This is a genomic window from Cupriavidus neocaledonicus (genome assembly GCF_000372525.1).
GTDB lineage: Bacteria > Pseudomonadota > Gammaproteobacteria > Burkholderiales > Burkholderiaceae > Cupriavidus > Cupriavidus neocaledonicus.
The window spans coordinates 54,092-160,321 of record NZ_AQUR01000099.1; the positions used below are offsets into that span (position 1 = coordinate 54,092).

The following is a 106,230-nucleotide window of genomic DNA, read 5'->3' on the forward strand; positions in this document are numbered from 1 at the left end:
TGCAGATCGCCGATGCCACGCGCGCGCTGCAGGCCGGCAACCGCGACAAGCGCCTGACCATCAGCACCATGCCGTCGTTTGCCGCGCGCTGGCTGACGCCGCGCATCGGCAGCTTTATCGAGCGCCACCCGGAACTGGATGTCGAACTGCTGTCGTCCAACACGCTGGTCAACTTTGCGCACGAAGAGGTCGATATCGCGCTGCGCATGGGCAGCGGCGACTATCCCGGCCTGTATGTGGAGCGGCTGCTCGACGACGTCTTCTTCCCGGTCTGCAGCCCTGCCTTCAATGGCGGGCGGCTGCCCGAACGGCCGCAGGACATGGCGGGCATGCCGCTGCTGCGCGGCGAGGGCGATCCGTGGAAGCCATGGTTCGAGGCCGCCGGGTTGGACTGGCCCGAGCCGCGCAAGGGCCTGCTGCTGGAAGATTCTTCGCTGCTGCTGCAGGCCGCTTCGGAAGGGCAAGGCATCGCCCTGATCCGCTCTTCGCTGGCGTGCAACGACCTGCTGTCGGGGCGCGTGGTGCGGCTGTTCGACGTCAGCATCCCGTGCCCGTGGCTGCTGTACTTCGTGTGCGCGCCGGGTTCGCTGAACCTGCCCAAGGTGCAGGCGTTCCGCGGCTGGCTGCTGCCCGAGATCGAGCGCTTCCGCGAGGTGCTGGCGCAGTGGGAGTGAGTCAGTCTTCCGGGGTTGGGTCGATCTGCGCCGCGCTTTCGGCGGCATCGGCCGCCGGTTTCGCGCGCGCGCGGCCGGCGCGGGGGTGGGCCTTGTCGTAGACCTTGGCCAGGTGCTGGAAATCGAGCGCGGTGTAGACCTGCGTGGTCGAGATGCTGGCATGGCCCAGCATCTCCTGCACCGCGCGCAGGTCGCCCGAAGACTGCAGCATGTGCGTGGCGAAGGAATGCCGCAGCATGTGCGGATGCACGTCGGCCGGCACCCCGGCGCGCAGCGCCTGCTGCTTGAGCCGCAGCTGCACCGTGCGCATCGACAGGCGCCGTCCGCGCGGCCCCAGGAACAGGGCATTGGCGTCCTCGGGCGCGGCGCCCGGCCGCAGCAAGCCGTCGCGCACCGCCAGCCACGCCTGCAGCGCGGCGATGGCCTTGCTGCCGACCGGCACCGAACGCCGGCGCGAACCCTTGCCGGTCACGGTCACCTCGGCGCCGGCCAGGTCGAGCCAGCCGCTGGAGCGGTAGCCGTCGGCATCGGCATAGCGCAGGTCCAGCTGCACCAGCTCGGACAGCCGCAGCCCGCTCGAGTAGAACAGTTCGTAGACGGCCTGGTCGCGCAGCGCCTCGGCATCGGTGCCGGCGGGGTGCGCCACCAGCGCCACCGCGTGCTCGACCGACAGCGCCTTGGGCAGCGCATGGCCCGAGCGCGGCGCGCGTACGCCGTCGACCGGATTCACGCTCACGCCGTGGCCATGGCGCGCCGCCCAGAGATAGAAGCCGCGCCATGCCGACAGCGCGCGCCCGATGCTGGTGCCGACCAGCCCGGCGGCATGCAGCCGCGCGGCGAAATGGCGGATATGGTGGGTCTGCAGCGCCAGCAGCGCGACGCCCGGCGCATGCTGCGCCGCGTGCGCCTGCAGCACGCGCAGTTCGCGCGCATAGCCCGACAGCGTGTGCTCGGCCAGCTTGCGGCTGCCGCGCAGCCAGTCGAGATAGCGCGTGACCAGCGGGTCTGGCGGCGGCGCTGCGCCGTCGGCGGGCGCGGACGACGCGACCACAGCGCGCGGCGGCCGGCGTGCAGTCATGGCGTTATCGCAAGGCCGCGGCTTCAGTCGCGCAGCCGCTTCAGCGCGGCGCCCGCGACGGCGCCAATCTGCGACAGGTAGGCGGTGCCCATGCCGTCGTGGAAGCGGCGCGGGTCGGGCGAACCCAGCACCAGCAGGCCAAAGGCGGCGCCGCGCACGTCGGCACCGGCCTCGGCCTCGCCGGCGCGCAGCGGCACGCGCAGCGTCACCATCGCCAGCGAGGTGATGTCGTCGCGCTCCAGCAGGCTGGCCGCCTCGAAGCCGCTGTTGCTGCCGCAGTACGGCGCACGCAGGCCCTCGGCAAAGATGCGCAGGTCCTCGCTGGCGCCCTGCGCCACTTCCATGTGCGCGTACTGTTCGGCGACATCCCACAGCCTGAGCGCCACCGCCGGCACGTCGAACACCTGCTGCAGGCCGTCCTGCACCGCATACGGCAGCGCATGCGAATCGGCCTCGGCCAGCAGGCGCAGTTGCCAGTCGTGCAGGCGCTGCTGGGTGCGGTCGTTCTCGTGGCCATGGCGGACCAGGTCCGCCAGGCGCAGCTCCAGGCCCTTGTTCTTCTCGCGCAGGATTTCCATCTGGCGTTCCTGCAGCGATACGGCACGATGGCTGTGCGGGCTGGTCAGCTGCACCGCGGCCAGCAGCTCGGCATGCTCTTCGAAGAATTCAGGATGGCTCTGCAGGTAGGCGGCGACGTCTTGGGCGTTCATGGGGCGTGGACCGGTAGAGGTAAAGTGGGTGGCAGTTTAGCAAACCCACCCCGCCAGAAGAGGCGCGCGGTGTTGGATGCTCCCAAGCCGCCCGATCTTGCCCAAGCAAGGTGTTCCCCCTCTCCCCTCATGGGGAGAGGGTTGGGGCGAGGGGTGGTCCAGCGAGGTGTCACATCAAGCAAGGCCAACGGTTTTAACCCGCAGGTCTCAGCCTTTGATCCGCCTGCCCTCACCCCCCAGTCCCTCTCCCGCTTGCGGGAGGAGCGACCCAGCCTACGTCTGGATCAGCCGCTTCTGCCGCGAAATGCTCATCAAAATGCCGATGCCCGCCCCCAGCGTCACCAGCGCGGTACCGCCGTAGCTCAGCAGCGGCAGCGGCACGCCCACCACCGGCAGGATGCCGCTGACCATGCCCATGTTGACGAAGGCATAGGTGAAGAAGATCAGCGTGATCGACCCCGCCAGCAGCCGCGAGAACAGCGTCGGCGCATTGGCCGCGATAAAGAGCCCGCGGAAGATCAGCAGCAGGTACAGCACCAGCAGCACCGCGTTGCCGATCAGGCCGAACTCTTCCGAGTACACCGCGAAGATAAAGTCGGTGTGCTTTTCCGGGATGAACTCCAGGTGGGTCTGCGTCCCCTTGAGCCAGCCCTTGCCCTCGACCCCGCCCGAGCCAATCGCGATGATCGACTGGATCGTGTGGAAGCCCTTGCCGAGCGGATCGCTGGTCGGGTCCAGCAGCGTGCAGACGCGGTGCTGCTGGTAGTCATGCAGCACCGGCCAGTTCACGCCCGGTGCGCACATGTCGTTCTGGAACGTGATCAGCAGCGTGATGGCGACCACCAGGATCGCCAGCAGCGGCAGGATCAGCTTCCACGACAGCCCGGCGAAGTAGATCACGTACAGGCCCGCGGCCATCACCAGCAGCGCCGTGCCCAGGTCGGGCTGCTTGGCGATCAGCCCCACCGGGATCAGCAGCAGCACCAGCGCGACGACGAAGTCGAACCACCGGATCACGCCCTCGCGCTTCTGGAAGTACCACGCCAGCATCAGCGGCATCGAGATCTTCATGATCTCGGACGGCTGGATCACCATGCCGACATAGAGCCAGCGGCGCGCGCCCTTGCGGATCAGCCCGAACATGGCCACCGCGATCAGCAGCGCCACGCCTACCGTATAGATCGGCACCGCCACCCGCATCAGCGTCTGCGTCGGCAGGTAGGCGATCACGAACATCACCACGTACGACAGCAGGATGTTGCGCAACTGGTCCTCGACCCGGCCCGGCATGTCGATGGCGGCCGAATACAGCGCCACGATGCCGGTGGCGAACAGCAGGAACACGATCAGCGAAAGCGGCTTGTCAAAACCGGTCAGCGCGGTCTTGAGCAGGGACATGACGCGGCGTCGATCCATGCGCGTCTCCTTCAGCGGGTGGCGTCGGCACCGCTGGCTGCCTTGGCAGCCACGGGCCTGACGCGTGGTTTGGGCGCGGGCGCCTTGGCCGGCACGGCCGCCGCCGAGGCCGGCGCGGGGCCCTGCGGCTTGCTGTGCCCCAGCGCCTGCAGCATGCGCTGGTCCAGCGTCTGCACGGCCGAGGCCGGGGCGATGGCGTCGGGATCCAGCGTCGCGGCGATCGCCTCCGGCGTCGGCAGCTGTGCGGCCGAGGCCGCCGCCACCGCGCTGGCGGCAGCGCCGCTGGCCGGTGCGCCGCCGCTGGACATCACCGTGGCGCTGGCAATGCTGGCGGTCTGGCCGGTGGTGAACACGCTCGGCGTATCCACCGGCGCGCGCCCGGCTACGCGCTCGCCGGTGGGCGGGGCGATCGCCTCCAGTTCGGCGGGCCACTTGCCGGTCAGGTAGTAGTCCATCACCTTGCGCGCGATCGGCGCGGCCACCGCGGCGCCGAAGCCGGCGTTCTCGACGATCAGCGCAATCGCGATCCTGGGGTTGTCGGCCGGCGCGAAGGCGGTGTACAGCGAGTGGTCGCGCTTGTGCTCGGCGAGCGCGTGGTGGTTGTACTTCTCGCCCTTGGACAGGCTGTAGGTCTGCGCCGTGCCGGTCTTGCCGGCGGACTCGTAGGCGGCGCCGGCAAACACGCGCGCGGCCGTGCCCGAATGCGTCACTGCCACCATGGCGCGCTTGATCACGTTGATGTCGGCCTGCTTCAACGGGATGGTGTAGCTTTCCTTGGGCACGGTCAGCGTGCGCTTGCGCGTGACCGCGTCTTCGATGGCCTTGACCAGGTGCGGCTTCATCACCTTGCCGTCGTTGACGATCACCGAGGTCGCCTGCGCCAGCTGCAGGATGGTGAAGCTGTTGTAGCCCTGGCCGATGCCCAGCGAGATGGTCTCGCCCTCATACCACTTCTGCTGCTCGGGCTTGCGGTAGGCGCGCCGCTTCCATTCGGTCGACGGCAGGATGCCGCGGCTTTCGCCTTCGATGTCGATGCCGGTGATCTGGCCGAAGCCCAGCGGCTTCATGAAGTCATGGATGCCGTTGACGCCCATGTCGCGCGCCAGCGCGTAGTAGTAGGTGTCGCACGAATGCACGATCGAGCTGTGCATGTCGACCCAGCCGTGGCCGCCCGGCTTGTCGTCGCGGAAGGTGTGGTTGCCCAGCGTGAAAAAGCCCGGGTCGGCCATGCCCCACGCCGCGGTGCGCTTGCCGGTGGTGAGCGCGGCCAGCGCCATGAACGGCTTGTAGGTCGAGCCCGGCGGATAGGTGCCCCGCAGGGGGCGGTTCAGCAGCGGCTTGTCGGGCGAGCCGTTGAGCTCGTTCCAGGTATTGGTGTCGATGCCCTCGACGAACAGGTTGGGGTCGAAGGTCGGCTTGGAGACGAACGCCAGGATGTCGCCGGTGGACGGCTCGATCGCCACCAGCGCGCCGCGACGGTTGCCATAGAGCGCCTCGGCCAGCTGCTGCAGGCGGATGTCGAGCGACAGGATCAGGTTGTTGCCGGGCGTGGCGGGCGACGTGGACAGCGTGCGGATCGGGCGCCCGCCCGCGCTGACTTCCACTTCCTCGAAGCCGGTCAGCCCGTGCAGCTCGCTCTCGTAGCTCTGCTCCAGGCCGATCTTGCCGATGTAGTTGGTGCCCTTGTAGTTGTCGGCATCCTTGCGCGGGTCATACCTGGCGCCGTCGGCGTCGTTGGCCACGTCCATGGCCTCGATGCGCTCCTGGTCGCGCTGCGAGATCCGGCCCAGGTAGCCGATCACGTGCGAGGCCGACTCGCCCAGCGGATACTGGCGGAACAGCCGCGCGCGCACGTCGACGCCGGGAAAGCGGAAGCGCTGCGCCGAAAAGCGCGCCACCTCCGCGTCGGTCAGCTGGCTGCGGATCGGCAGACTTTCAAAGCTGCGCGACTCCTCCATCAGCCGCTTGAAGCGGCGCCGGTCGCGCGGCTGGATCTCGACCAGCGCGGACAGGCCCTCGATGGTGTTGTCGAGCGTATCGGTCAGCTTGGACGGGGTGATCTCCAGCGTGTACGCCGAATAATTGCGCGCCAGCACGATGCCGTTGCGGTCCATGATGATGCCGCGGTTGGGCTCGATCGGCGCCACTGAAATGCGGTTGTCCTCGGCCTTGGCCGAGTACTGGTCATGCTTGTACCACTGCAGCCACAGGAAGCGCGAGAACAGCAGGCCGAAGCAGATCACCGTAAACAGCGCCGCGGCCGCCACGCGGATGCGGAAGCGGCCGATTTCCAGTTCGACGTTGCGGATTTCGGTCATGGTACTGCGTGGCCTGGAGAAATCGGTGGTGGGCGATGGTGGCGAGGGCGGGCGACGGCGGCGTCAGATCGGCCGGGTCTCGTCGACATCGGTCGAGCGGCGCTGCGGCGCCAGCAGCAGGCTGGTGGCGAGCGGCCACAGCAGCGCCTCGATCGCCGGCGCCAGCAGCAGCGGCCAGCCCGGCAGCGGCGCGCCCATGGCCAGCCGGATCAGCACCGGCACCGCGTGCGCGATGAACAGCAGCGGCAGCACGTGCAGCGCCTGGGTATAGACCGTGAACCACAGCACGCGGCGGTGGATGGTGATGGCGAAGTAGGCCAGCAGCGTGTACGCCAGCGCGTGCTCGCCCAGCAGCCGGGCATCGTGCACGTCCATCAGCAGGCCCAGCAGGAAGGCCACGCCCATGCCCACCTTGCGCGGCTGGTGGATGTTCCAGAACACCAGCACCAGCGCCACCATGTCCGGGATCCACAGCGTGGTGCCCCACGGCATCAGGTTGAACAGGAACGCCAGCACGAAACTGAAGGCGATGAAGGCCGGATTGACCGGCCGCAGCAGGTATTGGGGATTGGTCACCGTGGTGCCTCCTTGGCGGGCGGGGCCTTGCCGGCCGCCGCGCTGTCGGCGGCGGCGCGCGCCGCGGCGGACTTGGCGCCCTTGACCGGCGCTTCCGGCCGGGCCTCCACCGCTTCGCGCGCCGGGATGTTGGCGTCGTAGCGCACCACCAGCAGCTGGCGGTGCGCGCGCACGCCGGCCACCGGCTCGCAATAGACGCGCGAGAACGCGGTATCGGCCTTGCGCTCGATCTGCACGATCTTCGCCACCGGCAGGCCCGGCGGATAGGTACCGTCCAGCCCCGAGGTCACCAGCAGGTCGCCCTGCTGCAGGTCGGCGGCGGCGGCCATGAAGCGCAGGTCCAGGTGGCCCGCGCGCGCGCCGCCGAAGGCCACGCTGCGCAGGCCGTTGCGCACCACCTGCACCGGAATCGCCTGGTCCTTGTCGGTCAGCAGCGTCACCTCGGACTGGAACGGCGACACGCGCGTGACCTGCCCCACCACGCCGCGTTCGTCGATCACCGGATAGCCGGCGCGCAGGCCATGCTGGCTGCCCTTGTCGATGACGATGCGCTGGCTGTACGGGTCGCGCGCGTCATAAAGAATTTCGGCCGCGGTCACCGGCGTTGCGGACTGCTGCGCCAGCCCGAGCAGCTTGCGCAGCTGGTTGTTCTCGGCCTCGAGCTGCGCCTGGCGCACCGAGGCCTGCGCCTGCTGCACCGCGTTCTGGCGCAGCTCGCGGTTCTCGGTGGCGAGCGTCGCCGACGACTGCGCATAGTCGAACATCGTGCGCAGCGCGTCGCGCGGCGCCAGCACCAGGCGCTCGACCGGCATCAGCACGGTGGCCGCAACCTGCCGGCCCACGCGCAGCGCGTCGAAACGGGCATCGACCACCAGCAGCGCCAGCGCGATGCCCACGTACAGGACCAGCCTGGCGACGGCCGAGGTGCCTTGCTTGAAGAGCGGCGGAGGGGAGTAATCCATTTACCCGAACAAAGGCCGGAGGCCACGCGGAAACGCCCCGCCGCCCGCCGCGGCGCGCCCCGGCCCCTGGCGGGGACAGGCGCGGCACGGTCGGGCGGCGGGAGCTGCCAGGGCCCGGCCCCGGCGGATGAGGCGCCGCGACGCCGCCATGATCGCTCGATCCGGCAGGCCGCGCATCGCCACGTGAGCGTCCTTCTTACTCGTAGGAGAAGATGCTGCCGAGCTTGTCCATGCGTTCCAGCGCCATGCCGGAGCCGCGCACCACGCAGGTCAGCGGGTCTTCGGCGACCAGCACCGGCAGGCCGGTTTCTTCCGCCAGCAGGCGGTCCAGGTCGCGCAGCAGCGCGCCGCCGCCGGTCAGCATCATGCCGCGCTCGGCGATGTCGGCGCCCAGTTCGGGCGGGGTCTGTTCCAGCGCGATCTTAACCGCCGACACGATCTGGTTGAGCGGGTCGGTCAGCGCTTCGAGGATTTCGTTGGACGAGACCGTGAAGGCGCGCGGGATGCCCTCGGACAGGTTGCGGCCCTTGACTTCCATCTCGCGGACTTCGGAGCCCGGGAAGGCGGAGCCGATCTCCTTCTTGATCGCCTCGGCGGTCTGCTCGCCGATCAGCATGCCGTAGTTGCGGCGGATGTAGTTGACGATGGCCTCGTCGAACTTGTCGCCGCCGACGCGCACCGAGCCCTTGTAGACCATGCCGCCCAGCGAGATGATGCCGACCTCGGTGGTGCCACCGCCGATGTCCACCACCATCGAGCCCGACGGTTCCGACACCGGCAGGCCGGCGCCGATCGCGGCCGACATCGGCTCCTCGATCAGGTAGACCTGGCTGGCGCCGGCGCCCAGCGCCGATTCGCGGATGGCGCGGCGCTCGACCTGGGTCGAGCCGCACGGCACGCAGATGATGATGCGCGGGCTCGGGCGCAGCAGCTTGCTGTCATGCACCATCTTGATGAATTGCTTGAGCATCTGCTCGGTCACGGTGAAGTCGGCGATCACGCCGTCCTTCATCGGGCGGATCGCCTCGATATTGCCCGGCACCTTGCCCAGCATCTGCTTGGCTTCCTTGCCCACCGCGGTGATGGTCTTCTTGGCGTTGGGGCCGCCCTCCTGGCGGATCGCGACGACCGAGGGCTCGTCCAGCACGATGCCCTTGTCGCGCATGTAGATCAGCGTGTTGGCGGTGCCGAGGTCGATCGCCAGGTCGTTGGAGAAGTAGCTGCGGAGAAATCCGAACATCAGGAATCCTGTCTGTGATGGGGTTCGCGGGTAGGCGAAGCGGCCGGCGCCGCGAGCGGCCCGGCCACGAAAGGGTGTTGTGTTGCGTTGAATACGGAATGGTTCTCGGCTTCCCGCTCCGCCCGCCGCCCGGCCCGGAGGCTGTCCGGCCGGATGGAAATGGGATCGGCACCGCCGGCGCACCGCGCGCGCCGGTCCTACGGGAACCTTTGATTAGACCCCGCCGAAAAGTTCGCGGAAATGTGCAGGCGCCGGCGCATCATGCTGGCTGTCGCGCAACATGCGGGGACCGGCGGCAAGGCCTAATCAGAGGACCCAGGTTTGCCCTTCGGGCGCCTTCGGGCACCGGGCGTGCAAGCCCCGGCCGCAGGCCATGTGGCGTAGGCGTTGCCAAAGGTCGGTAACTCGCAATGATACCTTATAATTCTGGCTGCTTCGGGCGTTTACAGCCTGAAAATACCTGCAATTCTGACGGCTGCGGGGTGACCTTGCGGCACCTGCGGTCAGGCTGCGGGCCACACGACGCAGCGGCCGCGCAAGCCAGCCGCCGGCGCAGCCCGCGCCGCCCTTCGTATCCCAGTATCCGAGCATCCGAGCATCGACCCACGCCATGGCCCTCGACCTATCCGACGTCAAGCGCATTGCCCACCTCGCCCGCATCGAAACCAGCGATGACGAGGCCGCCCAGACGCTTGCGCAGCTGAACAACTTTTTCTCGCTGGTCGAGCAGATGCAGGCGGTCGACACCACCGGCATCGAACCGCTGGCGCATCCGCTGTCGGCGGTGCGCGACATGGTCCAGCGCCTGCGCGAGGACGTGGTCACCGAAGCCGACCGCCGCGCCGACTACCAGCGCCCCGCGCCGGCCACCGAAAACGGCCTGTACCTGGTGCCCAAGGTCATCGAATGACCCTTGCCCGGCCCGCGCCGCCGCCGCCAGCCGCGCCACGGTCCGCCCGCCAGTACAACACCCCTGATGCCAACCGACTGTCATGCCCTTTTCCGCTGATTCCGTGACTTCCCTGCGCCAGCTCGCCGACGCCCTGGCCGCGCGCACCGTCTCCGCCGAGGAACTCGCGCGCGAATACCTGGCCCGCATCGAGCAGGCCGCCGCGCTCAACGCCTTTATCCACGTCGATGCCGAGCAGACCCTGGCCCAGGCGCGCGCCGCCGATGCGCGCCGCGCGCGCGGCGAGGCCGCGCCGCTGACCGGCGTGCCGGTCGCGCACAAGGACGTGTTCGTCACGCGCGGCTGGCGCGCCACCGCCGGCTCGAAGATGCTGGCCAACTATGAAAGCCCGTTCGACGCCACCGTGGTCGAGCGCATGGCCGCCGCCGGCATGGTCACGCTGGGCAAGACCAACATGGACGAGTTCGCGATGGGCTCGTCCAACGAGAACTCGCATTTCGGCCCGGTGCGCAACCCCTGGGACGCCAGCCGCGTGCCCGGCGGCTCCTCCGGCGGCTCGGCCGCGGCGGTCGCCGCGGGCCTCGCGCCCGCCGCCACCGGCACCGACACCGGCGGCTCGATCCGCCAGCCGGCGTCGTTCTCGGGCATCACCGGGATCAAGCCGACCTACGGCCGCGTGTCGCGCTACGGCATGATCGCCTTCGCCTCGTCGCTGGACCAGGGCGGCCCGATGGCGCACACCGCCGAGGACTGCGCGCTGCTGCTCAACGCCATGGCCGGCTTCGACCCGAAGGACTCGACCAGCATCCCGCCCGCGCAGGGCGGCGTGGACGAGGACTACACCCGCCTGCTGGGGCAGCCGCGCGCCGGCGCCACCGCCGGGCGCCCGCTGGCGGGCCTGCGCATCGGCCTGCCGAAGGAGTACTTCGGCAAGGGCCTGGCGGCCGACGTCGAGCAGGCCGTGCGCGCGGCGCTGGCCGAGTACGAGAAGCTGGGCGCGACGCTGGTCGAGGTGTCGCTGCCAAAGACCGAGCTGTCGATTCCGGTGTACTACGTGATCGCGCCGGCCGAGGCCTCGTCCAACCTGTCGCGCTTCGACGGCGTACGCTACGGCCACCGCGCCGCCGAGTACCGCGACCTGCTCGACATGTACAAGAAGACCCGCGCCGAAGGCTTCGGCGCCGAGGTCAAGCGCCGCATCCTGGTCGGCACCTACGTGCTGTCGCACGGCTACTACGACGCCTACTACCTGCAGGCGCAGAAGATCCGCCGCATCATCGCCGACGACTTCCAGCGCGCCTTCGCCCAGTGCGACGTGATCATGGGCCCGGTGGCACCGACGGTGGCGTGGAAGCTGGGCGAAAAGACCTCGGACCCGGTGCAGATGTACCTGGCCGACATCTTCACGCTGTCGACCAGCCTGGCCGGCCTGCCCGGCATGAGCGTGCCGTGCGGCTTCGGCGAGGGCAACATGCCCGTGGGCCTGCAGCTGATCGGCAACTACTTCGACGAAGCGCGCCTGCTGCAGGCCGCGCATGCGTTCCAGCAGGCGACCGACTGGCACCTGCGCCGCCCCGCCAGGGCCTGACCATGAGCCGCTCCCTGCTCCGCCTGCTCGCCACCGCCGCGCTGACCGCGCTTGTTGCGCTGGTGGCCGGCTGCATCCAGCTGCCGATCCTCGGCAAGCCCACGCCGATCGCCAGCCGCGACATCGACCTGGCCGGCGACTGCCGCCGCACCGAGGAAGACGGTTTCCGCGAAGACGCGCAGCTGCGCATCGCGGACAACAGCGTGCAGCAGCTGTCGTGGAAGCTGTGGGTCGGCAAGCGCGGCTCGTGCAGCTTCAACCTGGCAGATTTTCGGCAGGTCCAGAAGAAGCCGCATATCGAGCTGCGCGCCAACGACGGCAGCGGCTGCAAGCTGATGGTCTGGCAGGATCCGCGCCGTGTCACGCTGGCGCACGCCAACTGCCAGCAGCGCTGCTCCCCCGGCATCTATGAAGAGGCCTGGCCCGTGATGTTCGAGCCGGGCACCGGCGCCTGCGCCCGCACGCGCTGAAGCCACTGAAGCCACTGAAGCCACTGAAGCCACTGAAGCCGGCCATGGTCCACGCCCCCGCAACCCCGCAACACGCGTCGCGCGCCGCCCGTCCGGCGGGTGCGTGGCTGCGCGCCGCGGTGGCGCTGGGGTGTAGCGCATGGCTGGCGGGCGCCGCGGCGCATACGCCAGACCTGACGGCACCCGCGCTGGACGCGGCGGCACCGCTGACGCCGGCGGGCGTACTGGCGCCCAACGCGGTGAGTCGGACCGCGCCCGCCTCGGCGGCGGCAGCCAGGGCGGCAGTCGCGCCCGTGCCGGCGCAGCGGGTCCAGCTGCGCGGCGATGCCGCCACGCCGGCGCTGACCGCCTACTGGTTCCTGCCGCGCGAAGGCACCACGCCGCGTGCGCTGCCGGTGGTGGTGGCGCTGCACGGCTGCGGCGGCCTGCTGGCACAGCGCTCCCCGCGCGACGGCACCGCGGCAGCGGGCACCGACCCCGCGGATGCTGCCGCGCTGCTGCAGCAACGCTACCGCGAATACGCGCACTGGCTCACCGAGCGCGGCTACGCGGTGCTGATGCCCGACAGCTTCAGCGCGCGCGGCAAGCCCCACGGCATCTGCGCCGAGCCCATCGACAACCGCGCCATCGACGACCGCACCCGCCGCGCCGACGCGCTCGCCGCGCTGCGCTGGGTGGCGCAGCAACCCGCCGTCGACGCGTCGCGCATCGTGCTGCTGGGCTGGTCGAACGGCGCGCAGGCGGTGCTGGCCACCGTCGACGCCAGCCGCTCGTGGCCGGCCGGCACGCCGCCGGTCGAACGCGCGGTGGCGTTCTACCCGGGCTGCAAGCGCGCGGTGCAGCAGCACAGCTTCCGCCTGCGCGCGCCGCTGCTGCTGATGATCGGCGGCGCCGACGACTGGACCCCGGCGACCCGCTGCGCCATGCTGCAGAGCGCGGTGCAGGCGCGCCAGCCGGGCGCGCGCTTCCGGCTTGAGATCTACCCGGGCGCCTATCACGGCTTCGATGGCACCAGCGAGCTGCACCGGCGCACCGACGTGCCCGCCGCCGCGACACGCAAGGGCCAGGGCGTCACCGTCGGCGGCGACGCGGTGGCGCGCGTGGCCGCGCTGGCGCAGCTCGATTCCTGGCTGGCCAGTCCCGACCCCTGACCGCCACGCAACACCAGACAGAACACCGGGGCGGCGCTGCCGCTCCCCGCAACAGACAACACCGAAAGAACCGAACAGGAATACCGCCATGCAATGGGAAGTGGTGATCGGCCTCGAAACGCACGCGCAGCTGTCGACGGCCTCCAAGATTTTTTCCGGCACCTCCACCGCCTTCGGCGCCGAGGCCAACACGCAGGCATCGCCGGTGGACCTGGCGCTGCCAGGCGTGCTGCCGGTGCTCAACCAGGGCGCGGTCGAGCGCGCGATCCAGTTCGGCCTGGCGATCGGCGCCACCATCGCGCCGCGCAGCGTCTTTGCGCGCAAGAACTACTTCTACCCCGACCTGCCCAAGGGCTACCAGATCAGCCAGTATGAGATCCCGGTGGTGCAGGGCGGCACCATCACCATCCAGGTCGAGGGCAAGCAGGGCGAGTCCTACGAGAAGACCGTCAACCTGACGCGCGCGCACCTGGAAGAAGACGCGGGCAAGTCGCTTCACGAGGACTTTGCCGGCATGACCGGCATCGACCTGAACCGCGCCGGCACGCCGCTGCTGGAAATCGTCACCGAGCCCGACATGCGCAGCGCCGCCGAAGCGGTGGCCTACGCCAAAGCGCTGCACTCGCTGGTGGTGTGGCTGGGCATCTGCGACGGCAACATGCAGGAAGGCAGCTTCCGCTGCGACGCCAACGTGTCGGTGCGTCCGGTGGGCCAGAAAGAATTCGGCACGCGCCGCGAGATCAAGAACCTGAACTCGTTCCGTTTCCTGCAGCAAGCCATCGAATACGAGGTGCAGTGGCAGATCGCCGAGATCGAGGATGGCCGCAAGATCCAGCAGGCCACCGTGCTGTTCGACCCGGACACCGGCGAGACCCGCGCCATGCGCACCAAGGAAGACGCGCACGACTACCGCTACTTCCCCGACCCGGACCTGATGCCGCTGGAGATCGACGCCGGCTGGATCGAGCGCGTGCGCGGCCAACTGCCGGAGCTGCCGGCGGCGATGCAGGCGCGCTTCGTCTCGCAATACGGCCTGTCGGCGTATGACGCCACCATGCTGACCGCGACCAAGGCCTATGCCGCCTACTACGAAGCCGTGGTTGCCGGCGCTGGCACCGCCAGCGCCAAGCCCGCCGCCAACTGGCTGATGGGCGACGTGGCCTCGCAACTGAACCGCGAAGGCATCGCCATTGACGCCGCCCCGGTCACGCCGGCGCAACTGGCAAAACTGCTGGCGCGCATCGCCGACGGCACGGTGTCGAACAACACCGCCAAGAAGGACGTGTTCCCGGCCATGTGGGCGGGCGAGCACGGCGGCGACGCCGACGCCATCATCGCGGCCAAGGGGCTGAAGCAGATGTCCGACAGCGGCGAGCTGGAGAAGATCATCGACGACGTGCTGGCCGCCAATGCCAAGTCGGTCGAGGAATTCCGCTCGGGCAAGGAAAAGGCGTTCAACGCGCTGGTCGGGCAGGCGATGAAGGCGACCAGGGGCAAGGCCAATCCGGCGCAGGTGAATGAACTGCTGAGGAAGAAGCTGGGGTAAGGCTCCAGTCCTGTCTATCCCGCTTGTTTGCGCCCCTCTCCCCGGGTGCGGGAGCGGGGCGCGGGTGAGGGCCGGCGGGTCAAAGGCTGATGCCCTTGGGTTAACACCATTGGCCTTGCTCGATGTGGTACCTCGCTAGACCACCCCTCACCCCGGCCCTCTCCCCATGAGGGGAGAGGGAGAACACCTGCCTGGGCCAGCTCCGGCGGCTTTGGAGCACCCGAAACCGTCGCTTCGTGGTCGTGACGGGCCGTTTCTCCTACATCCCCGCCCTGCCCCTCACCGTCTCCTCCAGCAGCGACCTCAGCTTCGCCAGCGACCCCGGATCCCCGCGCGCCGCGGAGCGCGCGTACCAGATCTTCGCCTGCTCGATATCCTTGTCGACCACGCCCGGCTCGCCGCGCTCGTAGAAGCTGCCGACGATGTACTGCGCACCGCCGTCCCCTGCACTCGCCGCGCGCCGGTACCACGCAAACGCCTGCGCGTAGTCGCGCGGCACGCCGCGCCCGGTGAAGTAGTTCGTCGCCAGTTCCATCTGCGCCTGCACGTGGCCGCCCTGCGCCGCGCGCTCATACCAGCGGTTCGCCTCTTCCAGCGATTTCGGTACCAGCTCGCCGCGTTCGTACAGGTCGCCCCAGGTGTATTGCGCATGGGTCATGCCGTTGTCGGCCGCCTTGCGCAGCCACACCAGCGCCTCTTGCGGCCGCGCGGCGGTGCCCTCGCCACGCAGCAGCATCATCGCGTAGTTGAATTGCGCGAGACGGTTGCCCTGGCGCGCGGCGCCGGCAAAACCCTGCAAGGCCTCGTCGAAGCGGCCCGACTCGTAGGCCGCGACCGCGTCGCGGGTCTGCGCCTGCGCGGGAGCGGGCGGCTGTGGTGCGGCGGCGGCATGTGGCAGAACCAGCCATGCGCAGAGGATGCCGGCCAGCACGGCGGCATGCGGGGAACGGGCTTTCGACATGGCGGACTCCGGGCGCGAGGCCTTCTTTGCTCCAGTGTAGGAGTCAGCAGGAGTGCCCGGTAGCCACGGGTTTATCCATGCGAATAATCAACGCCAGGATAATTTCAAGCCCGTGATTCGTCGTATCGATATCTGGAAGCGGATTCAGATCCAACCGGCCCGGTGCAGCCGCCGCCACAGCGCGCCACAGGCCACCGCGGTGACCCCGATCACCGCCGGGTACGCGTAGTGGACCTTGAGCTCGGGCATGAAATCGAAGTTCATGCCGTACAGGCTGAACACCACGGTGGGAATCGCCAGGATCGCGCCCCAGCCGGCCAGCCGCTTGACCACTTCGTTCTGGCCCACGGTCACCAGGGCGAGGTTGACCTGCACTGCGGTGGTCAGCATTTCGCGCACCACGTCGAGCGTTCGCACCAGCCGGCTGGCATGGTCCTCGATATCGCGGAAATAGGCGCGCAGCTCCTTCGGCACCAGGTCCTCATGCAGACGGATCAGCTGGCCGCACATGTCTTCGACGGGGCTGACCGCATTGCGCAGGCGCAGCACCTGGCGCTTGATCTGATACAGCCGCTCGATCGCGGCGCGGTCGAATTCGTCGCGGAAGATGCCCTGCTCGAGCGCCTCGAAGGTGTCCTCCAGCCGCGTGACGATCGGCAGGTAGTGGTCGACGACGAAGTCCATCAGCGCATACAGCACGTAGCCGGGCCCGTTGGCGAGGCCGTGCGGATCGTGCTCGCAGCGCTCGCGCACCGGCGCATAGGTACTGCTGGCGCCGTGGCGGACCGAGACCACATAGTTGGGGCCGACGAACACGTGGGTTTCGCCGACCACGACCTCGTCCTGTACCAGTTGCGCGGTATTGAGCACCACGAACACGGAATCGCCGTAGGCCTCGAGCTTGGGACGCTGGTGCGCGTTGGTCGCGTCTTCGACCGCGAGGTCGTGCAGGCCGAAGGCCTGCTGCGCCTGCCGCAGCAGCGCCAGCTCGGGCTCGTGCAGGCCCAGCCAGACGAAGGTGCCCGGCACCGCCAGCACCTTCGGGATCTCTTCCATGCCTACCGTGCCGAGCCGCTTGCCCTGCCGGTAAGCCACACAATTGACGATGGCCCCCATGGAAACTCCGCTGATCAGATGGCGCAATCGTAACAAGGCTTTGCACGATGCCGTGGCCACCGCATGCGCAGGCGGCCCAAGCCGCGCCGGACACACTTGCGCCACGCCGCGGACACACGCATGGAGCCCACGCGCCACCTGCGGTACATATCGATCCAATTGTTACAGTTCGCGACAGATACAACGTTAGAATGTGGCATTTCCACGGTCACCCGGCTATGTCCCAGAAGAAATCGCCACGCTTCGAGCTGCGCAGTGGCAACGTCGACGCCCTCCTTCTCGCCCTCCAGACCGCCGACATGGCTGCGCTGCGGGATGACCTCCTCACCCGCTTCGAAGCCACCCCCGACTTCTTCTCCAATGACGTGATCGCGCTGGACCTGCGCGCGCTGGACGATGACAGCGAGGTCGCGCTCGGCACCGTGATCGACACGCTGGCCACGCTCAAGGCCCGCGCCATCGGCGTGGTGGCCCGTGCCGGCCAGCGCGAGTGGGCCGAGCGCTTCGGCCTGCCGCTGCTCGACAGCCAGGCCCGCCGCAACGGCGCCGCCGAGCGTGCCGCCGAGGCAAGGGCCGCCGCCGCCGCCGAACAGGCCGCCGCCGAACAGGCGGCACGCGAGGAAGCCGCCCGTGCCGCGGCGCAGGCAGCTACCGACGCCGCCGTCGCCGCCGCGGTGCGCCAGGCCCAGACCCTGCTGATCGACAAGCCGCTGCGCTCCGGCCAGCAGGTCTACGCGCATGGCGACGTGGTCATCATGGACGTGGTCAGCTACGGTGCCGAGGTCATCGCCGAAGGCAACATCCATATCTATGCCCCGCTGCGCGGCCGCGCGCTGGCGGGCGTCAAGGGCAACACCGCCGCGCGCATCTTCAGCACGTGCATGGAGCCCGAACTGATTTCCATCGCCGGCATCTACCGGACCGCGGAGCAGACGCTCCCGGCCGATGTGCACGGCAAGACCGCCCAGGTGCGCCTGGCCGATGAAAAACTGATCCTCGAAGCGCTGCGGCTCAAGTAACCGCGGTGCCCTCGAGACCGGATCACTGAGAGCGCAAGCTTCAACTTATTACTGGACCAAAGAGCCATGGCAAAAATCATCGTTGTGACCTCCGGCAAGGGAGGCGTCGGCAAGACCACCACCAGCGCCAGCTTTGCCGCCGGCCTGGCCCTGCGCGGCCACAAGACTGCCGTGATCGACTTCGACGTCGGCCTGCGCAACCTCGACCTGATCATGGGTTGCGAACGCCGCGTGGTGTATGACCTGATCAACGTGGTGCAGGGCGAAGCCAACCTGCGCCAGGCGCTGATCAAGGACAAGAAGTGCGAGAACCTGTTCATCCTGCCGGCCTCGCAGACGCGCGACAAGGATGCGCTCACGCGCGAGGGCGTCGAGAAGGTGATCGACGGCCTGATCGAGATGGATTTCGAGTACATCGTCTGCGACTCGCCCGCCGGGATCGAGTCGGGCGCGCTGATGGCCATGTATTTCGCCGACGAAGCGCTGATCGTGACCAACCCGGAAGTGTCGTCGGTGCGCGATTCGGACCGCATCCTCGGCATCCTGGCGTCCAAGACCAAGCGCGCCACCGAGGGCGGCGAGCCGATCAAGGAACACCTGCTGATCACCCGCTACAACCCCAAGCGCGTGCATGGCGGCGAGATGCTGTCGCTGACCGACATCCAGGAAATCCTGCGCATCAAGCTGATCGGCGTGGTGCCGGAATCGGAAGCGGTACTGCACGCCTCCAACCAGGGCACGCCCGCCATCCATCTGGAAGGCAGCGACGTGTCCGACGCCTACAGCGACGTGGTGGACCGCTTCCTCGGCAAGGACAAGCCGATGCGCTTCACCGACTACCAGAAGCCGGGGCTGTTCTCGCGCATCTTCGGCAACAAGTAACGGTCAAGGAGGGCTCACCCCATGTCGATCCTTTCCTTCCTGCTGGGAGAGAAGAAGAAGTCCGCGTCGGTCGCCAAGGAGCGGCTGCAGATCATCCTGGCGCACGAGCGCACCGGCCATTCCGCCCCCGCCGACTACCTGCCCGCGCTGCAGCGCGAGCTGGTGGCGGTGATCTCCAAGTACGTCAAGATCGGCGACCAGGACCTGCGCGTCAGCCTGGAACGCCAGGACAACCTCGAGGTGCTCGAGGTCAAGATCGAGATCCCGCAGCACTGAGCACAGGACCCGGCGCCGCCGGGTCCATGCCCCGGCGGGGCTCACCGCCCCGCCTCTTCTTGCGCCTTCCCGCCCTGTCGCTCCAATGCCCAGCCGCCGTGCCAGCGCGGCCCAGGCCCTTCCCCGCTGCGCTGCCTTATCCCCCAAATGCAGAATTCTGTAGCGGCCAGACAACGGAATTGCACCAATTTCCTGCTTGAAAGCGCGGCTCCACGGAGTTTTGTGTCCTTGTTCCTTACGTTTTGCTAAATTTTCGCCGGCGTTTACACGAAACGTAGACCTTATCCCCGCCGTGATCCGGCGAAGGGCACAGTACAAGACAGAAAAGGAGCACCATGAAGAAATCGGCCATCGTCCTCGCAGCCGGCAGCCTGTTGGCAGGTTCGGCTTTCGCACAAACTTCCGTCACCCTGTACGGTATCGTCGACCAGAGCATCCGCTTCCAGACGAACGCGAACGCCAACAATGACAACTCGTGGGAACTGACCAACGGCGCCATCACCAACAGCCGCTGGGGCATGAAGGGCAGCGAAGCCCTGGGCAACAACCTGAAGGCGATTTTCCAGCTGGAAGGCGGCTTTGACCCGGATACCGGCCGCGCCAACCAGAACAACAGCCTGTTCGGCCGTCAGGCTTACGTCGGCCTGTCGGGCGACTTTGGCACGATCAAGCTGGGCCGCCAGTACACCGAAGGCTTTAACTTCTTCGGCGACTACGATCCGCTGACCATCGGCAACTACACCAACAACGCCTGGCCGTTCTTCCTGACCCAGTTCCGCAACAACAACGTGGTCAGCTACGCCGGCAAGTTCGGCGGCCTGGACGTCGGCGCCAGCTACGGCTTCGGCGAGCAGCCGGGCAGCATGAGCCGGAACCAGTACTGGGGCACCCGTGCCGCCTATTCGTTCGGTCCGTTCGGCGTCGGCGGCGTGTACCAGGAAGTCCGCGATATCAACGGCAACAAGCAGCAAATGTGGGGCGCTGCCGGTAAGTACGCCTTCGGCCCGGCCAAGCTGTTCCTCGGTTACATCGGCGGCAAGGACCGCACCGGCGTCATCGACAACGGCTTCCTGAACAACTCGGCCGCCGCTCCGGCACCGGCCGTGGTCACCGCCGGCGCTGCCAGCAACCCGCGCAAGGACACCATCGGCTACATCGGCCTGACCTACCAGGCCACCCCGGCCCTGGCGCTGACCGGCGTGTTCTACGGCGACTACGTCGAGAACAAGAACGGCGTGAACGACAACAACGGCCGCCGCTACACCGGCGTGCTGCTGGCCGAGTACTCGCTGTCGAAGCGCACCCAGGTCTACGGCACGGTTGACTTCAACAAGGTTTCGGGCGGCACCACCACCGAAATGCCGGGCCGCAACAACCAGACCGGCGCTGCCCTGGGTATCCGCCACATCTTCTGATCGATACCTGATCAGCAGTTCCTGGCAAAAGGCACCTTCGGGTGCCTTTTTTCATGGGCGCGGCCGGCGCCGCAGCCACAGGTACCAGCCGGCCTGCGCGGCTTCGCCCTGCATCGGTTGCAGCGGCACCAGCAGCCCGCCATGGCGTGCCACCACGCGCTGCGCGCACAGCAGCGCGGGACCGGGCCGGGCCAGTTGCGCGGCGCCAGCGTCATCGGCGGGCTGGAACACGATCGACAACGCCACGCCACCGGCATGGCCGCGGCATGCGATGCGCACGGCCGTGCCACGCGCCGCCGCGCCGATGGCGCTGCCCAGCAGCCATTCCAGCGTAGCGCCGAGCATCGCCGCGTCGCCGCCGATGCGCGGCAGGCGCGCGGCCGGGCGTTCGAGCCGGATCCCGGCCTCGCCGGCCTCGGTCCAGACCCGATCCAGCGCTTCAGCGAGCAGGGTTTCCATGGCGATCCGCCGCATCCGGTAGGCATGCCGGGTTTCGCGCAGCAGCCGGTTCACGTCGTCGATCTGGCGCAGCGCCCGGCGCGCATGGCTGCCGACCCGCGCCAGCAGCGCCGCGTCGGCCTGCGCGCGGGTCTGGCGCAGCGCCAGCCACGCCAGCAGCGAAGCACTGGATTCGCGCAGGTCGTGGCCCAGCACATGCAGCAGCATGTCGTGCACGGCGCCCGGGTCGCGCACGTTGCCGCCCGTTGCTGGCGCAGGCACCGCAGCGGCGCTGCAGCTTCGTCGCGCCAGCCGCCAGCCGCCCAGGCACAACGCCGCGGCCACCAGCGCAAGGCGCAGCGGGCGCGCCATCATGCCGCGGCCCGCTCGGCGTGGGCCAGGCGCTCCAGCCGGTAGCCGTGCGTATAGACCGGGGTCAGCCGCATGCCGTGCTCGGCCTGCAGCCCCAGCTTGCTGCGCACGCGCGACACATGGGTATCGATGGTGCGCGACATCGGCGAGATCTCGCGGCCCCAGACCGCGGCGGTGATGTGGTCGCGGGTGACAATGCGGCCTTCGTGGCGGAACAGCAGCACCGCGAGATCGAACTCCTTGGGCGTCAGGCCGATTGGCTGCCCATTGCAAGTGACCCGGCGCAACGCGCAGTCGAAGGCGTAGTCGCCCAGCCGCAGCGGCGCGTGCGGCGATGCCTGCGCGGGATACGCGCGCCGCAGCAGGCAGTCGATGCGCGCAGCCAGCTCGGCCGGGCGGATTGGCTTGACCATGTAGTCATCGGCGCCCGCGGCGAGCGCGCTGACGATATCGTGCTCGGCATCGCGGCAGCTCAGGAACATGACCGGGATGCGCCGGTCCAGGTGCGTGCGCACCCAGGCCAGCACCTCGCGCCCTGACAGGTCCGGCATCTGCCAGTCCAGCAGCAGCAGGTCGAAGCCGGCGTCGCGCAGCGCCAGCAGCAGGCGCCGGCTTTCGCTGAAGGTCACGCACTCGTATCCCGCGCTGGCGACGACCTGGCGGATCAGCGCCGCATCCGCGGGCGCGTCCTCGAGCGATGCAATGCGCGATGCCGTTTTCTTTCCCATGTTGCCTCCGACGTAGCTGGCCATTAGCGGGACATTTAATCCGGTGTCGCGGCCCGCCCGAATAGGAAAGCGCTCAATATCGCCTTTCAACAATCTTTTACTTCTCGCCTTAGCGGGCCCGCTCCTACCATGGGCTTCGCTGCGGGCCCAGCCGTGCCCGCGCTCACCATGCAAGCTGTGTCCAACCGGCGGCGCATTGCGGTGCGCCCGCGCACAGGAGCCACGTCCGTGAAGATCGCCGCGCTGCAGGCGGACCCCACCCTCGCCGTCAGCATCGAACAGACCCTGCGCCTGAACGGCCACCAGTGCATGCGCTACCTCAGCGGGCGCGCGCTGATCGGCGCGCTGCGGGGCAGGTCGTTCGACCTGCTGATGCTGGATTGCGATACGCCGGGCCTGCCGGCGCTGGAAGTGCTGGCGTGGGTGCGCCGCACGCTGGGGCACGAGATGCCGGTGATGCTGACGGGAACCTCGAACGAAGAGGCCTTTGTCGCGGCCTGCCTGGCGCAGGGCGCGGACAGCTACCTGCCCAAGCCGCTGCGCACCGCCGAACTGGCCGCGCGCGTGCTCGCGCTGCTGCGCCGCGCCCGGCCGGCGAGCGCGGATTGCGACCTGGAACACGGGCCGTTCCGCTTTGCCACCGCCGAGCGGCAGGTGTGGGTAAAGGGCAAGCCGGTGCTGCTGGCCCCGAAGGAATTCGACCTGGCGGTGCTGCTGTTCCGCAACCTGGGTTCGCTGGTGCTGCGCCAGACCATGGTCGACCAGGTCTGGCGCTACCACATGGACGCGGCCTCGCGCACGGTGGACAGCCACCTGTCGCGCGTGCGCACCAAGCTTGCGCTGTGGCCGCACAACGGTGTGCGGCTGTCGTCGGTGTACGGGCTGGGGAGCCGGCTCGATGCGGCCTAGCGCTTCTGCGGCGCCGGCACGCCGGGCCGGGGATTCAGTCAGCCTTGATGCCGGCTTCCTTGACGATGCGGGCGTTCTCCGCGGACTCTTCGCGGATGGCCTTGGCAAACTGCGCCGGCGTGCCGCCGGTCGGCACTTCGCCGCCCTTGAGCAGGCGCTCATGGACTTCGGGCTCGGCCAGCGCCTTGTTTAGCTCGGCGTTGAGGCGGTTGATGATGGCCGCGGGCGTCTTGCCCGGCGCGAAGACACCGAAGGTGGAGCTGAGGTTGGCCTTGGGGTAGCCCAGCTCGGCCAGCGTCGGCACGGCAGGCAGGCTCTCCAGGCGCCTGGGCGCGCCCACCGCCAGCGCGCGCAGGCGGCCGGCCTGCATATGCTGGCTCAGCACCGGGCTGGCGTTGGTGCTCATCACCTCGAACTGGCCGCCGAGCGCATCGTTCATCTGCTGGCCGGCGCCCTTGTACGGGATCAGCACGATGTCGGCCTTCGACTTCTGCCTGACCTGTTCCAGCACCACATGGCCGACCGTGCCCAGGCCCGACGTGGCCCAGCGTACCGAACCCGGTTTGGCGCTGGCCTGGCCGACCACGTCGGCAAAGCTCTTGCCGCTGAAGGCGGAAGTCCCGACCACCAGCACCGGCGAGTACATCACGCTCATCACCGGCGCCACGTCCTTCTGCGGATCGTAGTTGACGCGGCCGACGTGCGGATTCAGCGTCAGCGGGCTGGTCGCGGCGAAGCCCAGCGTATAGCCGTCCGGCGCTGCCTTGGCCACCGCATCGATGCCGATGCTGCCGCCCGCGCCGGCCTTGTTCTCCACCACCACGGAGGTACCCATCTGCGCCGACAGGCGCTCGCCGAGCGCGCGCGCGACGGTGTCGCTGATGCCGCCGGTGGGATAGGCGACGATCAGTCGGATCGGGCGGCTGGGATAGGCGTCGGCCGCGGCGGCAGTAGCGGCCATGGCGGCCGTGGCGGGGACCAGTGCGGCAGCACCGGAGACGCACGCTGCGGCCAGCAGCGACGAGCGGAAGGGAAAGGCCATGATGGGAAAGCGGGAGAGATTCGACGGAAGCGACCGCGCGGCGGCAACGGGCCCGGCGCGGCGCGGAACAGCCGCTATCTTAGCCGATCATGCGGCGCACTCAGCGCTCCAGCGGCCGCTCCGGCACCCACGAGACAAAGAGTTCGTTGGCGCGGTCATAGAGCCGCCAGCCCGTGCCGCAGTCGCGGCAGCAGAACGACAGCATGCTGTACGGCACCCCGGCGGCACTCTGGGTCACTACCGGTGCCGTGCCGCGCAGCGCCAGGCAGGCCGGCGGCTCGCGCCGGCGCGGATCGTCGGCCAGCGCCAGGCAGCGCTCGCAGGGCGGCGTGGCGGGGGCGGAAGGGTCTGGGGCGGCTGGCATCGTCGGCGGCGTCGGCGGAAACGGGGCAGGTCTGACTCGAGTGCCCGCCATGATGCCGCAAAATCCCGCCCGGCAGCAGCACCCTTCGCGGATGACATCAGGCCGCCTGCGCGCGCGCCGCCGTGGCGGGAGCGGCCGCGCGCTGGCCAAGCCACACGCTGGCCAGCACCAGCAGCGCACCGATTGCCTGCACCGCCGTCAGTGCCTGCCCCAGTACCAGGAAACCCAGCACCGTGGCGCTGACCGGACTGAGCAGGCCCAGCGCCGCCACCGCCGCCGACGGCATGCGCCCCACGCCGCGGAACCACAGCGCGTAGCTGAAGCCGGCGCCGACTATGCTGAGCCACGCGTAGCCGAGCCAGTTGGCCAGCGTGAAATGCCCCGGCAGCGGTTCCAGCACCAGCGCGAACGGCAGCAGGAACAGCCCGCCCGCGCACAGTTGCCATGCCGTCAGCACCAGCGGCGAGACCGGCGGCCGCCAGTGCCGCGTCAGTACCGTGCCCACCGCCATCGATACCGCCCCCGCGGCTGCCGCCGCCACGCCGATGGCATCCAGCCTGGCGGCCGGCCCGAGCACCAGCAGCGCCACGCCCAGCAGCCCGCCCGCGCCGGCCATCCATGCGGCGGGGCGTGGCCGCGCACCCAGCCAGGCCCACGCCAGCACTACCACGATCAGCGGCTGGATCGCGCCGACCGTGGCCGCCACGCCGCCCGGCAGCCGGTAGGCGGCGATAAACAGCATCGCCTGGAAGAAGCCGATATTGAGCACCCCCAGCACCGCCGCGCGCCACCACCAGCTGCCCTGCGGCAACTGCCTGCCGAATGCCAGCATCGCCAGCCCTGCCGGCAGCGCGCGGATCACCCCCGAAAGCAGTGGCTGCCCCGGCGGCAACCACTCGCTGGTGACCAGGTAGGTGCTGCCCCAGATCGCGGGCGCCAGGCCGGTCAGCAGGATGTCGCGCAGGCCCGGGCCGGACGCCATGCCGGTGGAAACTCGGTTCGCCTTCATGTCGATATTCTTGATGTCAAGATAAATCACTTTACGAAGGCGATTGGTTGATGTCAAGATACTTCGGTCTGCCTCGCATCTGCCTGCCCTGCCCCGATGACCGCCCGCCGCAAACCCGAAGACGCGCCCGACCATGTCGACGGCATCCTTGCCCAATGGGCGCGCGAACGCCCCGACCTCGATGCCTCGCCGATGGGCATTCTCGGCCGGCTGGGCCGGCTCAATCGCCATACCGGTCGCGCCATCGAAGCCGCGCTGGGCGCGACCGGGCTGCAGCCGTGGGAGTTCGATGTGCTGGCGACACTGCGGCGGGCCGGGCCGCCCTATGCGCTGTCGCCGGGTGCGCTGATCGGTTCGCTGATGATCACCTCGGGCACCATGACCAACCGGCTCGATCACCTCGAGCGGGCCGGGCTGGTGCGGCGCGAGCCCAATCCGGAGGACCGGCGCGGGCTGCTGGTGGCGCTGACCGACGCCGGGCGCGAGCGCGTCGACCACGCGGTGGAGCTGCACGTGGCCAACGAGCACCGCCTGCTGGAAGGCCTGACCGCGACGGAGCGCGCGCAGCTGGCCGCGCTGCTGCGCCGCTGGCTGCGCATGTTCGAGCCGCCGGCCGGTGGCGGCGACGGCAAGTCAGGCGACTGAGACGCGCTTCAGGCGCGCTGCGCCCGCTCGCGCAGATCCGGCAGGAACACTGTCAGCAGCCCCAGCAGCGGCAGGTAGGCGCAGTACTCGTACACCGCGCGGATGCCGTGGGTATCGGCCATGCCGCCCAGCACCGCGGCGCCGATGCCGCCCATGCCGAAGGCAAAGCCGAAAAACAGCCCCGACACCATGCCGACCTTGCCGGGGATCAGCTCCTGCGCGAACACCAGGATCGCCGAGAACGCCGAGGCCAGGATAAAGCCGATGATGAAGGTCAGCACCGTGGTCCAGAACAGGCCCACATGCGGCAGCAGCAGCGTGAACGGCGCCACGCCCAGGATCGAGGCCCAGATCACGCGCTTGCGGCCGATGCGGTCGCCGATCGGGCCGCCCAGGATGGTGCCGGCGGCGACCGCGAACAGGAACAGGAACAGGTGCAGCTGCGCGTCCTGGCGCGCCAGCGCAAAGCGCTCCATCAGGTAGAAGGTGTAGTACGAAGTCAGGCTGGCCATGTAGAAGTACTTGGAGAACACCAGTACCATCAGCACCACCATGGCCCGCACCACCACGCGCGTCGCCACCGGGCTGGCCGTGGCGCCGGCCGCCTTGCGCTTGCGCGCGCCCTGCGCCAGCTGGCGCGCGTACCAGCCGCCGATGCGCCACAGCACCACGATGCCAACCAGCGCCGCCAGCGAGAACCACGCCAGGCTGGCCTGCCGGTGCACGATCAGCGCCGCCAGCAGCGGACCCATGGCGCTGCCGCCGTTGCCGCCCACCTGGAAGATCGACTGCGCCAGCCCGTGCTGGCCGCCCGATGCCATGCGCGCCACGCGCGACGACTCCGGGTGGAAGATCGACGAACCGGTGCCGACCAGCGCCGCCGCCACCAGCAGCACGCCGTAGCTCGGCGCCACCGACAGCAGCAGCAGGCCGGCCAGCGTAAAGGCCATCGCCACCGCCAGCGAATGCGGCCTGGGATGCTTGTCGGTGTACAGCCCCACCAGCGGCTGCAGCAGCGACGCGGTGACCTGGTAGGTCATGGTCAGCAGCCCGATCTGGGTGAAGCTGAGGTTGAAGCCCCCCTTGAGCATCGGATAGATCGCCAGGATCAACGACTGGATCATGTCGTTGAGGAAATGGGCGAAGCTGATCGCGGACAGCACGCGGAAGCCGGTGCGCTCCGCCTGCGGGGACGGGGAAAGCGAAGGGGTCGCGGGGGCTGCGCCTGCCGGCGCGGAGTCGATGGTTGTGCTCATTGGCGGCTCTCGACAAACGGAAAGCGGCCAGCGGGGGCGCCGGCCACGAAGGATCTGAGCCCCGATGCTAGCTGGCACGCCGGCGCCTGTCCTGCGAGAATGGGTCCGCAACCTTGGAGAAAAGGACATGGCGCGCGCCCCCCGCCCTCTTTCTGCCGCGGCCCACGCCAGCCGCCGGTCCCGGCAGCCACTGCCCGAGCCCACGCCCGCGACGCTGGCGCTGGGCGATACCTACGCCGATCCGCCGCCGTATTTCCGCTTCGACCGCAGCCCGCTGCCGGTCACGGCGATGGCGGCCGACTACCTGCCGGGCCACGTGACCCAGCCGCACCAGCATCCGCATGCGCAGCTGATCCACGCCGTGCACGGCGTGATGGTGGTGGCCACCGCCGAAGGCCAGTGGATCGTGCCGCCCACGCGCGGCATGTGGATGCCGGGCGGCACCACGCACTGGATCCGCATGGTGGGCCGCGTGCAGATGCGCACCGCGTATATCCGCCCCGATGCCGCGCCCGACCTGCCGCAGCGCTGCACCGTGCTGGGCATCTCGCCGCTGCTGCGCGAGCTGATCCTGGCCGCGGTGGAGATCGCCCTGCCCTACGCGCCCGGCACCGTGACGCGCGCCTGATGCGGCTGCTGCTCGATGAAGTGATGCTGGTGCCGTCGCTGCCGCTGCACCTGCCACGCCCGGCCGACGCCAGCCTGCGGCAGATCTGCGACACCATCGCCGGCGCGCCCGACACCGCGCTGACGCTGGCGGACTGGGGCGCGCGGCTGAGCCTGGACCCCAAGACCATCCAGCGCCGCTTTGCGCGCGAGACCGGCATGACCTTCGGCCAATGGCGCCAGCAGGCGCGCCTGCTGGCCGCGCTGGAAAAGCTGGCGGCCGGCAGCAAGGTGGTGGATGTGGCGCTGGACCTGGGCTATGACAGCCCGAGCGCGTTCGCGACCATGTTCCGGCGGCAGTTCGGCGTGCCGCCGAGCGCGTTCTTCCGTTGAGGCCCTGGAGCGGCCCTGGAGCGCGGAACCCGCGCTCAGTTGCCCAGGTAGCGCTCCACCAGCCGGGTCCAGTAGGCCGCGCCGACGGTCAGGTTGTCGTCGTTGAAGTCATAGCCGGCGTTGTGCAGCAGCGGCTGGTTGGCGCCGTTGCCCAGCCGCACGAAGCAGCCGGGGCGCTGCTGCAGGAAGTAGGCAAAGTCCTCGCTGCCGGCAATGCGCGCGGCCTGGTCCACCACCTTGCCGCCGCCGACCAGTTCCTCGGCCACCTGGCGCGCGAACTCGGTCTCGCGCTCGCTGTTGACCAGCACCGGGTAGCCGCGCACGTAGTCGATCTCTGCCACCGCGCCATAGCCCTCGGCGTGCGACGTAGCGAGCTGGCGAATGCGTTGTTCCAGCGCGGCGCGCACTTCCGGGCTGAACGAACGCACGCTCAGCTCCATGCGAGCGCTGTCCGGGATCACGTTGGGCGCGTGCCCGGCGTGCAGCGTGCCGATCGTCACCACCGCGGTCTCGTTCGGATCGACATAGCGCGACACCACCGATTGCAGCGCCATCACCAGGCTGCCCGCCACCAGGATCGGGTCGACCGACTGGTGCGGGCGTGCGGCGTGGCCGCCCTTGCCGCGAATGGTGATGGTGACAGTATCGCAGGCCGCCATGAACGGGCCGGAACGGAACAGGAAAGTGCCCTGCTCCACGCCCGGATGGTTGTGCAGGCCGAAGATGGCGTCGCAGGAAAAGCGCTCGAACAGCCCGTCGGCCAGCATGCGCTCGGCGCCGCCGCCGGCGCCGATTTCCTCGGCCGGCTGGAAGATCAGATGCACGGTGCCGTTGAAGTTGCGCGTGCGCGCCAGTTGCCTGGCCGCGCCCAGCAGGATCGCGGTATGGCCGTCGTGGCCGCAGGCGTGCATGCGGCCCGCATTGACGCTGGCGTACGGCAGCGCGGTGCGCTCGTGGATCGGCAGGGCGTCCATGTCGGCGCGGATGCCCACGCTGTGGCCGCTCTCGCCGCAGCGCAGCGTACCCACCACCCCGGTTCCGCCCACGCCGCGCGTGACCGCGTAGCCCCATCCGTCGAGCAAGGTGGCGACCAGGCCGGCGGTGCGGACCTCGTCGAAGGCCAGTTCGGGGTGCTGGTGGATATTGCGCCGGATGGCTTCGAGTTCGGCGCGGCTGTCGAGGGTATCGGCCAGCGCGCAGTATCGGTGCTTCAGTGGCGACGCGGGGGACTGGAGTGTGGCGCCGAGATAAGACTCGATTTCGGGGGCGTGCTCGGACATGACGTTTTGCTCTCTGGCGAAACCTGTATAACCAGTATTTCACGCAGAAAAGCCCAGCGAAACGTCATGCCCGGTATTTCCTGTAAAACCATGTAATCCGGCCGCTTTCTGCGCCAGAACTGTTGCCCTAATCGTACGCTTTGTATGGAAACCCAACGCTTTGTATGAAAGCGTATCGACGGGGAACCTTGCGACGGTTGCGCTCAGCGCTCGCCGTACGCCACCACACGCTGCAACTGCTCGCCCAGTCCTTCCACGCCCAGGCGCATGGTGTCGCCGGCTTTGAGGAAGCGCGGCGGCTTGCAGCCCATGCCCACGCCGGGCGGCGTGCCGGTCGCGATCAGGTCGCCTGGCAGCAGCGTCATGAAGCGGCTGACATAGCTGACCAGCGTGGCCACGTCGAACACCATGGTCGCGGTGGTGCCCTGCTGCACGCGCTCGCCGTTGACCTCAAGCCACAGCCCCAGCGCCTGCGGGTCCGCCACTTCGTCGCGCGTCACCAGCCACGGGCCGGCCGGGCAAAAGGTGTCGCAGCCCTTGCCCTTGTCCCAGGTGCCGCCGCGCTCGATCTGGAACTCGCGCTCGGAGACGTCGTTGACCACGCAGTAGCCGGCCACGTGCTCCAGCGCCTGCTCGCGCGAGACGTTGCGCGCGGTGGTGCCGATGACCACGCCCAGCTCCACTTCCCAGTCGGTCTTGTGCGAGCCGAACGGCAGCATCACCGCGTCGTTGGGACCATTGAGCGAGCTGTTGGCCTTCAGGAATACGATCGGCTCGGCCGGCAGCGGCATGCCGGCTTCGGCGGCATGGTCGGCATAGTTCAGGCCAATCGCGACGATCTTGCCGATACCGGTCCACGGCACGCCAAAGCGCGCGCCTTCGATGACCGGCAGGGTGTGCGGGTCGACCTGCGCCAGCGCCTGCAGCGCGGCCGGCGCCAGCTGCGCCGCATCGACATCGTGGATCACGGCGGACAGGTCGCGCACGCGGCCTGCCTCATCGATCATGCCGGGGCGCTCCGCGCCCGGATTGCCTACTCGAACCAGTTTCATCGTCGTCGGGTGGTGAGTTCTTGGAAAGCGTTCAGGCGGACTGCTTGAGCGCGCCGTTGCGCCCGTTGCCCTCGGCCAGCGTTTGCGCCACCACGGTCAGTACTTCCCGGGCGGTGTTCTCGGAATGGCTGCGCAGCACCTGGGCCAGCCGCGGCCGGCCGGGCTCGCGCAGCGCGGCCATGATGGCCTCGTGTTCCTCGTGCGACTCCTGCCAGCGCAGGGTGTCGGCATTGGCGGCGCCGCGCGCGCGGTGCACCTTGCTCATCAGCGTGGCGTAGATGCTGGCCAGCACCGGGTTGGCGGCGCCATCGATGATGAGCTGGTGGATCTCCTGGTTGATGCGGAAATAGTCGGTGCGCCGGCCGGCGGCGTGAGCATCGATCATGGCCTGGTGGCGCCGCTCCAGCTTGGCCATCGCCGCCGCACCCAGCCGCTGCGCCGCCAGTTCGCCCGCCAGCGCCTCCAGCCCGTGCAGGGTCTCGAAGGTGGCGCGCAGTTCCTCCAGGTCCAGCGGCGCGACGCGGTAGCCGATGTATTGCCGGTGCAGCACCAGCCCCTCCGACACCAGCACCTTCAGCGCCTCGCGCAGCGGCGTCTTGGACACATCGAAGGTCTCGCAGAAGGCCCGCTCGTCGATGCGCGCGCCGGGCGGCAGTTCGCCCTCTTCGATCATGGTGCGCAGCCGCGCGGCGATTTCGGCCGACATGCCAAGCGTGCGCAGACGCGCGGAGGGGGAAAGCGTTTGTGTCACTGACGTCACCAAATTGGGGAAATGCACCACGGCAAGGCTACCACACCCCGAAATTGTGCATCCGCAACATAGTAAAATCAATAACTTACACGCGTTGTAATTACAGATTACGTATCCTATACTCCGGCCTGTTGCGCGACACCCCATCAGAACTGCCTCAACCAAAGGACCAAAACAGGAGACGCCGTCATGCAGACGACCACGCGGGCAACAGCGATGACCGAGGCCAGGACCTCGGTGCGCTGGAAGATTTTTTTGATGATGCTGTTTCTTATCGCGATCAACTACATCGATCGCGCCTCGCTGTCGGTGGCGATGCCGCTGATCGCCAAGGAGTTCGACCTCAGCCCCGCCATGCAGGGCCTGATCCTCAGCTCCTTCTTCTGGACCTACGCGCTGATGCAGGTGCCGGGCGGCATGCTGGCCGACAAGTACAAGCCGCGCATCGTGATCGCTTGCGCCACCGTGTTCTGGGGCATCGCCCAGGCCGTGGCAGCCTTCACCACCAACGCCACGCAGCTGCTGCTGACGCGGCTGGGCCTGGGCGCGGCCGAAGCGCCGATCTACCCGGCCGGCGGCAAGCTCAACGCGATCTGGATGACGCAGAACGAACGCGGCCGCGGCGCCACGCTGCTGGACGGTGGCGCCCCGCTGGGCGCGGCCCTGGGCGCGATCATCATCACCTGGCTGATCGCCTCGCTGGGTTCCTGGCGCCTCGCCTTTATCGTCGCCGGCGTCGGCACGGTGCTGGCCGGCGTGCTGGCCTGGTACTACGTGCGCAACTCCCCGCGCGAGCACCGCGGCGTCAACGAACTGGAAGCGCGCTACATCGAAGAGGCGCTGGCCAGTGAACACCGCGCCGAGCCGGCCAACCTGTCGGGCCGCTCGCTCGACTTCTTCAAGTACCGCTCGGTGTGGTGCATGGCGATCGGCTGGATGTGCTTCAACACCGTGTTCTACGGCCTGCTGACCTGGATGCCCAACTACCTGAACAAGGTGCACGGCTTCGACATCAAGCAGATGGGCGGCGCCAGCTTCATCATCTTCTTCAGCGGCTTCGTCGGCGAACTGATCGGCGGCTGGATCGCCGACAAATGGAAGGAAGCCGGCGGCCGGCCCAACGTGGTGATGCGCACGCTGTTCGGCATCGCCGCGGTGGTGGCGACGGCGTCGATCTTCTCGGTGGCCTATGTCACCGACCCGGTGGTGGTGGTCGTGCTGCTGTCTTCCACGCTGTTCTTCCTGCGCTGGTGCGGCCTGTTCTGGTGCGTGCCGTCGATGCTGGGCACGCGCAACAAGGTCGGTTTCCTGGGCGGCGTGATGAACCTGGGCGGCAATATCGGCGGCATCTCGGTGCCGATCATCGTCGGCATGATCGTGCAGTTCACCGGCTCGTACTTCCTCGCGCTGATGTTCTTCGCCGCGGCGGGCGTGGGCCTGCTGCTGGCTTCCACCGCGATCGACTACGAGACCAAGATCCCCGTCTGAAGACCCGTCGGATCACCGATTCCGCAAGACCAAGAAACCCCCGCAAGGCGCCGGCAACGTCCCGGCGCCCGCACTCACTCCTGAGACAAGAGCACAATGACCAAGCAAATCCGACTCGGCATGCTGACGCCGTCTTCCAACACCGCGCTCGAACCGATCACCAGCGCGATGGTGGCCGGCCTGCCCCATGTCAGCGCGCATTTCTCGCGCTTCACCGTCACCGAGATCTCGCTGCGCGACCAGGCCCTGGGCCAGTTCAACCTTGACAAGATCCTGGCCGCCGCGAGCCTGCTGGCCGACGCGCGCGTCGACGTCATCGCCTGGAACGGCACGTCTTCCGGCTGGCTCGGCTTCGACAAGGACGAGGCGCTGTGCAAGCAGATCACCGAAGCCACCGGCATCCCGGCCACCACCTCGGTGCTGGCGCTCAACGAGATCCTGGAAAAGACCGGCGCGCGCAACTTCGGCCTCGCCACGCCGTACCTCGACGACGTGCAGCAGCGCATCATCGCCAACTATGAGCGCATTGGTTTCCATTGCGTGGCAGAAAGCCATCTCGACCTGCACGTGAACTACAGCTTCGCCGAGGTCGAGGAAGACACCATCCGCGAGATGGTGCGCGGGCTGGCGCAGCACCAGCCGCAGGCTCTCACCACGTTCTGCACCAACCTGCGCGCCGCGCACCTGGCCGAAGAACTGGAAGCGGAAACCGGCATCCCGCTGTACGACACCATCTCCACGGTGGTGTGGAAATCGCTGCGCCTGTGCGGCGTGGATACGCGCGAGTTGCGCGGCTGGGGCCGCCTGTTCCGCGAAGTCGAGTAAGCCGCGCCGGCCGCAGGCCTGTGCAGATCTGCAATGCGCGTCCGCACGGACGCGCATTGCTGCATAAAGGCCCCGATCCTAGACTGCCTGCACGGCCGCCACAATGGCGCGGCGGCCAGGCAACCACCACAGGATCGCAATGAAGCTCTACTACACCCCGGGCGTCTGCTCGATGGCCGTCCATATCGCCCTGCGCGAAGCCGGCCTGCCGGTCACGCTGGCCAAAGTCGACCTGCACACGCACAAGCTGGCCGTGCCGGAACACGGCACCGACGACTACTACACCATCAACCCGCGCGGCTATGTGCCGCTGCTGCAGCTGGACGACGGCTCGCGCCATACCGAGGTGGCGTCGCTGCTGCAGTACGTCGCCGATCTCGTTCCCGAACGCAAGCTGCTGCCCGCAACCGGCACCCGCGAGCGCCTCGAAGCCACCGGCTGGATCACGCTGGTGTCGACCGAATTGCACAAGGTCTTCAGCCCGTGGCTGTGGCACAAGGAAACCGCGCAAAGCACGCAGGACGAGTGCAAGGCAAAGCTGCAGCGCCGCTTTGCCGAACTCGACCAGCACCTGCAAACCCGCCAGTACCTGACCGGCGACACCTTCACGATGGCCGATGCGTACTGCTTCACCATCGTCGGCTGGGCCCGCATCCTGAAGCTGCCGCTGAACGACTACCCGGCGCTGCAGCAATACCTGTCGCGCGTTGCGGCGCGGCCGGCGGTGCAGGAAGCGATGCGGGCCGAAGGGCTGGTGCGCGACTGAACCCGGCCGCACGGCGGGTCGCTGCTCAGCGCGGCGCGGCGAGCAGCGATTCGATCTTCGCCACCAGTTCCTTGTCGTCCGGCGTGGTGCGGCTGCCGTAGCTGGCCACCACCTTGCCGTCGCGGCCGATCAGGTACTTGTAGAAGTTCCATTTCGGCGCGGTGCCGGTCTGCTTCGCCAGCAGCGCGTACATCGGGTTGGCCTCGCTGCCGCGCACGTGCGACTTGCCGAGCATCGGGAACTTGACGCCGTAGGTGTTGTAGCAGAAGTCCGCGATCTCTTTCTGCGAGCCCGGCTCCTGCGAGAAGTCGTTGGACGGGAAGCCCAGCACCACCAGCCCGCGCGCGTTGTACCTGGCGTACAGCGCCTCGAGCCCCTCGTACTGCGGCGTGAAGCCGCAATAGCTTGCGGTATTGACCACCAGCACCACCTTGCCGGCGTACTGGCACAGGTTCTGCGGCGCGTCGTCCTGCAGGCGGGGGAAGGTGAAATTGAGCGATGCCGGGCAGGCGCCAGCGGCGGCGGGCGCGGCAGGCTTGTCGGCGGCACGCAGCGGTGCCGGCAACAAGGCCGCGCTGGCGGTTGCCAGGGTGACGGCAGCCGCCAGGGGAACGGACAGGCGGAAAGGCAGGGGGCGACGGCTCATGGCGACGGGGCTCCGGTGGTCGGCTCGCTGGTTCGGGTACGCGTAGTCTACGCCGATGACGGCCTGCACGAGGCCGCCGCGGGTCAGTCCATCGCCAGCGTGGCGGCGTGCTCGGTGACGCTGCTGCGCAGCTCCACGTCCGGCATGCGGCGCACGATCAGCAGGGCCAGCACCGCCGCCGCCGCGCCCACCGCGAAGATCAGTTGAAAGCCCGATTCGACGCCGCCGGCCAGCACCGCGCGCACCGACGGCGACAGCTGCGCGAAGGCCTCGCTGCCATGGCGCAGCGCGCCCAGGTCCAGCGCCTGCGCGACCCCCGAGGCCGCCAGCGCCTGGCGGAATTCCAGCGTCAGCAGCGTGCCGGCCAGGGCGCCGCCCAGCGCGCTGCCGAGCGAGCGCAGCACCAGCAGCGCGCCGGTGCCGGCGCCGGTATCGCGGCGCTCCAGCGCGTTCTGCACGCCCATCAGCGTCGCCACCATGGTGATGCCCAGGCCCACGCCGGCCAGCGTCATCGCCGCCAGCACCAGGGCGAGCGGCAGCGCGGGCGTCACCAGCGCCAGCACGATCAGGCCCAGCGCGCCGGCGACATAGCCCGCGGTCAGGATGCCGCGCAGGCGGCCCACGCGCGGCGCCAGCCACGCGACGATGAAGTTGCCCGCCACCGTCGCCAGCAGGAACGGCATCACCAGCAGGCCGGAGGTCGACGCATCGGCGCCGCGCACCAGCTGGAAGTGCAGGGGCAGGGCGAATATGCACAGGAAGATGTCGAGCGCGGCCAGCGCCGACGCGGCCACGCCCAGCACATAGGCGCGGTTGGCGAACAGGCGCGGCGGCAGCATCGGGTCGGCCGCGCGGCGCTCCTGCCAGGTCAGCAGCAGCACGGCCGCGGCGGCGGCCAGCAGCAGGGCGCCCAGTTCAGGGGAGAGCCAGTCGTAGACGTCGCCGCCCCAGCTCATCGCCAGCAGGAACGCGACGATGGCCACCGCCAGCAGCAGCGCGCCCAGCCAGTCCACGCGCGCGCGCCCGCCGCGCGCGGGCAGCATGGCCAGGCCGCGGTAGCACATGAACATCGCCAGCAGCCCCAGCGGCACGTTGACCCAGAACAGCCAGCGCCACGACATGTGGTCCGAGACCCAGCCACCCACCAGCGGCCCGGCGATCGACGCCACCGCCCATACCGTGGCCAGGTAACCCTGGTAGCGCCCGCGCTGGCGCGGCGCCACCACGTCGGCGATGGCGGCCTGCGCCAGCGACATCAGCCCGCCGCCGCCCACGCCCTGCAGCGCGCGGAACAGGATCAGCTGCCCCAGCGTCTGCGCCAGCGCGCACGCCACCGAAGCGCCGATGAACAGCGTGATCGCCACCATCAGCAGGCGCCGCCGCCCGAAGCTGTCGGACAGCTTGCCGTACAGCGGCGTGGTCACCGTCGACACGATCAGGTACGCCGTGACGATCCACGACAGGTGGCCGAAGCCGTTCAGGTCATTGGCAATCGCCGGCACCGCCGGGATCACCACGGTCTGGTCGAGCGCAGCCAGCAGGATGCACAGCACGATGCCGCCGATCACGCGCATCACCGCGCGGTGGTCATGGGCGGGCAGGGCGTTGCCGGCGGCAGGCACGGCGCCGGAAGCGGCGGAAGCGGCGGAAGCGGCGGAAGCGGCGGGACCGGTGGAACCGGCAGAGGCGGGCGAAGACATGGGGCAGCACAAGGCCGCAGCAAAGCGCGGCGAAAGCAACGTCAAAAGCAGGGAATCGTGGCCGGGAACCGCGCGAGGAGGGCGTGAAGCCGGTGCGGGTGGCCTAATTCAGCGAACGCATAATTATATGCGGCCAGCGCATATCGTGCTTGCGTCGATATCGGGATCGTCAGCCGGGGGCTGCACGCGGCACTGCAGCCCCGCCGGCAAGGCCAAGCGGGCAGCAGGCCGCGGCAAGGCGGGCACGCTTGCCGCGAATGCAGGCGCTAGCGGCCGCCGCCGGTGATGTAGTGCTCCAGCTGCTCGATGATGAACTGCTGTTCGGAAATGATGTCCTTGACCAGGTCGCCGATCGACAGCATGCCGATCAGCTCGTCGCCCTGCATCACCGGCAGGTGGCGCAGCCGGTGCCGGGTCATCAGCGCCATGCATTCGTCGGTGGTCTGGTTGGCGCTGACGTAGATCACCGCGGTGGTCATGATGTCGCGCACCAGCGTCTCGCGCGAGGTGCGCTGCATCAGGATCACCTTGCGCGCGTAGTCGCGCTCGCTGATGATGCCCTTGATCTCGCCATGCTCGATGACCAGCAGCGCGCCGATGCCTTTCTCGGCCATCAGCTGCAGCGCGGCGTAGACGGACGCCGTGGGCGGGATGCTGTAGATGGCCTGACTCGGCTTGGACTCCAGAACCTGGCGTGCGGTTTTCATCACCAACTCCTTTTCCGTCGAGAAACATGCGGCTGGCGCTACCTGGCTTGCTGCCAATGGAACCAGAGTAGCAAAGGAATGCGCAGGCTTACAGGGTGACTTACGCTAATCTTTGTAAGCAAGCGTGTGGCGCCGCCACTACAGGCGGCGCCCGCCTTACTCTGTCAGCATCCGCACCTTGACCTTCCTGCCCTTGACCTTGCCGGCGTTGAGCCGTTTCACCGCCTCGCGCCCGATGCTGCGCTCGACGGCGATATAGGTCGACATTTCCAGCACGTTGATCTTGCCGATCTGCTCCTTGGCAAAGCCGGCCTCGCCGGTCAGCGCGCCCAGGATGTCGCCCGGGCGGATCTTCTCCTTGCGCCCGCCCAGCATCTGCAACGTCACCATCGGCGCCAGCAGGCGCTCGGAGCCGGCCGGCGTCAGCTCGGCCAGCGGGTGCCATTCGAATTCGCCGCCGTGGTGCTGCTCCAGGTTGCCCACGCGCCCCATCTCGTCCATGCTGACCAGGCTGAAGGCCCAGCCCTCCTGCTCGGCACGCCCGGTGCGGCCGATGCGGTGCACGTGCACTTCCGGGTCGGGCGTGATCTCGACATTGATCACCGCCTCGAGCTGGGCGATATCGAGCCCGCGCGCCGCCACGTCGGTGGCCACCAGCACCGAGCAGCTGCGGTTGGCAAACTGCACCAGCACCTGGTCGCGCTCGCGCTGCTCCAGCTCGCCATGCAGCGCCAGCGCCTGGTAGCCCTGCGCGCGCAGCAGTTCCACCAGGTCGCGGCAGCGCGCCTTGGTATTGCAGAACGCCAGCGTGCTGGCCGGGCGGAAGTGGTCCAGCAGCCGCGCCACGGCGTTCAGGCGCTCGCTCTCTTCCACCTCGTAGAAGCGCTGGCGGATGGTGCTGTTGTCGTGCGTGGCCTCCAGCTTGAGCGACTGCGGATTGCGCAGGAAGCGGTGGCTGAGCTTGTCGATGCCGGGCGGATAGGTCGCGGAGAACAGCAGCGTCTGCCGGTCCCGCGGGCAGCGGCTGGCCACATACGCAATATCGTCGAAGAAACCCATGTCCAGCATGCGGTCGGCTTCATCGAGTACCAGCGTGTTGATCGCCGCCAGGTCCAGGCTCCCTCGATCGATGTGATCGAGGATGCGCCCCGGCGTGCCGACCACGATATGCGCGCCATGGATCAGGCTGTCGACCTGCGGGCGCATCGGCGCGCCGCCGCACAGGGTCAGTACCTTGACGTTCTCTTCGGCGCGCGCCAGGCGGCGGATCTCCTGCGTGACCTGGTCGGCGAGTTCGCGCGTCGGGCACAGCACCATGGCCTGCACGTCGAAGCGGCGCGGATCGAGCCGGTGCAGCAACGCCAGCCCGAACGCCGCGGTCTTGCCGCTGCCGGTCTTGGCCTGCGCCACCAGGTCATGGCCGGCCAATGTGATGGGCAGGCTGGCCGCCTGGATCGGCGTCATTTCGTCATAGCCCAGCTGCGCCAGCGTGGCGAGCATGGCGGGCGACAAGGGCAGGGTGGAGAAGGCGGGGCCGGCTGGCGGCGGCGGGGGGGCTTGGACGGGGGTCGAGTTCATGCGGGATTATAGCGAGCCGGCGTCAGGCATCCGTGGCGGCGGGCGGGGTCCAGCCCAGCCGCTCCAGCAAGGCCTGCGCGGCCGCCGGCGCGCGTTCCTTGGCACCGTTGATGAAGAAGATAAAGACCTCGCGCCTGCGTGCCGCGGGCTTGCGGTCCTCAAGCCTCGGCAGGTCATCGGGTTGCGCGCCCTGCGCCCAAGACTGCGCGCGCATGGCCCACGCGTCGAGCGCCTTCGGGCCATAGCCGGTCTTCAGCTTCGCGCTGCTTTCCATCAGCCGCGCGTAGACGAAGTCCGCGGTCAGGTCGGCCATCGACGGGAATTTCCGGGCGTCGGTGAAGACCGTGGCGGCCTTGTACTTGCGCGCGAGACCGAGATAGTCCGGCGACCTGAAACTGTCGTGCCGCACCTCCAGCACGTGACGCAGTGTCACGCCTTCGACGGATGCCGGCAGCAATTGCAGGAAGGCTTCGAAGTCCTCCGCATCGAACTGCTTGGTCGGCGCGAACTGCCACACCACCGGCCCCAGCTTGCGGCCCAGCTCGGCAATGCCGCTGTCGATAAAGCGCGCGATCGACTCGCCGGACTCCGCCAGCACGCGGCGGTTGGTGGCAAAGCGCGAGGCCTTCACCGCAAAGACGAAGTCATCGGGGGTCTCGTCGCGCCACTTGGCGAACGAGGTGCGCTTCTGCGTGCCGTGATAGGTGCTGTTGATCTCGATCGCGCTGAGGTGCCGGCTGGCATAGGCCAGTTCGCGCGACTGCGGCAGTGTCGCGGGATAGAAATTGTCGCGCCATGGCGCGTAGTTCCAGCCGCCGATGCCGACGCGCACCAGCCCGGCCGGCGCGGCGGCCTTGCGCGATGGCGCGGCCGATGGGGTGTTGGACGGGGCCCTGGACGCGGCCGCAGACGTTGCGGCTGGCGTGGCTGCGGCCTTCGCCGCGGTGCGTGCTGGCATGGCGCGGTCTCCCGAGACGCGAGACTGGCAGTCTAGCGGGAAACCGCGCCGCGTGGTGGCGGCACGGCCGGAAGCCGTCGCCCATAAAAAAAACCGGAAGAGGGCAATGCCCCCTTCCGGCCCGCTCCCCGAATCCCCCGGGTTTCAGAACGAGAAGTTCAGCAGCACGTCAGCGATGTTGACGTCCGCGGGCTGCGTCTGCACGGCCCCGCCGATGCTGGTGGCCTGGATGCTGTACTTGCCCGCCGCGGCGCCATCCGGTGCCAGCGGGATCGGCAGCGCGGCCTGGTAGGTGCCGATCACCGGCGCGGCCACCGGCAGCGCGGGTTCGGTCGCGAACAGGCTGTAGGCACCGGTATCGCTGGCCGCCGCCGTCGCGGCGATTTCAAAGGTACCGCCGTTGACCAGCTGCAGTGCGCGCAGCGTGGCTTCGGCCGAAGCCGGTGCCACCACGCCCGAGACGCGGCGATAGGTCGATGCCGGCAGCGTCAGCGGTGCCGCGGCGGTCGAGATCGCCGTGGGCGTACCCACCACCACCGGCACGCCGCGCACGATGCCCGCCGCCTTGGCGTTGGCCGCACCCGGCACCACCACCACGTCGACCGGACCGGCCGTGCTGCTTTGCTCGATCGGCGACAGGCGGAAACTGCCGTTGGCATCCGCCACGGTCGACTTCACCACCACGCCATTGCGCTCGGCGTAGACGCGCGCACCCGGTGCCGCGGCCACCACGCCGTTGACTTCGCCGCTGACGGTCATCGGGATCGCGGTCACCACCGGCTTCAGGCCATAGGTGCCGTTGCCGCGCGTCACCACCGACTTGCAGGCGTCGAAGTCCAGCACCAGGTCGGTCAGCGTATCGCGCGCCACTGTGAACGGACGATTGATCTCGATGCCGGACTGGACCGCGCTGGGCGTATCGAGCGGCTGCTCGGCGCCGCCCACGGGCACCACCGAATTGGCCAGGGCCGAGGCACCGCCACCGCGGTTGGCATCGAGCACCAGGCGCACCTGCTGGTAGTTGCCCGCCGGCAGTGCGGTCTGACCCAGCACCGTCATCACGCCGTTGGTCAGCGACAGCAGGTCGATCTTGCGCGCGGGCACGACGTCGATATCGACCCAGCCCCCGGCGCTGGCCTCGGCGCTGGCGCTGCTGTGCACGCGCACCTTGTTCACGGTGACGAAGACATTGCTGAAGCCGCAGGCCGGCGCATCGGTCATCGACACCTGCAGCGTGCCGCGGCCGGGGCCATCGTCGCCGCCGCCACCGCCGCAGGCGGCCAGCGCAAGCGCGCCGCTCAGGGCCAGCAGTCGCAACGGTGCAGAAGTATTAGAAAGGACTGACACGGTGGTTTCTCCGCTTTGTTGTTTGTGGGGTGATCGGAGCATATGTTGCGGTTCGCATAATCGTTGTAAATCTTTGTAATACGTTGTGAAAAAGTCCGCGCCTGGCTTGCATTGCCGCTCCGGCTGACCTGGAACAACGCAAGCTGCGTTGACTGGCTGATTTCCATGCAGTGCCGCACGGCTTCTGCTGCGGCCGCGCTGTTGACCGTGCATGAGGCGTTCGGCTTTGTCGTTGCGCCGCGGCGCGACGCCTATTGCGGTGCATTGACGCTATCCGGCCCACGCGCACGAGCCGGCCGGTATTTGCACCGCGTGCCTGCGCGCAGCGGCCGATTCCACTTGCCGCCCCACCGAGAAAGCGCCGGGTCGCGCACGATTTCGATGCATTGTTTCGTCAACGTCTTCTACGGCGCGCGATATGCATCACATCGCTCAAGTCAGCGGGCCGCGCTCCGTATACAGCGGGGTGGAAATCCCACGCTGCAGATTCCTGCAAACGCCCCCAACGATTCCTTACGAAGGATTCCCCTTGATGTTCACTACCATCCGCGCGCGGATCGTGGCCCTGTGCGTCGCCATCGTGGTCGCCGCGCTCGCCATCAACACGGCACTGAACCAGTTCGTTGCCAATCGCCATAACGAAGACGCCATCGACCGCAGCCTGGCCGCCGTGCAAAGCGGCCATGCCAGCGCCATCGTCGACTGGGTGGCCTCGCACAGCCGGATGATCGAGTCGCTGCAGGACGCCGTGCTGCAGCCCGAACCCGATGCTGCGCTAAGACAGATCGCCCGGGCCGGCGGCTTTACCAACGTCTATGTCGGCTACGCCGACAAGACCGCGAAGTTCTCCAACCCGCAAGGCATCCCGCCCGGCTACGACCCCACCGGCCGCCCCTGGTACCAGCAGGCCGCCGCGGCCGGCAAACCCGTGGTCACGCCGCCTTACGTCGATGCCGGCACCGGCAAGCTGGTGGTGGCATTCGCCGCGCCAGTGGTGCGCGACGGTGCGGTGCAGGCCGTGGTGTCCGGCGATGTGGCGATGGATACGGTGATCGCCAACGTCAAGGCGATCCACCCGTCGCCGGCCAGCTTCGGCATGCTGGTGGCCCGGAACGGCGCCATCGTCGCCCACACCGACGACAAGCTCACGCTCAAGCCGGTCACGGAGCTCGTGCCGGCGCTGGGCGCCGACAAGCTCGCAGCGCTGGCCGGCGCGAAGGCGCCGCTGGCAGTCGACGTGCACGGCAGCACCAAGCTGCTCGGCGCGCGCGCCATCCCCGGCACCGACTGGCTGGTGATCGTCGCGATCGACCAGGCCGAGGCCACCGCCGGCATGCGCTCCGTGCTGATCGCCTCGGTGATGGCGCTGGTGCTGATCGCCGGCGTCGCCGCCGCGGTGGTCTGGGGCGTAGCGACGATGTCGCTGCGCGGCCTGTCCACCGTGCGCGATGCCATGGATGCGATCGGCTCCGGCGACGGCGACCTGACCCAGCGCCTGCCCGCCGACGGCAACGACGAGGTCGCGCAGATCGCCCGCGCCTTCAACACCTTTGCCGACAAGCTCTGCACCATCATGCGCCAGATCCGCGACGCGAGCGAATCGGTGCGCGCCGCCGCCGATGAAATCGCCGCCGGCAACATGGACCTGTCGCGCCGCACCGAGTCCGCCGCCGCCAGCCTGCAGCAGACCGCCGCGTCGATGGAAGAAATCACCGCCACCGTCGGCCAGTCGGCCAGCTCGGCGCAGCACGCCAACGACTCCGTCGCCGCCGCCTCGCGCGTGGCCGGCGACGGCGGCGTGGTAATCGGCGAAGTGATCAGCACCATGGGCCAGATCGAGACCGCGTCGGTCAAGGTGTCGGACATCATCGGCGTGATCGAGGGCATCGCCTTCCAGACCAACATCCTGGCGCTGAACGCCGCCGTCGAAGCCGCGCGCGCCGGCGACCAGGGCCGGGGCTTCGCCGTCGTTGCCGGCGAGGTGCGCGCGCTGGCGCAGCGCAGCGCCCAGGCCGCGCGCGAGATCAAGATCCTGATCGAGACCACCGTGGGCAGCGTCGCCTCGGGTTCAGAGCAGGTCCGCCGCGCCGGCGACACCATGGGCGAGATCGTCAGCAACGTCTCGAAAGTGACCGGCATTATCAACGAGATCACTCACGCGACGATGGAACAGACCCGCGGCATTCAAGAGGTGAATATGGCGGTGAGCCAGCTGGACCAGATGGTGCAGCAGAACGCGGCGCTGGTGGAGCAGTCGACGGCGGCGGCCGCGGCGCTGCAGACGCAGGCCGGCAGCCTTGCGGGGGCGGTGGGCCAGTTCAGGCTGGGCTGAGATTCGCGGCCGTCAGCGCGATTTGGCCGGCGGCACGGGCACTCGTTCACGCCGCCCGCCGATCGCCCCGGTGCCAGCGGCCTTCACGATCCTTCGGAACGTCGGGCACTCCATATGGCTCGGCGCCGGGCACACCGCCGCATGGCGCAGCCCGTCGCGCATTGCCGTCAGCTTGCGGATGGTGCGGTCGAGCTCGTCGGCCTTGGCGGCCAGCATCTGCCGGTCGATGCGCGGCTGGCCCTGCGGCGAGAACATCCGCGCAATGTCGTCCAGCGAGAAGCCGGCCGCGCGCCCCAGCGCGATCAGCGCCAGCCGCTCAAGCACCGCCGCATCGAACACCCGGCGCATGCCGCGCCGGCCGATCGACGCGATCAGTCCCTTTTCCTCGTAGTAGCGCAGCGTCGAGGCCGGCACGCCGGCCTGCCGCGCCACTTCCGCAATATCCAGGCTTTTCACCGCTTGACCTCAAGTCGACTTGAACTGGCACAGTGTAGCTTCCAGCCACGCAAGGAGATACGACCATGGGTGAACAACGGCAAACCAGCGGCAACGGCGGCGAGCAGGCCGCACTGTGGAACGGTGCATCGGGCCAGGCCTGGGTCGAGCACCAGGGCCTGCTGGACGGCATGTTCCGGCCCCTGGAACTGCATCTGCTCGAAGCCGCGGGCAAGGCCGCGGCACAACGCATCCTCGACGTCGGCTGCGGCACCGGCAGCACCACGCTGGCGCTGGCGCGGCAACTGGGTGACGCGGGCCGCTGCACCGGCATCGATATTTCCGCGCCGATGCTCGCCGCGGCGCGCTCCCGCGCCCAGCGCGATGGCATCAACGCAACCTTTGTCCACGCCGATGCGCAGGAGCACGCCTTCGCCCCGGCGAGCTTCGACATGATCGTGTCGCGCCTGGGCGTGATGTTCTTCAGCGATCCGGTGCGCGCCTTCGCCAACCTGCGCTGGGCCGCGACGTCCGATGCCACGCTGCACTGCATCGCCTGGCGCAGCGCTGCCGAGAACCCTTTCATGACCACCGCCGAGCGCGCCGCCGCCCCGCTGCTGCCAAACCTGCCGCCCCGGCAGCCTGGCGCGCCGGGCCAGTTTGCCTTCGGCGACCGCGAGCGTGTGCTTTCGATCCTGCAAGCGAGCGGCTGGGGCGATATCGACATCCGCCCGACCGACGTGACCTGCACGCTGCCGCAGCCAGCCCTGGCCGGCTACCTGGCGCGGCTTGGCCCGGTCGGGCTGGCGCTGCAAGGCGCCGACGCCACCACGCGCGAGCGCGTCGCCACAGCCGTGCGCGCCGCATTCGAGCCCTACGTGCACGGCGACACCGTGCGCTACACCGCAGCGTGCTGGACCATCACGGCGCGCGCGACCGCGGCCGCGTCGCGCAACGGCTAGGACGCCGGCCATGCCCGACAGCACGACAACGCTGCTGCTCCATGCCGCGATCATCGGCACCGGCGCCACGCTGGTCATGGATGCGTGGGCCATCCTGCGCCAACGGCTGCTCGGCGTGCCTGCGCTGAACTATGGCCTGGTCGGCCGCTGGCTGGCCTGGCTACCGCGCGGACGTTTCCACCATCAACCCATCGCCGCCACACCACCGGTGCGTGGCGAGCACGCCATCGGCTGGATCGCGCATTACCTGACCGGTATCGCGTTCGCGGGAATACTGCTGGGGCTATGGGGCCTCGACTGGGTACGACAGCCGACGCTGGCGTCCGCCGTGGTCGTCGGCATCGGCAGCGTCGCCGCGCCCTTCCTGCTGATGCAGCCCGCTATGGGCGCCGGTATCGCGGCCAGCCACACGCCACGGCCGAATCTGGCACGGATGCATAGCCTGGTGACGCATGCGGTTTTCGGGGTGGGATTGTATGCGGCGGGTTGGGGGGCGCGGCTGGCGACCAAATCGCTCTGATCTGCGGCCAGCCAAGCCGATTGGCAGCAGTCAGAGACCGCGCACCCCACGGCATTTCGGAAAGGTGGTGCAGCCCCAAAAGGGATTGCCAGCGTTCGCACCCTGTTTTGCGATGCGCTCGATCATGGCAGCGCCGCAGCGCGGGCAAGCCGGTGCGCCAGCCGGTCTGGCCTGCGGCTGCGTGGCGGATGCGGGAGAACTCGCAGGAGCGGACTGTCTGGCGTTGAGATCGACCGGCGCTGCCGCGCGAACGCGCTTGACCAGTGCAATCAGTGCCTCACCGTCGATCAGCTCGATGTTCCGCCCGGACGCGAAGGCCCGCGCATCGGGCGTGAACTGTCCCGATGTCACCACGTACCCCTGCGCCGCACCTTGCGCGGCCATCACACCATACAGCTCGCGTACTACCGTTACCGGAACCTTGTAGGCGCGCCATTGCTTGCACTGAACCAGCGCCAGTTCGCCCCCCTTCCTCAGTCGCAGATCGATCCCGCCATCTGCCCCGCTGCCTCCGGTCTCCACGACGCCATACCCGCGCATCCGGAACACCTCGCCCACCAGCCGCTCGAAATCCCGCCAGGTCATCTGACGCAACGCGTCGCCAGACCTTACCGCCGCTACGTCGCGGACCAGATCTTGCCGCTTGCGGCGTCCCAGCCAGGAAGCCAGCGCGCCAGCCAGCAATATCAACGGGACGATGTACTGGCCGTATGTCGCCAGCGCCTTGACCATCTGCGACACAACCATCTGTCCCATTTGCCCGGGCGCGGCGTTGACGGGCACTTCGGCCTCTGCATAGCGATGCAAGACGACGTAGGCAAGGATCGCTGCCGTTACGCCGATCCACCATGGCAGTGCCGCCGCAATGCCGTACAGATCCTCGAAAATGCTCGATTGCTTCCTGCGACCCATGTTGACCCTCGTCCATCTTTGTTCTTGTCAGACGAAGGATGCCGCCGCGAACGGGGGATGTCCTCCCTGCGCACGCGGGGGTAGTGGTTGGAGCATGCCACTGATACCGGGGAGCAACCCATCCCAATCCGCGCTGGTGCCAGGATTCACTCCGGCACCGGATACTTCTTCGCATTGATTTCCATCTTCGCCCGCACCGCGGCGTCCAAATCCACGCCGAGCGCCGTCACCAGCTGCGTCAGGTAGATGGTGATATCCGCAAGCTCCTGCTCCACATGCTCGCGACTGGCCGTGGACATGATGGCGCGCGATTCGTCCTCGGTCTGCCACTGGAAGATCTCGACCAGTTCGGAGACCTCGACGCTCAGTGCCATCGCGAGGTTCTTGGGGCTGTGGTACTTGCCCCAGTGACGGGCTTCGCCGAAGTCGTAGGCGGCTTGCTGGAGGTTCTTGATATCGATCAGCGGCATGGGGATGTGGCGATAGTGTTTCGCTGCGCGCAGGTATCCGGCGGGCGCTAAACGCTGATTTAAGCACGAGCCGGCCACCCTCGACAGGCACGCCGCCCCGGGCTTACCCTTCCGCTTGTGCATCTACCGTCGCCACGGAGGTTTCCATGCGCCCGACTCCCGGCCTGACCATGGCCACGCTGGCCGGCACGCTTGCCTACCTGGCCATCGCCATTGCCGGCTGGGGTGGCCCGGGGCCGTTCTTTGCCCACCCGGCGCGCGTCGCGCTGGCGCTGGTCCTTTTTGCTCTCGCCATTGCCGCAGTCTTTTCCGGCGGCAACGTCAGCAGCGGCATGCGCGAGGACCGCGGCAACCGCTGGGTACTGGCCGTGTTCGGTGTGCTCGGCCTGCTGGCGGCCTACCTGCCACCCTTTACCGACCGCATCGGCGTCTGGACCATCGACGGCGACACCATGCGCTGGGCCGGCGTGGCCATGTTCGCCGGCGGCGGCGTGCTTCGGCTGTGGCCGGTGTTCGTGCTGGGCAACCGCTTCAGCGGGCTGGTGGCGATCCAGCCCGGGCACACGCTGGTGACCACCGGCATCTACGGCGTGATCCGGCATCCCAGTTACCTCGGCTTCCTCATCAGTTCGCTGGGATGGGTGCTGGCCTTCCGCTCAGGCGTGGGGGTGGTGCTGACGTTGCTGATGGTGCCGCCGCTGCTGGCGCGCATCCGTGCGGAAGAAGCGCTGCTGCGCGACCAGTTCGGCGAGGCGTATGCGTCGTATTGCGCGCGTACCTGGCGGATGCTGCCCGGGATTTACTGACCACCGCGAAGCGGCGCCGCGCGCACCCCACCCATCAAATTGCGATCCACCAAGGGTTATCCCTAGGCACGCATTCCCATTTTCCGGGACTGGCGGTTTTGATTTCCGGGAATCCGGTCCTATTCTTGGGCCCCATGTTGAATGCAGTCAACCCAACCATCGCCCCGGAGCCGGCGGCTCCCACGCCCGTCGAATCCGCCCAGCCCGCCGGCGGCGCCGATCGCGTGCTGTTCGTGCTGGCCGCACTGGCGCAGCACGGCGCGCCGATCACGGTGCGCGAGCTGGTAACCAAAACCGGCCTGCCCAAGAGCACGCTCTACCGCCAGCTGATGCTGCTCAAGCGCTGGGGCTTCGTGCTCGAGTCCGACGGCGAATACGCGCCGGGCCCGATCAGCCTGCAGCTGGCGCTCGGGTTCGACATGGCCTCGCACCTGGCCCGCGAAGCGCTGCCCGATATGCGGCTGCTGGCGCAGCAGTCGGATGAAAGCGTCGGCCTGGTGGTCGCGGTCAAGGACCACGCGGTGTGCCTGGAGATGGTGGAGAGCCGCCAGTCGCTGCGCTGCTCGTTCGAGAAAGGCCGCGGCGTGCCGCTGCGCGCGGGCGCGTCGGCCAAGTCGCTGCTGGCCTTCATGCGCGACGACGCGCGCGAGCGCGTGGTCCGGGCCCAGTGCGAGCCGGCCGATGCGGAACAACTGCTGACGGAGCTCGCCGCGATTCGCGCGACCGGCTATGCCGTCAGCGAAGGCGAAGTGGACCCCGGCGTGTGGGGCGTAAGCGCGCCGCTGTTCTCGCGGCGGGCCAAGGCCGACGCGCTGGGCTCGATCACGCTGATGGTGCCGGCCACGCGCCGGCAAGGGCGCGAAAGCGCGCTGATCGACATGACCGTGGCGGCAGCCATGCGGATTTCCGCGCGGCTGCAGTCTTACTGAAAACAGCAGAGCAATCGTTACCGCACCGTCCGCAGGCCTGCGCGACGGCAGATTTCCCGTTCCCGGAACAAGGAGACCCCCATGAACCTTCGTCGCAAATGCCTGATCGCCGCCCTCTCGGCCGTGGCCGGACTGACCTTCGGCGCCGCCGCGCACGCGCAGGACAGCAACGTGCTGCGCGTGGCCACCGACGCCACCTTCCCACCGATGGAATTCATCGAGAACGGCAAGCGCACCGGCTTTGACGTCGAGCTGGTCGAGGCCATGGCCAAGACCATGGGCAAGCAGGTGGAATGGACCAACATCGACTTCAAGGGCCTGATCCCGGGCCTGGTCTCGCGCCGCTTCGACATGGCCGTGTCCGGCATCTACATCACCCCGGAGCGCCGCAAGGTGGTGGACTTTACCGAGCCGTACTACACCGGCGGCCTGGTGGCGCTGGTCAAGAGCGGCAACGCCACCATCAACAAGCCGGAAGACCTGAACGGCAAGAAGGTCAGCGTGCAGGTAGGGACCAAGTCGGTCAGCTTCCTGCGCGACACCTATCCGCAGGTGCAGCGCGTGGAAGTCGAGAAGAACCAGGAAATGTTCAACCTGGTCGAGATCGGCCGCGCCGATGCCGCCGTGACCGGCAAGCCCGCCGCGATGCAGTACGTCAAGACCCGCGGCGGCCTGCGCATGGTGGAGCAGCAGCTGACCACCGAGGAATACGGCATGGCGGTGCGCAAGGACACGCCCGAGCTGACCCGCGCGCTGAATGCCGCGCTGGCCAAGGTGAAGGCCGATGGCACCTACGCCAAGCTGACCCAGAAGTGGTTCGGCAGCGCCGCCAAGTAAGCCAGGCGGACCGAGATCATGGAACTGGATTTTTCTCCCGTCTTCGCCGGGTGGCCTGACATCCTGCACGGCGCCGTCATCACCGTGCAGGTAACGGCCTGCGCGCTGGTGCTGGGCTGCGTGATGGGCCTGCTGGTCGGCATCGGCCGGCTGGACCCGAAGCGCCGCATCATCTACGGCATCTGCACCGCCTACGTGACCTTCATTCGCGGCACGCCGCTGCTGGTGCAGCTGTTCCTGCTGTTCTTCGGCCTGCCGCAGTTTAACATCCTGCTGCCGGCCTTTGTGTGCGGCGTGATCGGGCTGGGCATCTATTCGGGCGCCTATGTCTCGGAGATCGTGCGCGGCGCGATCCAGTCCGTCGACAAGGGCCAGATGGAAGCCGCGCGCTCGATCGGCATGTCGTCCGGCCAGGCCATGCGCGCGATCATCCTGCCGCAGGCCATCGTGCGCATGATCCCGCCGCTGGGCAACGAGTTCATCGCGCTGATCAAGAACTCGGCGCTGGTGTCGCTGCTGACCATTGCCGACCTGATGCACGAGGGCCAGAAGATCATCAGCGTGTCGTACCGGTCGCTGGAGGTCTACCTGGCGATCGCGCTGGTGTATCTGATCCTGACGAGCGCGGCCGGGCTGATCCTGCGCCGCGCCGAACAACGGCTGCGCATGGGAGGCATGGTGCAATGAGCGATTCCGCAATCATCCGGATCCGCAACCTGGGCAAATCGTTCGGCAGCCATACCGTGCTGCGCGGCATCGACTTCGACGTGGAACCGTCGCAGGTGGTGGTGGTGATCGGCCCGAGCGGCTCGGGCAAGAGCACCTTCCTGCGCTGCTGCAACGGCCTGGAACAACCCGAAGCCGGCACCATCGACATCGTCGGCAAGCGCCTGGTGACCGACGGCCAGCTGATCGACGAGCAGGGGCTGAACCAGCTGCGCACCGAAGTGGGCATGGTGTTCCAGTCGTTCAACCTGTTCCCGCACCTGTCGGTGCTGCACAACGTCACGGTGGGACCGCGCATGCTGCGCGGCGTTTCGCGCGACGACGCCGAGCGCAAGGCAATGAGCCTGCTCGAGAAAGTCGGCCTGGCACACAAGGCCCACGCCATGCCGGCCAGCCTGTCCGGCGGCCAGAAGCAGCGCGTGGCCATTGCCCGCGCGCTGGCGATGGAGCCGCGCGTGATGCTGTTCGACGAGCCCACCTCCGCGCTGGACCCCGAGCTGGTCGGTGAAGTGCTGCAGGTAATGAAGGTGCTGGCCGCCGAAGGCATGACCATGGTCGTGGTCACCCATGAAATGGGCTTCGCCCGCGAAGTGGCCGATGTGGTGGTGGTCATGGACGGCGGCGGCATCATCGAGGCCGGGCCGCCGTCGGTGATCTTCTCCGCGCCGACGCAGGAACGCACGCGCGGCTTCCTGCAGGCCGTCCTGACGCGGGCATGAGGATGGCAGTGACGCAAAACCCCTGGCAGGGCCGTGTCGACCACGGCGAGCAGGGCGACACCACGCGGCTGTTCCGCATCGTGCAGGCGCTGGACACCGCGGACACCGCGCCGCTGGAAAACGCGCCGGTCTTGCTGGGCTTCCGCTGCGATGCCGGCGTACTGCGCAACCAGGGCCGCCCCGGCGCCGCACACGGCCCCGACGTTATCCGCCAGGCGCTGGCCAACGTGCCGGCGCACGGCCTGCCGGCGCTGTACGACGCCGGCAATGTCAGCTGCGACGACGGCGACCTGGAATCGGCGCAGCAGGCGCTGGCGGACGCCGTCCACGCAGTGCTCGCGCGTGGCGGCTTTCCGCTGGTGCTGGGCGGCGGCCATGAAGTGGCGTGGAGCACGTGGCAGGGCCTGCGTGCGCACCTTGACGCGCAGGATGACGGCGGCCGCGTGCTGATCGTCAATATCGACGCCCACTTCGACCTGCGCACCAGCCGGCCCGCCAGTTCCGGCACGCCGTTCGACCAGATCGCCCATGCCTGCGCGGAGCGCGGCCAGCCGTTCGACTATGTCTGCCTGGGCGTCAGCCGCCTCGCCAATACGCCGGCGCTGTTCAGCCGTGCAGAGGCGCTGGGCGTGTGCTACGTGGAAGACGTCGACATGCAGGAACGACACCTGGCAGCGCGGCTGGCGGAGCTGTCCGCCCGCATCGATGCCGCGGATCACGTGTACCTGACCATCGACCTCGACGCGCTGCCGGGCGCGGTGATGCCGGGCGTGTCGGCGCCCGCCGCCTACGGCGTGCCGCTGCCGGTGGTCGAGGAAGTGGCACGGCTCATCCGCCGCAGCGGCAAGCTGCGCGTGGCCGACCTGGCGGAGTACAACCCCCAGTACGACCGCGACCACCTGGGCGCGCGCGTGGCAGCCCGGCTGGCCTGGCGCCTGCTGCGCTGAAGCGCGGGCCATAGACCCTGCCGGCAGTTGGCAGCCGCCGCGCGCGGCGATAGTATTGCCCTTCGCTAGATTTAGCGATTCTGATCAGAATTGATAAAGTCAGGCAAGGGCAGTCCTGCGCCGGCGCGGCCGTGGCCGCGTCCGGGGATCCGCCGCTTGCCGTTCTCGGGCGGAAGGGTCTGCGTGATCGAACAAATCGTCATCGTCGGTTTTGGCTGCATCGGCCAGGCCGTGCTGCCGCTGCTGGAGCGGGCCTGGCCGGGGGCAGCAATCACCGTGGTCGACCGCGTGCTGGACGGCGCGCGCCAGGAACTGGTCGCCCACCACAAGCTGCATGCCATCCAGGCCACCGTCACCGCGGCCAACTACGAAACCACGCTGGCCCCGCTGCTGCGGCCCGGCGCCTTCCTGCTGAACCTGGCCCCGTCCGTCTGCAGCCGCGACCTGATCGCGCTGGCGCAAGCGCACGGTGCGTTCTATGTCGATGCTGGCATCGAGCCCTGGGACTACGCAGCCGATCCGCGGGCCTCGCACCTGAGCAACTACGCGCTGCGCCACGAGATGCTGGCCTTCGCCCAAGGCCGCGAGGCGCTGCCGACGGCGCTGGTCGCGCATGGCGCCAATCCCGGGCTGGTCTCGGTGCTGGTCAAGGCCGCGCTGATGGCACTGGCCGGCAAGGCCGGATTGAATCAGCCGGAGCCCGGCGATCGCGCCGCGTGGGCCGCGCTGGCACGCACGCTGGACGTGCGCGTGATCCAGGTCGCCGAATACGACAGCCAGCAGGCCCCCGGCTATCCGCGCGACGGCGAGTTCGCCAACACCTGGTCCGCCGAAGGCTTTATCACCGAATGCCTGCAGGACGCCGAACTCGGCTGGGGCAGCCATGAGCCCCGCTTGCCGCCCGATGGCTATCGCCATAGCTTCGGCAACGGCGCGGCGATCGCGCTCGACCGGCCGGGCCATCGTACCCGCGTGCGCTCGTGGTCGCCGGTGCACGGCCCGTTCGACGCCTACCTGATCACGCACAACGAATCGATCTCGATCGCCGAGTACCTGACCGACACCCGCGCCGGCCAGCCGCTGTATCGTCCCACCGTCTACTACGCCTACCGCCCCACCGCCGCCACGCAGGCCTCGATGCAATGGCTGGACGACCGCGCCGCCCCGCGCGTGCGCGCCGAACGCATCCTGCGCGACGAGATCCAGTGCGGCGAAGACGAACTCGGCGTGCTGCTGATGAGCGGTCGGCACGGTGCAGTCTGGCATGGCTCGCGCCTGTCGGTGCAGCGCGCGCGTGCGCTGGCGCCGTACAACACCGCCACCAGCCTGCAGGTGGCATCGAGCCTGGTCGCCGGCATGCAATGGATGCTGGCCCATCCATCGCGCGGCGTGGTGGAATCCGATGCGCTCGACTTCGGCCCGGTGCTGGCCGATGCCGCGCACTGGTGGGCGCCGCTCAGCATCGCCTTCACCGACTGGCTGCCCCGGCCCGGCGCCGCCTCGCTCGCCTTCACCGACTTCCTGCTGGACGACACCAAGGTCCAGCCCGATTCCTCCCTGCTGACACTCGCCTGCTGATGCAACGCATCCCGCAAACCCCGCGCCGCAACTGGCCGCGCGAACTCGAGAAGGTGGGCTTCCACTTCCATTCGCTGGACGAGTTCAACGTTCCGCGCGAAGTCGATGACAACACCTTCTTCTACTGGCGCGAAGACGCCGCCTACGCCTTCAGCAAGGAAGAAGTGGAAACGCTCTATGCCGCCGCGTACGACCTGAACCAGCGCTGCCTGGAAGCCGTGCAGCACGTGATCGACCACGACCTGTTCGCGCGCCTGGCCATCGACCGGGACTTCGCGCATCTGATCCGCACCTCGTGGGACCGCGACGAGCCCACGCTGTTCGGCCGCTTCGACATGACGCTGGACCCGCACGGCGTGCCAAAGCTGTATGAGTTCAACGCCGACACCCCGACATCGCTGATCGAATCCGCCGTCGCACAGTGGTACTGGAAAGACGCCGTGCAGCCGCAGGCCGACCAGTTCAACAGCCTGCACGATGCCCTGGTGGCGCGCTGGCAGTGGCTGCGCAACCATTACCGTAACGCCAGCCTGCTGCACCTTGCCTGCATGTTCGACAGCCAGGAAGATGTCTGCAATACCGAGTACCTGATGGACACCGCGCTGCAGGCCGGCTGGCCGGTCAAGCTGGTCGACCTGCAAGACATCGGCACCGACGGCCGCGGCAACTTCTACGATGCCGAAAACGTGCCGATCGAAGTCGTGTTCAAGCTCTACCCGTGGGAATGGATGGCCACCTCCGACTACCGCGACCAGCTGGCGCACAGCCCGGTGCGCTGGGTCGAGCCGCCATGGAAGGCGGTGCTGTCCAACAAGGCCATCCTGCCGATCCTGTGGGACCTGTTCCCGGGACATCCCAACCTTATCGAAGCCAGCTTCGACCCCGGCCACTTCGCCGGCAAGCCGCACGCGAAGAAGCCCTTCCTGTCGCGCGAAGGCGAAAGCGTGACGCTGCTCACCCCTGAGGGCGACCGCGTCCACAACCCCGGCGAGTACGGCGAGGAAGGCTTCATCTACCAGGCCTACGAGCCGGCGCGGCGCTTTGACGGGCGCTACACCACGCTGGGCGTCTGGATCGTCGACGACGTGCCCAGCGGCCTGTGCGTGCGCGAAGAGTCCGGGCCCATCGCCAAGAACACCAGCTTCTTCGTCCCTCATTACTTCACCCACGCGTAAGCCATGGCCAACAAGAAGAAGGGCACCAAACGCTCCAAGTACGGCAGCCCGTACATGCCCGGCCGGGGCGGGTCCGGCGGCCCGTCGCCGCGCATCGCCGCCTACCAGGCCGAACAGAAAAAACAGGGCGGCTCGCCCGCACTGTGGATCGTCGGCGCCTGCGCCGTGGTCGCCGGCGTGGCCGTGCTCGGCTCCTGCAGCGACGACGCCGACGATGATCCGGGCGTCACCGTGCGCCGCGCCAGCTACGCCACCCTGGAAGACTGCGAGGCCGACTGGAACACGCCCAACGACTGCGAAAGCGTGCCGGTCGACGACCCCAGCACCATCTACAGCTCCAGCCTCAACGCCCCCGCCAGCGAAACGGCAGGCTCCGGCACCACGCATAGCAGCAGCGCGTACTACGCACGCTGGTACGGCCCGTACTACACCGCCAGCGGCACCGTCTACCACCCCAACGGCACCCAGACCCAGCGCGATATGACGTCCGGCCCGCTGCGCCCGATGCAGGTCTACGACCGCAACGGCACGCCCACGCAATCCTTCACCAACGCCACGCCGCGCGCCGCCATGGTGGAAGAAGCCACCGTGCGCCGCAGCTCGCTAAGCGGCGGACGCTCCATGGGTCTGACCATGCGCTCCGCCGCCGTATCGCGCGCACCGGTGGTATCGCGCGGCGGCTTCACCAGCCGCTTCGGCAGCTCCGGGCGCTCCGGCGGCGGCTGAACGCCACCTGCTGGACGCTTTCTCGCACGCAAACCCTGACAACTGACAACGAGTCCATCCAATGGTCAATACCATGCACCCGGCGCTTGCCTACCTGATCTACATCGCCACCAGCTTTGCCATGCTGGGGCTGTTCCTGCTGGTCTATACGCGGGTCACGCCGCATCGGGAATTCACGCTGATCCGCGAGGGCAATATCGCGGCGGCACTGTCGCTGGGCGGGGCGGTGCTGGGGTTCTCGCTGACGCTGTCGTCGAGCATTCAGCACAACGCTACGTTTGCGATGTTCTTGCTGTGGGCGTTTGGGGCGTTTGCGGTGCAGGTGCTGGCTTACCTGGTGGCGGCGCGGGCGCTGGGGGGCGTCAGTGAAGCGATTTCCAGTGATAACCGCGGGGTGGGGGCGGTGATGGGGGTGATTTCGTTGTCGGTGGGGGTGGTTAATGCGGCTTGTTTGACGTGAGGCGAACCTGAGAGAATTCCGGGGCTCTTCTACCAATATCGCCGCTCCCCGCTTTACGCAAACGCTTAGCCCCGCGGCTCCCCCACCCGGAGACTTTGGGGGGAGCCGCCGCGCCGCTTACTTCGCCGGCGCCTTGACTACGTCACCGGTGTAGCTCAGCGATGCGAGATCTGCCTTGGCCTTCTCAGGCGTCTCGAGTTCCAGCACGACGCGGCCCACCATCAAGCCCATCGACGGTGAACTGCGCACGTATTTCGTCTCGCCGGCGTCCAGCACGAAACTAAGCGTCTTCTCGGTTTCGGTCGAAGCCGAGGCCAAGTACTTGCCGGCAGGGCGATCCACAAAGAAGAAGCCGCCGGGCTTGGACTCGCCCACTACCTCGTTGTTCAGACGCAGATCCGGTTGGATCGCCGCGCCGAACATCGATGCCGAGCGCAGGAAGTAGACCCGGCCGTCACCCTGCTTCAGCGTCGGAATCGACGCCTCCATGTCGGCGTGTTTTACGCCGGAAGCACACCCGGCCAGCAGTGACGACACCGCCAGTCCGGCGAACAGCATGCGTGCGACCCGTTTCATTCTGATTCTCCCAAGTTCAAAGGTACTGCTGTGGATAGCGGGGAATAGTTCTGTTCCCCGGGCAAATAGAAGCCCACCAGGGTCTGGTTATGGATGACCAGGTAGGCTTCGTGTACCTGGCGGCCTTCGATGGTGAAGATGGTGCCGACGGGCCGGAAGACATCGCCCTGTGGAACGCGGCCTGCTTTCGACCAGACTGACTTTTCAGGCAGCGTGCGGGAATAGCCAGTGTCAAGTTTGATGGTTGTAGCGGTCAGGATCTGGATGCGTCGGGCGGCCGCGCTTGGTTGGGTGACCTCGATAGCCGATGGGGGCCGTCGCAATCATCGGGGCACAGGCAGCAAGCGCCAGGCAACACCCAGCAGCAAGTCCATAGCGCCGAATGTGGTGTGGAAATGACGATTTCACGTAACCGTTTGAATCGATATTTTGAAAAATGCTTGGCCGTGCCAGTAGGAATCCCGGCCTCAGCTCCTGGTCACTACGGAGACATCTCGATTACTTCAAGGCGTCCGAAGCGCTATTCGCCGCGCTAAGTTTGGGGCGACAGTGACAAGCGGACTCCAGGGCAAATATAGGTCCCTTCTTAATTCTTATCGAACCTTACATTTCGTTGGCTGACTTCAACGGAATCTCGAAAAGTTGCAGCAACGAACCATAGCAGCTGGAACTTTGGTTTAGGCCATTTTTGTAGCCCGCTGATATGGGTGAGAACACGACCTGGCAGACGCGAATCAGCCCTTCACCCCGGCACGCCCTGCCTTAGTACCGCGCTTCACAGCCATCGGCGTAGCTTCCGCTCCCTCAGCCGTCTCCGCATTCACCAGCACCCCCGCCGAGACAATATAAGCCGCCGCGCTCTCGATATCCCCGCGCAGTGCCGCACAAGCCGCCGCGCCGTCATGCTTGCGAAGCGCTTCAACCAGCTTGTCATGATGCTTGACCGCGACGCGTTCCTCCACCCGTCGCGACCCCGAGCGCAGATCATGGTTCAGGATCGGCCCGATGCGCAGCCACTGTGACTCGATCATCTGCAGCAGGATCGGCATGCGCGCCGCCGCGTAGACGGCAAAGTGGAAGGCCTGGTTCGCGGCGATGACAGCGGCGCCGTCGGGATTGCGCTTGGCCATCTCGTCGGCGAAGCGGCGGTGCAGGGTCTGCACCTGCTTCAGTTCCTCGTCGGTGATGCGCTCGGCCGCGGTCGCGGTGGCGAGCCCTTCGAGCTCGATCCGGATCTTCGTGATTTCCTCGAACTGGCTGACGCTCATGCGCGGCACGCGCAGCGCGCGGTTTGGCGTGAGTTCGAGGGCCTGTTCGGCGACCAGCCGGTGCACCGCCTCGCGCACCGGCATCACGCTGACGCCCAGTGCGGCAGCGATGTTGCGCAGGGAAATCTGCTCGCCCGGCATCATCTGGCCGCTGACCAGCAGCTCGCGCAGCTGCGTGTAGACGTCGCGGCTGAGGGTCTGGCGAACGAGAGGCGTCACAAGGTCATTCAGGCTCATGCCGCGAAGCATAGCACATAGGGTTATTCTCTATATTTGATCTGTGATCACAGTTTTAATCTTCGTCCGGAAGGCAGGCACCGGCCTGCCCTGAGGAGATTGGAACCATGTGGAAGGATGAATCGCTCGCCGGCAAACGCGTACTGGTCACTGCGGGTGCCAGCGGAATCGGGCTGGAAATTGCACGGGCGCTGGCCGAAGCGGACGCCCGCGTCGCGGTCTGCGACGTGGCCGGCGACGGACTGGAGCGCGTGTGCGCCGAATTGCCGGGCGTGGTGGCCGTCAGGGCCGATGTGTCGAAGGAAAGCGACGTCGAGGCGCTGTTCCAGGCGGTGGACCAGGCCTTTGGCGGCCTTGACGTGCTGGTCAACAATGCCGGCGTTGCCGGACCGACCGGCGGCGTCGAAACGCTGTCGCTGGCCGACTGGGAACGCACGCTGGCCGTCAACATCACCGGCCAGTTCCTGTGCGCCCGCGCCGCGGTGCCGCGCCTGCGGCAAGGCCGCTCGCCGTCGATTGTCAACCTGTCTTCCGCCGCCGGGCATCTCGGCATGCCGGGCCGTTCGGCCTACTCGGCCTCGAAATGGGCGGTGGTGGGCTTTACCAAGTCGCTGGCGCTGGAACTGGGCGCCGATGGCATACGCGTCAACACGGTGCTGCCTGGCGCGGTCGACGGCCCGCGCATCCGCGCTGTGATTGCCGCGAAGGCCGAGTCGCTGGGCAAGCCGCTGGAGGAAGTGACGCGCGACTACACCTCGCAGGCGGCGCTGGGGCGCATGGTGACAATGCGCGATATCGCCAACATGGTGCGCTTTCTGTGCAGCGACCAGGCGGCCAGCGTGCATGGGCAGGAGATGGTCGTCGACGGCCTGACCCAGGCGCTCAGCTAGCGCCCCCCTCGCATTTCTTGCACCGCGGGCTATCCGCGATGCGGACTACCAACATCGACAAGGGAACCACCATGGCCAAGCGAGCCAAAGCCATCATCACCTGCGCCCCGACCGGCGCCATCCACACGCCCAGCATGTCGCCCCATTTGCCGGTGACTGCCGAAGAGATCGCCACCGCCGCCATCGACGCGGCGCGCGCCGGCGCCGCCATCCTGCACCTGCACGCCCGCGATCCCAAGGACGGACGCCCGTCGCAGGACCCGGAGCTGTTCCGGCCGTTCCTCGCCAGGATCCGCGCCGAGACCGATGCAGTGATCAATATCACCACCGGCGGCAGCCCGCACATGACCGTCGAGGAACGCATGCTGCCGGCCACCACCTTCAAGCCGGAGCTGGCTTCGCTGAACATGGGTTCGATGAACTTCGGCCTGTTCCCGATGCTGGAGCGCTTCAAGGACTTCCGTCACGACTGGGAGCGCGAGCACCTGGAGAACAGCCGCAACCTGATCTTCAAGAACACCTACCAGGACATCGAGAACATCCTGCGCATCGGCAATGCCAACGGCACGCGCTTCGAGTTCGAGTGCTATGACATCAGCCATCTCTACAACCTGCGGCACTTCCTTGACCGTGGGCTGGTCAAGGGTCCGGTGTTCATCCAGTCGGTGTTCGGCATCCTGGGCGGCATCGGCCCCGATCCTGAAGACCTGATGCACATGCACCGCACCGCGCAGCGCCTGTTCGGCGACCAGTTCCGCTGGTCGATCCTGGGCGCCGGCCGCAACCAGATCCCGCTGGCCACCATCGGCGCGGCGATGGGCGCCAACGTGCGGGTCGGCCTGGAGGACTCGCTGTGGATCGGCCCCGGCCAGCTGGCCGCATCGAGCGCCGAGCAGGTCAAACGCATCCGCACCGTGCTGGAAGCGCTGAACATCGACGTCGCCACGCCCGACGAAGCCCGCGACATCCTCGACCTCAAGGGCGCCGCAGGCACCGCATTCTGAACCGCCGGGCCGCCATGGCGCGGCCCGGGCAGGCATCGATCACCGAAGACATCAAACAGGCCGAACGGCAAGCCCGCGCCACGGGCGCGGCGCCGTATCCGCCGATGGAGACCACGCACATGCAGACCGTACCCGCCTCGGGCGCACCGCCGCTGGACGCGCCCACCGACCGCCCGCTGACCGCGCTACTGTTCCGCAAGCTCATGCCCTTGCTGGTGCTGTCATACGTGATCAGCTTCCTGGACCGCACCAATATCGCGTTGGCCAAGACGCACATCGCGGTCGACCTGAACATCTCGGCCGCGGCCTACGGGCTGGGCGCCGGCCTGTTCTTCCTCAGCTATGCCTTCCTGGAAATCCCGAGCAACCTGATCATGCACCGGGTCGGCGCCCGCTTCTGGATCACCCGGATCATGGTGACATGGGGCCTGCTGTCGGCGGCGATGGCCTTTGTCCAGGGCGAGACGTCCTTCTACATCATGCGCGTGCTGCTGGGCGCGGCCGAGGCGGGACTGTTCCCCGGCGTGATGCTCTACCTGACCTACTGGTTCGGCCGCGAAGATCGCGCGCGGGCGGTGGGCTACTTCCTGCTCGGTGTCTGCATCGCCAACATCGTCAGCGGCCCGCTGGGCGGCGCACTGCTGGCGATGGACGGCATTTGGGGCTTCAAGGGCTGGCAATGGATGTTCGTGCTCGAGGGCCTGCCCGCCGTGTTCCTGGCCGCCGTGGTCTGGAAGAAGCTGCCCGACGGACCGGACAGCGCGCCATGGTTGACTCCGGCACAGGCCCAGGCCGTGCGCAGCCGACTTGCCGCCGAAGCTGCCGATGCCAGCACCGGCAAGGCCGGACACTCCTTCCTTGGCGCCATGCGTGATCCGCAGGTGTGGCTGGCGATCTTCATCTACTTCTGCCACCAGATCTCGATCTACACGGTGATCTTCTTCCTGCCGGGCATCATCGGCACCTATGGCAAGCTGACGTCCGTGGAGATCGGCCTGCTCAATTCCCTGCCTTGGATCGCTGCCGCCATCGGCGCCGCCTGGCTGCCCCGCCATGCCAACACCCCGGGCCGCGGCCGCCGACTGCTGTGCCTGGGCCTGGCCGTGATGGCTGGCGGCCTGCTGATCGCCGCCTTCGCCGGCCCGGTGATCGCGCTGGCGGGCTTCTCGCTGACCGCGATGATGTTCTTCGTGGTGCAGTCGATCGTGTTCCTGTTTCCGTCGTCGCGGCTGAAGGGTGTGGCCCTGGCCGGCGGGCTGGCGCTGATCAATACCTGTGGGCTGATTGGGGGATTCATCGGGCCGTCGGTGATGGGGCTGATCGAACAGGCGACCGGGAGCACGCGTAATGGACTGATCATCATGGCGGCGCTGCTGTTGGTGGCGTGTGCGGTGGCGCCTGCGTTGCGGCAGGGGCAGGAGCGATGACGGGAGGTGCCGGGGAGCTTGCTCAATCGCCTGGAGATCGCCTACGTGTTTCGCGGTAGTACATCTTCCCGTTGCGTAGGCGACCTGTCGTGATACTGACCCACTCGCCATTCGCGTACTCATCCTTGCTGGAGACAAGCGTCAGCTTGCCACGCACGTAACGATAAACCTCGGAATAGTGGCTGCAACAGCTGCCCCGCTGCGCGCTGTGAACGGTCCGCGTCTTTGGGTCGATCCACAGCTGCGGAAGCTCTGACAGTTCCTGGGAGAAACTGAACCGGTGCCGTACCGGGTCGTACAGGAACACGTTCGTCGTACTGTTCGGGCCGGCGCCGCCGGACATGCCGTGTATCGCAATATCCGGATGGCCGTCGAAGTTGGCGTCTACCACATCGATCGCTTCCTCCGCCAGCACATAGGCGCCATCCGATTCGAAATCGCGCAGTACCTGCAGGCGGTCGCCGCTGTGGCGCGACAACACTTCAATGGCAACCGGCCGTGGTCCATCCGTGTGACTGTCGCCGGGCACTAGGCCCACGCGAAAGCGGAAGTCACGCGTCGTGGCACGCTGCGCCAGCCACTGCACAGGAACAAAATCGTCGCGGTCGATCCACCCATGGCGAGCAGTGCCATGTTCGAAGTAATCTACCTCGAACCATTCCGACTGACGGTCCAGCACTGCGACAAACGTTCCGGCCTTCAGTTCAGAGCGGCTCTCAGTCCGCTCACGCGACGAAAAAACCGGTACGGTGTTTTCCAGAAAGAGAATGTCCTGATAAGGACGTACTTTTTCCAGCGTAAAGCGGTCGGCACGGTAAGTGACCTCCACGCGGTGGACCGATTTGCCATTGGCGGCAGAGTCACACACGCCGAGCAGGCAGCCGATCCTGTCATCCTGAGTGGGTATACGTTCCGGCGGAATAAGAATGCCGTCCAGGTCCCGTCGCCGCGGCGGCCGCCGCAGGATAAAGCTTGCTAGTGTCCGATCGGCCAGTGCTTCCTCGCCAGCGCAGAACGGATCAGAGACCGAATAATCGTTGCGGCCTGGAAGCGCATAGGCCACGCAAAACCGATTGCCCTCGTCAGCTTCGGCCTGGTAGCCGTCCGCCGTCACGAACAGCACTCTGTTGCGCTCCGCTTCCCCGTATCTCGCTTCGCGCGACACCGCCGCATGCGTGACACCGGCCGCCGCCGGCAAAGCATGCTCGAATCGCTCTTCGATGCGTTCTCCCGGCGCCGCTTGCGCGCGTTGCGCGGCGGTCAGGTAGGAACCGGCGTCAACGCGGTAGATGCCAGGCGTCAACGCGGCACCATAAGCGTGACCGCCAAGAGCCGCGCCGAGCATCAGCAGCGCGAGAATCAATGTCTTCATGGGCGAAGGCTCGGAAAGTGAATGCGTTTCCCACATCGGAGCCGACGTTATATCGGCGCCCCCATCCGGCCGCAACGCTGTCTGCACAGATTCAGCAGCGAAGTAAGGTTTTTCTGAGGCCACATGCCTCATCCCAGACGGAGAAAGTAACAGCGCAAAAATAACAAGCCCGATCTTGATCTGGATAAATGATCTCCTTATCGCTTTGTGGAACTAATGGCGTTCCTTTCCCGGCAATGGGTTTCATCCAAGTGCTATGGACGCCGCAGCCCTGTTTAAGAACCTGTTTTCGCCGGTTCGCCGCCTCTATTCGCTCGACGGCACCGGCCCGCTCGAGGCGCTGGCAATCGAGGCGTGGATCGGCCGCGAAGCGATATCCTCACTCTTTGAATGGCGCATCGTTGCGGTCAGCGCCAATCCTTCGCTGTCACTGGATGCGTTTCTCGGCCAGCGCTTGACGTTGTTGACCACCCTGGCCGGCGGCGGCCAGGCGGCGCGCACCGGGCTTGTACGCCAGGCGGAGAAGCTGGGTGCCGATGGCGGCCTCGCGCGTTACCGGCTGACCGTGGTGCCGTGGCTGTGGCTGACCACCCAGCAGCGCCACAGCCAGGTGTTCCAGCAACGCACGCTTCACAGCATCATCGACGAGGTGCTGCGCCCCTACGCGCCCTATGCAAGCTGGCGCTATGCGCCCGGTGCTTTGGCGCGGATCGGCGCGGACCGCAAATGGCCGCATATCGCGCAGTTCCGCGAGACTGACTATCACTTCCTGTCGCGGCTGATGGCCGAGGCGGGCCTTGGATACACCGTCGTGGAAGACCAGCAAGCGCCGCATCGCCACACGGTGCTGATCTTTGCCCACAGTGCAAACTTGGACGAAGACCCTGAATCCGCGGCAGCCGACGGTATCCGCTACCACCGCGCTCATAGCCAGCAGGCTACCGACGCCATCCAGCAGCTGACCTGCGAAACGCGTTCTGCAATCCCCGGCGTTGCCGTCACGGCGTGGGATGCCGAGGCCAAAAGCACCGTGCGCGGCCACGCCCCGGCACGCTTCGGCGCAATGCAAGGCATGCCCGATGCCTACCTGTCAGTGAGCCCGTCGCTGGCGCCGGACGCCGAGGCCGCACAACGGGTTGCCGAGCAAGTGATGGAGGCAATCGAAGCGCGCGCGCTGCTGTTCACCGGTGCCGCCACCGTGCGCAGCTTGCGCGCCGGCACCCGTCTCGCCGTCATCGGCTGCCCTCACTTGCCGCCGCTGGAAAACCCTGCCGGCGGCTATCCCTTGCTGCTCGACGCCGTCGAGCACTGCGGCTTCAACAACCTGGGGCACAACACACATGCCGAGCTCTCGAAGCTTCTGGGCGCACCCGAAGCCGCGCTGACCCTGGACAACGCCCCGGACGCACCAGAATCGACGGGCGAGATCCTGGGCTTGCTGGCACCGCCGCCCATGCCGGCACGCGACGCTGCGCCGCCACAGTTGCTTGCCGTGGCCCGCGAACACGGCTATGGCGCGCTGTTCCGCGCCTTCGACGCGCGCCGGCCGTGGCGCGCATCAGTCCTCGGTGCGGACTGCCCGCGCTTGTACAGCCGCCCGGTACCACTGGGCGTGCACACCGCCATCGTCGTGGGGCCGGATGGACAGACGCTTGCCGACGGCAACGCCGAGCACCACGTCAGCCCAAGGGGGCATGTGCGGGTGCGGTTCCACTGGCAGCTCGGCGAACGCGCCGACGACCGCAGCAGCCGCTGGATCCGCGTGGCGCAGCGCCAGGCTGGCGCCGGCATGGGCTGGCAGTGGCTACCGCGCATCGGCCAGGAGGTGCTGGTCAAGTTCACCGACGACGATATCGACCAGCCCTTTGTGCTGGCAGCGGTGTACAACGGTCAGGGCGAAGCGGGCATCGCGCCGACACCAAGCGGTCGGACATTGAGCGGCACGGCGTTCTCGCAACCCTATGACGCCCAGAGCCTGTATGCGCAGGGCAGCGACACCCACGGCAGCGCGCAGGGCAACCTCGCCCAGGGCAACAGCCCGCCCTGGCACGGCATGAACCCTGACGCGCGAGGGCACCGCAACGCCGCAGCAATGACCGGCTTCAAGAGCCAGGAGCACGGCGGCACAGGCCATAACGAACTGATGCTGGACGACAGCGATGCGCAACTGCGGGCGCAGCTGGCCACCACGCAAGCGGCGACACAGCTGAACCTCGGCCACGTGGTGCACCAGCAGGACAACCGTCGCGGCAGCTTCCGCGGACAGGGCTTCGAGTTGCGCACCGATGGCTACGCCGCCGTGCGCGGACGGGCAGGACTGCTGCTGACCACCTACCGCGATGCCATCACCGGCCGGGCCCTGCCGACCGGGGACAACGCGGCCGGCATCGCACTGTTGCGACAGGGCAGCAACCTCGCACGCACCCTGGGCGAAGCGGCGGCCGTACACCAGGTGCCACCGCTTAGCGTCGCTGCCGACGACCAGGCGCCGCTGCCGGTACAGGTCCGGGCGGCCGCCGGCATGGTCGACGGCAAGCACTTCGAGGCTGCACTGGCCGATGCCGCCGCCGGCAACACCGCCACGACCTCCGGCAAGGTCCCGCACCAGGCCGAACCCATGGTCCACCTGAGCGGCCGCGCCGGAATTGCAATGGTGGCGGGCCAGGACCTGCAACTTGCCAACGGCGAAAGCGCGGCACTGCTCAGCGGACAGGACCACAACGTAGTCGTGGCAGGCCAGGCGCGCGTGCATGCCGGGCAAGCCATCGGCATTGCAGCCGGACTCTCTGCCGCCGGCGAAGGCAACGTCGGCCTGCAAATGACCGCCGGGCAGGACGATATCGACCTCCAGGCGCAGCACGACCTGCTGAAGCTCGCGGCCCGCGAAGACCTGGTGATCGTTTCCGCCAATATGAACGTCGATTTTGCGTCGGCGAAACGCATTCGCCTGGCCACGGCTGGCGGTGCCTCGATCACGCTGGAGGGCGGCAATATCACCGTCGAGTGCCCGGGGCCGATCACCTACAAGGCCGCGCAGCGCAAGTTCGAGGGGCCGGTGGATACGCCCTATCCGTTGCCGGTATTCCCGCAGAAGGCGTGCCTCGACTGCCTGCTCAAAGCGGCTGCAGCCGGCACGCACCTCGCAGCCGTGTAGAAGCCATTGCCGGAGCTCTTATGTATTACGCAGTCGAGTCGCGCGATCCCGGGATATGGCTGGATGGGCTGCTACGACGCATCGACGGTGCGCCCGGCGTCCACTGGTCGGCGCTGATCGATGGTGTTTTTGACCATGAGGGCAAGCCCTTCGCGGCACCGGTCCATCGCTATCCGCTGTACGGCGATACCGGCGCACTGTGCGAACTCGTGCCGGCCTCGCCTTACCTGTTGCCGCTTGACGGCATGGCCAGTGTCGAGCGGCGCGCCTTGCTGGCAGCCCTGGGTACGCATTGCCAGGGGCGGCCGATGCTGAGCTTCGTGGCTTCATGGCAATCCGCAGAGCGCCTGGTTAAGCTGTGGCAGCCCTGCCTGCAGCCGGTAATTGCAGGCGACGACACGCCCTATCTGCTGCGCTTTGCCGATACGCGCGTATTGTCGGCGCTGCCTGTGGTCTTGAGCCTGGAAGGATGGAATCGACTGACTGCGCCTCTTGCGCAGTGGCACCTTGTAAATCGCCAAGGTGGGCTCGACGTGCTGGCGCTCACCGAGCCAAGGGCGGAACTTGAGGCATACCGCGACGAGCCACTGATGCTGTCCCAGGAAGAGCTGGACCGAATGCTCGATGCGGCCATGCCAGATGCTGTGCTCGACTTGATGTACCGGGAGGCGCTCCTGCCCGATATTGGGAAGGCAGAAGCGTATCGCCTCGTGGCGCGGTGCTGTGAGGTGGCGAGGATGCATCAGGCCGAAGCAGCGCCGGATATCGCTCTGCTTGCGCTTTATGCTATGGCGAAGGGGGAGGCAAGTCTGGAGGGGCCGGAGTTTCTGCAATGGCTGGCTGGATCGCGCCAATCGGGCTCGGCGTGGCGGGAATACTTGCTATCGGCGCTAGGCGATGGAGGTGTGCTGTGATGGCGTTGGAAAAAAAGACAGGTGCTGCGGCTATCGTTGCTGTTGCGACGGTGTTGGCGCACTGCTTGAAGCGACGGCCTCCGAAGGAGCGACAGCTATGCGATCACCCCGAATTGCGTGATTCCCTGAACGCCCCGAGCAAGCCTGGTGGCGAGGGCAATCAGCCCATTTTTAAATGGTTTGTGGCCTCAGGCCGTCAATTCCTCTAGATCGCAGCCCCATGATCATCGCCGACTGTGCGCCGCAGCGCCCTAACCTAAGCCGTTCAGACAACAATGATGCTCACAAGAATGCTTAGATCCCTATTCCTTGTATTCCTAGCCGCAGCGATGTTCGGCCTTGCCTCGTGCAGCAAAGCTGAAGCGCCGAAGCACGCCGTCGTGGACGAAGACTCGCTCGGCGGCCAGATCGGCGTGATCAACTACACCGACGTGCCGATCGGCGTAGTTTATGTGAATGGGCAATGGGCTGGATCGATGGTGCCACACAACGGGGGAACCAGTTGGACAGGCAGCATTGCCGTACCAAAAAAATGGGATCCCGCCTTCAAGGTTACGATCAAATGGAGTGATGACGAACTCTACAAAAAAGACAGGAAGGCGCTTTACGTCAAACAGGTCCCTGTCGAGAAGTATCCACCCGAGGATGCCTCATTCTTTTACGTCGCGTTCTTCCCCAATCACGAGGTCAAGCTGTATTTGACTCGCTGGCTTCCAGGCTGGGAAGGCGACCCATACCAGCTGGAAGATCCAACAGATGCCTGTCTGAAGCGGAAGCCGTCTGCGGAAAAAGAAACCTGTTATGCGCCTGAATTCCGCGAAGAGTACCGGTCGTTGCAAAAACAGCAGAAGCTTCAGCATAGATAGAGAATCGTCCTTGCGGGACCGAGACTTGGGCTCGCCGCGTTCCAAATCTACGTTGCTACAGCATGACCATCACTAGCTCTGCCCCACGTTGCCCTAACGAACCGTTCGAGCTCTCTCAGTCAGAAATGGGGCGAAGGCTTACGAGGTCAGATGTCTGCTTGAGGGTGGCGACTCCATGCGAAGACGAGTTGCACTTTGGCCTCTTCTTCGACGGCACGCGTAACAATGCGGAGAACGACCGGCCTCATGAGGCTCATAGCAACATTGCTCGCCTCTTCGATCTCTTTGATACCAGGCGCAGGCCCACCGAGCTACGGCAACATCGCTTCCGCAGCTATGTCGCAGGCGTCGGCACGCCCTTCTATAAGGACATTGGCGATCTGGGCATCGGTATTCAAGCCGTTGCCGGCGCAGCAGCCGGGTGGGGTGGAGAGGGCCGTATCAATTGGTCTCTATTGCAGCTGCACAACCATCTCCACGCACACTATTACGGCCGAAATCTCACGGAACGAAGCAGAGATCGCGACCTGGTCAAGCAAATGAGCGCCGACATAATCGCCCCAGAAATCCAGATTGCGAATCTCGGCAGCACCGCCACCATCGAAAGCCAACTAAACGGCAAATACCGCGCCAAAGGCGAATTCGACCGCGACCTGCGCGCACGCGTTGGCACACTAGCATCGCTGACTGCCGTGGCTCGCACTAACTGGCGCGAGGTCAATACCCAGGGCCGGCGTCGCGTACTCAACGAGCGCAAGGCAGCGCTGGCCAAGGCTCTAGGCAACCTGCCCAGAGACCGCAAGCCGATCATCAAGCAACTCCACCTGCATGTCTTCGGTTTCTCGCGAGGCGCCGCGCAGGCGCGGGTGTTCTGCAACTGGCTGCGCGATGCCTGCGATGCCAACGGCGAAAAGCTCAGCCTGTGCGGCATTCCCGTCCAGATTGCTTTCCTGGGACTGTTCGATACCGTGGCCTCGGCCGGCATCGCGCAGAGCATGATGGAAACCATGGTCACCGGTCATGGCGCCTGGGCGCAGAAGCGCTGGCTGCGCATTCCCGGGCCGGACCTGGTCAAGCGCTGCGTGCATCTGGTATCCAGCCATGAAGTGCGCGGCTCTTTTCCTCTCGACAGCGCGCACGGCAGCAATGTGGAGGAATTCGTCTACCCAGGTGTGCACTCCGATCTCGGCGGTGGATATGAGCCGGGCGAACAGGGCCGTGGCTGCCGCGCAGACGGAACGCCCGACGACAGCACCAAGCTGTCGCAGATTCCGCTGGCACATATGTACCGCGAGGCGGTCATTGCCGGCGTTCCGCTCATGAGCCCGGATTCCGCTCCGGCCGAACAGAGAAAGCAGTTTCAAGTCGACGCGGATCTCATCACTGCCTTTAACGCCTATCGCGACGCCACCGCCACCTCCGCCTCCAGGCCAGAGACCACGCCGGAGCTGATCCGACACCACTACGGCTACTTCCTACGCTGGCGGCATCTCCAGCTTGGCAAAGTGGCAGCCATGCCCAGCGTCAAACGCGCCCCCACGAACGATCGCACGGACCTGATTCAGGCTGATGCCGAGCTGGCCGAGGAGCTGAAATGGGTCCAGCGCTACGTCCACTACGAGAACCCCGTGCCGGACTGGCTCAGCGGCCATTACGCCGACTGGCTGATAACAGGCGCGAAAGAGATTGCGGAGGCCTTCGCCTCGGCCGTGGCTTCAGTCATCTCCGCCATCGCCGGCCAAGTCACAAGCCCCGCCGTACGTGCGGCGGTCCCGGAAGCGCCCGGAGGGCCGATCGCGTGGGTTCCGCCAGCGGGAGCCGTGCAGGGCGTCACCGTGTCCTCTCAGGCCAAGAGAGCGATCCGCATCAAGTTCGATAGCTGGAAGGACGTCAGGCAAGCGTGGGAGAACAAGGATGTCTCACCTGCCATCGATGTCTTCTTCTCCCGCCATCTGCATGACTCCCGCGCCTGGTTCAAGCCACTGGGCGACGACGATGACGTCTGGTACCGCAAGCAACAGGACAAGCTCGATGCGGTCGCTGCAAAAGCCGATCGCAAGGGATCTGGCCCCGTAATGATCGGCCCGATGACGGGCAAGGTCGGCGTATTGCCGCCACCGCCATTGAGCGCCAAAGAACAGGCGATGCTGGAGACACACGCCCGCCTCAAGCGGCAACGCCAAGCCAAGGGGCAGTCGGTCGACGCAGCGCTGAAGGATCCGGCCTACACCAGCCAGCTACCGCAGCAGCCCAGCGGCCGTGAGTTCTGGCCGATGTGGGGCTATCTACGGTGGCGGACGGTCTATAACGACAAGTACATGGACTACCGCGCCAATTTCCCCCAACTCGCCGGACTGGACGCCAGCGCATTGAAAAGGCGGATGAAAGAACTGGAACCGCAGCTCAAGCAGGCACGCTCCCGATCCGAAGCGCTTAGCCAGACGCTGAGCAGTTCGGCTCGTTACGGGTCGATATCGCAGGATCTCTACAACGACTTGGCAGGACAGTTTCGCCTGACGCAAGCGATAGAGGAAGAAATGGCTGCGATTACGGCGTTCATGGAGGAGCGGGCCAACCTAGGTGCCGCGCTGGCTTGGGCAACGTGTCATTCGGACTCTTCCCACCCCGCGCATCATCATGCGTCGTAACGGTACCCTCGATAAGAATCCCGCGCCAACCTCAGCCCGGGAGATGACGAAGGCGAGGCGCTCCCCATGGCGCATTGGCCTGAAAGTGGCCGGCGCCGTGCTCGGGAGTTCCAGAACACATCCCCATGACGCGATTGCCATCTATCACCAGCTGCTGCGGGTCGCCACCAAAAGCGGCACAAGCATAATGCGCTATGACGAGGCATTTGAAATCGTGCCTGCGGGCAATGCAGGGCGAGCGCGCCAAGTTTGCCAGAGAGCTGGAAGAGCGCGACACCTATCGCGCAAAGCGCACCGTCATCAAGTTGCTCGACAGTTATCCTGAGTTTGGTATCGGTCAATCAGCTGAAATATGCCGTTGGATAACCTGGCAACCAACTATCCGGAGAACCCCTCAGTGAAACGAAGCACCCGATGGATACGCCTTGCCCTGGCGCTGGTTGGCGCCGTGCTGCTCGGCGATGCCGTCGCACTGATGGGAATGGGGTTGTTCAACTTCGGCATCACGTTGCCGGCGTGCATTGGCATCGCGTTCCTGCTGCTTGCATTGTGCTGGGAAGGCGTGGCGCGATGGCGGAAGGCTGATCGGCGCCGTCACTGGCTCTGGCATGCTGGATGGATAGCGTTTGCTGCGTGGCTGGTCACTGTCGGGCTGTTCTTTTACGGCATCCGCAGCGGCATGGACGCCTCCGTGCCGGCAGGGACAGCGGTAAAGGCGCTCGTCATTCTTGGCTCTGGCACCCCTAACTGCAAGGCGTCGCCAACGTTGATCGCGCGACTTGATCAGGGGCTGGCGCAGGCGCGAAGGTGGCCGGACGCCAAGGTCGTTGTGAGTGGCGGTCAGGACTTTGGGCTGCAGTGTGTCGAGGCGGACATCATGGCTGACTACCTCGTTGCGCGTGGGATAGCGGCGGACAGGGTGATTCGCGAAGGACGCAGTACCAGTACCGAGGAAAACCTGGTGTTCAGCCGGCGACTGCTGGAGCAGCAAGGCGTCGATGCCACCGACCCCATTGTGGTGGTGACCAGCGACTTCCATGTACGGCGGGCGGTGCAGATTGCCGGGAAGGCTGGCTTCGGCAAAGTCGCCGGAGTCGGGGCTGGAACGCCGATCTACCTTCGATATAACGCCTGGCTGCGCGAGTACTTCGCAGCGATCAGCGGATGGGTGTTGAGGGAATATTGAGGGCTTTCGCGTGCGTCCTGTCCTGCCGCACATCCCATCCCTGTCGCGTTCGCGAACGGAGCATGGTCACGACGTGACGCTTTCGCCTCATGTCAACCCGGGCTGCACGCGGGGAGCACGGGACTAGAGAGCGTGCCGCTTGTCGGGTTCGCTGACCTCGACTAGCCTGCTATGGATGTCAATCCACTTCGCTGCACTGCGATACCCATTTGATGCCAGAACGCCCGACCACCCGCTATGACAAGGCGCTGCAGCGCCTGCGCGCGGTCTTTTCCCCGTTGAACCTGGCGGCGGCGGCGTGGCTGATTGCAACATGGGCGTTCGCGGCGTTCCAGCTCGTGAGCGAGCGGGACCGCTTGCTGCACGACGCCGCCAAGCGTACCCAGACCCAGGCCCAGGCGTTCGGCGCGTACTCGAAATCCAGCATCCTGCGGCTGTCCGAGTTCCTGCTGGACCTGCGGGCCAGCTGGCTGGCCGGCCAGCCGGGGTTCATCGAAATGGTGCGTGAGCGGCAGAACCTGGTGGTGGACCTGTCGTTCCAGGTGTCGGTGATCGACAAGCATGGCCTGCTCATCTACTCGTCCATCGCCGGGCCCACGTCCGGCCAGAAGGTCGACCTGAGCGGGCGCGAGCATTTCCGGGTCCATCAGAACGCGGGCGGGCGCGACATGCTGTTTATCAGCGACCCGGTGAAGGGCAAGGTCTCGGGCAAATGGTCGATCCAGTTCACGCGCCCCATCCTGCGCGCGGGCAGCTTCGACGGGGTCATCGTGGTCTCGGTCAGTCCGGAGCAGTTCGCCAGCTTTGCGCAGACCTTCACTGACCGCCAGGGCGAAGTGGCGTCGGTCATCAAGACGTCCGGCATGGTCCTTGCGCGCGTGCCGGCCATGGAGGGCACGCTGGCCAGGGCGGTCAGCAACCGGCCGTACCTCGCCAGCGGGTCGCCCAACTCTGGTAGCTATCGGGCGGTGTCGGGCTCCGAAGGCGTGGAGAGGGTCTTCGGCTATTACCGTTTGCCGGAGTTCGGGCTCAATTTCGTGGTGGGCGAGGCGGTCAGCCTGGTGCTGGCGCCCTACGACGTCTATCGCCGCGTGGCCCTGGCCGGTGCCATGGCTTCCACGCTGCTGCTTGCCCTGCTGTACTACAGCCTGCGCCGCTCCATGGCGGAGCGACAGCGCCATATGGAGGAAATGCGGCTGGCTTCGCTGGTCTATTCGTCCAGCAGCGAGGCCATGATGGTGACGTCGCTCGATGGCATCGTCATCGACGTGAATCCGGCCTTTGCCGCCGCCACCGGCTATACCGCCGGGGAGATCAGGGGACGCCCCGGCTATAGCGTCAGCGGGGCAGGCAATGCGGCGGGGCTGGTCGAGCGCCTGCGGGCCACCGTGGCAAACAAGGGCAGTTGGAGCGGCGAACTCTTCATCCGCCGCAAGGACGGCAGCGAGTTTCCCGCCTACCTGACCGTGGATACCTACCTGGCCCACGCGTATGGCGAGCGCCGCCGCGTTGCGCTGATCCATGACATGACCGAGAAGCGCCAGGCGGAGGAAGTCATCCGGCACCAGGCGAATTTCGATGCGCTGACGGACCTGCCCAACCGCCGCCTGTTCTTCGACCGGCTGGAGCAGGAGATCGAGCGTTCGCGCGGCACGCACGATGCGGTGACGCTGCTGTTCATCGACCTGGATCGATTCAAGGAGGTCAACGATACCCTCGGCCACGACCAGGGCGACCGGTTGCTGCTGGAGGCGGCGCGGCGCATCGCGGCATCGGTGCGCGCGCGGGATACCGTGGCGCGGCTGGCCGGCGACGAGTTCACCGTGATCCTGCCCGCGGTGGGCGATGCCGGCGTTGCCGGGGACATTGCCCAGGCGATCCTGGAGCGCATTGCCGCGCCTTACCGCCTGGCCGACGAGCTGGTGGTGGTGTCGGCCAGCATCGGCGTGGCCACCTGGCCCAGGGACGCCGACAACGCCGAGGCCCTGCTGGTGTGCGCCGACCAGGCGATGTTTGCCGCCAAGGCCGAGGGCCGCAATCGCTGGAAGGTCTTCTCGCAGGCGCTGCTGCAGGTGGAGCGGGAGCGCCTGCGCATCACGCAGGACCTGCGCACGGCGCTGGCGTCCGGGCAGTTCGCGCTGCACTACCAGCCCATTGTCGACCTGCGCACGGGCAAGGTCTGCAAGGCCGAGGCCCTGATCCGCTGGGACCATCCGGTGCGCGGGCCGATCCGTCCGGCCGATTTCATTGCCGTTGCGGAGGAATCCGGCCTCATCATCGACATCGGCCGCTGGGTGCTGACCGAAGCGCTGGACCAGCTTGCACGCTGGCAGGTGCTGCTGGGCAAGGACTTCCAGATCTCGGTCAACAAATCACCCGTGGAGTTCAGCGCGCCTGCGAGCGGGCCCGAGTCCTGGTCCAGCATGATCGAGCGCAGGAACGTGCCGGTGGGCAGCCTCGTCATCGAGATCACCGAAGGCTCGCTGATGGAGCAGAACGCCGATGTCATGGACCAGCTCTCCCGCTTCCAGGCGGCCGGCATCGAGATCGCGCTCGACGACTTCGGCACCGGCTACTCGTCCTTGTCGTACCTGCGGCGCCTGGACATCGACTACATCAAGATCGACCAGTCCTTCATCCGCTCGCTGACGCGGGGGCCGGACGACGTGGCGTTGTGCCACGCCATTATCAGCATGGCGCATGCGCTGCGCATTCGGGTGATTGCGGAGGGGGTGGAGACGGAGTCGCAGCGGGACATTCTGGTGGCGGCTGGATGCGATTACGGGCAAGGGCACTTCTTTTGTCCGCCGGTGGAGGCTAGGGCGTTTGAGGCGTTTGTGAGTGCGGTGACTTGAGGGGGGCGTTTTTCAGTAGGTTTCGGTGGTCGGGGCTTGAGCTTGACTGGACACCGAAACATCAACTTGCAGCACGAACTCCGGGCCACAACCAGAACGGCGCGAGACCAGCTCGCGCCGTTTTACTGTCAGGCCTGCATTGCGCAGGCCTGTCCCTCGTCAAGCAAGCGCCTGCAGGCGATCCGCGCACCGGTCGATTTGCCGCTTGAGCGGCGTAATCAGAGCGTGCAGGCCGATGCTGTCAGGGATATCGCCGGCCTGCAGGTCCAGCAGGGTCAGGACGGACTGGAAGCCGGCGCTGACGCGCAGAAGGTCGTCGCTGACTTCGAGGATGTGGTCCTCGAGGGTGACGGCTTTGCTGGGTTGCGGTGGGGCAGCCTTGGCGCGGCGGCGGAACTGGGCGCGGTCGACTTTGGCCAGGTTTTCGGCCAGTTGGGCTTGTTTTTGAGCGAGGGTGGGCTCTTGGGGAGCTGGGGTGGTGGGTTGCATAACGAACCTCCTTGCATCGGTGAAAGAGGCTCGCCGTCCGCTGTCAATCGGGTGGGCGAGCACGAAGCAGGGTTGACAGACCGGATGCAAGGACCGGCGAGCCCCGGGGGCTCCCCCGCCACGGCTCACCCGTAAGGGTGTGCATAGGCGAAAGACGAGAGGATACCGCCTCGTGGCTCGTCCGGCTTGCATGGATTCAGGCTGTCAAACCTGGTCGACCATTGTGTTGGTGACGCGACCAGTTTCCGCCGACGGTGCTTCCGGACCAATGCGGCAATTCTCAAAGCTCCCTTCCGGCTGCAATTGGCAAAGCCCAATTACATGCCTGCACATGCTGTGCCGGAACGAACCCAACTGCAGGGTCCCTTACGTGGAGCATCGGATGGGCTGGATTTGATGTCACGACTCGCCGGCGTCGCCCCACACCCGGTAAGCCGTCCCGATCAGTGTTTCCCTAACCTGCGGCATAGAGGTAGTCCGCGAACTCCACTACTAGCCAAGCACTAAAAAGCTCCTGGGCCGTTCAGTCGCCCAGCAGACATGCCCCCGCCTCCTCCAATTCGAGAAGCCCCTCAAGCCATTTGCTTGCAGGCGCCGTGCGCTACATAATGACCAAAATATCAGAAATTTCTGATTGCAGTCATCGGTAGACATCGCAGTCGCGGGGGAAAAATTGCGCATTCCACATGTCACGCAAGCGACTATCAGGTCGGCGTTGGACGAGTTTGATCGGGTGCTGCGTGGTACGCAGAAATGGGAAGATTGGGAAACCAAGAGGTCGCAGCTTTACGCGATCTCCGATCAAGGAAAGCGCTATCCGCCTAAGCAAATTCTATCGATGGCGACAGGCGTGCCCGTTTCACGCTTTAGCGGCGGCGAGCAAACAAACGCTTACCTTCATAACCTGGGCTTCAGCATTGTCCGACTCCATAATGGAAGCTCACCCTTCAGCGGGTCCGAACCTCCAAGGTTCGCACTAGGGCGCGTCTATGACCGGCAAATGGAAATTCACGATCGTTTTGGCGGCAGCCGTCAAAGCGGCATAGCCCCATCCAACAAAGTACGAGCCATCTTCATCTTCACCGGCGAAAGCGGCCAGCAGTATGGTTATTTTGACGGTCGGGACGAGCTCGGCATTTTCTCGTACACAGGGGAAGGGCAAGTGGGCGATATGGAGTTCAAACGCGGTAACCTTGCCATCCGAGAGCACGCCGCCAACGGGCAGGCGCTGCACCTCTTCAAGGCGCTAGGGAAAGGCAAGGGACAGGAATATCTGGGCGAGCATGCCTACGGCGGTCACACGATTCGCCGTGGCACAGACAGGGAAGGGGCGCAGAGAAACGTCATCGAATTCCAACTGGTTCCAGTCGCGCTGCTGGATGAGGAGAGCATTACGTTTCCCGAAGATGAGGCGACGGATGATTCAGCACCTACCACCTTGGAAGGGGCTCGCAAGCGCGCCATTGAGGCCATTAACGATTTTGGCAACGAAGTTGGCAAGGCTGCACTACGAAAGCTCTATCGGCGTAGCAAGCGCGTAAAGGACTATGTGCTGCTGCGGGCTGGAGGCATTTGCGAGTCATGCCAGAGGCCTGCGCCGTTCAAGCGAAAAGACGGCACTGCCTACCTGGAGCCACATCACACCACGCGTGTGTCAGATGGGGGACTTGATCATCCGCGCTATGTTGCAGCCATATGTCCCGCCTGTCATCGCCATATCCATCACGGCGCTGGTGGATATGAAAAGAATCTTGAGCTGACTTCTGCTATCGCTGCCAAGGAACCTGAAGCTTGACAGCGACCAAGAGCGGTAGCTCTCGCTATGCATCGCGATCGTCCTGTGCTGTCGCTGCGACCTTGTAAGGACAACCCTCGCTGAGCTATGCGCGAACTCTCAGATCTTGGCGATGCTCGACAACCATTTGTCCTATTGTGCCCTCCAGGGTGCTACTTGCGGAGCGTCTGGCGGGCCGGCTCGCAGCTATAGTTTTTCGTCTTCTTCCCCAGCATGCCTAAGAATGACAGTGAACCGCTCTAGCGCGAGTGCGATCTCAATGAACCTCAAGGCGAATACATAGAAGATGCCCGCCACAGCTGCGGCTGTGTACCAAAGGAATAGCGAGTATGGATCGCTACCTGTCGACTTTGCGATCGTCACGACAACGGTTCCCAACAAAGGGATCAGCCCCACCTTCTCCAGGGCTCCAACGAACATTGCCATGCGTAACCGCGCGTCGGCCGCAACCGCGGAAAAATAGTCTTCCGCGAACCTGATCTGCTTGCGGGTGTAGGCACGGCGAACGCTGCGAATGGTTTCGTACCAGCGAGCCATATTTTTCCCCACATCACGAAGCACATCCGTTTCCATCGTTTTCCATTCCCGGACCGTGCTCTTCGCACTAGAGATGGACGCAATCACCGTGGCGACCACACCCACCAACAGTAGGCCCAGCGTCACATAGATGGGTATCGGGATCTTGAGCAGAGTTGTGGCGGTATTCCCTGCCCATCCCAGGGCGAGCGCACCAATACCGATCGCCTTTGACAAGGCTCGCACGCGGGAGACTTCGTCCTGGCTTTCGGCAAAACCCTCTAGCCTCGTGTGAAGAAGGTCCACCATAAGTGTGTCCAGGTGAAAAGCATCCGAGCCTGCTGTGTGGATATGCTTTGCTCCGATGTTTGCCAGCATCTTTGAGTCTTGATGTGACAATTGCTTTCCTCCCTGGTTGGTAAAGCGTTTTTCAAGCGCGTTCGCTGCCGGCGTACGACTGCGTGGTATCGCCTCGGCATAGTGGTGACCCACAACGTCTCGCGACGTTACTCTTGTGGTGATCGAGTACCAGTACCTTCGTACTGGCGATAGGCATGCAGCGCTGGCGAATCGCTGACCCTATCTAACCGCCCGGCGCGAGGAATTGGATCGAACGCAGAGGCAAACGACGTCTTGCCCTGTCCGTAAGCTTGTCGTAATGCTCCTCCCAAAGATCAAAGAGTTTCTCCAATCCAATCAGTGTTACACGACGCTTTTCCTGAGTACGAGCTTCTGCATCTGCATCTTTGGTGAAGCCCCCGGTGCATACGAATAGGCCTACATCATCCTCGCCCAATAGGGCCATAAAGGATCGTAATCCATCGACGTTCACGGATTGCTGCTGTCGCTTCACCTGCACCTTAATTCGCGGAGGGCGAGTACCAAGGACGTCAGGCCAGGCCAGAATGTCCAAACCGCCGTCCTTTCCCGGTGGCGAGACCCACGTAACGTGGTAAGACATAGCGCGCAGCAGATCGGCCACGAGGTCTTGGAAGTCGTATGGATTCATCGCCCGCAGATACTGCGAGATCTCAGTCCAGGCTTGCTCTTCTGCCTCTTCGAAGGTGACGCTCACTGCCTTGGCCGTATTCTCGGCCTCCTCGACCGAAACGGCTGCAGAAGTATTGGCAGCAGTATTCGGTTCGGCATCTGGCTGTGCCGCCTTCCATTCCGCATAAAGCTTGCAAGCACGCTTGTAGAATGCTTCTGGGTCGATCAGCTCGGCATATGCGGCTCGACCTTCATCGGTAACGGACCAGATGCCCTTGTCCTTCACCATCCATCCAGCCTTGACACAATCGACAGTCGCAAATCGGACAATCTTGTCAAACCGCCGGCCACCCGACTCGAATGAGTCGGCCTCATAAGGCGTAAGGTTGACCCGAACGGATAGCTCCTGTAGGGCTTCCCTTGCACGCACGCCGTCTGGGGCGGCCATAAGAATCTTGAACAACTCTCGAAGTAACTCACCGGTTCGGCGACGAGTGATTTCAGCCATTATTCTGATGCTCCTTTTCTTATCTAAGTCACCGTGGTCAGTTCCGACGACCATGCTTAGGTTCGTGCCAGCTGCGTCAGGACGTTTCTAGCACGGCATGCACCTCGTGGTGTGGTTCAGTTTCCGCCAAGTCTTCCACCCAATGCTGCACATCGCTCTGGAGAGCTAGTAGTGTTTGCCTCTTCTGCCCGGATCCGCTTCAGCGCGCGGCGTCACATCTTCCGATAGTTGTCCTAGGCCAGCGCGGCAGCTATCGCGCGGAAGCTATCCAGCCCGGCCTCGAGATTATCGATGATCTCGGTCGCCAGTTCGTCGGGATCGGGAAGATTGTCGAGGTCGGTAAGGCTTTTGTCCTTGAGCCAGAATATATCGAGGCTGGTCTTGTCGCGAGCCAAGATTTGCTCATGGGTGAATTTGCGCCAACGGCCCTCGGGATTTATCTTCTCGCTCCACGTTTCTTTGCGTTCAAAGCGATTGTCCGTGTTGTAGCAGGCGATGAAATCTTTCAAGTCCTCAAAGCGGAGCGGCTTCTTTTTTAGCGTGTGATGAATGTTGGTGCGATAGTCGTAGAACCAGACTTCTTTGGTCCATGGGTCTTTGCTGGCGGCGTGGTTGTCGAAGAACAGTACATTTGCCTTAACGCCATTGGCATAAAAGATGCCAGTCGGCAGGCGTAGGATGGTGTGCAGGTCCGTGTTCTCCATCAGCTTTTTTCGAACGGTCTCCCCGGCACCACCTTCGAACAAGACATTGTCAGGCACCACCACGGCAGCACGCCCGGTGGTCTTGAGCATGGTGCGGATATGCTGGACGAAGTTGAGCTGCTTGTTTGACGTAGTAGCCCAGAAGTCTTGGCGGTTATAGGTCAGGGCGTCCTTTTCCTGTTCGCCTTCTTCGTTGGTGAAACTCATGGCACTCTTCTTGCCGAAGGGCGGATTGGCGAGCACGTAGTCGTAGGTCTTTGGTGCGCTGGCTACGAGAGCGTCGTTGGGGGAGACCATGCTATCGCCGTCGATCTCGCCGATGTTATGTAGGAACATGTTCATCAAGGCAAGGCGGCGGGTGCTCGCGACGATCTCGTTGCCGTAGAAGGTGTCGTGCTTAAGGAAGGCCTTCTGCGCCTTATTCATCTGATGCGTCGCTACGAGAAAGTCGTAAGCGGCGAGGAAGAAGCCGCCGGTGCCGCAAGCAGGATCGGCAATCGTCTTGTTGGGTTCTGGGCGGACACATTCAACCATCGCACGAATGAGCGCGCGGGGCGTAAAGTATTGGCCGGCACCGGACTTGGTATCTTCGGCGTTGCGTTCAAGCAGGCTCTCGTATATATCACCTTTGACATCGGCACCCATGGTGGCCCACTGGGTCTCATGCACCATGTCGATCAGGCGATACAACTTCGCCGGGTCTTGAATTTTGTTTTGGGCTTTGGTGAAGATCGCGCCGAGCATGCCGGGCTTGTTGCCCAGTTCACGCAGCAGTGTCACGTAATGGACTTCCAGTTCGGCGCCTCGCTTGGCCTTGAGGCTCTGCCAGTTGTATTCGGTGGGGATTCCGACCTTGCGGCTATAGGGCGGCTGGCTGTACTCGTCCGCCATCTTGAGAAAGATTAGGTAGGTGAGTTGCTCGAGATAGTCGCCATAGCCCACGCCGTCGTCGCGGAGGGTGGTGCAGAAACTCCAGACTTTGGAGACAATGGATGCGGTAGCGTTCATTTGCGGGCTTTCTTGCCTTGGGGTTAAGCGGAGTATTCCGCCTTGATGCGCGCGAGCAGAGCCGAAGCGGGCTCGTCATTCGGGTCTTGCGGGACCAACTGCCCGGCAAACGCCTTTTTTAGGATAGACTGGCGCAGGGCCGCCGCTTGTTGGAGCGTGCTGGTAAGGGCTTGTTCGAGCTGGTCACACTCGGATAATTTCGCCTCTAGTTCTTGAAGCAACACGTTTTGCTCTTCAACGCAGAAAAATGGTAAGCAAATCGTCTTGAAGCGCTCAACGCTTATCTTCTTTTGAGCGACCCCCTTTGTGATGAGCCCGAGCTGACGCTTTATCAAATTTGAGTTAATACAGAATTTATAAAGCTTTCTGTTTGCAAATTCATTCCAAAGCCTGAATTTCAAACAATCAGCTGTTAAGACAGCATTAGGCGATCCCTCTGGGTAGATTTCACAATCTCCTGGAGGATCCCCCATTTTTGTAATGAGCAAATCCAATGCTTTAACAGAGTGAGGCGTCAGCTCCGCATACTTTGAATCGTCGATAAATTTGAGATCGGATGCAAAGTCCGATCTGGTAATGTTCTTTACAAAGATCAGAGGTACGCCGCTCTCTCTGTAATCACTGACTTTTAGGTTGCTCCCAAAAGGACCAATGCCTATTGCATACGGTTCCTGAGCACAAATTTCTTCCGGTCGAATCCATTTCCACCCAGTTGGTATCTTCGGCAATTCGGTCAGCTCATCGGCTGCAATCGCTGACAAATCTTTCGGGGCTTTGGGTTTGCTACCTTGTGCGCCCCCATTTTCCCACTCGGCAAGTTGTTGCTGGTAGCGCTGTGTGCGCTCTTGCTTAATGCGCTTCAGCAGGTCGTCGGCGGTTTCGAGTTTATCCGCGTTGTCGACGCGCCATTGGGCGGTAAGTTTGCCCTCGAATGCGTGTTTTAGCAGGACTTGACGATAGACCTTGAGCTGTGCCTGGGCGGTCTTCAGGCTTTCGATGCCCCTGTCCAGCTCAAAAAACAGCTCTTCGATTTTGGCGACGATACGTTTTTGCTCTTGTTCGGGAGGGAGCGGGAGTTTGCGGGTGGTCAAATACGGGGTTGTGACGCGTCGCTGGCCAACCGCGCCAGACATATTGTGTTCCGCTTCGCGGCGAAAGCTCTCGGACGAAACATAGTAGTAAAGATAGTTCTTGCTGATACCCGGGTGAGGGCGCAGTACGTGAAATTCGGTCGAGCCGAATCCAACCCCGCCTTTAAGTTGGGGAACGACGGCCATCTTGCCGTTTTCCATGCACGGGGTGATTTTTGCAAAAAGGACATCACCTTCCTGAAAGGGGGTATAGCCTTTCTTTACCTCCCCAAACAGACGTGTTTGAGAGACATTAATGACGCCTGTTCCGGCTTCAACAGCTGGCATCGGGACAAAAGAAACTTCCAGCGTATTGGGAATGCTAGCTTTATCGATGGTTGGGTTAATGACGGCGATCTCTGAGAGTTCGGTTGATCTCCAGCTATCCGGGAGCTCAGTGGAATGTTCTGCCATCATCACGCCACCAGCACTCCATTTAGATCATCCAGCAACGCATCCATCTGAGTTCCAAACAGTTGATACATCTTTCCTAACCCGCCTTGCCCATCAAAGGGCGCCATTTCCAGATCGTCGCGCTCGATGTGAAAAGAGTTGGCAACGTGGTCGCGGATCATACGCAGCCAGTTCATTTGTTCCTCGTTGAATTTTTCGCTGCTGCCAGAGTGGTGCTTCATCACCCAGTTCTGAAAGTTGCGGCGGACGGTGTTGTCGAAAGTAGATAGCTTTTCATCCATACCACAAACGCGACGGATGAGCGCCACGAGCGCCGTTAGTTCACTGATCGGCTGGTCGCCCTTGTAGGCGTCCAGCTGACTGTAGGCCTGCCACACGCGCAATGGCGCGAGCTTGGGCTTGTCAATCCTGATCTTGTCGAGTACCTGTCGGATCAGATCGAAATTGAGTTCGCGCCTTCTGTATGGCTGGCTGAAGAAGATCGTGAGGGCGCTGATGCTGTCCTGGTTGGACTTCAGGTATTCGGCAAACTCATCGGCGAGGGCCTGGGCATTGTTCGGCGCGTCCTTGTCCCATTCGGCACGCAGAACAATGTCGATGTTGTCGTGGTCGATGGTTTGTTCTTTGTCGCGGCGGATAGCGTCGATGAGTTCGATCAGCTCGCCGTTGAGGATACTAGAGGCGGCATTTATCAATTGCTCTTGCGCTTGCTGGCGCTTGGTATCACCGGGGTCGCAGCCTATTGGAAGGTCTGCAAGCTCCAACGCCCTGGCTTCGACGTTGTCTGCGTCGATAGCGCCGAACAGCTTGCCGACGATCTGGCTGAGCTCGACCCCGCCGGCGGCATCGCGGATTTTCCGTTGCTCGTCGGTGTCGAGTTGCTTATTGAGGCGGGCCAAACGGCCGGCGAGGGACGAAACCGTGTCTTCGTCGGTGGCGCCCATCATGACGGCCATGGCCAAATCCTTGAGTGGGACCGAGGGCTTGGTGATGAGGGGCTGGCTGGCAGTCTTGAGCGACTTGGTAACGCCGATGGCGTCGACGATGACATAGTGGGTCTTTGCGCTCTTGGCGGATGGCGTGACCTTCCTCAGATCATCCATGTCAAGGGTGCGGGTGCCGCGCCCCTTCATCTGCTCGAAGTAGTTACGGCTTTTGACATCGCGCATGAAAAGGAGGCATTCGAGCGGTTTAACGTCGGTTCCGGTGGCGATCATGTCCACGGTGACGGCGATGCGCGGGTAGTAATCGTTACGGAACTGGGCTAGGACAGACTTGGGGTCTTCATCAATCTTGTAGGTAAGCTTTTTGCAGAAGGCATTACCCTCGCCAAATTCTTCGCGGGCGGTCTGGATGATGTCGTCGGCGTGGCTGTCGGTCTTGGCGAAAACGAGGGTCTTGGGCACTTCTTCGCGGCCGGGGAATATTTCGGGCAGCTTGTCGCGGAAAGTGCGGATGACGGTGCGAATCTGGTCCGGGTTGACGATATTGCGGTCGAGCTGGGTGGCGGAGTAAGCCTCGTCTTCGTCCTGCTGTTCCCAGCGCTTCTTGCGAGTGAGCTTTTCCCGCCGCTCGACCTGCTGCTGTGCTTTGATTTCGCCGCCGGCTTTGGTGATCTGCGTCTCGATGACGTAGATTTCATTGCCGACATTGACGCCATCGGCCACGGCTTTTTCGTGGCTGTAATCGCTGATGACATTCTTCTTGAAGAAGCCGTAGGTCCGGTTATCGGGCGTGGCAGTAAGACCGATCAGGCTGGCGTCGAAGTAGTCAATAACCTGTTGCCAGAGGTTATAGATCGAGCGGTGGCATTCGTCGATAAAGATGAAATCGAAGAACTCCGGAGGGATGTTAGCGTTATAGACGACGGGCATCGGCGCCTTGGGCTGAGCGAGCTCGGCTGGATTGATTTCTTCGGCAGTCTCGTCGAGCTCAGTTCCCTTGAGGATGGAGTACAGGCGCTGTATGGTGCTGATGCATACTTGGCTATCTTTGGCGATGTACGAAGATTTAAGCCGCTGGACGTTGTAAAGTTCAGTGAATTTCCGGTTATCGTCAAGCGGAACGTAAGACATCATTTCCTGCTCTGCCTGCTCGCCAAGGTTTTTGGTGTCGACGAGAAAGAGGATGCGCTTGCTTTCGGCGTACTTGAGCAGCCGATAGATGGAGGTGACCGCGGTGTAGGTCTTGCCGGCGCCAGTGGCCATCTGGATCAGGGCGCGAGGTCGGTCTGCCTTGAATGATTTCTCCAGGTTTGTGATGGCAATTTCCTGGCAGGCGCGCAGATGCAGTTCCTGAGCGGGAAGGTGGTTCGGGTTCAGCTCGGGGATGGTTTGCAGGCGCCGACGCAGGCTGGCACCTTGGAATAACCATTCCTTGATGGTTTCCGGACGGTGGAAGTTGAACACCTCACGGGAGCGAGGCTTAGGATCACGACCATCGGTGAAGCGGGTGATGATGCCGGTGCTCTCGTAGAGAAAGGGCAAGGGCTCCTTGTTGTTCACCCACTTTAGCTTGGCAGCAGCGTAACCTTCAGTCTGCTGTTCGACTTCGGTGATTTTGTGGCCAAGGTCTTCCTTCTTTGCCTCAATCACCCCCACTGCCTTTTTGTCAACCAATAAAACATAATCCGCCGGACCGACGTCGGTTTGGTATTCCCTGACAGCGATGCCGAGCCCCGCGCCGAAGTCAATCTTCTTCGCTGATTGAACGACCCAACCCGCTTGCTTAAGCAGCGCGTCGATATTGTCTCGAGCTTTCTGTTCTGGGTTCTGGTTCTCGGTCATACGCGAGGTCGCTCCTGGCCTTGGTTGGGCGTCATGCGAATGATAAAGGAAGTAAGTAGCGTGGTGGAGCGATGTGCCTTGGCTACGCCTCTCCGTAAGCCGGCGTCACGCCGGGAAGGCTATTCGCACCAATGTCAGTCAATCCCGCGCGAGGTTAGGCTTCTAATAAAAAAAAAGACCCACAAGCCTCTAAGCTTATGGGTCCCAGATTCTCAGGTCTTGCGGCTATCTATACACTTGATCAAACGTCAATGTTTCTCGCCACCAACGCATTACTCTCAATAAAGTTACGCCTCGGCTCCACCTCATCCCCCATAAGGGTGGTAAAGATCTGATCCGCCGCAATAGCATCCTCAATCTGCACCTTCAGCAGCCGCCGCTGCGTAACATCCAGCGTCGTCTCAAACAGCTGCTCAGGGTTCATCTCACCAAGACCCTTATAGCGCTGGCGAGAAACGCCGCGTTCAGCCTCCGCCAGTAGCCATTGCATGGCCCCGTGGAAGTCATTGACAGTCTGATCGCGCAACTTCTCGCCTTCACCCCGCTGCACCTTAGTCCCTTCCGGCGTCAGCCCCTGGAAAGTCTTTGCAGCATTGGAAAGCGCAGCGTAGTCAGCCCCATGAACAAAATCCGCATCCAGATGCGACAACCGCACGTTGCCATGATGACGCCGCGCAATCATCAGCCGATGCTTGTCGGTCTTCTCATCAAACTGCGCATACACATCAGCCGTGCCATCGTCGTTGACGGCAGCCCCAATCAACGTCTTAGCATGCATCTCCGCCAACTTAGCCTTCAGCGCCACCGCTGATGCCTCCGCCGCCGCAGCACTATCCAGATCCAGCGTCACGCCGTCCGCAATGGCACGCAGAGCGTCGGTATCAACAACACGCGACAGACGGCCGATAACGCCTTCCGTCAGCTGATACTGACGAGCCAATTCAGTCAGTGCATCCCCACTGATCTCCGACCCATCCGGCCGCACCAGCGACGCCTTCTCCATCGCCAACTTCAACAGATAAGCATTGAGCTCGACATCATCCTTGATATACCGCTCTTCCTTCCCATGCTTGATCTTGTACAGCGGCGGCTGCGCGATATACACATACCCGCGCTCGATAATGTCCGGCATCTGCCGATAGAAGAACGTCAGCAGCAGCGTCCGGATGTGCGAGCCGTCCACGTCCGCGTCAGTCATGATGATGATGCGGTGGTAGCGCAGCTTGTCCAGGTTGTAGTCGTCCTTGCCGATGCCCGTGCCCAGCGCGGTGATCAGCGTCAGCACTTCCTGGCTGGACAGCATCTTGTCGAAGCGGGCGCGCTCTACGTTCAGGATCTTGCCCTTGAGCGGCAGGATGGCCTGGAACTTACGGTCGCGGCCCTGCTTGGCGGAGCCGCCTGCGGAGTCGCCCTCCACCAGGAAGAGTTCGGACTGGGCGGGGTCCTTTTCCTGGCAGTCGGCCAGCTTGCCGGGCAGGCCCATGCCGTCCATCACGCCCTTGCGGCGGGTCATTTCGCGGGCCTTGCGGGCGGCTTCGCGGGCGCGGGCGGCGTCTACGATCTTGCCGCAGATGGTCTTGGCGTCGTTGGGCGTTTCCAGCAGGAAGTCGGTCAGGGCCTTGCTGACCAGTTCTTCCACGGGCAGGCGCACTTCGGACGAGACCAGCTTGTCCTTGGTCTGCGAGCTGAACTTGGGCTCGGGCACCTTGACGGAGAGCACGCAGGCCAGGCCTTCGCGCATGTCGTCGCCGGTGGTTTCCACCTTGGCTTTCTTGGCGACTTCGTTTTCTTCGATGTACTTGTTGATGACGCGGGTCATCGCGGCGCGCAGGCCGGTCAGGTGGGTGCCGCCATCCCGCTGCGGGATGTTATTGGTGAAGCAGAGCACCTGTTCGTTGTAGCCGTCGTTCCACTGCATGGCCACTTCCACGGCGATGCCGTCTTTCTCGGCGTTGGCGTAGAAGATGTTGGGGTGCAGGGCGGTCTTGGCGCGGTTGATGTACTCGACAAAACCCTTCACGCCGCCGGAGAAGGCAAAGTCTTCTTCCTTGCCGGTGCGCTGGTCGGTCAGCTTGATGTGGACGCCGTTGTTCAGGAACGACAGTTCGCGGATGCGCTTGGACAGCACCTCGTAGTGGAACTCGACGTTGGTGAAGATTTCTTCATCCGCCAGGAAGTGGACTTCGGTGCCGCGCTTGTCGGTGGCGCCGGTGATCTTCATCGGCGAGACTTCAACGGGCTGACCGTCGGGGCCTTCCACGGTCTCGATGATGCGGTTCTGCACTTCGCCCTTGGCGAATTCAATCAGGTGGACCTGGCCGTCGCGGCGCACGGTCAGGCGCAGCCACTTGGACAGCGCGTTCACGCACGACACGCCCACGCCGTGCAGGCCGCCCGATACCTTGTAGCTGTTCTGGTTGAACTTGCCGCCGGCGTGCAGCTCGGTCATGGCAATTTCCGCCGCGCTGCGCTTGGGTTCGTGCTTGTCGTCGAACTTGACCAGCGGCGGGATGCCGCGGCCGTTGTCGACGATGGAGATCGAGTTGTCGCTGTGGATGGTGACCTGGATCTCGGTGCAGTAGCCGGCCAGCGCTTCGTCGATGGAGTTGTCCAGCACCTCGAACACGAGGTGGTGCAGGCCGGTGCCGTCGGAGGTGTCGCCGATATACATGCCCGGGCGCTTGCGTACCGCCTCCAGGCCTTCCAGGATCTGGATCGAGGAGGCTCCGTAGGTGTTTTCCTGTTGCGGTTTCTGCTGTTCGGTCATGTCTTTCCTACTTGCGGCGAATGCGGAATTCGGGCCGGGCGGGCATGACTGGCATGCCGGCGGCGGGGCGCGATGGGTCCGCATGGCGGGTTACTAAAAACGGCAAAAGGGGCGGATCGTCGTAACGATCCTGCCCCCGCGGCGGGATATTCATCCCCTGGACGTACCGGCCAGGGCCGGGTGTCGTAGCGTGCCGTTTGCTGCTCCGGTTGCTGTCTGCGCTGGTTGTGGCACAGGTCCTGTCACCGGATCATCAGATGCGCATCGGCATGACGACGTACTTGAAGTTGTCGTCGTCCGGCACGGTGATCAGCGCGCTCGAATTCGAGTCGCCGAGGCTGACCTGCACCTGCTCGGTCTTCAGGTTGGCAAGCACGTCGAGCAGGTAGGTCACGTTGAAGCCGATATCGAGCGCGTCGCCCGAGTAATCGAGTTCCAGCTCTTCCTGCGCCTCTTCCTGGTCGGCGTTGGTGGAGCTGATCCTGAGCATGTGCGTGTCGAGGATGCAGCGCACGCCCTTGAATTTGTCGGTGGTCAGGATCGCGGTGCGTTGCAGCGCCTGCTGCAGCTGCACGCGGTCGATCGCGAAGGCGTTCTTGTAGCCCTTGGGAATCACGCGCTGGAAGTCCGGGAACTTGCCTTCGACCAGCTTGGAGATCAGTTCGATATTGGCGAACGTGAACTTGACCTGGTTGGCGGCCAGTTGCACCGTGACCGGATCGTCGTTGTCTTCCAGCAGGCGCTGCAGTTCCAGGATGGTCTTGCGCGGGATGATGACTTCCTGGCGCGAGCCGACACCAGCCGCTTCGTTTTCCAGCTCGACGCCGCAGTAGGCCAGGCGGTGGCCGTCGGTGGCGACTGCCATGACCTTCTTGCCTTCCACCACCAGCAGCATGCCGTTCAGGTAGTAGCGGATGTCCTGCTGCGCCATGGCGAAGTGGACCATCGCCAGCAGGTGCTTGAAGGTCTTCTGCGGCAGGCTGACGCTGGCGTTGAATTCGCTGGCTTCGGCCACGGTCGGGAATTCTTCGGCGGCCAGCGTCTGCAGGGCAAAGCGGCTCTTGCCGGATTGCACGGTCATGCGCTTGTCGTTGAGCGACAGGGCGACGTCGCCGTCGGGCATGGCGCGCAGGATGTCGAGCAGCTTGCGCGCGGCCACGGTGGTGGCGACGCTGTCATTGCCGACGCCGCATTCCGCATGCGTGGTGATCTGGATTTCGATGTCGGTCGAGAGGAAGGATACGTTCGACCCGGACTTGCGAATCAGCAGGTTGGCCAGGATCGGGAGGGTGTGGCGGCGCTCCACGATGCCGCTCACGATTTGCAGCGGACGCAGCAGGTTGTCTCGCGAGGTTTTGACCAATTGCATTGAATTTATCCTTCGTCGTTTGTAATCGGCGACCGCAGAACGCAAACAACTCCAAATTCACTTAGGAATCAAGGAGTTAATGTACCATTGTACCAAGGATAAGCCGCTGCGGTGAAGCGGGGCGGGACCGGCCGGCGGGCCAGCTGTGCCCAAAAAGCCACGCTGGCGCCAATCGTTCTTGCCATCCCGTCCCGACTCACCGCAAAGCCTTATCAGTGGCCACTTTCCGGACACTTGCCCCGGCGTCGCTGACGTTAATTCCCCAGGCGCCACGGGATGTCCGTGGCGCGCACCCTACAGTATGCCAGCCCGGCGGGGCTGGCCCTTCAAAACGCCGTCCCGGCAGCCGCTCCGGGGTCCGGCCGGCGATCAGCCCTTGAGCGTCTGCTCCAGCACGTGCAGCTCGTGGTTGAGCTGCGCATCCTTGCTGCGTTCGTCGGCGATCTTGCGCACCGCGTGCAGCACGGTGGTGTGGTCGCGGCCGCCGAAGAGTTCGCCGATCTCCGGCAGGCTCTTCTGCGTCAGCTCCTTGGCCAGGTACATCGCGATCTGGCGCGGCCGGGCAATATTGGCAGGCCGCTTTTTCGAATACATGTCAGCGACCTTGATGTTGTAGAAATCCGCGCAGGTCTTCTGGATGTTCTCGACCGAGATCTGGCGGTTCTGCACAGTCAGCAGGTCCTTCAGCGCTTCGCGCGTCACCTCGATGGTGATGTCCTTGCCGTGGAAGTTGCTGAACGCCAGGATCTTGCGCAGCGCGCCTTCCAGCTCGCGCACGTTGGAGCGCAGGTGCTTGGCAACGAAGAAGGCGACTTCTTCCGGAACGTTGACGTTCTCGGCGGCGGCCTTCTTCATCAGGATCGCCACGCGCATTTCCAGCTCGGGCGGCTCGATCGCCACGGTCAGGCCGGAATCGAAGCGCGAGATCAGGCGGTCGTCGATGCCGGTGATTTCCTTGGGGTAGGTATCGCTGGTGATGATCACCTGCGCCCGGTTGGCAATCAGGGCCTCGAAGGCATAGAAGAACTCTTCCTGCGTGCGGTTCTTGCCAGAGAAGAACTGGATATCGTCGATCAGCAACAGGTCCAGCGAGTGGTAATAGCGCTTGAACTCGTCGAAGGCCTTGCGCTGGTACGCCTTGACCACGTCGGACACGTACTGCTCGGCGTGGATGTAGCGGATGCGCGCGCGCGGGTTCTCCATCAGCATGTGGTTGCCGATGGAGTGGATCAGGTGGGTCTTGCCCAGGCCCACGCCGCCGTAGAGATACAGCGGGTTGTAGGACTTGCCGGGGTTGTTGGCGACCTGGATCGCGGCGGCACGAGCCAGCTGGTTGGCCTTGCCGGTGACGAAGTTGTCGAAGGTCAGGATCGGGTTCAGGCGCGAGCGCTCGTGGACCGTGTCGCTGGGCTGGTGGCCGGGCATCTGCGCGGCGCCGTTGCCCATCGCGGCATGCGGGTGCTGGCCCTGCTGCGGCGCGCGGTAGGAGCGGGCGCTGGCTTCGGCGGGATCCATCTGGACCACGTCGATCTCGCCCAGGTCGGCGTTGTGCTGCGGGTGGTGCTGGCCGGGATGCTGGCCCATGCCCTGGCCACGCACGCCGGCCGGAACCGGGGCGGCGGACGGCATGCCGGCCGGATTGCCAGGGTTACCGTACGGAGGCTGGCCCAGGCCGTACGCAGCCGCGGTGGGGTATTCGCCGTAGCCGGGCTGTCCCGGCTGGCCAGGCATGGCAAACGGCGGCTGGCCACCCATAGTCTGGCCGGGCTGGGCGCCGGGATAGCCGCCCATGCCCGTACCCGGTGCTGCGTGATGTTCCATGCGCTCCATGCCGCCCGCGCCCATGCCGGGCTGGGCCGGCTGCATGTAGGCAGCGGCGCGGCCGGACGCGGCGGGATCGAGCACGAACTGGACGCTGACCTGCGCTTCCCAGTATTCGCAGGCGAGGGCGGTGATGCGGCCCGAAAACTGACTCTTGACCCAGTCGAGCTTGAAACGGTTGGGCGCGGCAATCCGCAGCGCATGCGTTTCTTCATCGAACGCAACGGGCGCCAGCGGCTTGATCCACGTTTTGAACTGTTGCGGCGTCAGCTCGCGCTCGAGTTGCGCGGCTGCCGCCTGCCAGAAATCTTGCATTGTTTGTTGTTGGCTAGTCGTACCCGGTGCCGCCTTGCGGGCGGCACCGGGTACGCCACAGGCGGCGTATGCGCCGCGCATTCCGGACCGCCTCGACCGTAGCGGGAATGAAATTCCCTCGGCCAAGGGCACCGCGGCATGCCATGCCGCCGCCAGCGAGCCTTCCGGCTCGCCGCACTGGCGTGCGTAAAGTCATGCGTTGTCGCGGTGGGAGCCCGGGTTGCGCCTGCGCCACGCAGCCCGTGTTGTGTTTGGACCCGGATTGTACCCCCGCCCCTGAGTTATCCACAAAGGATAAGTCTGTGGACAACTTGTGCAAATGCAGTGGATTGATGTGCACAACCCGTGCTGCCATGCGGGTTTCCGGGGTACGGAAAGGGGCAAAAACCCAGGCAAAACAGGGACTTCGCCTGTGGATGGCGGCACCGGAGGTGTCCCTCGGGGCACTAGTGGTTACCCACCGGCTGTTGTGGACAATGGCGCACCACGGGGCTTGCGCCAGTGTGGCGATTGTGCCGTCGCACACAGACTGCTGCCTTGACAGCGTCGCGGAAAATCGTTTAAATGGCGGGTTCTGCGATGCGGCAGGGGATCACGTATGCGCATCGCCGGGTCTGGCCTGTCCGTGCCGTCCGCGCCCACAGGCAACCTGCCTGCAGCGCGCGCCCTTCGGCCGGCAGCTAAGACAGAACCAGAATCGTCGGACACGCCGCTGCAGTTCCCTCGCAAGCGGCAACCCCATGCGAACCATACGCGGCGGCCACGGCACCCCGGCACCGGCCGGAGTCGGGCGAGCCAAGATCAACCAGAGAGTGCAACATGAAACGTACCTACCAACCTTCCGTTACCCGCCGCAAGCGTACCCACGGTTTCCGCGTGCGCATGAAGACCCGCGGCGGCCGTGCCGTCATCAACGCTCGCCGCGCCAAGGGCCGCAAGCGCCTGGCAATCTAAGGGCCGGGCGACCGGTCCGGACCGCGGCAACGCGGTCCAGGCCAACCGCCTCGCTGTCCGGATGGCCGGTAGCTTGCCGCAAGGTGCAGTGTTCCCGCTAGCTTTGCCAGGCGTGTCTACCTTTGCCTTTCCCAAAGCCGCGAGGCTGACAAAGACGGATGAGTTTTCATCCGTTTTTGCTTTGCGGCCCCGGCGGCGCAGCACCCACTTCGTGCTCTACGTACGCCCCAACGGCCGGCCGGTAGGCCGCCTGGGCGTGGTGGTGGGCAAGAAGTTCGCGCCGCGCGCGGCCGAGCGCAACCTGGTGAAGCGCATGGCGCGCGAGCTGTTCCGCCAGCGCCGCGAACACCTGGCCGGGCGCGACGTGCTGCTGCGCCTGCAAGCGAAGTTTCCGCGCGCGGAATTTGCGACGCGCGCGGCGGTCCGAAGGGCATGCGCGGCGGAAATCGCCAGCCTGCTCGAGGTAGCAGCAAAGCCACTGCCGCCACCCGCGCCGCCTGCCTCGCCCCCGGCACCGCCCACCGCGGCGCCGCCGGCGAGCCCCTCGCCAAGCCAGCCACCAGGCCAGCCAGCCTGACCGCCCCGCCATGAAGCGAATCCTGCTAGCCCTGCTGCGCGTCTACAAGATCGCCCTCAGCCCTTACCTGGGCTCGCAGTGCCGCTTCCTGCCGACCTGTTCCGACTACGCCCGCGACGCCATCGTCCATCATGGCGCCGCGCGCGGCAGCTGGATGGCCGCCTGCCGGCTGTGCCGCTGCCATCCTTTCGCCCAAGGCGGGTATGATCCCGTGCCGGGCACGGAAGCTGACACGCCAGTCCATGCCGCCACAGGCCATGCACCCGTGGCAATCCGTCTGCCCAGACCCTGATTTTTCCGACCACAGCCAGACATGGATATCAAACGCACCATCCTCTGGGTCATCTTCTCGATGTCCCTCGTGCTGCTCTACGACAACTGGCAACGCGCCAACGGCCATGCGTCGATGTTCTTCCCGAGCGCGACGCAGCAGCAGGCCGCTTCGGCGCCGGCCGCCAGCGGCGCGGCCGCGCAGGGCGACGTGCCCAAGGCCAACGTCCAGCCCGGCGCAGCGGCGCCGGCCGCGGGCGCCGCGCCGCAGGCCGCGGCCCAGCCCACCGGCGAGAAGATCGTGGTGACCACCGACACGGTGCGCGCCGAGATCGACACCGCCGGCGGCATCGTGTCGCGCCTGGAGCTGCTCAAGGAGCATGAGAAGGACGGCAAGCCGGTGGTGCTGTTCGAGCGCGACAACGTGCGCACCTACATGGCCCGCTCGGGCCTGATCGGCGGCGACCTGCCTAACCACACCACGCTGTTCACCGCGGCCCCGGGCCCGCGCACGCTGGACGGCGCCGAGCAGCTGCAGGTGGTGCTGAGCGCCGAGAAGAACGGCGTGAAGCTGGTCAAGACCTACACCTTCCGCAAGGGCAGCTACGTGGTCGACAGCAAGTTCGACGTGACCAACGCGGGCACCGCGCCGGTCTCGCCGACGCTGTACCTGGAGCTGGCGCGCGACGGCAGCAAGGTCGAGCAGTCGCAGTTCTACAGCACCTTCACCGGTCCGGCGGTCTACACCGACGCCGACAAGTACCACAAGATCGACTTCGAAGACATCGCCAAGGGCAAGGCCACCGTGCCGGCCGCCGCCAACAACGGCTGGGTGGCGATGGTGCAGCACTACTTTGCCTCGGCGTGGATTCCGCAGACCGGCAAGGAGCGCAGCTTCTACGTGCAGCAGATCGATCCGCACCTGTACCGCGTGGGCGTGCAGCAGCCGCTGGGCGAAGTGGCCCCGGGCGCGACGGTCAGCACCGATGCGCGCCTGTTCGCCGGCCCGCAGGAAGAGCACATGCTCGAGAAGATCGCCCCGGGCCTGGAACTGGTGAAGGACTACGGCTGGCTGACCATCCTGGCCAAGCCGCTGTTCTGGCTGCTGGAGAAGCTGCACGGCTTCCTGGGCAACTGGGGCTGGTCGATCATCGCGCTGACGGTGCTGATCAAGCTGGTGTTCTTCCCGCTGTCGGCGGCGAGCTACAAGTCCATGGGCAAGATGAAGGACCTGCAGCCGCGCATGACGTCGATCCGCGAGCGCTACAAGAACGACCCGCAGAAGATGAACCAGGAGATGATGGCGCTGTACCGCACCGAGAAGGTCAACCCGCTCGGCGGCTGCCTGCCCATCGTGATCCAGATCCCGGTGTTCATCGCGCTGTACTGGGTGCTGCTGTCGTCGGTCGAAATGCGCGGCGCGCCGTGGCTGGGCTGGATCCATGACCTGTCGGTGCCGGATCCGTTCTACATCCTGCCGATCGTGATGGCCGTGTCGATGTTCGTGCAGACCAAGCTGAACCCGACCCCGCCGGATCCGGTGCAGGCCAAGGTGATGATGATCATGCCGCTGGTGTTCTCGGTGATGTTCTTCTTCTTCCCGGCCGGCCTGGTGCTGTACTGGGTGGTGAACAACATCCTGTCGATCGCGCAGCAGTGGCAGATCAACCGGATGCTGGGCAAGGGCAAGGCCGCGGTGGTGGCCAAGAGCTAAAGCCTGTTGCGAAATGCGGTAACGGAAAGCCCGGCAGAGATGCCGGGCTTTTTGTTTTCTGCTGAGGGCTGAGGGCTGAGGGCTTTCGCAATCCCGACGGTTTGCTCCCCTCTCCCGCCTGCGGGAGAGGGGCCGGGGGTGAGGGCAGGCGCTGGCATACCGACGCGCGCTACTTCGTAGAAGCTCCGGCCCTCACCCCCACCCCTCTCCCGCAAGCGGGCGAGGGGAGCCTGGTTCAAGCGGCGTTGGCTTCGGCAGGCGTATCCTACTGGCCTGCCTCAACGTCAGGAGACCCCCATGAGCTGGTCCGCCCACCAATACGTCGCCTTCGAAGACGAACGCACCCGCCCGGTCCGTGACCTGGTGGCTGCCATTCCCAACGAGATCGCGCGCAGCGCGGTGGATATCGGCTGCGGCCCCGGCAATTCCACCGAGGTGTTGCTGGCGCGCTATGCCGGCGCTTCAGTGACCGGGCTGGACAGCTCGCCGGACATGATCGACGCCGCGCGCAGGCGCCTGCCCGACGTGCAGTTCCGCGTAGCCGACATCGGCGCCTGGGACGAGGCCGGCCCGTACGACGTGATCCTCGCCAACGCCGTGCTGCAGTGGCTGCCCGACCACGCCCGCCTGTTTCCCGAACTGGTCTCGAAGCTTTCCCAGGGCGGCACGCTCGCCGTGCAGATGCCGGACAACCTGGAAGAGCCCGCGCACCAGCTGATGCGCCGGGTGGCGGCGGAAGGGCCGTGGGCCGAAAAGCTGGCCGGCGCCAGCAAGGCCCGCGCCGAACGCGCGCCGGCGCGCTGGTACTACGAGCTGCTACGCCCGCTGTGCCAGCGCGTGGACGTGTGGCTGACCACCTATCACCATCCGCTCGCCGGCGGCGCGGCCGCGGTGGTGGAGTGGTTCAAGGGCAGCGGCCTGCGCCCGTTCCTGCAGCCGCTGGACGAGGCCGAGCGTGCCGCCTATCTGGCGCGCTACCAGACCGAGATCGCCAACGCGTACCCGGCGTTGCCGGACGGTTCGGTGCTGCTGCCGTTCCCGCGCCTGTTTATCGTCGCGACGCGCTGAACCCGGCGCCGAACCCTCATTAAGCGGGCTTGTGGCAGACCGCCTCGATGTTGTGGCCGTCCGGGTCCAGCACGAAGGCGCCGTAGTAGTCGTGGTGGTAGTGCGCGCGCACCCCCGGTGCGCCGTTGTCGCGCCCGCCCGCGGCCAGTGCGGCGCGATGGAAGGCATCGACGGTCGCGCGGCTGTCGACGCGGAACGCCACGTGCACCGGCGGCTGGTTGGGCGTGCCGCGGTGGATCCAGAAATCGGGATGGCCCGGCGTGCCGAAGCCGGCCACATCGGTGCTGCCGGTGACACTGGCCGGGAATTCCTTGTCCAGCACGTAGCCGATGGCGCCCAGCGCCGCCTGGTAGAAGGCGCGGCTTTTCTCGTAGTCGCTGACGCTGACGCCGGTGTGGTCGATCATGGGTGGCTTCCTTTGTCGATGGTTGGAGGGAGAAGACCTCAGGCCAGGTCCAGCACGCTCATGGTGGCGTTGAGCCGGCTGACCAGCACGGAATCGCCGTGGACGTCGGCAAACACGTCGGCCTCGACCACGATGATGGAGCGGCCGGACTTGAGCACGTCGGCGCGGCAGCGCAGCCGTTCGCTGCGCACGGCCCGCAGCAGGTTGATCTTGAACTCCGCGGTGACCACGTGCTGGCCCGCTTCCAGGATGGTGGAGGCGGCGGCGCCGGCGGTGTGGTCGGCCATGGTGGCCTGCACGCCCGCATGGACGATGCCGCCGTGCTGCAGATGGCGCGCCGTGATGGCCAGGGTGGACTCGCACCAGCCGGGCCCGCAGTCGGCCAGCGCGATGCCGACGTCGCTGACGAAGGCGGCCTGGCGGAAGCCGGCCTCGATGGTGTCGCGCAGCAGCAGCCGTTCCTGTTCGGTGGTCATGGCGTTCCTCGTGGGTCGTGGCACCGGGTCCTGGCGGATCTGCGCATTCCAGCGGGAAGGACGGGCCGTGTCAACCGCCGAAGCGGCGCTGGCATCGCATCCCGCCCAAGCGCGTGCTGTCGCCTACACTGAAGGCATCTGCGTCCCGCGTGCGCGCCTGACCGCATGCAGCCCGCCATGAACGCCGACGCCAATCCTCCCAAGCTGCGCCGCAAGGCGCGGCCCGCAGCGGCCTTTGCCGCGCTGGCGCAAGCCAGCCTGGCGCGCATCGACGCGTGCCTGGACCCGCTGCAGCGCCGCGACGAGCCGGAAGACCTGCACCAGCTGCGCGTCGCCCTGCGCCAGGCGCGCGCGGTGGTGTGGGCCATGGGCCCGGCCCTGCCGCGGCAGGAGCGCGACCGCTGGAAGCGCGACCTGCGCACGCTGGCGCGCGCCACCACCACGGTGCGCGACTGGGATGTGTTCCTGGCCGAGACCATCGGCCCGGCGCGCGAACTGGAGCCGGAAGACACGATCCTGGCCGCCATCGCCGACACCGCCCGGCAGCGCCGCGACGCGGCGCGCGAAGCGATGCTGGCGACACTGGCCGCTTACCGCGACTGGCCGCTGCCCGCGCTGCATCGCGACCTTGCGCACCTGGCGCAACTCGCCGCCCGCGCCCGCGCCCGCGGCGGCGGCGCCCGCCTGGCCGCCTTCGCCCGCCGGCGCGTGCGCCGCGGCCGCAAGCAGCTGCGGGCACTGGCCAGGCACGCCCGCAGGGGCGATCCCGCCGCGGTGCACGCGCAGCGCATCGCCGGCAAGCGTCTGCGCTACGTCATCGAGGCGCTGGCGCCGGTGCTGCCGGCACGCTATACCGGGCGCCTGCACGGCAAGCTGGTCAAGCGGCAGGCCCGGCTGGGTCGGCAGATCGACGGCATCGTCGCGCGCCGCCTGATGGTCGAGTGCCTGGACGTGCAGGCGCTGCCAGATGATACGCCGCCGTTGCCCGGCGCCAGCTGACCGGCCCGCCCGCCATGGCGGCCTGCTGCCATAGCGTGCCAGCGCGTTCCGGCGCGTGCCACGCCAACCGCACCCGATCTGCGACAATACCGCCATGACTGCTCCCCAGCTTCCCATTGCCGCCATCGCCACCGCGCCCGGGCGCGGCGGCATCGGCGTGGTGCGCGTGTCGGGCCCCGATGTCGGCCCCGTGATGCGCGCCGTCTGCGGCCAGGCACTGAAGCCGCGCCACGCCACCTACCTGCCGTTTCTCGACGGCAACGGCAAGGTCATCGACCACGGCCTGGCACTGTATTTCCCGGCGCCCAATTCCTATACCGGCGAGGAAGTGCTGGAGCTGCAGGGCCACGGTGGCCCGGTGGTGATGCAGATGCTGCTGACGCGCTGCCTGCAGGCCGGCGACGGCATCGGCCTGCGCCTGGCCGAGCCCGGCGAGTTCACGCGCCGCGCCTTCCTCAACGACAAGCTCGACCTGGCCCAGGCCGAGGCCGTGGCCGACCTGATCGAAGCCAGCACCGAGGCCGCGGCGCGCTCGGCCGCGCGCTCGATGGAGGGCGAGTTCTCCAACGCCATCCGCCAACTGGTGGACAAGGTGATCCACCTGCGCATGCTGGTGGAAGCCACGCTGGACTTCCCCGAGGAAGAGATCGATTTCCTGGAGCAGTCCGACGCGCGCGGCCAGCTTGCCACCATCCGCGATGAACTGGGCGCGGTGCTGGCGCAGGCGCGCCAGGGCGCGCTGCTGCGCGAGGGGCTGTCGGTGGTGCTGGCAGGCCAGCCCAACGTGGGCAAGTCGTCGCTGCTGAACGCGCTGGCCGGCGCGGAACTGGCCATCGTCACGCCGATTGCCGGCACCACGCGCGACCGCGTGCGCGAGACCATCCAGATCGACGGCATCCCGCTGCATATCATCGACACCGCCGGCCTGCGCGATGAAGCCACCGACGAAGTCGAGCGCATCGGCATCGAACGCACCTGGGACGCCATCCGCCGCGCCGACATCGTGCTGCACCTGGTCGACGCCACCGACTACCTGCGCCACGGCCTGTCCGAGATCGACGACGCCATCGACGACAAGCTTAGCGGCCAGCTGCCGCCCGGCGCGCCGATCGTGCGCATCGTCAACAAGATCGACAAGGCCCCCGCGGTGGGCGAGATGATGTTCGGCGGCAACCGCCCGCACGTGGTCGCCGCCAACGGCCCCAACCCGACCGAGATCTGGATCTCGGCGCGCACCGGCGCCGGCATCGAACTGCTGCGCCGCGAACTGCTGCGGCTGGTGGGCTGGCAATCCGGCAACGAAGGCACCTTTCTTGCGCGCGAGCGGCACCTGACCGCGCTGCGGCAGGCGCAATCGCACCTGGACGTGGCCGCCGAACAAAGCCAGCGCCAGGCCCAGGCGCTGGACCTGTTCGCGGAAGAGCTGCGGCTGGCGCAGGAGCACCTGAACAGCATCACCGGCGAGTTCACCAGCGATGATTTGCTGGGGACGATTTTTACGCGGTTTTGCATCGGCAAGTAGGGCGGAGCGAGCCGGCGTGGCGCAACGGCTCCGCGCCCGCTTCAAAAGCGCTGACCCGAACCACCCCGTTACGATCTCCATGCGCCTGACCCTCGTCACCTTCGGCACCCATGGCGACTGCCGCCCCATCGTCGCGCTGGCCCTGGGCCTGCGTGAAGCCGGCCACGACGTGCTGATGCTGGGTGAACGCTCGGCCGCGCCGCTGGCTGCCGAGCATGCCATCCCGTTCGAGCTCATGGCCGGCGATATCCAGCAGACGCTGGCGCCCGGGGGCGCGCTGCACAAGCTGATGACCGAGGGCGGCAACGTGGCCGAGGCGACGCGCGCGTTCGGGCGCATTGCCGAGGACAACACCGAGGCGTGGATGGCGCAGCTGGCGCAGGCGGCGCGCGATGCGGATGCGATCGTGTTCTCCGGCCTGACGGCGTATGTGGCGCTGTCGGTGGGCGAGCAGCTCGGCAAGCCGGTGATCGGGGCGGGCATGTTCCCGATCTCGCCGACGCGGGCGTTTCCGTCGGCGCTGCTGCCGCCGGTCAGGATGCCGGGTTGGGCCAATCGTGCCAGCCATCACCTGATCAACTTCGTGCTGTGGCGGATGTTCCGCAACGCGACCAATGCGGCGCGGGCCAGGCTGTTCGGCGTGCCGGCGCGCAAGGCGATGTGGCCGGCATTCCCGACGCTGTATGCGATGTCGCCGCACCTGGTGCCGCGGCCGCACGACTGGCATGGCGACTGGCTGGTGACCGGCGCCTGGACCGTGCCGCCGCGGCCGGACTGGCAGCCGGACGCGCCGCTGCGCGACTTCCTGGCCGCGGGCGACGCGCCGCTCTATATCGGCTTCGGCAGCATGGCGGGCTTTGACCGGCACAAGGTGGTGTCGGCGCTGGTGCAGGCGGTCGACGGCCGGCGTGCGCTGTTCTATCCCGGGTGGAGCGGCATCGACGTGGCCGCGCTGCCGGCAAACTTCCATGTGGTGGGGGCGACGCCGCATGACTGGCTGTTGCCGCGCGTGGCCGCGGCCATCCACCACGGCGGCGCGGGGACGACGCATGCGGTGGCGGCGGCGGGCGTGCCGTCGATCGTGTTGCCGTTTGCGGGCGACCAGTTCTTCTGGGCGGGCCGGCTGGCGGCGCTGGGGGTGGCGCCGCGGCATGTCGCCGGGCACAAGATCGATGCGCCGCGGCTGGCGGCGATGATCGCCTTCACCGAGCAGCCGGCCACGCGCGAGCGCGCCGCCACGCTGGGCCGTGCGGTGGCCGCGGACCGCGGCGTCGACCATGCGGTGGCGGCGATCGCGCGCTTTTGCGGAAGGCAGGGCGCATAATGCGCGCTTCGCCCTCCGCCTTCCGCTTTCACTGACGCAGGACCTTCCCGATGTTAAACCGCACCCAGCAGATCCTCATTGCCATCGTCGCCGTGGCCGTCCTTGGCATGTTGTGGTTTGCCGGCAATGACCGCCGCGACGATGTCGGCGGCGCGGTGCCCGACGCGCCGGCCGATGCGCAGGCCGCGGCCAGCGCGGTGCCGGCGAGCGGGGTGCGCGGCGTGCCGCGCAACGGCACGCTGGACCCGGTCAGCATCGACCCGCAACGGCCCGCCGACCGCCTGCCGCAGCTGCAGGCCGATGCACTGCTGAAGGCGTATCGCGACAATGCCGCGCAAGCCGACCGCGACTACCTGAACCAGTACCTGATCGTCGAAGGCGTGGCCAGCGGCATCCGCCGCGAGGGCGAGCAGGTCTTTGTCGATATCCGCACCAACGACCCCGGCGCCAATGTGCGCGCGCTGCTGCTGGCGCGCCAGATCTGCGGCCCCGCGGGGCGCGAGTGCGAAGTGGAAGCGCGCGCCACCATGGTGCGGCGCGGCCAGAAGGTGGCGGTGGAGTGCAACGGCGCGGGCCTGGCCGACGGCATGCCGCTGCTGCGCGACTGCCTGCTGCGCGGCGGCGCCAACTGAACGCAACCGCGACGATTCCGGAGATCCCCGCGATGCAATCCGTGCTGTCCGTCCTTGCCATCCTGATCATGGTGGCGACCCTCGTCGGCGTGATCTCGCCCGCCTGGCTCAGCCAGACGCTGTTCGGCGGCAAACCCGTGACGCGCGTGCAGGTGGCGGTGGTTGGTGTGTGCCTGGCCGCGCTTTGCCTGGTGCTGGTGGGCCGGCTGGCGCAGGGCGGCGCGGGCGGCTGAGGCGTCAGCCGCAACACCATCGCAACATCAGAAGCGACCGTTTTGCGCTTCTGTTTGGCCGATTGGATTGGCCTGCCGGCGCCTACAGTGTGCAGGTATGCGGTGGCCATTGCGCCTTGTCGTGGCGCGCCGCCCAGCCCTCCAGGACATTCCATGAACCATGCACTGCTGGCGGCCTGCGTGGGCCTGCTGCTTACCGGCTGCTCGACCTACCAGGCCGTGACGCCGGTCGACCGCCTTGACCCCACCGATCCCGTTGTCGCGTTCCAGCTGCCGGCCGGCGGCGGCCCGCTGGGCAACTACGGCGCGCACGGCACGCTGCTGTGCGTGGTGGTGAACCCCGTCAGCGGCAATGACTTTGTCGAGGATTTCCTGTCGTCGCTGCGGCGGCGCAATTTCGACGTGAAGGTCTTGCAGGCGCAGACCTCGATCGCGGCGTGCCCGATGGTGGCGCTGTACACCGCGCGCAGCGCCTGGTACTGGAACACCTATCTGAACAACGCCGACATCACCGTGTTTCTCAATGGCGACCGGGTCGGCAAGGCAATCTACAACGCCAACCGCAGCGCCGGCGGGCTGAACCTGAGCAACTTCGTGCAGCCGTCGTCCAAGCTCGATGAACTGGTCGAGCAGCTGTTCCCCGGCATGCTGCCGCCTCCGCCGCCGGCGGACACGGCGCCCGCGCCGGCGGCCTAGCCGCTCTGCTTAGCCGATCCGCAGTCAACGGAAGGGCCGCGCCATGACTCTGTGCGCAGCATCCTGCCGGGCGCGGCCGCGCCCGGCGCAGCGTACCCAGGTCAGCGCTCCAGCCGGCCCAGGCGCACCACGGTTACGCCCGGGCGCAACTGGCGCAGCGACGGCATCACCAGCACGCAATCCGGATACGGCGTCACCACCGGCTCACCGTCGCGCCAGCCGATTACGGTCCCGGCCTCGGTAAAGGTCTCGAGCCCGGTGTAGGGGCCGGCAAAGCGGAAGTCCATGCTGGTGGCCACCACGGGCTCGGTCACGCGCACCACGCGCTGCGCGGCGGGCAGCGGCTGCAGCCAGCCGGCGGGCAGGTCGCTCTCCGCGACGATGCCGGCATGCAGCAGGAAGCGCGCGGTGCTGTCCCGGGCCACCGTCACGGCGGCCGGTTCCCAGTGCTGGCCGCATTCGATCAGCAGCGCGTTGCGCGGGCTGGCGGCGTCGCCGAAGCCATCGTAGTCGCGCATGCGGCGGCCTTCCGGGTGGCCTTCGTCGACGATCACATCGGCCGGCGCACCGAGCGCGCGCGACAGGGCGATGCCCTTGTCCAGCGGCCCCGAGACGATCAGCGGCCGGCTTTTCTCATGCATCGAATGCAGGTCCAGCAGCAGGTCGACGGTATCGATCACCGGGCGCATGGCGCGTGCGCGGCGCAGCTCAGATGAATCCAGGCTGGCGTCATCGAGCACCTTCGCGGTCCAGACGCGGTTGAAGTCCTGGTCGACGAAGCGCGAGGCATCCGGGCTGGCGGGATCGAAGCGGTGGTACGCATCGACGTTGGCAAAGGCCAGCGTCAGGCGGCCGCGGCGCGGGCGCAGGCCGTGGTCCAGCAGCGCCTTGACGGCAATGGCGCCGCAGACCTCGTTGCCATGGGTCAGCGCGTTGATCATCACGTGCGGGCCGGGCAGGCCGCTGTCGAAGGTGTAGAGGTAGGGGATGCCGGTGTTGCCGTCGGCGTAGGGCCGGATGTCGGGGAAGGCGACGTCGACGGGGTAGGCTTCCAAGGGTGCGGTGGGCTGGTGGGTCATTGGAGTCGGTGTGTTCGGGGTGCCTGGCGGGTCGGTGCCTGCCGGGTCGATGTATGAGATGGGATGAGGTCAGCGGTGCTGCCGGCGCCGGCCCTCACCCCCGCCCCTCTCCCGCAGGCGGGAGAGGTGAGCAAACCGGCAGATTCAGTAAGGCCTCAGCTCCGGCTGGTGCCGATTGCGTTCGCCCCTCTCCCGCGCGCGGGAGAGGGGCGGGGGTGAGGGTGAGCGTAGGCAATGGCGATATCGCCAAGGCACTTACTGCTGAATCCCCGCCGTCTGCACGATGGTGCGATAGCGCCCGGTCTCGCGCTTGATAAAGCTGCCGAACTGCGCCGGATTGGCGGGCGCTACCTCCACGCCGGCCTCGGCCAGCTTCTTCTTCACCTCCGGCATCGCCAGCACGGCCTGCATCTCGGTGTTCAGGCGCGCCACCACCGGCTGCGGCAGCTTGGCCGGACCCATCAGGCCGAACCAGACGCCCATGTCCACGCCCTTGAGCGCCGGCGTCTCGGCCAGCGCCGGCACGTTCGGCGCCACCGGCGAGCGCTTGGCGCCGGTCACGCCGTAGGCCTGCACGCGATTGGCCTGGATATGCGGCAGCGCCGACGACAGCACCATCACCGCCAGGTCGATCTGACCGCCGAGCAGGTCGGTCGCCATGGCCGAAGCGCCCTTGTACGGCACATGGGTGATGTTGACCTGGCCCTGCTGCTTGATCAGCTCGCCCGCCAGGTTCAGCGGGGTGCCGACGCCGGACGAGGCGTAGGCCAGCTTGCCCGGCTGGGCCTTGGCCAGCGCGATCAGCTCGGCCGCGTTCTTGGCCGGCAGGCCGGGCTTGCCGACCAGCACCATCGGCTGGGTGCCGACAAAGGTCACCGGCGCCAGGTCCTTCTCGCCGTCATAGCGCACCGCCGGGTTGGTCAGGCGGGCGATCGACACTTCACTGCCCGAGCCCATCAGCAGCGTGTAGCCGTCGGCTTCTGCCTTGACCACCTTGGAAGCGCCGATGGTGCCGCCGGCGCCGCCCAGGTTTTCGATCACCACGCTCTGGCCCAGGCGCTTGCCCAGTTCCGGGGCGATGGTGCGGGCCACCAGGTCGACGCTGCCGCCGGCGGTGTAGCCCACCACCAGCGTGATCGGCTTGCCAGGCCAGGCCTCGGTCGCGGCGGCGGCGGTGGAAACGGCGCCGGCGCAAGCGGCAAGGCAGAGTGCGGCAGCGGCCGCGCGCAGGGTGGTCTTCATGGTATTGGCTCGGGGTCCCGGAATCGTGGTTGTGGACCGATGTTAGAAGCGCGGGACCCGCGCGGCGTGCGGCTTTGGCAACCGCGGTTGCCGATTTGGCAATGGCGGCAATGCCAGCGCCGGGGCGGTTCAGCGCGGCGCCTGCACGGCCGCCTGCCAGAACGCCTCGGCCAGCGGCCGCATCGGCGCGCGCGGGCGGTACAGGCGGATGTCGAGCGCCAGGTCGCCGCCATCATCCTCGCGCGGGGCGGCGATGGCGCGCACCAGCCGGCCGTCGCGCAGGTCGTCGGCAATCAGCCGCGCCGGCAGCCAGGCCAGGCCCATGCGCTGGCGCACCATCTCGTGCACCGACTCGGCAAAGTCGCTGACCGCGATCACGTCCAGGCGCGATGCCAGCTTGCGGCGCGCGATCTCCTGGTTGACCATGCGCCCCAGCGTCAGGGTCTCGGCGTAGGCGATCATCGGCACCGGCCGGGCCGCGGTCTTCCCGGCGGTCTTGCCCGTCCCCAACCGGTGCAGCGGCGCGCCGCGCGCGTCGGCCGCGCTGACGCACACCAGCCGCTCCACGCCGGCCAGGTGGAACTGGTAGCGCGCATCGTCCAGCATAACCGGCAGGTCGGGCGGGCTGTAGCACAGCAGGAAGTCGGCATCGCCCTCGGCGAACATCGCCAGCGCGTCGTGCATCGGGAAGGTCGACAGGCGCGTGCGGAAGCCCGCTGCCGCCGGCTCCTGGCGCAGCGCCTCGCGCAGGCCCGCGAGCCAGGCCGGCACCATCGAGCGCGCCAGCGTCTTGCCGGTGGCGATGGTCACGGTGCTGGCGTCGGCGCGGTGCGCGGCGCGCAGCGCCAGGCGGGTGTCATCGAGCGTGCGCAACGCGCTCTGCGCCGCTTCCAGGAACTGGCGCCCTTCGGCGGTCAGGCGCACCGGGAAGGCGCTGCGGTCGATCAGCGGGGCACCGGCCCAGACCTCCAGCGCCTGCATGCGCCGCCCAAAGGCGGGTGGGGTCACGTTGCGCAGCTCGGCGGCGCGCGCGAGGCTGCCGGCCTGGGCCAGGCAGACGAAGTCTTCGAGCCAGCGGATATGCATGGGAAACGGGCGGTCAGGGTGGGGGCAATGCCTTCATTATCGGCAAAAGCCGGCGCCACTTTGGCGGCCGCGTTCCTCGGTTAGAATTTTTGGCATGACACTGACCCGGCGCCGCCAACCCTCGCCTTCGCCCCGCCCGGGGTCCGCCGCATCCGGACCGCCGCCCGCCCCGGAATACACCATCGACGAACTGGCGCGCGTGGCCGGCACCACGGTGCGCAACGTGCGCTCGTACCAGGACCGCGGCCTGATCGACCCGCCGCAGCGGCGCGGGCGAGTCGGCATCTACACCCAGGCGCACCTGGGGCGGCTCAAGCTGATCCACCACCTGCTGGCGCGCGGCTACACGCTGGCCAACATCACCGAGCTGCTCAAGGCCATCGTCGAAGGGCACGACCTGCGCTCGATCCTGGGGCTGGAAACCGCGATCAGCAGCCCGTGGACCAACGAGACCCCGCGCCACTATTCCTACCTGGCGCTGGCGCGGCTGTTCGGCCGGGCGATCTCGCGCCCGGCGCTGGCCAAGGCGATCTCATTGGGACTGCTGGAACCGGACGGGCTGGGCTACCTGGCGCGCAGCCCGCGCGCGCTGGCCGCGGGCGCCGAGATCGCGCACGCGGGTTTTGCGCTGGAAGACGTGCTGGAGATCATCGCGCAGTCGCGCGGGCATTTCCAGGCGGTGTCGGACCACATCGTCGCCACCGTGGTGCGCGAACTGGACCGCTTCGGCGAGGGCAAGCTGCCGCCGCCGCAGGACGTGCCGCGGCTGGTCGACATCCTGTGGCGCATCCGCCCGCTGGCGCTGGTGATGGCCGAGACCGAGATGATGCGGGCGCTGGAGATCTCGGCCAACAAGTACCTGGGCGACCGGGTGGCGGCGATCATCGAGCATTTGCATGATGAGGAGGGCGGGAAGTCATGATCCCGCGCTGGTTGGCTCCCCTCTCCCGCACGCTGTATGGACCGGGGACATGGGTAACACATGTGCCAGGACATGGGTAACAGTCCAGTCTCCAGTTTAATAGGCTTGCTGTAGGTCTATCGTGGCCACCTTTTGATGGCAGAAGTAGACGTCAAAGGTGCCGTCCAGATCCACGCGAGGGCGCAGCGCTACGGGCGTTCCGATCAGGGCTCTTCCGACCCGGAACGTCTTTCCCCGGAAGCAGATGCGCCCACCGTCGCCCACCTTCCGCACGATGTCATCGCTGCCGTACTCGATAGGCGGGAGTTCGCGCGGCATC

At 66.3% G+C, this 106,230-nt stretch carries 95 protein-coding genes and 2 pseudogenes (1 of these 97 running past the window's edge); 51 read left to right on the forward strand and 46 right to left on the reverse strand.

The window, feature by feature from the left end:
• Positions 1-674, forward strand: the 3' portion of a protein-coding gene (locus A3AG_RS0117505; RefSeq protein ID WP_018006681.1) for a transcriptional regulator GcvA. Its footprint begins 283 nt before the window's first position; the window shows 674 of its 957 coding nt (coding positions 284-957); its start codon lies off the left edge, out of view; it ends in the stop codon at positions 672-674.
• A 1-nt stretch (position 675) separates the two neighbouring features.
• On the opposite strand, the gene A3AG_RS0117510 is transcribed toward A3AG_RS0117505, so the two are convergent.
• From A3AG_RS0117510 to A3AG_RS0117540, 7 genes are all read right to left on the reverse strand, one after another.
• Positions 676-1,752 carry a tyrosine recombinase XerC gene (locus tag A3AG_RS0117510; protein ID WP_018006682.1) on the reverse strand — a complete coding sequence of 359 codons (1,077 nt, stop codon included), beginning with the start codon at positions 1,750-1,752 and terminating at the stop codon, positions 676-678.
• Between the two features lie 23 nt (positions 1,753-1,775).
• Entirely contained in the window at positions 1,776-2,462 is a 687-nt protein-coding gene (locus tag A3AG_RS0117515; RefSeq protein ID WP_018006683.1) for a DUF484 family protein, read from the reverse strand.
• 273 nt (positions 2,463-2,735) lie between these two features.
• On the reverse strand, positions 2,736-3,878 hold the full coding sequence (gene rodA, locus A3AG_RS0117520; RefSeq protein ID WP_018006684.1) for a rod shape-determining protein RodA: 1,143 nt from the start codon (positions 3,876-3,878) through the stop codon (positions 2,736-2,738).
• An 11-nt stretch (positions 3,879-3,889) separates the two neighbouring features.
• On the reverse strand, positions 3,890-6,196 hold the full coding sequence (gene mrdA / locus A3AG_RS0117525) for a penicillin-binding protein 2 (protein WP_018006685.1): 2,307 nt from the start codon (positions 6,194-6,196) through the stop codon (positions 3,890-3,892).
• A gap of 63 nt (positions 6,197-6,259) precedes the next feature.
• Positions 6,260-6,772: a rod shape-determining protein MreD gene (gene mreD, locus A3AG_RS0117530; protein WP_012351397.1), complete on the reverse strand. Its 513-nt coding sequence runs from the start codon at positions 6,770-6,772 to the stop codon at positions 6,260-6,262.
• A complete protein-coding gene (mreC, locus tag A3AG_RS0117535; protein WP_018006686.1) occupies positions 6,769-7,734 on the reverse strand; it encodes a rod shape-determining protein MreC in 966 nt (321 codons plus the stop codon). The genes mreD and mreC overlap by 4 nt, the downstream gene beginning before the upstream one ends.
• 196 nt (positions 7,735-7,930) lie before the next feature.
• Positions 7,931-8,974 (reverse strand): rod shape-determining protein, encoded by a 1,044-nt coding sequence (locus A3AG_RS0117540; protein WP_008648066.1) that lies wholly within the window; start codon positions 8,972-8,974, stop codon positions 7,931-7,933.
• A 610-nt stretch (positions 8,975-9,584) separates the two neighbouring features.
• Between A3AG_RS0117540 and gatC the strand changes: the two genes are divergently transcribed.
• The 5 genes from gatC (at position 9,585) to gatB (ending at position 14,639) form a co-directional block, all read left to right on the forward strand.
• Positions 9,585-9,884, forward strand: coding sequence for an Asp-tRNA(Asn)/Glu-tRNA(Gln) amidotransferase subunit GatC (gatC, locus tag A3AG_RS0117545; RefSeq protein ID WP_018006687.1), 300 nt, complete (start codon positions 9,585-9,587; stop codon positions 9,882-9,884).
• A gap of 82 nt (positions 9,885-9,966) precedes the next feature.
• Positions 9,967-11,472 (forward strand): Asp-tRNA(Asn)/Glu-tRNA(Gln) amidotransferase subunit GatA, encoded by a 1,506-nt coding sequence (gatA, locus tag A3AG_RS0117550; protein ID WP_018006688.1) that lies wholly within the window; start codon positions 9,967-9,969, stop codon positions 11,470-11,472.
• 2 nt (positions 11,473-11,474) lie between these two features.
• Positions 11,475-11,942, forward strand: coding sequence for a hypothetical protein (locus A3AG_RS0117555; protein ID WP_018006689.1), 468 nt, complete (start codon positions 11,475-11,477; stop codon positions 11,940-11,942).
• Positions 11,943-11,986: 44 nt separating this feature from the next.
• Positions 11,987-13,093, forward strand: a complete 1,107-nt coding sequence (locus tag A3AG_RS0117560) for a dienelactone hydrolase family protein (RefSeq protein WP_018006690.1) — start codon at positions 11,987-11,989, stop codon at positions 13,091-13,093.
• A gap of 88 nt (positions 13,094-13,181) precedes the next feature.
• Positions 13,182-14,639, forward strand: coding sequence for an Asp-tRNA(Asn)/Glu-tRNA(Gln) amidotransferase subunit GatB (gene gatB, locus A3AG_RS0117565; protein WP_018006691.1), 1,458 nt, complete (start codon positions 13,182-13,184; stop codon positions 14,637-14,639).
• Positions 14,640-14,898: 259 nt separating this feature from the next.
• Here the strand turns inward: gatB and A3AG_RS0117570 are convergent, their stop codons facing one another.
• Both A3AG_RS0117570 and A3AG_RS0117575 read right to left on the reverse strand, forming a co-directional pair.
• On the reverse strand, positions 14,899-15,600 hold the full coding sequence (locus A3AG_RS0117570; RefSeq protein ID WP_018006692.1) for a tetratricopeptide repeat protein: 702 nt from the start codon (positions 15,598-15,600) through the stop codon (positions 14,899-14,901).
• A gap of 144 nt (positions 15,601-15,744) precedes the next feature.
• Positions 15,745-16,716, reverse strand: coding sequence for a magnesium and cobalt transport protein CorA (locus tag A3AG_RS0117575; protein ID WP_018006693.1), 972 nt, complete (start codon positions 16,714-16,716; stop codon positions 15,745-15,747).
• A 218-nt stretch (positions 16,717-16,934) separates the two neighbouring features.
• Between A3AG_RS0117575 and minC the strand changes: the two genes are divergently transcribed.
• The 4 genes from minC (at position 16,935) to A3AG_RS0117595 (ending at position 20,308) form a co-directional block, all read left to right on the forward strand.
• Positions 16,935-17,735 carry a septum site-determining protein MinC gene (minC, locus tag A3AG_RS0117580; RefSeq protein ID WP_026164267.1) on the forward strand — a complete coding sequence of 267 codons (801 nt, stop codon included), beginning with the start codon at positions 16,935-16,937 and terminating at the stop codon, positions 17,733-17,735.
• A gap of 66 nt (positions 17,736-17,801) precedes the next feature.
• A complete protein-coding gene (gene minD / locus A3AG_RS0117585) occupies positions 17,802-18,617 on the forward strand; it encodes a septum site-determining protein MinD (RefSeq protein WP_018006695.1) in 816 nt (271 codons plus the stop codon).
• Between the two features lie 21 nt (positions 18,618-18,638).
• Entirely contained in the window at positions 18,639-18,893 is a 255-nt protein-coding gene (gene minE / locus A3AG_RS0117590) for a cell division topological specificity factor MinE (RefSeq protein ID WP_012351386.1), read from the forward strand.
• A 335-nt stretch (positions 18,894-19,228) separates the two neighbouring features.
• Complete coding sequence (locus tag A3AG_RS0117595; protein WP_018006696.1) at positions 19,229-20,308, forward strand: porin; 1,080 nt, start codon at positions 19,229-19,231, stop codon at positions 20,306-20,308.
• Positions 20,309-20,359: 51 nt separating this feature from the next.
• Here A3AG_RS0117595 and A3AG_RS0117600 read toward each other — a convergent pair whose 3' ends face one another.
• Together A3AG_RS0117600 and A3AG_RS0117605 are read right to left on the reverse strand one after the other, a co-directional pair.
• On the reverse strand, positions 20,360-21,121 hold the full coding sequence (locus tag A3AG_RS0117600; protein ID WP_018006697.1) for a sensor histidine kinase: 762 nt from the start codon (positions 21,119-21,121) through the stop codon (positions 20,360-20,362).
• Positions 21,118-21,846 carry a response regulator transcription factor gene (locus A3AG_RS0117605; protein ID WP_026164268.1) on the reverse strand — a complete coding sequence of 243 codons (729 nt, stop codon included), beginning with the start codon at positions 21,844-21,846 and terminating at the stop codon, positions 21,118-21,120. The genes A3AG_RS0117600 and A3AG_RS0117605 overlap by 4 nt, the downstream gene beginning before the upstream one ends.
• 228 nt (positions 21,847-22,074) lie before the next feature.
• Here A3AG_RS0117605 and A3AG_RS0117610 point away from each other — a divergent pair, with 228 nt between their 5' ends.
• Positions 22,075-22,755 carry a response regulator transcription factor gene (locus A3AG_RS0117610; RefSeq protein WP_026164269.1) on the forward strand — a complete coding sequence of 227 codons (681 nt, stop codon included), beginning with the start codon at positions 22,075-22,077 and terminating at the stop codon, positions 22,753-22,755.
• Positions 22,756-22,789: 34 nt separating this feature from the next.
• Here A3AG_RS0117610 and A3AG_RS0117615 read toward each other — a convergent pair whose 3' ends face one another.
• From A3AG_RS0117615 to A3AG_RS0117625, 3 genes are all read right to left on the reverse strand, one after another.
• Entirely contained in the window at positions 22,790-23,797 is a 1,008-nt protein-coding gene (locus A3AG_RS0117615; protein WP_018006699.1) for a Bug family tripartite tricarboxylate transporter substrate binding protein, read from the reverse strand.
• A 100-nt stretch (positions 23,798-23,897) separates the two neighbouring features.
• On the reverse strand, positions 23,898-24,161 hold the full coding sequence (locus tag A3AG_RS0117620) for a hypothetical protein (RefSeq protein WP_172583500.1): 264 nt from the start codon (positions 24,159-24,161) through the stop codon (positions 23,898-23,900).
• Positions 24,162-24,258: 97 nt separating this feature from the next.
• Entirely contained in the window at positions 24,259-25,170 is a 912-nt protein-coding gene (locus A3AG_RS0117625; RefSeq protein WP_026164270.1) for an EamA family transporter, read from the reverse strand.
• Between the two features lie 96 nt (positions 25,171-25,266).
• On the opposite strand from A3AG_RS0117625, the gene A3AG_RS0117630 reads away from it, so the two are divergent.
• Complete coding sequence (locus A3AG_RS0117630) at positions 25,267-25,815, forward strand: MarR family winged helix-turn-helix transcriptional regulator (RefSeq protein ID WP_018006702.1); 549 nt, start codon at positions 25,267-25,269, stop codon at positions 25,813-25,815.
• Between the two features lie 8 nt (positions 25,816-25,823).
• Here the strand turns inward: A3AG_RS0117630 and A3AG_RS0117635 are convergent, their stop codons facing one another.
• The gene (locus tag A3AG_RS0117635) at positions 25,824-27,071 is read right to left on the reverse strand and encodes an MFS transporter (RefSeq protein WP_026164271.1); all 1,248 of its coding nucleotides are present in this window, start codon (positions 27,069-27,071) and stop codon (positions 25,824-25,826) included.
• A gap of 127 nt (positions 27,072-27,198) precedes the next feature.
• On the opposite strand from A3AG_RS0117635, the pseudogene A3AG_RS31735 reads away from it, so the two are divergent.
• Positions 27,199-28,070 (forward strand): annotated as a pseudogene (locus A3AG_RS31735) (AraC family transcriptional regulator).
• Positions 28,071-28,105: 35 nt separating this feature from the next.
• On the opposite strand, the gene A3AG_RS0117645 reads toward A3AG_RS31735, so the two are convergent.
• From A3AG_RS0117645 to A3AG_RS0117655, 3 genes are all read right to left on the reverse strand, one after another.
• Entirely contained in the window at positions 28,106-29,350 is a 1,245-nt protein-coding gene (locus tag A3AG_RS0117645; RefSeq protein ID WP_018006704.1) for a M20 aminoacylase family protein, read from the reverse strand.
• A gap of 203 nt (positions 29,351-29,553) precedes the next feature.
• A complete protein-coding gene (locus tag A3AG_RS0117650) occupies positions 29,554-30,402 on the reverse strand; it encodes a fumarylacetoacetate hydrolase family protein (protein ID WP_018006705.1) in 849 nt (282 codons plus the stop codon).
• Between the two features lie 31 nt (positions 30,403-30,433).
• Positions 30,434-31,300, reverse strand: a complete 867-nt coding sequence (locus A3AG_RS0117655) for a GntR family transcriptional regulator (protein WP_018006706.1) — start codon at positions 31,298-31,300, stop codon at positions 30,434-30,436.
• 42 nt (positions 31,301-31,342) lie between these two features.
• On the opposite strand from A3AG_RS0117655, the gene A3AG_RS0117660 reads away from it, so the two are divergent.
• From A3AG_RS0117660 to gstA, 3 genes are all read left to right on the forward strand, one after another.
• Positions 31,343-32,641: an MFS transporter gene (locus tag A3AG_RS0117660; protein ID WP_018006707.1), complete on the forward strand. Its 1,299-nt coding sequence runs from the start codon at positions 31,343-31,345 to the stop codon at positions 32,639-32,641.
• A 96-nt stretch (positions 32,642-32,737) separates the two neighbouring features.
• Positions 32,738-33,466, forward strand: a complete 729-nt coding sequence (locus A3AG_RS0117665; protein WP_018006708.1) for a maleate cis-trans isomerase family protein — start codon at positions 32,738-32,740, stop codon at positions 33,464-33,466.
• A 139-nt stretch (positions 33,467-33,605) separates the two neighbouring features.
• Positions 33,606-34,232 (forward strand): glutathione transferase GstA, encoded by a 627-nt coding sequence (gene gstA / locus A3AG_RS0117670; protein ID WP_018006709.1) that lies wholly within the window; start codon positions 33,606-33,608, stop codon positions 34,230-34,232.
• Positions 34,233-34,257: 25 nt separating this feature from the next.
• Here gstA and A3AG_RS0117675 read toward each other — a convergent pair whose 3' ends face one another.
• The 6 genes from A3AG_RS0117675 to A3AG_RS0117700 all read right to left on the reverse strand — a co-directional run bounded on the left by A3AG_RS0117675 (position 34,258) and on the right by A3AG_RS0117700 (position 41,168).
• A complete protein-coding gene (locus A3AG_RS0117675) occupies positions 34,258-34,878 on the reverse strand; it encodes a glutathione peroxidase (RefSeq protein WP_018006710.1) in 621 nt (206 codons plus the stop codon).
• Positions 34,879-34,961: 83 nt separating this feature from the next.
• Positions 34,962-36,452, reverse strand: coding sequence for an MDR family MFS transporter (locus A3AG_RS0117680; RefSeq protein WP_026164273.1), 1,491 nt, complete (start codon positions 36,450-36,452; stop codon positions 34,962-34,964).
• 392 nt (positions 36,453-36,844) lie between these two features.
• Positions 36,845-37,285, reverse strand: coding sequence for a CBS domain-containing protein (locus A3AG_RS0117685; RefSeq protein WP_018006712.1), 441 nt, complete (start codon positions 37,283-37,285; stop codon positions 36,845-36,847).
• Between the two features lie 156 nt (positions 37,286-37,441).
• Entirely contained in the window at positions 37,442-38,863 is a 1,422-nt protein-coding gene (gene dbpA, locus A3AG_RS0117690) for an ATP-dependent RNA helicase DbpA (RefSeq protein ID WP_018006713.1), read from the reverse strand.
• Positions 38,864-38,885: 22 nt separating this feature from the next.
• A complete protein-coding gene (locus tag A3AG_RS0117695; RefSeq protein WP_018006714.1) occupies positions 38,886-39,821 on the reverse strand; it encodes a DUF72 domain-containing protein in 936 nt (311 codons plus the stop codon).
• A 144-nt stretch (positions 39,822-39,965) separates the two neighbouring features.
• Positions 39,966-41,168, reverse strand: a complete 1,203-nt coding sequence (locus tag A3AG_RS0117700) for a DUF4382 domain-containing protein (protein ID WP_018006715.1) — start codon at positions 41,166-41,168, stop codon at positions 39,966-39,968.
• 532 nt (positions 41,169-41,700) lie between these two features.
• Between A3AG_RS0117700 and A3AG_RS0117705 the strand changes: the two genes are divergently transcribed.
• A complete protein-coding gene (locus A3AG_RS0117705; protein ID WP_018006716.1) occupies positions 41,701-43,500 on the forward strand; it encodes a methyl-accepting chemotaxis protein in 1,800 nt (599 codons plus the stop codon).
• A 12-nt stretch (positions 43,501-43,512) separates the two neighbouring features.
• On the opposite strand, the gene A3AG_RS0117710 is transcribed toward A3AG_RS0117705, so the two are convergent.
• Positions 43,513-43,956, reverse strand: coding sequence for a helix-turn-helix domain-containing protein (locus A3AG_RS0117710; protein WP_018006717.1), 444 nt, complete (start codon positions 43,954-43,956; stop codon positions 43,513-43,515).
• Between the two features lie 65 nt (positions 43,957-44,021).
• Between A3AG_RS0117710 and A3AG_RS0117715 the strand changes: the two genes are divergently transcribed.
• Both A3AG_RS0117715 and A3AG_RS0117720 read left to right on the forward strand, forming a co-directional pair.
• Complete coding sequence (locus A3AG_RS0117715) at positions 44,022-44,897, forward strand: class I SAM-dependent methyltransferase (RefSeq protein ID WP_018006718.1); 876 nt, start codon at positions 44,022-44,024, stop codon at positions 44,895-44,897.
• A gap of 10 nt (positions 44,898-44,907) precedes the next feature.
• The gene (locus A3AG_RS0117720) at positions 44,908-45,417 is read left to right on the forward strand and encodes a DUF2938 domain-containing protein (protein WP_018006719.1); all 510 of its coding nucleotides are present in this window, start codon (positions 44,908-44,910) and stop codon (positions 45,415-45,417) included.
• Positions 45,418-45,447: 30 nt separating this feature from the next.
• Here A3AG_RS0117720 and A3AG_RS0117725 read toward each other — a convergent pair whose 3' ends face one another.
• Positions 45,448-46,329: a restriction endonuclease gene (locus A3AG_RS0117725; protein ID WP_018006720.1), complete on the reverse strand. Its 882-nt coding sequence runs from the start codon at positions 46,327-46,329 to the stop codon at positions 45,448-45,450.
• A gap of 146 nt (positions 46,330-46,475) precedes the next feature.
• Positions 46,476-46,799, reverse strand: coding sequence for a nucleotide pyrophosphohydrolase (locus tag A3AG_RS0117730; RefSeq protein ID WP_018006721.1), 324 nt, complete (start codon positions 46,797-46,799; stop codon positions 46,476-46,478).
• Between the two features lie 146 nt (positions 46,800-46,945).
• Between A3AG_RS0117730 and A3AG_RS0117735 the strand changes: the two genes are divergently transcribed.
• The 10 genes from A3AG_RS0117735 (at position 46,946) to A3AG_RS0117780 (ending at position 55,702) form a co-directional block, all read left to right on the forward strand.
• Positions 46,946-47,605 carry a methyltransferase family protein gene (locus tag A3AG_RS0117735; protein WP_018006722.1) on the forward strand — a complete coding sequence of 220 codons (660 nt, stop codon included), beginning with the start codon at positions 46,946-46,948 and terminating at the stop codon, positions 47,603-47,605.
• Positions 47,606-47,739: 134 nt separating this feature from the next.
• Positions 47,740-48,534, forward strand: coding sequence for an IclR family transcriptional regulator (locus A3AG_RS0117740; protein ID WP_018006723.1), 795 nt, complete (start codon positions 47,740-47,742; stop codon positions 48,532-48,534).
• Between the two features lie 81 nt (positions 48,535-48,615).
• Positions 48,616-49,371: a glutamine ABC transporter substrate-binding protein gene (locus tag A3AG_RS0117745; protein WP_018006724.1), complete on the forward strand. Its 756-nt coding sequence runs from the start codon at positions 48,616-48,618 to the stop codon at positions 49,369-49,371.
• 18 nt (positions 49,372-49,389) lie between these two features.
• Positions 49,390-50,058, forward strand: coding sequence for an amino acid ABC transporter permease (locus A3AG_RS0117750; protein WP_018006725.1), 669 nt, complete (start codon positions 49,390-49,392; stop codon positions 50,056-50,058).
• A complete protein-coding gene (locus tag A3AG_RS0117755) occupies positions 50,055-50,816 on the forward strand; it encodes an amino acid ABC transporter ATP-binding protein (RefSeq protein ID WP_018006726.1) in 762 nt (253 codons plus the stop codon). The genes A3AG_RS0117750 and A3AG_RS0117755 overlap by 4 nt, the downstream gene beginning before the upstream one ends.
• Entirely contained in the window at positions 50,813-51,763 is a 951-nt protein-coding gene (hutG, locus tag A3AG_RS0117760) for a formimidoylglutamase (RefSeq protein ID WP_026164274.1), read from the forward strand. Before A3AG_RS0117755 ends, hutG begins: the two co-directional genes overlap by 4 nt.
• A 183-nt stretch (positions 51,764-51,946) precedes the next feature.
• The gene (locus A3AG_RS0117765) at positions 51,947-53,341 is read left to right on the forward strand and encodes a saccharopine dehydrogenase NADP-binding domain-containing protein (RefSeq protein WP_018006728.1); all 1,395 of its coding nucleotides are present in this window, start codon (positions 51,947-51,949) and stop codon (positions 53,339-53,341) included.
• The gene (locus tag A3AG_RS0117770) at positions 53,341-54,516 is read left to right on the forward strand and encodes a glutathionylspermidine synthase family protein (protein ID WP_018006729.1); all 1,176 of its coding nucleotides are present in this window, start codon (positions 53,341-53,343) and stop codon (positions 54,514-54,516) included. Before A3AG_RS0117765 ends, A3AG_RS0117770 begins: the two co-directional genes overlap by 1 nt.
• 3 nt (positions 54,517-54,519) lie before the next feature.
• Entirely contained in the window at positions 54,520-55,242 is a 723-nt protein-coding gene (locus A3AG_RS0117775; RefSeq protein WP_018006730.1) for a hypothetical protein, read from the forward strand.
• A gap of 61 nt (positions 55,243-55,303) precedes the next feature.
• Positions 55,304-55,702: a DUF350 domain-containing protein gene (locus A3AG_RS0117780; protein WP_018006731.1), complete on the forward strand. Its 399-nt coding sequence runs from the start codon at positions 55,304-55,306 to the stop codon at positions 55,700-55,702.
• A 117-nt stretch (positions 55,703-55,819) separates the two neighbouring features.
• On the opposite strand, the gene A3AG_RS0117785 is transcribed toward A3AG_RS0117780, so the two are convergent.
• The 3 genes from A3AG_RS0117785 to A3AG_RS0117790 form a co-directional block, all read right to left on the reverse strand.
• On the reverse strand, positions 55,820-56,278 hold the full coding sequence (locus A3AG_RS0117785) for a DUF2846 domain-containing protein (protein WP_018006732.1): 459 nt from the start codon (positions 56,276-56,278) through the stop codon (positions 55,820-55,822).
• On the reverse strand, positions 56,275-56,601 hold the full coding sequence (locus tag A3AG_RS33490) for a hypothetical protein (RefSeq protein ID WP_240619877.1): 327 nt from the start codon (positions 56,599-56,601) through the stop codon (positions 56,275-56,277). The genes A3AG_RS0117785 and A3AG_RS33490 overlap by 4 nt, the downstream gene beginning before the upstream one ends.
• A gap of 411 nt (positions 56,602-57,012) precedes the next feature.
• The gene (locus A3AG_RS0117790) at positions 57,013-57,795 is read right to left on the reverse strand and encodes a GntR family transcriptional regulator (protein ID WP_018006733.1); all 783 of its coding nucleotides are present in this window, start codon (positions 57,793-57,795) and stop codon (positions 57,013-57,015) included.
• A gap of 95 nt (positions 57,796-57,890) precedes the next feature.
• On the opposite strand from A3AG_RS0117790, the gene A3AG_RS0117795 reads away from it, so the two are divergent.
• The 3 genes from A3AG_RS0117795 (at position 57,891) to A3AG_RS0117805 (ending at position 61,104) form a co-directional block, all read left to right on the forward strand.
• Positions 57,891-58,673, forward strand: coding sequence for an SDR family oxidoreductase (locus tag A3AG_RS0117795; protein WP_018006734.1), 783 nt, complete (start codon positions 57,891-57,893; stop codon positions 58,671-58,673).
• Between the two features lie 71 nt (positions 58,674-58,744).
• The gene (kce, locus tag A3AG_RS0117800; RefSeq protein ID WP_026164277.1) at positions 58,745-59,677 is read left to right on the forward strand and encodes a 3,5-dioxohexanoate:acetyl-CoA acetone transferase; all 933 of its coding nucleotides are present in this window, start codon (positions 58,745-58,747) and stop codon (positions 59,675-59,677) included.
• Between the two features lie 119 nt (positions 59,678-59,796).
• Complete coding sequence (locus A3AG_RS0117805; RefSeq protein ID WP_026164278.1) at positions 59,797-61,104, forward strand: MFS transporter; 1,308 nt, start codon at positions 59,797-59,799, stop codon at positions 61,102-61,104.
• A gap of 22 nt (positions 61,105-61,126) precedes the next feature.
• Here the strand turns inward: A3AG_RS0117805 and A3AG_RS0117810 are convergent, their stop codons facing one another.
• On the reverse strand, positions 61,127-62,476 hold the full coding sequence (locus A3AG_RS0117810) for an XAC2610-related protein (RefSeq protein ID WP_018006737.1): 1,350 nt from the start codon (positions 62,474-62,476) through the stop codon (positions 61,127-61,129).
• 256 nt (positions 62,477-62,732) lie between these two features.
• Here A3AG_RS0117810 and A3AG_RS0117815 point away from each other — a divergent pair, with 256 nt between their 5' ends.
• The 6 genes from A3AG_RS0117815 to A3AG_RS0117840 all read left to right on the forward strand — a co-directional run bounded on the left by A3AG_RS0117815 (position 62,733) and on the right by A3AG_RS0117840 (position 74,099).
• Positions 62,733-65,630: a type VI secretion system Vgr family protein gene (locus A3AG_RS0117815; RefSeq protein WP_018006738.1), complete on the forward strand. Its 2,898-nt coding sequence runs from the start codon at positions 62,733-62,735 to the stop codon at positions 65,628-65,630.
• A gap of 20 nt (positions 65,631-65,650) precedes the next feature.
• Positions 65,651-66,544, forward strand: coding sequence for a DUF4123 domain-containing protein (locus A3AG_RS0117820; protein ID WP_018006739.1), 894 nt, complete (start codon positions 65,651-65,653; stop codon positions 66,542-66,544).
• Positions 66,545-66,873: 329 nt separating this feature from the next.
• Complete coding sequence (locus tag A3AG_RS0117825; RefSeq protein WP_240619878.1) at positions 66,874-67,410, forward strand: DUF3304 domain-containing protein; 537 nt, start codon at positions 66,874-66,876, stop codon at positions 67,408-67,410.
• A 188-nt stretch (positions 67,411-67,598) separates the two neighbouring features.
• The gene (locus tag A3AG_RS31740; RefSeq protein WP_018006741.1) at positions 67,599-70,058 is read left to right on the forward strand and encodes a T6SS phospholipase effector Tle1-like catalytic domain-containing protein; all 2,460 of its coding nucleotides are present in this window, start codon (positions 67,599-67,601) and stop codon (positions 70,056-70,058) included.
• A 352-nt stretch (positions 70,059-70,410) separates the two neighbouring features.
• The gene (locus A3AG_RS0117835) at positions 70,411-71,244 is read left to right on the forward strand and encodes a YdcF family protein (protein ID WP_018006742.1); all 834 of its coding nucleotides are present in this window, start codon (positions 70,411-70,413) and stop codon (positions 71,242-71,244) included.
• Between the two features lie 212 nt (positions 71,245-71,456).
• Positions 71,457-74,099 (forward strand): bifunctional diguanylate cyclase/phosphodiesterase, encoded by a 2,643-nt coding sequence (locus A3AG_RS0117840; RefSeq protein ID WP_020384467.1) that lies wholly within the window; start codon positions 71,457-71,459, stop codon positions 74,097-74,099.
• 159 nt (positions 74,100-74,258) lie between these two features.
• Here the strand turns inward: A3AG_RS0117840 and A3AG_RS0117845 are convergent, their stop codons facing one another.
• The gene (locus tag A3AG_RS0117845) at positions 74,259-74,588 is read right to left on the reverse strand and encodes a DUF1484 family protein (protein WP_018006744.1); all 330 of its coding nucleotides are present in this window, start codon (positions 74,586-74,588) and stop codon (positions 74,259-74,261) included.
• Between the two features lie 715 nt (positions 74,589-75,303).
• On the opposite strand from A3AG_RS0117845, the gene A3AG_RS34340 reads away from it, so the two are divergent.
• Positions 75,304-76,383 carry an HNH endonuclease gene (locus A3AG_RS34340; RefSeq protein WP_240619880.1) on the forward strand — a complete coding sequence of 360 codons (1,080 nt, stop codon included), beginning with the start codon at positions 75,304-75,306 and terminating at the stop codon, positions 76,381-76,383.
• Positions 76,384-76,569: 186 nt separating this feature from the next.
• Here A3AG_RS34340 and A3AG_RS0117855 read toward each other — a convergent pair whose 3' ends face one another.
• The 8 genes from A3AG_RS0117855 to dnaA form a co-directional block, all read right to left on the reverse strand.
• A complete protein-coding gene (locus A3AG_RS0117855; protein WP_145987484.1) occupies positions 76,570-77,391 on the reverse strand; it encodes a hypothetical protein in 822 nt (273 codons plus the stop codon).
• A 91-nt stretch (positions 77,392-77,482) separates the two neighbouring features.
• Positions 77,483-78,397, reverse strand: a complete 915-nt coding sequence (locus A3AG_RS0117860; RefSeq protein ID WP_018006748.1) for a restriction endonuclease — start codon at positions 78,395-78,397, stop codon at positions 77,483-77,485.
• A 233-nt stretch (positions 78,398-78,630) separates the two neighbouring features.
• The gene (locus A3AG_RS0117865; RefSeq protein ID WP_018006749.1) at positions 78,631-80,109 is read right to left on the reverse strand and encodes a type I restriction-modification system subunit M; all 1,479 of its coding nucleotides are present in this window, start codon (positions 80,107-80,109) and stop codon (positions 78,631-78,633) included.
• A 23-nt stretch (positions 80,110-80,132) separates the two neighbouring features.
• Positions 80,133-81,656 (reverse strand): restriction endonuclease subunit S, encoded by a 1,524-nt coding sequence (locus A3AG_RS33505; RefSeq protein WP_081610750.1) that lies wholly within the window; start codon positions 81,654-81,656, stop codon positions 80,133-80,135.
• Complete coding sequence (locus A3AG_RS0117885) at positions 81,656-84,439, reverse strand: type I restriction endonuclease subunit R (RefSeq protein WP_018006753.1); 2,784 nt, start codon at positions 84,437-84,439, stop codon at positions 81,656-81,658. The genes A3AG_RS33505 and A3AG_RS0117885 overlap by 1 nt, the downstream gene beginning before the upstream one ends.
• A gap of 241 nt (positions 84,440-84,680) precedes the next feature.
• Entirely contained in the window at positions 84,681-87,206 is a 2,526-nt protein-coding gene (gene gyrB / locus A3AG_RS0117890) for a DNA topoisomerase (ATP-hydrolyzing) subunit B (protein WP_018006754.1), read from the reverse strand.
• A 253-nt stretch (positions 87,207-87,459) separates the two neighbouring features.
• On the reverse strand, positions 87,460-88,575 hold the full coding sequence (dnaN, locus tag A3AG_RS0117895; RefSeq protein ID WP_018006755.1) for a DNA polymerase III subunit beta: 1,116 nt from the start codon (positions 88,573-88,575) through the stop codon (positions 87,460-87,462).
• 369 nt (positions 88,576-88,944) lie between these two features.
• Positions 88,945-90,711, reverse strand: coding sequence for a chromosomal replication initiator protein DnaA (gene dnaA / locus A3AG_RS0117900; RefSeq protein ID WP_018006756.1), 1,767 nt, complete (start codon positions 90,709-90,711; stop codon positions 88,945-88,947).
• A gap of 819 nt (positions 90,712-91,530) precedes the next feature.
• On the opposite strand from dnaA, the gene rpmH reads away from it, so the two are divergent.
• From rpmH to tam, 5 genes are all read left to right on the forward strand, one after another.
• Complete coding sequence (gene rpmH / locus A3AG_RS0117905; protein WP_008650850.1) at positions 91,531-91,665, forward strand: 50S ribosomal protein L34; 135 nt, start codon at positions 91,531-91,533, stop codon at positions 91,663-91,665.
• Between the two features lie 61 nt (positions 91,666-91,726).
• A complete protein-coding gene (rnpA, locus tag A3AG_RS0117910; RefSeq protein ID WP_370866938.1) occupies positions 91,727-92,242 on the forward strand; it encodes a ribonuclease P protein component in 516 nt (171 codons plus the stop codon).
• Between the two features lie 10 nt (positions 92,243-92,252).
• Positions 92,253-92,534, forward strand: a complete 282-nt coding sequence (yidD, locus tag A3AG_RS0117915; RefSeq protein ID WP_012354399.1) for a membrane protein insertion efficiency factor YidD — start codon at positions 92,253-92,255, stop codon at positions 92,532-92,534.
• Positions 92,535-92,555: 21 nt separating this feature from the next.
• A complete protein-coding gene (gene yidC, locus A3AG_RS0117920) occupies positions 92,556-94,226 on the forward strand; it encodes a membrane protein insertase YidC (RefSeq protein ID WP_018006758.1) in 1,671 nt (556 codons plus the stop codon).
• A 297-nt stretch (positions 94,227-94,523) separates the two neighbouring features.
• Positions 94,524-95,294, forward strand: coding sequence for a trans-aconitate 2-methyltransferase (gene tam, locus A3AG_RS0117925; RefSeq protein WP_018006759.1), 771 nt, complete (start codon positions 94,524-94,526; stop codon positions 95,292-95,294).
• Positions 95,295-95,313: 19 nt separating this feature from the next.
• Here tam and A3AG_RS0117930 read toward each other — a convergent pair whose 3' ends face one another.
• Positions 95,314-95,700 (reverse strand): VOC family protein, encoded by a 387-nt coding sequence (locus A3AG_RS0117930; protein WP_018006760.1) that lies wholly within the window; start codon positions 95,698-95,700, stop codon positions 95,314-95,316.
• Positions 95,701-95,738: 38 nt separating this feature from the next.
• On the reverse strand, positions 95,739-96,176 hold the full coding sequence (locus A3AG_RS0117935) for a PaaI family thioesterase (protein ID WP_018006761.1): 438 nt from the start codon (positions 96,174-96,176) through the stop codon (positions 95,739-95,741).
• Positions 96,177-96,353: 177 nt separating this feature from the next.
• Here A3AG_RS0117935 and A3AG_RS0117940 point away from each other — a divergent pair, with 177 nt between their 5' ends.
• From A3AG_RS0117940 to A3AG_RS0117965, 6 genes are all read left to right on the forward strand, one after another.
• Positions 96,354-97,175: a CHAD domain-containing protein gene (locus A3AG_RS0117940; protein WP_035849141.1), complete on the forward strand. Its 822-nt coding sequence runs from the start codon at positions 96,354-96,356 to the stop codon at positions 97,173-97,175.
• A 94-nt stretch (positions 97,176-97,269) separates the two neighbouring features.
• The gene (mnmE, locus tag A3AG_RS0117945; RefSeq protein WP_018006762.1) at positions 97,270-98,697 is read left to right on the forward strand and encodes a tRNA uridine-5-carboxymethylaminomethyl(34) synthesis GTPase MnmE; all 1,428 of its coding nucleotides are present in this window, start codon (positions 97,270-97,272) and stop codon (positions 98,695-98,697) included.
• Positions 98,698-98,776: 79 nt separating this feature from the next.
• A complete protein-coding gene (locus A3AG_RS0117950; protein WP_018006763.1) occupies positions 98,777-100,021 on the forward strand; it encodes a glycosyltransferase in 1,245 nt (414 codons plus the stop codon).
• A gap of 50 nt (positions 100,022-100,071) precedes the next feature.
• Positions 100,072-100,653, forward strand: a complete 582-nt coding sequence (locus A3AG_RS0117955) for an OB-fold putative lipoprotein (protein WP_018006764.1) — start codon at positions 100,072-100,074, stop codon at positions 100,651-100,653.
• Between the two features lie 32 nt (positions 100,654-100,685).
• The gene (locus A3AG_RS0117960; protein WP_018006765.1) at positions 100,686-100,886 is read left to right on the forward strand and encodes a hypothetical protein; all 201 of its coding nucleotides are present in this window, start codon (positions 100,686-100,688) and stop codon (positions 100,884-100,886) included.
• A gap of 153 nt (positions 100,887-101,039) precedes the next feature.
• A complete protein-coding gene (locus tag A3AG_RS0117965; protein ID WP_018006766.1) occupies positions 101,040-101,582 on the forward strand; it encodes an Sbal_3080 family lipoprotein in 543 nt (180 codons plus the stop codon).
• 101 nt (positions 101,583-101,683) lie between these two features.
• Here A3AG_RS0117965 and A3AG_RS0117970 read toward each other — a convergent pair whose 3' ends face one another.
• The 3 genes from A3AG_RS0117970 to A3AG_RS0117980 form a co-directional block, all read right to left on the reverse strand.
• The gene (locus tag A3AG_RS0117970; protein ID WP_018006767.1) at positions 101,684-102,661 is read right to left on the reverse strand and encodes a M14 family metallopeptidase; all 978 of its coding nucleotides are present in this window, start codon (positions 102,659-102,661) and stop codon (positions 101,684-101,686) included.
• Between the two features lie 255 nt (positions 102,662-102,916).
• Positions 102,917-103,903 (reverse strand): Bug family tripartite tricarboxylate transporter substrate binding protein, encoded by a 987-nt coding sequence (locus A3AG_RS0117975; RefSeq protein WP_018006768.1) that lies wholly within the window; start codon positions 103,901-103,903, stop codon positions 102,917-102,919.
• A 129-nt stretch (positions 103,904-104,032) separates the two neighbouring features.
• Complete coding sequence (locus A3AG_RS0117980) at positions 104,033-104,989, reverse strand: LysR family transcriptional regulator (RefSeq protein WP_018006769.1); 957 nt, start codon at positions 104,987-104,989, stop codon at positions 104,033-104,035.
• 94 nt (positions 104,990-105,083) lie between these two features.
• Between A3AG_RS0117980 and A3AG_RS0117985 the strand changes: the two genes are divergently transcribed.
• Entirely contained in the window at positions 105,084-105,911 is an 828-nt protein-coding gene (locus A3AG_RS0117985; protein ID WP_018006770.1) for a MerR family transcriptional regulator, read from the forward strand.
• 96 nt (positions 105,912-106,007) lie between these two features.
• On the opposite strand, the pseudogene A3AG_RS34345 reads toward A3AG_RS0117985, so the two are convergent.
• Positions 106,008-106,230 (reverse strand): annotated as a pseudogene (locus A3AG_RS34345) (IS481 family transposase); the annotation flags it as partial.

Bases quoted from the DNA above. Each gene is read 5' to 3' on its own strand.
- A3AG_RS0117835 (WP_018006742.1), top strand. From the start codon at position 70,411: ATGCCGTTGGATAACCTGGCAACCAACTATCCGGAGAACCCCTCAGTG.
- A3AG_RS0117930 (WP_018006760.1), bottom strand. From the start codon at position 95,700: ATGATCGACCACACCGGCGTCAGCGTCAGCGACTACGAGAAAAGCCGC.
- A3AG_RS0117860 (WP_018006748.1), bottom strand. From the start codon at position 78,397: ATGGCTGAAATCACTCGTCGCCGAACCGGTGAGTTACTTCGAGAGTTG.
- rodA (WP_018006684.1), bottom strand. From the start codon at position 3,878: ATGGATCGACGCCGCGTCATGTCCCTGCTCAAGACCGCGCTGACCGGT.
- rnpA (WP_370866938.1), top strand. From the start codon at position 91,727: ATGGCCGGTAGCTTGCCGCAAGGTGCAGTGTTCCCGCTAGCTTTGCCA.
- A3AG_RS0117630 (WP_018006702.1), top strand. From the start codon at position 25,267: ATGACCGCCCGCCGCAAACCCGAAGACGCGCCCGACCATGTCGACGGC.
- A3AG_RS0117805 (WP_026164278.1), top strand. From the start codon at position 59,797: ATGCAGACCGTACCCGCCTCGGGCGCACCGCCGCTGGACGCGCCCACC.
- yidD (WP_012354399.1), top strand. From the start codon at position 92,253: ATGAAGCGAATCCTGCTAGCCCTGCTGCGCGTCTACAAGATCGCCCTC.
- A3AG_RS0117955 (WP_018006764.1), top strand. From the start codon at position 100,072: ATGTTAAACCGCACCCAGCAGATCCTCATTGCCATCGTCGCCGTGGCC.
- A3AG_RS33505 (WP_081610750.1), bottom strand. From the start codon at position 81,656: ATGATGGCAGAACATTCCACTGAGCTCCCGGATAGCTGGAGATCAACC.
- A3AG_RS0117885 (WP_018006753.1), bottom strand. From the start codon at position 84,439: ATGACCGAGAACCAGAACCCAGAACAGAAAGCTCGAGACAATATCGAC.
- A3AG_RS0117755 (WP_018006726.1), top strand. From the start codon at position 50,055: ATGAGCGATTCCGCAATCATCCGGATCCGCAACCTGGGCAAATCGTTC.
- dbpA (WP_018006713.1), bottom strand. From the start codon at position 38,863: ATGAACTCGACCCCCGTCCAAGCCCCCCCGCCGCCGCCAGCCGGCCCC.
- gstA (WP_018006709.1), top strand. From the start codon at position 33,606: ATGAAGCTCTACTACACCCCGGGCGTCTGCTCGATGGCCGTCCATATC.
- A3AG_RS0117620 (WP_172583500.1), bottom strand. From the start codon at position 24,161: ATGCCAGCCGCCCCAGACCCTTCCGCCCCCGCCACGCCGCCCTGCGAG.
- A3AG_RS0117735 (WP_018006722.1), top strand. From the start codon at position 46,946: ATGCGCCCGACTCCCGGCCTGACCATGGCCACGCTGGCCGGCACGCTT.
- A3AG_RS0117655 (WP_018006706.1), bottom strand. From the start codon at position 31,300: ATGGGGTGTCGCGCAACAGGCCGGAGTATAGGATACGTAATCTGTAAT.
- minE (WP_012351386.1), top strand. From the start codon at position 18,639: ATGTCGATCCTTTCCTTCCTGCTGGGAGAGAAGAAGAAGTCCGCGTCG.
- A3AG_RS0117595 (WP_018006696.1), top strand. From the start codon at position 19,229: ATGAAGAAATCGGCCATCGTCCTCGCAGCCGGCAGCCTGTTGGCAGGT.
- gatC (WP_018006687.1), top strand. From the start codon at position 9,585: ATGGCCCTCGACCTATCCGACGTCAAGCGCATTGCCCACCTCGCCCGC.
- A3AG_RS0117695 (WP_018006714.1), bottom strand. From the start codon at position 39,821: ATGCCAGCACGCACCGCGGCGAAGGCCGCAGCCACGCCAGCCGCAACG.
- yidC (WP_018006758.1), top strand. From the start codon at position 92,556: ATGGATATCAAACGCACCATCCTCTGGGTCATCTTCTCGATGTCCCTC.
- A3AG_RS0117625 (WP_026164270.1), bottom strand. From the start codon at position 25,170: ATGAAGGCGAACCGAGTTTCCACCGGCATGGCGTCCGGCCCGGGCCTG.
- A3AG_RS0117665 (WP_018006708.1), top strand. From the start codon at position 32,738: ATGACCAAGCAAATCCGACTCGGCATGCTGACGCCGTCTTCCAACACC.
- A3AG_RS0117815 (WP_018006738.1), top strand. From the start codon at position 62,733: ATGGACGCCGCAGCCCTGTTTAAGAACCTGTTTTCGCCGGTTCGCCGC.
- A3AG_RS0117975 (WP_018006768.1), bottom strand. From the start codon at position 103,903: ATGAAGACCACCCTGCGCGCGGCCGCTGCCGCACTCTGCCTTGCCGCT.
- A3AG_RS0117820 (WP_018006739.1), top strand. From the start codon at position 65,651: ATGTATTACGCAGTCGAGTCGCGCGATCCCGGGATATGGCTGGATGGG.
- gatB (WP_018006691.1), top strand. From the start codon at position 13,182: ATGCAATGGGAAGTGGTGATCGGCCTCGAAACGCACGCGCAGCTGTCG.
- A3AG_RS0117725 (WP_018006720.1), bottom strand. From the start codon at position 46,329: ATGGGTCGCAGGAAGCAATCGAGCATTTTCGAGGATCTGTACGGCATT.
- A3AG_RS0117680 (WP_026164273.1), bottom strand. From the start codon at position 36,452: ATGCGCGTGATCGGCGGCATCGTGCTGTGCATCCTGCTGGCTGCGCTC.
- A3AG_RS0117770 (WP_018006729.1), top strand. From the start codon at position 53,341: ATGCAACGCATCCCGCAAACCCCGCGCCGCAACTGGCCGCGCGAACTC.
- A3AG_RS0117575 (WP_018006693.1), bottom strand. From the start codon at position 16,716: ATGGGGGCCATCGTCAATTGTGTGGCTTACCGGCAGGGCAAGCGGCTC.
- A3AG_RS0117720 (WP_018006719.1), top strand. From the start codon at position 44,908: ATGCCCGACAGCACGACAACGCTGCTGCTCCATGCCGCGATCATCGGC.
- A3AG_RS0117865 (WP_018006749.1), bottom strand. From the start codon at position 80,109: ATGAACGCTACCGCATCCATTGTCTCCAAAGTCTGGAGTTTCTGCACC.
- A3AG_RS0117970 (WP_018006767.1), bottom strand. From the start codon at position 102,661: ATGACCCACCAGCCCACCGCACCCTTGGAAGCCTACCCCGTCGACGTC.
- A3AG_RS0117785 (WP_018006732.1), bottom strand. From the start codon at position 56,278: ATGAAACGGGTCGCACGCATGCTGTTCGCCGGACTGGCGGTGTCGTCA.
- kce (WP_026164277.1), top strand. From the start codon at position 58,745: ATGGCCAAGCGAGCCAAAGCCATCATCACCTGCGCCCCGACCGGCGCC.
- A3AG_RS0117705 (WP_018006716.1), top strand. From the start codon at position 41,701: ATGTTCACTACCATCCGCGCGCGGATCGTGGCCCTGTGCGTCGCCATC.
- A3AG_RS0117615 (WP_018006699.1), bottom strand. From the start codon at position 23,797: ATGGCCTTTCCCTTCCGCTCGTCGCTGCTGGCCGCAGCGTGCGTCTCC.
- A3AG_RS0117825 (WP_240619878.1), top strand. From the start codon at position 66,874: ATGTTCGGCCTTGCCTCGTGCAGCAAAGCTGAAGCGCCGAAGCACGCC.
- mnmE (WP_018006762.1), top strand. From the start codon at position 97,270: ATGACTGCTCCCCAGCTTCCCATTGCCGCCATCGCCACCGCGCCCGGG.
- A3AG_RS0117540 (WP_008648066.1), bottom strand. From the start codon at position 8,974: ATGTTCGGATTTCTCCGCAGCTACTTCTCCAACGACCTGGCGATCGAC.
- gyrB (WP_018006754.1), bottom strand. From the start codon at position 87,206: ATGACCGAACAGCAGAAACCGCAACAGGAAAACACCTACGGAGCCTCC.
- A3AG_RS0117600 (WP_018006697.1), bottom strand. From the start codon at position 21,121: ATGATGGCGCGCCCGCTGCGCCTTGCGCTGGTGGCCGCGGCGTTGTGC.
- A3AG_RS0117510 (WP_018006682.1), bottom strand. From the start codon at position 1,752: ATGACTGCACGCCGGCCGCCGCGCGCTGTGGTCGCGTCGTCCGCGCCC.
- A3AG_RS0117780 (WP_018006731.1), top strand. From the start codon at position 55,304: ATGGTCAATACCATGCACCCGGCGCTTGCCTACCTGATCTACATCGCC.
- A3AG_RS0117790 (WP_018006733.1), bottom strand. From the start codon at position 57,795: ATGCTTCGCGGCATGAGCCTGAATGACCTTGTGACGCCTCTCGTTCGC.
- mrdA (WP_018006685.1), bottom strand. From the start codon at position 6,196: ATGACCGAAATCCGCAACGTCGAACTGGAAATCGGCCGCTTCCGCATC.
- A3AG_RS0117730 (WP_018006721.1), bottom strand. From the start codon at position 46,799: ATGCCGCTGATCGATATCAAGAACCTCCAGCAAGCCGCCTACGACTTC.
- A3AG_RS0117745 (WP_018006724.1), top strand. From the start codon at position 48,616: ATGAACCTTCGTCGCAAATGCCTGATCGCCGCCCTCTCGGCCGTGGCC.
- A3AG_RS0117845 (WP_018006744.1), bottom strand. From the start codon at position 74,588: ATGCAACCCACCACCCCAGCTCCCCAAGAGCCCACCCTCGCTCAAAAA.
- A3AG_RS0117965 (WP_018006766.1), top strand. From the start codon at position 101,040: ATGAACCATGCACTGCTGGCGGCCTGCGTGGGCCTGCTGCTTACCGGC.
- dnaA (WP_018006756.1), bottom strand. From the start codon at position 90,711: ATGCAAGATTTCTGGCAGGCGGCAGCCGCGCAACTCGAGCGCGAGCTG.
- dnaN (WP_018006755.1), bottom strand. From the start codon at position 88,575: ATGCAATTGGTCAAAACCTCGCGAGACAACCTGCTGCGTCCGCTGCAA.
- gatA (WP_018006688.1), top strand. From the start codon at position 9,967: ATGCCCTTTTCCGCTGATTCCGTGACTTCCCTGCGCCAGCTCGCCGAC.
- A3AG_RS0117740 (WP_018006723.1), top strand. From the start codon at position 47,740: ATGTTGAATGCAGTCAACCCAACCATCGCCCCGGAGCCGGCGGCTCCC.
- A3AG_RS0117750 (WP_018006725.1), top strand. From the start codon at position 49,390: ATGGAACTGGATTTTTCTCCCGTCTTCGCCGGGTGGCCTGACATCCTG.
- A3AG_RS0117810 (WP_018006737.1), bottom strand. From the start codon at position 62,476: ATGAAGACATTGATTCTCGCGCTGCTGATGCTCGGCGCGGCTCTTGGC.
- A3AG_RS0117715 (WP_018006718.1), top strand. From the start codon at position 44,022: ATGGGTGAACAACGGCAAACCAGCGGCAACGGCGGCGAGCAGGCCGCA.
- A3AG_RS0117660 (WP_018006707.1), top strand. From the start codon at position 31,343: ATGCAGACGACCACGCGGGCAACAGCGATGACCGAGGCCAGGACCTCG.
- A3AG_RS0117515 (WP_018006683.1), bottom strand. From the start codon at position 2,462: ATGAACGCCCAAGACGTCGCCGCCTACCTGCAGAGCCATCCTGAATTC.
- minC (WP_026164267.1), top strand. From the start codon at position 16,935: ATGTCCCAGAAGAAATCGCCACGCTTCGAGCTGCGCAGTGGCAACGTC.
- A3AG_RS0117985 (WP_018006770.1), top strand. From the start codon at position 105,084: ATGACACTGACCCGGCGCCGCCAACCCTCGCCTTCGCCCCGCCCGGGG.
- A3AG_RS0117645 (WP_018006704.1), bottom strand. From the start codon at position 29,350: ATGTCCGAGCACGCCCCCGAAATCGAGTCTTATCTCGGCGCCACACTC.
- A3AG_RS0117795 (WP_018006734.1), top strand. From the start codon at position 57,891: ATGTGGAAGGATGAATCGCTCGCCGGCAAACGCGTACTGGTCACTGCG.
- hutG (WP_026164274.1), top strand. From the start codon at position 50,813: ATGAGGATGGCAGTGACGCAAAACCCCTGGCAGGGCCGTGTCGACCAC.
- A3AG_RS0117685 (WP_018006712.1), bottom strand. From the start codon at position 37,285: ATGAAAACCGCACGCCAGGTTCTGGAGTCCAAGCCGAGTCAGGCCATC.
- A3AG_RS0117940 (WP_035849141.1), top strand. From the start codon at position 96,354: ATGAACGCCGACGCCAATCCTCCCAAGCTGCGCCGCAAGGCGCGGCCC.
- A3AG_RS0117650 (WP_018006705.1), bottom strand. From the start codon at position 30,402: ATGAAACTGGTTCGAGTAGGCAATCCGGGCGCGGAGCGCCCCGGCATG.
- A3AG_RS0117775 (WP_018006730.1), top strand. From the start codon at position 54,520: ATGGCCAACAAGAAGAAGGGCACCAAACGCTCCAAGTACGGCAGCCCG.
- A3AG_RS0117635 (WP_026164271.1), bottom strand. From the start codon at position 27,071: ATGAGCACAACCATCGACTCCGCGCCGGCAGGCGCAGCCCCCGCGACC.
- minD (WP_018006695.1), top strand. From the start codon at position 17,802: ATGGCAAAAATCATCGTTGTGACCTCCGGCAAGGGAGGCGTCGGCAAG.
- A3AG_RS0117960 (WP_018006765.1), top strand. From the start codon at position 100,686: ATGCAATCCGTGCTGTCCGTCCTTGCCATCCTGATCATGGTGGCGACC.
- A3AG_RS0117605 (WP_026164268.1), bottom strand. From the start codon at position 21,846: ATGGGAAAGAAAACGGCATCGCGCATTGCATCGCTCGAGGACGCGCCC.
- A3AG_RS0117840 (WP_020384467.1), top strand. From the start codon at position 71,457: ATGCCAGAACGCCCGACCACCCGCTATGACAAGGCGCTGCAGCGCCTG.
- A3AG_RS0117675 (WP_018006710.1), bottom strand. From the start codon at position 34,878: ATGAGCCGTCGCCCCCTGCCTTTCCGCCTGTCCGTTCCCCTGGCGGCT.
- A3AG_RS0117980 (WP_018006769.1), bottom strand. From the start codon at position 104,989: ATGCATATCCGCTGGCTCGAAGACTTCGTCTGCCTGGCCCAGGCCGGC.
- tam (WP_018006759.1), top strand. From the start codon at position 94,524: ATGAGCTGGTCCGCCCACCAATACGTCGCCTTCGAAGACGAACGCACC.
- A3AG_RS0117560 (WP_018006690.1), top strand. From the start codon at position 11,987: ATGGTCCACGCCCCCGCAACCCCGCAACACGCGTCGCGCGCCGCCCGT.
- A3AG_RS0117555 (WP_018006689.1), top strand. From the start codon at position 11,475: ATGAGCCGCTCCCTGCTCCGCCTGCTCGCCACCGCCGCGCTGACCGCG.
- A3AG_RS0117950 (WP_018006763.1), top strand. From the start codon at position 98,777: ATGCGCCTGACCCTCGTCACCTTCGGCACCCATGGCGACTGCCGCCCC.
- A3AG_RS0117570 (WP_018006692.1), bottom strand. From the start codon at position 15,600: ATGTCGAAAGCCCGTTCCCCGCATGCCGCCGTGCTGGCCGGCATCCTC.
- A3AG_RS0117935 (WP_018006761.1), bottom strand. From the start codon at position 96,176: ATGACCACCGAACAGGAACGGCTGCTGCTGCGCGACACCATCGAGGCC.
- rpmH (WP_008650850.1), top strand. From the start codon at position 91,531: ATGAAACGTACCTACCAACCTTCCGTTACCCGCCGCAAGCGTACCCAC.
- mreC (WP_018006686.1), bottom strand. From the start codon at position 7,734: ATGGATTACTCCCCTCCGCCGCTCTTCAAGCAAGGCACCTCGGCCGTC.